The sequence below is a fragment of the Sorangium sp. So ce1036 genome (assembly GCF_051369805.1).
GTDB classification, from domain to species: Bacteria; Myxococcota_A; Polyangia; order Polyangiales; family Polyangiaceae; genus Sorangium; species Sorangium cellulosum_F.
Genome location: NZ_JBBMOX010000001.1, coordinates 8,798,589 through 8,913,385, shown reverse-complemented (window position 1 = coordinate 8,913,385; position 114,797 = coordinate 8,798,589). Strand labels below are relative to the sequence as shown.

The following is a 114,797-nucleotide window of genomic DNA, read 5'->3' as shown; positions in this document are numbered from 1 at the left end:
GGTCGCGGCGGCGGGCGGCGTCGCGCCGACGGCGCGGACCAGCGCGTCCCGCCGCGCCGCAGGGAGCGTCGCCGAGAGGAGGACGACGGTCGCGCCGAGCGCATGGAGCCACGAGATCAGCCGGTCGAGGAGCTCCGAGGTGTACGTGTCGTACGCGTGGACCTCGTCGACGACGACGACCTTGCCGGCGAGGCCGTGCAGGCGAAGGAAGCCGTGGCGAACACCGAGGACCCGAGCAGCGCCTGGTCGACGGTGCCCACCGCGAGCGGGGCGAGGAGCGCCCGCTTGCTGCGGGTGAACCACGCATCGGCGACGGGGCCGCCGTCCCCGCGCGCGACGCCGTCGACGGAGCGCATCGCGAACGCGCGCTCCTTGAGCGCGTCGTAGCGCTCGGAGAGCCCGGCGTCGCCGTGCACGAGGTGCAGGCCGTGCGCCTCGCCGGGGAATGCGGCGCGCACGAAGCGCTCGACGCGGCCGAAGATCTGGTTGCTCGTGGCCTGGGTCGGCAGCGCGAAGTAGAGGCCGGTCGCTCCGCGGGCTGCGAGGTTGTCGAAGATCGTGAGCGCTGCCTCCGTCTTGCCCTCGCCCATCGGGGCCTCGACGAGCACGAGCGACGGCCCGTCGAGCGATGGAAGGAGCGCTTCGACCGCCTCGTGGAGCGGCCAGGGGGCCTTGTCGAAGAGATCGCGAAATGTGCGCGCGGGCGGTTGCGGCGGGCGGCGCCACCCTGCGCCGTCGACCGCGCAGGCGGCACGTTTGCGCGCGAGCGTGCGGTAGTCGGCGGGTGATGCGGGCGGCTCGACGTACGTGAACACTTCGGCGTTGGAGCCGAGCCAGTCGGCGACCGTCGTCAGCCCGGCCAGGTCGGCAACGAAGGCGTGTCGCGCGGTGAGGTCGGAGGGGAGGGCAGGGCGGGGCGTGGACGGGTCGAGCCCACAGGCCGCTTCGAGGGCCTGGACCAGCTGGGCGCGGAGCAGATCCCAGAGCGGAGCGTTGCCCGCATAGCCTGAGGGCAGGACGCCTGTGGGTAGCCCGAGCCGATTCAACGCCTCGAGCGGCGTGAACTCGCCGTGGTGTGCTCCAACCGCCCGCGCGATCCAGCGCGCGAGGCCCTTGGGCACGCCGCGATCGGTGAGCGCTCGGCGGACCAGCACGGCGGAGAGCGTCCCGTGCGGCTCGTCGCGGGCGGGGAAGTCGAGCTTCATGTCCTGGAGCGCCGCGGTGCGGCTCGGCACCTTCTTCTGGAACGGCGGCGTTGCCTTGCCGAGGTCGTGAAGCGCCACGAAGAAGAGGATCCATGGCAGCGCCGCGTCGCGCGGCAGCGTCAGGCTTGCCGCCAGCGCGTCGAGCCGGTCGGGGCGTACGTGGAGGAGCAGTCGCTCAGCGCACGCGACGACGTCGAGCACGTGGCAGAGGAGCGGGTGCCAGTCGGGCCCGCCCTCGCGGGCGCGGGCCGGATCGGCCTTCCCCCAGAGCTGCCAGACGCGCGTGTCGAGCGAGGAGGGCGATGCGGGCGCGGAGCATGAAGGGCTGTCGGTCACGGGATTTCTCGAGGTGGCGCGCAGGTTGTGCTCCTGGTGCCGTGCTGGGGATGCGCCGCGCTCGTGAGCGCTCGCTCTCGCATGTGAGCGGGTCTTGGCGTCGCCATCAATACGAAGTATGTCGGACCGCCCCACATCCCAGATGGAGGACGTGAGGAGAGCTCCTTCCGCTCGGTTCTCTTGGAGGGCGTTGCCCCGCGCATCCAGGGAGCTCGGGGGGGGCATCCAGGTCGACGGGGGCTTGCCGATCCGAGGTGGGGGGGCGGGGGGCGAGGCGAAAAGGGCGACCGTGGAGCGGTTCTGGCGACCGTGGAGCGGTTCTGGCGCCCGTGGAGCGGTTCGGGGCGCCCGCGGAGCGGTTCGGGGCGCCCGCGGAGCGGTTCGGGGCACCCGCGGAGCGGTTCGGGGCACCCGCGGAGCGGTTCGGGGCACCCGCGGAGCGGTTCGGGGCACCCGCGGAGCGGTTCGGGGCACCCGCGGAGCGGTTCGGGGCACCCGCGGAGCGGTTCGGGGCGCCCGTGGAGCGGTTCGGGGCGCCCGCGGAGCGGTTCGGGCGCCCGCGGAGCGGTTCGGGGCACCGGTGGAGCTGTCAGCGGCCCCGTTCGGCCCGGGATCGCGGCCGTGCCCGGGATCCACGGCGACGTCGCGATTGCGATCCAGCGGCATACCCGTGCTCCGCTTGCTCGTGCTCGTCGAAATCGTGCTCCGCCGCATTGTCGACTTGCGATCAGCAAATGGCGCCGCTAATCCGGTCTGCTTGTCCCCATCATGGGAGGGAGGAATCAATGGTATCGAGAAAGAAGGGTTCAGGCTGGACCACGTGGGAAGACATGCCGATCGAGGAGTTCCGGTCGCGGGCCGAGAAGGCCAGGGCCCTGGCCGACGAGTTCGTCGAGGGGCTCGATAGCCTCTTTCCGGGGCTCGTGACGTTGACCAAGGAGCAGCGAAAGACCGCGCCGCGGCTGCGCGACGGCGAACACGAGATGCTGAGCAAGGTGCTCGACGTGGTGGACATGAGGCCCGCCCTGTTCGAGTCGCTGGCGGATCAGGACGAAGGGATGGACCCGAACCGCTTCGAGACCGCGCTGCTCCGGGACCGGATCGAGAAGCACCTGCTCTTCAGCAAGGTCGCGGAGCGCCTCTCGTCGGTCGGCGGAGAGCTCGGCGACTCGACGCTCTACACCGCGGCGAAGTTCCGCGAGAGCCTCTATGCCGCCTACCGCATCGCCAAGGCGCACGCGCAGACGGATCGGAGGATCATGGATGTCCTGGCGCCGGTGATCGATTTCATGCGAAAGAATGCCGTCGCCGCGAGCGCGAAGCGGAGCAAGCCAGCCCCGGCCGCGGCTGAGGCGTAGACCCCGCGCCCCGCCGACCCCGCGCCCCGCCGACCCCGCGCCCTCCACGCAGCGCGCGTCTTCTCGGGAGAGCGTCGCCCTCGGCCGCGCCCGCGCCCCGGGCGCGACATGCAGCTCAGTGCCCCCCGGCGATCGCGATCGCGAAGAGCAGCCCGAGCCCCGCGGCGAACACCACGAAGTGCAGCAGGCTCGCCCGGAACGAGCGCGCCTTGTTCACCTCGGGTACCAGGTCCGACGCGCCGATATAGAGGAAGTTGCCCGCCGAGAGCGGGACCAGCCAGCGCACGTCGATTTGCCGCGAGGCGGCGTACGCGACCAGGCCGCCGACGAGGAAGGCCAGCCCGGACAGCAGGTTGAACGCGAGCGCGGTCCGCTTCTTCCATCCCCCGTGAACGAGCACGCCGAAGTCGCCGAGCTCCTGGGGGATCTCGTGCGCGGCGGCGGCGAACCAGGCCGCAATCCCGAGGCGGACGTCCAGGAGGAACACGCCCGCGATCGACAGCCCCCCGAGGAAGTTATGGAGTCCGTCTCCGATCAAAATGAGGTAGGTGAGGGGCCTCTTGCATTCGGCGAAGGCGCGGTGGCCATGGTGCCAGTGAAGGAACTGCTCGAGCGCGAAGAAGATCAAGAACCCCAGCGCGACCCAGCACAAGGCGGTCATCACCGGCATGCTGGCGAGCGATGCCGGGATCATGTGGAACAGGGCGCCTCCGATGAGGGAGCCGGCCGCGAAGGACACGAGCGGCAGCAGCAGCTTCTCGAGCGTCGACTCGCGCAGGACCAGGGTCACGCTGCCGACGAGCGCGATCGCGCTCATCAGGGCTCCGCCGAGCAGGATCCAGAGAAAGGTCGTCATGGTGCAGACCGCCGTCGATCGGGTCGCCGCCGGGCCGCTTCGCCCGGCGTCATTCTGCTCGGCCCGGCCGGTGTCCGCGGGCCACAGCGCGGCGAGAGCCCGGCGGAGACCGGGAAATACTGGTCCTCGAGGTGAGCACCGCTCGACCAGCGGCGGCAGGTGGCCCGGGCACCACGCTTGCATCACCCCTGCGCCGTCCCCACCTCCGGTGAGCAGACAGAGGAGATCGACCATGCCCCATCCGGCTGGAGAGCGGCTTCGTTGCGACGAGTGTGGCGCGGAGATCGTGTTCGTGAAGGCGTGCCCCTGTCCCGAGCGGGAACCGAAGGCCCACTCGGACATCTGCTGCGGCAAGGAGATGCGCAGCCTGGGCGTTCAGGCGACGAGCGAGCCTGCCGCTCCTGAGGCCCGTCACTGACGCGGGGCCCGGCGCCGGGGCCTCGCGCGCGGGTCGCGCTCGCGGCGGCGTGACGCGACCCGCGCTCACGACCGGTCGCCCAGCACGTCGTGCACATACACCCTGCGCACGAAGACGAGCGCGGCGGCGGCGAACGGCGTCGAGATGACGACGCCCGCGACGCCGAACAGGATGCCCATGAAGATCTGCGCCGCCAGCGTGACCGCGGGAGGGAGCTGCACGGCCTTGCGCTGCACCATCGGCGTGATGAGGAATCCCTCGATGCACTGCACGAGCGTGTAATACCCAACGGCCATCAGCAGCGTCATGGCACCTTCGACCGCCGCCACGACGAGGATGGGCAGCGACGCCGTGATCGGGCCAGCGTAGGGCACGAACGTCAGGAGGCCGGCGAGGATGCCGAGCATCGCCGCAAGGGGGACGCCCATGAGCGAGAGGCCGACGCCGGTGAGCAGCCCCACCGCGAGCATCGAGACGACACGGCCCACGAGGAATCGCCGGAGCGTGTGCCCCATGGCGCGCAGCACCTCGCTCGCCCGCGGCCGATGCCGCGGCGGGATCAGGCGGATCAGCCCGCCCAGGTAGAGGCCGGGGCTCGCGCCCAGGTAGATCGCGATCACCACGACGACCACCAGGCTCATGGCCGTCGTGGCGGAGAGCGAGGCGGCTCGGCCCAGGCTCTGCGTGAGCTCGCCGAGGCCGCTGTCCCTGAGATCGGAGAGCATGCGCCTGCCCCCGGGCAAGCCGTGGATGCGCTCGCGCAGGTCGCCGAGCACGCCGGACCAGCGCGTCGCGAGCTCGTCCATCTGAGCCGCCGCGTGCGGCGCCACCAGCCAGAGCGTGGCGGCGGTCGCTGCCGCGGCGAGGGCGCAGACGAGCGCGTAGGCGAGCCCGGCCGAGCGCGGACGTATCCTCCTGGCCAGCCAGTCGCTGCACGCGCGCAGGAGGACCGCGAGCAGGACGGCGCCGAACAGGAGCGGCCAGAGCCTCGCCGTGAGCGCGACAGCGGCCGTGACGGCGACGAACACCACGGCCAGACCGAGCTGAGCCGCGGTGCGGCGCAGATCGGTCTGACCGTTCGTCCTGCCCTCCTCGCTCATCACGCACCTCGCGACGCACGCGGATCGCACTTTCCGTGCCGGGGTGCGCGCTGCACGCGCTCGCGATGCGCGGTGCTGGAAGGCGCGTCGCGCGATGGAGTGGGTGATGGGGGTGACCCCGCCGCGCGCCGCCCGATCCCGGCGAGGAGGCTCGCCTCTCGTCCGCCTTCGCTCGCTGGCGCGATCACGGTAGCGTGCCGCCCATGCGAACCCCAGGGAAGGTGCGCGTCGCCGTGCTGTTCGGCGGACGCTCGGCCGAGCACGAGATCTCTCTCCTCTCCGCGCGCTTCGTCGTCGAGGCGCTCGACCGCGACCGCTACGAGCCGGTGCTCGTCGGCATCGACAAGTCCGGCCGCTGGCTGCTCCAGGAAGAGGCGCTCCTCCTCGGCCCCGCCGCGCGCGATCCCCGCCTCGCCCGCCTGAACGAGGCCATGCCCGAGGTCGCCCTCGACGCCCACCCCGGCGCCGCCGGCGAGGCCACGCTGGCCGCGCCCGGCGGCGGCGCGCGGTCCACGATCGATGTCGTCTTCCCCGTGCTGCACGGGCCCATGGGCGAGGACGGGTGCGTCCAGGGCCTCCTCGAGCTCGCCGGCGTCCCGTACGTCGGCTCGGGCGTGCTCGGCTCCGCGGTCGGGATGGACAAGGACGTCATGAAGCGGCTGCTCCGCGAGGCGGAGATCCCCATCGTCCCGCACGTCACGGTCCGCCGGGCCGCGTGGGACCGCGACCGCGGCGCGTGCCTCGAGCAGATCGCCGCGCTGTCGGCCGCCGGGGGCGGCCGCTTCGGGCCGATCTTCGTCAAGCCCGCGAACCTCGGGTCGTCCGTCGGCGTCCGGCGCGTGACCGCGCGCGAGGAGCTCGAGGCGGCCGTCGAGCATGCCTTCGCGTTCGACCTGAAGATCGTGTGCGAGCAGGGCATCGAGGGCGTGCGCGAGATCGAGTGCGCGGTGCTCGGCGACGACGACCCCATCGCCTCCCAGCCCGGCGAGATCGTGGTCGGCCACGCCGACGGCTTCTACTCGTATGCCGCGAAGTACATCGACGCGGAGGGCGCCACGATCCGGATCCCGGCCGACCTCACCCCGGCCGAGCAGAACGCCGTCCAGCTCCTCGCGCTCCGCACGTTCCGCGCGCTCGAGGCGTCCGGGCTCTCGCGCGTCGACCTGTTCCTCTCGCCGGATCGCAGGCTCTACGTGAACGAGATCAACACCCTGCCCGGCTTCACGGCGATCTCGATGTACCCGAAGCTCTGGGAGGCGAGCGGCATCCCGCCGCGCGCGCTGGTCCATCGCCTGATCACGCTCGCGCTCGAGCGGAGCGAGAGGAAGGCCCGCCTCAGGACGAGCGCCTAGTACTACAGCCGCACGTCGCAAAATCTCCGCAGATTGCGATGAGCAGGCGGACGATCGTGACGCTTGGCTCGCCCGCACAGCGGTGGGGCCCAGCTCGTTCGCTGCTCGCCGACGTGCGGCTGTCGTCGTAGAGCGCCTTGAAGGATTGAAGCGGAGCGCCTCGATGAGCGCCGTAGGAGCGCCGCGTCCTCTTCCCAAGCCGGAGCGCAGCGCGAGGAAGTGCAGCGCAGCAAACCGAAAGGGTGGGACCGCGAGCGTCGTGATGGCTCGGTCCTGGGTCGAACGAGCGTGGTCCGGGCGGCGCCGAGCGCGCTACGGGGCGCATCGGCGTGCCGTGGGCACACGTGTCCGCCCGGGCTGGGTCTGGCCCGGGAGGCGCGTCGCGAGACGCTCTACGGCGTCACCGAGCGCCTTGCGGCGCACAACGGTGCTTTTCCAGTACGGTGGTCGCCGCGTGGACGCTGGGAAAGCGTGCTGGAACATCGGTCGGCTCGCCGAGCGCGGAGAGGAAGCGGACGATGTTCCGGGGCCCAGTGACCATGGCGGCACGGTTTCCGCATCGGCCGCGGCAACATGACACGCTGGCAGTACGATTGTGGTCGGGCAGTCCGGCGATGGCCGCGGTCCGGCGCCCAACCCCTCTTAACGCGGCGCTCCGAAGGAGCCCTGCCAGCCATGTCCTCCCTCGGGTCCGAAGATACCCGCGGGCCGGTCGATTGTAATTGACACCGACAATGTGAGCGTTCACATTCCAGTCGAGGGCCATTCCTTTGTTTCGGTTTGCTCGGGTCCTCCTGAGTACCGAGCTCTTCGTCGATCTGATCCATTCGGTCGATTTTTACACCGATCCTGCTCGCTCGGTCGTCGCAGGTGAGTGTGGCGAGCCGCCCTTGATACGCTCGAATCGTTTTGTTTCCTCTTCACCTGATTCCGGTACGTAGGAGACCTGTGATGCAAGATCAAACGTTCAGCCGACTCGCCTTTCGTGTCACCCTTGCGAGTTGGGTCGCGATTTCGTGCGCCCCCGCCGAGTCCGACTCGAACGACGACGGAGGGGGCGGAGCGACGGCGACCGGCTCCGCTAGCAGCGCGAGCGGCAGCGGCGTTGCGACCTCTGGCGGCAGCGCGAGCGGCAGCGGCGTTGCGACCTCTGGCGGCAGCGCGAGCGGCAGCGGCGTTGCGACCTCTGGCGGCAGCGCGAGCGGCAGCGGCGTTGCGACCGCTGGCGGCACCACCGTGGCTGGGACCGGCGGTGGCGACAGCGGCGGGAGTGGCGGGGCTGAGCCGACCGGCAGCGGCGGTGCTGGCATGGGTGGCTGGCCCGAAGGAGCCATTCCCATGGGGAACGCGCCTGTGCCGAGCGCGGGGTGCGGCAAGGCAACCACGTTGACGACCAAGGAGTATACGATCTCCAGCTCGGGCCAAAATCGCGTGTACTACGTCGATATGCCCCGCAACTACGACATGAACAAGCCCTACCGGCTGTTCTACACCTCACATTGGATCGGCAGCCGCTGGCAAGACGTCGAGGGGCAAGACTTCTACTTTCTCAAACCGCAGTTGGAGGCCGACGGAGAGCAAGCCATTTTCGTGGCCCCCTCCTCGGACGGTGCAACGTGGCAAGAGAAGGACCACGCGCTGTTCGACGACATCATGGCGTTCATGAATGAGAATGTCTGCTACGACACGACCCGCGTGTTCGCGACCGGCTTCAGTTTCGGAGGGATGATCACCTATTCGCTGTCGACGAACCATCAAGCGGAGATCCGCGCGGCCGTGGGCATCGCCCCGGCCAACTACAACATCTGGTTGCCTGAAAAGACACGTAAGCCCATTGCCTGGATGCACACGACGGGCATGAGCGACGGGACTTGCCCCTGGGTGAACAACGAAGCTCAAAAGAGAGGGGCCAAGTTCATCGCCCTCGAAAAAGCCGAGGACAACGGCTGCACGATTCCGGACGAAATCCCGACTTCAAACGGCGCGTACAGCTGCTACGATTTCCAGGATTGCGATCCGGAACATCCGACGCGGGTGTGCACCTTCGGCGGCGGGCACACGAACATCGACGGCAATCCGAATTGGATTCCCATCGAATCGTGGAAATTCTTCAAGCAGTTCTGACCGACGTCCCCGGCGCGGACGGGACCCTCGCCCGCGCGTGGCGCCGCGCTCGGGGCGTCTCGCCTGCAGGGGAACAGGGGCCGCCTCCAAGCGCGTAGGCAAATCAAGCCGGATCGCAGCGAGAGGAAGTGCAGCGCGGCAGCGCGAAGAGGGTGGGACCGCGAGCGTCGTGATGGCTCGGTCCTGGGTCGAAAGCGCGTGGTTCGGGCGGCGCCGAGCGCGCTACGGGGCGCATCGGCGTGCCGTGGGCACATTAAGGCCCACCGTTTCAGGGCCCGGACGTGAAGCCGCGGATCGCGGGGGCGCCCGTCGAGCTGCGCCCTGGCAAGGCAGATGTCTTCGCTACAGTGTAGTCGGCAGCGGGACTGCGGCAGCGCCGCGGGCTCGAGTATCGGCTGAGGGCGCCACCTGGGCGCCGACGCCCTCGCGCTAGGGCGCGATGACGAACTGGTCGATGAAGTCGAGGGAGATGTCGACCCGCGAATCCCAGCCATCGGTGCAGACGCTGGGGGGCTGACGTCCTCCGAACGACGTCACGCCGACGATCGTGGGGACGCCGTTCACGTCCATCAGCGCAGGCCCGCCCGAGTCTCCCTGGCACGTGTGGTGGTCCTCGTCGCCGAGTCCGAGCAGGGTCGGGGTGACGGTGTTGACGATGGTGGAGACGTGGTGCTTGACGTCGCCAAACCCCCAGATCTCATGATCGTCGCCGAAGCCGATCAGCCGGACTGGATCGCCGACCATGTCCTCGGTCATCGGCGCTCGGTTGTACGGCAGCGGCTGGATGGCGACGGGCACCTCGAGAATGGCCACCGCGACGTCGTGCCCCGCCCATTGGTTCGCGTGGTCGTACTCGGGGTCGTAGTGGGTCTCCACCACGTTCACCCACGTCCCCTCCTCGCCATTGGCGTCGGTGCCGAAGAAGGCCGTCACCGTCCCGCCCTTGATCTTGTCCGGCGTCACGCAGTGGGCTGCAGTCAGGAGCACCTGCGGAGCGATGAGCGACGCGGTGCACCGGTCCAAGGTGCCCTCGCCTGCCGGGCTTATCCTCAGCATCGCCACGGCCGGATCGCCCTCGTCGATGGTGCCTCCGATGATGGCCCCGGACGCGACGTCCGTCTCGGTCAGGGGGAGGTCGTCCACCCCTCCCGTGCACGCTGAAAGGATCGCTGCTGCCACGAGAACAATGCCTCTTTTCATGATAAGATTCTCCTGGTTGTTGAGCTGGGTGAGCGGGGCAGAGGAGTGATCGCGAGCTGTCCCGAGAGCTCCCCGAGGACCGGAAAATGGCGCTCGTCCGGCAACCCCGTTGGCCTCGGTTCTCGAGGTTCGGCTGGTTCCTGCGCCGCCACTCGATCGTCACCTGGTGGATGCCGGCGACCTCGATCGTCCTTCGCTCGAATCGCATGGATCGGGATCGTTTCCTCGTGCGCGCATCACGTCGACCGAATCGAGCGGAAGAATTCAATGACCCCGGCTCGCCGAGCCACTCCAGAAATGGCTGCTCCGCCGAGCAGCCCGTCAAGAGGGGGGTCGGAGGACGCCTCGAGGGCCGCGCCGAAGCGCAGCGGGCCAGGGCGGGCGCGTCTAACCTGGAGGAATGGTTCCGGAGAGGACGCGCAGCAGGTAGTCGTGGTTCCATCCAGCTTTCTTTCGTTTTGCGGCAATCCCACGCTTGGTGGTCTGGTCTTGCTTCAGGAGATTGAGAGCAATCTTGCGCAGCAGCCCGATGTTCTCCTGCCCGGCTCGAACGCGGCTTTCATCCTCGCGGAATGCGACATCGAGCACCCAATGGCATCGATTTTCGATCGACCAGTGCGCACGAATCAACGATGCCATCGCTTTGGCTCCAGTGCGTGCGCTCGAGCTGATGAAATAGTGCCTCTCGGACGTGAGCTCACCGCCGGGGCCGGCCTGGCGTTCCCGTTCGACCATCGTGATGCTCCGCAGGCCCGGCCACTTCGGTGCCTCCGTGATCCGGCTCAGGTCCGTCGTGGTCCAGACGCGCCGCCGCTCACGCCTCCCGTGTCCCTCTTCGACCGTCTCGTGCACCGTGTGCTTTACAAGCGAAAAGAAGCCGGTGCCGGCCTCGGAGAAGATCTGAGCGACTTGCTCATAGAGCTTGGTCTGATTCGCTTTGAGAGCGAGCAGATAGGCGGCTCCCCTGTCGACAATTCCCTGGGCAATTTCCTTCTGGGTTCCCATGGCGTCGATGGTCACCGTGGCACCTCGAAGATTCAGCATGCCGAGCAGTTTCGGGATGGCCGTGATCTCGTTCGACTCGGGGTCGGTCGCCACCTGACCGAGCGTCAGGCTGTTCTGCTGAACCCAGGCGCTGACCAGGTGCAGCGGCGAGCGCTCGGCGGCACGGTCGAACGATCGGCGAGCCGTCTTGCCATCGATCGCCACCAGCTTACCGTCGGGCGAGCCGACCAGCGCCTGCATCCAGGCCACGAAGCAAGCGCTGAACGCCTCGGGGTCGAGCGCGCTCAGGACCCGACGGAACGTATCAGCGCTCGGGATGCCTGCCGGCAGGTCCAGAAACGTCTTCAGCCAGCCATGCTTGCACTCACCGAAGTCGGCGAAGTCGTCCCAGCCCTCCGCCCCGCAGATCGTGCCGAGGATAGCGATGGCAATGATGTCCAGCAGTTTGTGGTCAGATCGCCCGACGACGCGCGGGTCGGGCAGCGATGCGAAGTGCTCGATGAACGGTGCCATGCCCCGAGATCTGCCACACGACATGTCGCTGTGTTCGGCCGCCAGCCCCGACCAGCCGGCCACGAGCGAGTTTAAGTCATTGTTTTTATGTTAGTTTTGATGCGCCCGCCCTGCGCAGCGGGCCGACGCCGCGAGCGCGGCGACGACATCGTCACAGGTGTCGCGGCGCGGTCGGCGCGGTTCCCGCCGCCGGAGAGGCGCGAGATCGCCCCCGGGGCCTCACTCGCACAGGGCGGTGTCGACGAGGTCGAGGACGTCGAGGTAGGCCTTCTCGGCGCCCTCTTCGCCGTGAAGGAAGTACGGCAGCACCGTGACGACGACGGTGACGGAGCGGCCGTCCTCGGTGATACCGCCGCGGGTATGGTAGCCGGGGATGTCGCCGCCGTGGCCCCAGCGGACGCCGCCGCAGCGGAGCGGCGTGCTGAACACGCCGAGCCCGTACCGGGTGTCGGGCAACATGCCGGCGGCGTCGACGGTGGTGCGCAGCTCGTCGAGCTGCGCCGGCTCGAGGAGCTCGCCGCCGAAGAGGGCCGCATAGAAGCGGTTGAGGTCGCTCGGGGTGCCGATCACCTGTCCGGCGGCCCATCCAAAGGACGGGTCCAGCTCGGTGACGTCCTGCAGCTCCCCACCGACCGTGTCCGTGTGATAACCCTTGATAGGGCACCCCTTGATGCTCTGGTCGCCGACGCCGGGGAGATAGGTGCTCTTCAGCCCGATGCGCTCGATGACCCGGGTCGTGATTTCCTCGTTCAGCGGGCGGCCGGTGACCTTCTCGATGATCAGGCCGGCGAGGACGTAGTTGGTGTTGCTGTACGCCCATTCGCTGCCGGGGGCCTTCCCCGGCTGCGACAGCCCCATGTCGAGCAGCGTGTACGGATCCAGGTAGGTGTGCTGGACCGGGAAGAAGCCGTCCTTCAGGAGCACATCGTCATAGTCGGGCAGCCCGCTCGTGTGCTGCAGCAGCTGCCGCACCGTGATCTCGCGGCCGTCGATGCCCTCGCCGCGGACCAGGCCCGGCAGGTACGTCTCGACCGGCGCGTCGAGGTCGACCTTGCCCTCGCCGACGAGCTGCAGAACGACCACGGCGGTGAAGGTCTTGCTGTTGCTTCCGAAGCGCACCCTCCCGTCGACGCTCACCTTCGCCTGGGTCTCCAGGTCGCGGGCGCCGGCGGCGTAGTGCCGGACCTCCCCGTCGGCCTCACGGACGGCGACCAGGACGGCGGGGTACTTGCCGTCGCTCGCCAGGCGATCCACGCCCTGCTGCACGGGGTCGTCCGGGTCGGTGTTGCCGCCGCCCGTGGGATCGTCGGCGCACTCGCCCCACGGGTTGTCGCCGCCGGCGTCTTCGCCGCCGCTGCCGCTGCCGCCGTCGCCGCCGCTGCCGCCATCGCCGCCGCCAGCCTCGCCGCCGCCGGCGTCTTCGCCGTCGCTGCCGCTGCCGCCATCGCCGGTGTCAGCCTCGCCGCCGCCGGCGTCTTCGCCGCCGCTGCCGCCAGCGCCGCCGCTGCTGGCCTCCGTGTTCGCCGGCGCCTCGTCGTTGTCGAGGCAGCCCGCGAGCAGGGCCGAGGATCCGAGCAGCGCCGAGGCAAGGACCATCGAAAGGACGCTTCGCGAGCGCGTCGTGGCTGCGCCGGCAATGCGCGTTCTCGGACGAGTGACACCGTGGTGTAGAGATTTCATGATCGGCTCCTGGTCGTGTGCGGGCGCCCTGGGCTCACCGGCGCGCGCCGCCGGCTCGCGCCGAAGGGCATTTGGCGTCGATTGGAGAGCTCCGCTCCTGTTCGTATCTCTGTTCCCGGACTCGTGAGGTTCGTTCATGACTCGAGACGATTTTCTTCGAGACATCGCATCCGGCTCATGCCAGCACGGCTGTCGTGACCACCGGCGCGAGGGCGCGACCGCGGCTCACTCGCACAGGGCGGCGTCGACGAGGGCGAGGACGTTCTCGTAGGCGGCTTTTGCATCCTCGATGGTCTGCACGCCGGGCAGGGCGGAGGGCAGCGCGGTGACGGCGACGGTGACGGCGCGGCCGTCCTCGGTGACGCCGCCGCTGGTCTCGTAGCCGAAGATGTCGCCGCCGTGGCCCCAGACGAGGCCGCCGCAGCTCAGCGGGGTGCTGCTCAGGCCGAGCCCGTACCGGTAGCCGGGCCACATGCTGGACGCGTCGACGGTGGCGCGCATCTCCTCGAGCTGCGCCGGCTCGAGGAGCTCGCCGTCGAGCAGGGCGGTGAAGAAACGGTTCATGTCGCCCGGGGTGGAGATCATGTCTCCGGAGGCCCCTGCGATGGCCGGGTCCAGCTCGGTGACGTCGCGCAGCGGCTCGCCGAGCGACGCGTGATAACCCCTGGGATGGCACCCCCGGATGCCCTGCTCGCCGACGTCGGGCACGTAGGTGTGGCGCAGCCCGATGCGCTCGATGATCCGGGTCGTGATCTCCTCGCTCAACGGGCGGCCGGTGACCTTCTCGATGAGCAAGCCCGCGAGGATGTAGTTGGCGTTGCTGTACGCCCATTCGCTGCCAGGGGCCTTCCCCGGCTGCGTCAGCGCCAGGTCGACCAGAGCGCGGGGCTGGACGTAGGTGTGAATGGCCTCGAAGAGGTCGTCGCCCAGGAGCAGCCCGACGAAGTCGGGGAGCCCGCTGGTGTGCTGCAGCAGCTGCCGCACCGTGATCTCGCGGCCGTCGATGCCCTCGCCGCGGACCAGGCCCGGCAGGTACGTCTCGATCGGCGCGTCGAGGTCGACCTTGCCCTCGCCGACGAGCTGCAGGACGACCACGGCGGTGAAGGGCTTGGTGTTGCTCCCGATGCGCACCTGCCCGTCGACAGGCACCTTCGCCTGCGTCTCCAGGTCGGCGACCCCCGCGGTGTAGTGACGCGTGCGCTCGTCGAGATCGCGGACGGCCACCAGAACGGCGGGGAACTTGTCGTCGCTCACCAGACGATCGGCGCCCTGCTGCAGGGGATCGTCGGGGTCGGTGTTGGCGTGGGCCGTGGAATCACCGGTGCACTCGCGCGACGGGCTGCCTCCTTCACCCCCGCTGCCGGCGTCTTCGCCGCCACCGCCGCTCTCGTCTCCGCCCGCGCCGCTCTCGGCGCCCCCGCCCCCCGCGCCGCTGCCGGCGTCGGTGTTCGCCGGCGCCCCGCCGCCGTCGGAGCAGCCTGCGAGCAGGCCCGAGGACCCGAGCAGCGCCGAGACGAGGACCATCGAGGACACGCGTCGCAAGCTCGTCGCTGCTGCGCCGGCGGCCGGTGTTCTCGGAGAAATGGAGCGATGGTGTGTAGATTTCATGTTCGGCCCCTGGTCGTGTGCGGGCTTCCTCGGAGACGCGGGCCCGCGGCTCGCGTGGGCAGGCATCGTCACGTCGGCTGGAGAGCACCGCTCGGTTTCGGAGGTCCGTTCCCGGACGCGTGAGGATCGTTCATGCCGAGATGCGAGCTTCTCTTCAACACGCCACCTTCGCCGGGGGGAGTCCTTGGCGGCGCCCTCGACCGCCGAGATCCGGGCTGCTCGCGCGTGAATGGCAGACGCGCGCAGCGCCGCCGCGCCTGGACGAGCCGGCGCGACACGACCCCGCGCGACCACGGAGGAGGCCGACGAGGAGCCGCTCGCCGCCCGGCTCCGGGCAGCTCACGGGACTTCATGCCGGCAAAGGGAGCGACCCTTCAAATAATTTTCATGGTGTCCGCGACCCGCTCGCCCTGTGCGGGCTCGGCCGCCGAGCCACGGCCCCGGAGCACGGATTTGCCGGACGGCTCACGCAGTCCCATCGGCGCCGCCGGGCTCCGCGTCGACGCGCTGCACGACCCCTCCAGGGAGAACGGCCCGCTGCCGCGAGGGACTGGCCAGCACGGCGGGCGCCTGGCCGGTCGTGGTCTCCGGCGCGGCCTGGAGCGCCGACCCGGGCCTCGGCCGGCCTGACGGTACGAGCGGCGCCCCCGGCGGGGCGTCGACCGCGCTGTCCCCGGCGGGGCGTCGACCGCGCTGTCCAGGGTGACGTTGACCGTGGCGTTCGGGGAGCGCTCGCTTGTCGCGCCCGCTCGTCCGGGCGATGCGGCGCTGCGCGCGTCTGCCATTGACACGCGAGCTGCTCGGCGCGCCGCGGCGACGCCTCGGGGCGGCCGGTGTGCAGCGGGAGCCCCGCAGATTGGCCGGCTTGCATTGCAAGTCGCCGCAGGCACCCGTAGCGGTCCGCGGCGCGCCATACACCTGCTCGATGGTGCGACATCGACGAAATCGTAAGAACCGTTGAACACTCCAACACGAACTACGTGCTCGCCGGCATGATCATCGAGCGTGTCACCGGAAATCACTGGAGCGAGGAGGTCGAGGCGCGCATCCTCGATCCGCTCGGCCTCGACCACACGTTCGAGCCCGGCGATGAGCCTGAGCTGCCTGCCCCGCACGCCGTGGCATACCAGCAGTACGAGGCCGACGGGCCGCTCATCGACGTCACGATCGCGAACCATACCATGGCCGGCGCCGCCGGCTCCCTCGTCACGACCACCGCGGACCTCGCGAAGTTCTGGCGGGCGCTGACTGAAGGATCGCTGCTCGAGCCGGAGCAGATGGCGGAGCTCCACGAGACGGTCCCGGCGCCTGCCTTCGACCCGATCGCCCCCGGCACCGATTATGGCCTCGGCGTCATGTGGATCCCGACCAGCTGCGGTGGAGGGTACTGGAGCCACGCCGGAGACACGCTCGGGTACTCGACCCGGAACGCCGCGAGCGATGACGGCTCTCGCGTCATCGTGATGTCGCTGTCGACGTCGACCGACGACCCCGTGGCCTCGTACGTCACGATCATCGATACCTTCGAGATCATCGATCAGCTCATGTGCGCCGATTGAGCGTGGGCCCGGCGCGGGAGGCGCGGCCGCCCCGGTGAGGCCCGTAGCAGCGCGCCGAGGGTCGAGCGGTTGGCTCGACGGATGATGGGGCGAGCTCGTGGCCGGAGCGCGCTCGAGTCGCCGCGCACGAGAGGCGAACCCCAGGGCGCCGGCCGCCTGCGGCGTCGCGCGCCAGCCGTCCGTGCGCAGGTCGGCATCGAGCGCATCGGGCCGGCGATCACCGCGGTCCGGCGTCCGCCCCCCCGGTGACGCGGCGCTCCGGAGGAGCCCGCCAGCGCTGTCCTCCCTTCGGGATCGAGGACCCGCTCGGGCCGGTCGATTGGGGTTGACACCAGAAATGTGATCGTTCACATATCGAGGGGGGGTATCCTTGTGCTTTGCCCTGGGGGGTCGTCCTGCGCGCCTTTGCGCGGGCAATCCTCCCATCTGATGGCGCCTCCGTCGAGTCAGCACCAGGGGTGCGGGGCGCCGGTAATTCCGCTCGCGAGAGGTTTCAACGTGCGCCTGAACACAACGTGGTACCGAGCAAGAAGAATGACCCTGTCGGCGATGGCGCTGGCCATCGTCGCCGCGATTCCGTCCCCCGCTCGGGCGGACAACCCGATCGTGCAGACCTCCTACACGGCCGACCCCGCTCCCATGGTGCACGAAGGCAGGTTGTACCTCTACACGTCCCACGACGAGGACGTGTCGGTGAACAACTTCTACACCATGAACGACTGGATGTTGTACTCCACCACGGACATGGTCAACTGGACGGACCACGGCTCGGTGGCGAGCTACAGGACGTTCAGCTGGGGAACCGGCGATGCGTGGGCGCCGCAGGGGATCGCCAGGAACGGCAAGTACTATCTCTACGTGCCGCTGAACAACGCCACCGGCGCGAGGATCGGCGTGGGCGTCTCGGACAATGTGGCAGGCCCGTTCATGGACCCGCTGGGAAGGGAGCTGGCCGCGACCGGATCCGGCAACATCGACCCGACGGTGTTCATCGACGACGATGGTCAGGCCTACATGTACTGGGGGAATGGCACCCTCCGGTACGTGAGGCTGAACTCGGACATGATCAGCACGTCGGGGAGCATCACCAACGTGCCATTGAACGGCTTCACCGAGGGGCCGTGGCTCTACAAGCGAGGGTCGCTGTACTACCTCGTCTACGCCGCCATCGCCGGGACCGAGAAGATCAGCTACGCGACCAGCAACAGCCCGACCGGGCCCTGGACCATCCGCGGCGACATCATGGACGCTGGCCGAACCTACACCAATCACGCCGGCATCGTCGACTACAAGGGGCACTCGTATTTCTTCTATCACAACAGCGCGTTGCCGGGCGGCGGTGACTTCAAGCGCTCGGTCTGCGTGGAGGAGTTCACGTACGGCGCCGACGGCAGCATTCCGAAGCTCACGATGACCACGGAGGGACCGTCCGCGATCGACACGCTGGATCCGTTCACGCAAGTCGAGGCCGAGACCATCGCCTTCTCGTCCGGGCTCAAGACCGAGGTGTGCACCGACACCGGCGGCGGCATGAACGTCACGTCCATCAGCAATGGCGACTACATCAAGGTGAAGAACGTCGATTTCCTGGACGGCGTGACCTCCTTCGAGGCTCGGGTATCGTCCGCAGCCAGCGACGCGAAGATCGAGCTCCGCCTCGACAGTCAGAACGGCACGCTGCTCGGGACGTGTGACGTCTCGGGCGCGTCGTCCTGGACCACCAAGACCTGTGAGGTCAGCGGGGGCAGCGGGAAACACGACCTGTTCCTGAAGTTCGTCGGTGGCAACGGCGACCTCTTCAAGTTCAACTGGTGGCGGTTTACCGGACCCACCATGCCGGATGACGGGGGCGATGGAGGCGGCGGAGGCGGCGGAGGCGGTACCACCGAGCCAGGGACCGGCGGTGCCGGCGGCTCGGGCCAGGGAACGGGCGGCAGCGGTGGCAGCGCCGGCGCCGGGGGCACGGCCTCGGGGAGCGGCGGCTCGGCCACCGGAGGCGCCGGCGGAACGACCGGCACCGCCGGCTCGGGCAGCGGCGGCAGCGCCGGAGCCTCCGGCGTGGACGACGCGGCCGGCACCGACCCAGGCGACTCGTGCGCTTGCCGGACGGGCGCGAGCGCTGGGGGCGGCGGACGCGCCGCCGCGCTCTGGCTGGTCGCTTCTGCGCTCGTCCTTCGGCGGCGGCGCCGGTAGGCGCTCGCGCTCCGGTTGCTGATCCCGAGGGCGTGGCAGCGCGCGTCTGGGCCCGGCGACCCCCTACGCGGCCGCGCTCCCGCGGCGGGCCGCGCCGTTTCTCCCTTCGGAGAGCTTCGCCTCGTGCTTCGCGATCCACTTGCGGAGCCGCTGCGAGAGAGGCGACCGTCCGTTTTCGTAGTTGGCGACCGAGCTGCGCGCGAGGCCGAGCTTTCCGCCAAGCTCGGCCTGCGAGAGCCCGAGCTTCTCGCGAAGCACCTTCAGCGACGTCGCGCCCGTCGCCGCTTCCTCGCGCGTCGGTGCGCTCGGAGCGCGAGGCGGCACGACCTCGACCGCACGCACGCCCCGCTGCGCGCGCTCGACCCCCACCGGCGGCACCTCGGCGCGGGCGCCTTCCGACGCGTCGCGTCGCGCCACGGCCGCTCGGACGCTCGTCGCGCTCCCCACGAGCTGCTCGCCGCAAAACGGGCAATAGTTGAACGCGAGGAGCTTGCCCGAGTCCGTGCGGAGCTCGATGCCCTGGATCGAAGCCGGGAGCCCCTGCGCGCGGCGCTCCTCGCTCGACCATCCGTAAACGAGCGTGAGCCCGGGCCCCTCGTGATTTACCGGCAGACCGGCCTGACTCATCCGAAGGCAGACCGTCCTGCCGTCGCGAGTGCATTGTCGTCCGATGATGGGCATTGTCATCTCCTCTCTTCGAAGGGCGGGTGAGCGCAGGCCTACCCAGGCGAACTTTTGCGCAGTACTGTTCACCTGTCAAGATGGAGATGAGCCGAGTGCGACAGGCGAAGCCTGGGCGAGGGATCACGGGCCGCCAGGGTGACTCGTACGTTGTCCCCCGAGCTCGTCCCGGGATCGTCGCTCACGGGGCCTGCGCTCCCCCAGGCCCGGGGCGACCGTTGCCGAATCAGGAACGGCTATCTAGGATCGCAGCGCCTTGTGCCCGCGCGCCGCTACGGCTCGAAAAGGAGGCTCTCCGTGCACCGTCGACATGCGCTGTGGATCCTGATGCTCTGCCTGGCCCCTCTGCTCGTCGCGTGCGGGCATCCCTGGAAGACCTCTCGTCAGGCGGTGCCGAATCCGTTCTACGGCAAGGGGCGTTTCGGGGCCGTCCCGGTGACGTTCCATGCCCTCGAGGTCGGCGACGTCACCGAGGCCGACTGGATGGCGGAGAAGGACGACGAGCAGCGCCTGAGCTGGCAGGAGGACAAGGCGGCGATCAACGAGCAGTTCACGGAGGCCCTCATGGCACAGGCAGCATCGGATGATGTCATGGTCGTCATGGCGACGAGCGCGGCCGACGCGCCGTTCTTCATCCGCTCCAACGTGACGTTCTACGAGCCCGGCATCTTCACGGGGGTCTTCAACATGGCCACGGTCCTCAAGGCGACGGTGCAGATCACCGATCCGGCCGGGAGGGTGCTCGATGAGGTCTTGCTCGAGACCACGACGCCTGCCTCGCTGTACAATCCATCGAGCGGAGGGCGCGCGCGGGTCGCGGCGAGCCAGCTCGGGAGGCTGACGGCGATGTACCTCCTCCACCGCACCCGAGGCGAGGACTGAGCGTGGAGCTCGCGCCCACGACGCCGATCCGGGGCGTGAGAGATCCGGCACCGTGAACGGAACGCCTTGAAGGAGAGGCTCGGCGCGGCGACCTGTCCGGGGTGCTATGACCCGACGAAGGCACGCGCCGAGCACCTCCAAGGTGCGCCGGCGCGAGCTCGGCTTCAGGCACGGAGGGCCCGACGCCCTCCGTCCGGGGCCGCGCTCCGAGCGCTCGACTCGAGGTGCCGCCGCCACGCGCCGGGGGCCATGCCGGCCCACTTCCGGAACGCGTGGCTGAACGAGGCCTCGGACGAGTAGCCGGTGAGGCGCGAGACCTTCGCGAGCGGCGCGCCCTCGCGGAGGAGCACCGCGGCCTTCTGCATGCGCAGCCGCGTGAGGTAGCCGAGCGGCGGCTCGCCGACGAGCTCGGTGAAGCGCGCCGCGAAGACCGAGCGCGAGACGCCCGCTTCCTTCGCGAGCGAGGCCACCGTCCACGGCTCCTCGGCGCGCCGGTGCATCGCGCCGAGCGCCGCGGCGGTGCTCGGATCGCGGAGCGCGCCGAGGAAGCCGCCGCCGCCCTCGGGGAAGCGCGCGAGGTACGCGCGGAGGATCTGGATGAACAGGACGTCCGCCATCCGGAGGAGGACGATCTCGGACCCGGGCCGGTTCGTCTCGATCTCGCGCGTGATGAACTGGATGTTCTCGAGGAACGACGGCACCGCCTGCTCCGTGTCGGGGGTCATCCGGATGAGCGGCGGCAGCGCCGCGAGGATCGGTGTCGCGAGCGGATCGTCGAGCACGAAGGCGCCCGTGACGAACGTCGTCTCGGGGCCTCGCGCGCCGAGGTCGATGCGGATGACGTCATGGGTCGGGCGGATGGCGCATCGCGCGAGCTCGGAGAAGCTCCGGAGGGGGCTCCGCGGATGGTCGCGCAGCGCATGGGCGTGGCCGAGCGGAAGCACCGCGAGATCGCCGCCGGAGAGCGCGACGCGCGGCTCGTCCGTCCTGTCGACGCCGAGCCAGGCGCTGCCGCGGACCACGTAGTGGAACCGGATGCAGCTCTTGACCACCGGCAGGGCGACGCCCCACGGCGCGCGCCCGACGGTGGAGACCCAGCGCGTGCGCTGCAGGCGAACCGGGGCGAGCACCGCGCTCAGGGCATCCATCGCTCGACAGCGTAATGAGCGCGGGCCGCGGTGTCCAAGCCGGGCGGACGATCTCGAAACTTTCCCGGACGACCTCGCATGGTTCGTGCGGATCGCGCGCCTTACGAAGGACGCGTCTTCCTCGACGAAAGGAACATCATGTCCAGCAAGCTCGATCTCTCGAAGGAGCTCATCGGTCGCCGCGCCCTCGTCACCGGAGGCTCGCGCGGCATCGGCGCGGCGATCGCGCAGCGCCTCCTCGATGCCGGCGCCAAGGTCGTGGTCGCCGCGCGCTCGCGCAGCGACGTCACCCCCGCGGCGGCGACGTTCGTCTCCGGCGACATCCGCACGGGCGAAGGGGTGATGGCGATCGCCCGAGAGGCGCTCGCGGCCCTCGGCGGCCTCGACATCCTCGTGAACAACGCGGGCGGGTCGCGCGCGTTTTCCACGGGAGGCTCCGATACGATCCCTGACGAAGAGTGGCAAGACGCCCTCGCGCTCAACCTCCTCTCCGCGGTCCGCCTCACGAACGCGGTCCTGCCGGCGCTCCGCGCCTCGAAGGCCGCCGCGATCGTGAACATCTCGTCGACGGCAGCGACGATGCCGGCCGGCTCGTTCGCGCATTACTGCGCCGCGAAGGCGGCGCTCGACACCTACTCGCGCGCGCTCGCCGTGGAGCTCGCGTCGAGCGGCGTCCGCGTGAACGTCGTGACGCCGGGGCCGGTGGCGACACCGAACTCCGACGATCTGCGGAAGAGGTTCACCGACGAGATGGGCTTGCCGCCCGATGCGTTCGTCCAGCAGGTGCCGCTCGGACGCGTCGGCACCCCCGACGACGTCGCGGAGGTCGTCGCGCTCCTCGCGTCGGATCGCGGGAAGTGGCTGACCGGCGTGAACTACCGCGTCGACGGCGGACAGACGGCGCGCTGACGGTCAGGCCCTCCTTGCCGGCCGCGCCGGACACGGGCCAGGCGGCCGCGCCCGCGCGGGGCGCGGCCTGTTCACCGCGGGATGATCTCGAACGGCTGGCACACGCCGCTCGAGCACACGTCGCTGTCCGAGCAGCAATCCGCGTTGACCGTGCACTCCCCACCCGACGGCGTGCATTGCTCGCCTCCGCCCGAACTCCCGCCCGGATCTCCGCCCCCCTCGCCGGCGGGCGGGTCTTCACCCTCGCACGTGGTCGGAGGACACGGCCCCGGCGTCACGGTGACCGTGTCCGACGGGTACTTGCTCGGAGACGCGTGCACATAGCTGATGGTCGCGTCGCCGAAGCCCGCCGCGCCGAACGCCGAGGCGCTCACCCATACATCGTAGACGACGCGGTAATCCCAGCCCGGGGTCTCCGGATGGGGGGTGTACGCCTCGTCCGTCTCCGGGGAGTCGACGACGTACGCGCCGTACCCGCACGCGTTGAGATCGCGGTCGAGCGAGGTGGTCGCCGCGACCACGGCGTCCGCGTCCCCGAGGAGCATCTTGCCGTCTCCGCCGAGCACGCCGAGCGATCCGTAGCCGGAGGGCCTCGCCTCGTCGGCAGAGAGGTAATCGACGAAGAAGTCGAGCACGAGCTCTCCCCGCCCGTCCGTCATCTGGAACTGGGCCCTGTCGCTGCCCACGAGATCCTTGAACGTGTGCCCCTTGTGGCCCTTCGGCTTCGGCCCGCCGCCGGGCTGCGCATCGCCGCCCCAGCCGACGGCCGTGGCGCCGTACGTGTTGTCGACGAACGCGGGGTTGAGCGTCAGCCGGACGTGCACGAGCTCCTCGCTCTCGGCGATCTCGACGACCCGCTCGACGAAGGCCATCGGGGTGGTCTGGTCGCTGTTCGTGTAATAGCACTCGACCTGGGCGGTCCCGTCCACCGGGGCGCCCAGGCGGCTCGCGCCGCACGACAGCGGATCGAGGTCCGCGGTGATCGGATCGCCGGCGCCCAGGGTGCCGGACCCGGGGAAGCTCGGGGCGGGCGCGCTCCCCCCCTCGTCCGACGGGGCGCAGTCTCCCCCGGAGACCACGTTGCCGCTGGCGTCCCCCGTGCTCGACCCGGTGCAGGCCGAGCCGACGACCGCGAGAGACAACAGCCCACCACAGAACCATCCTGTTAACGCGAACGAACGCATCGGGATCCTCCCAATTCGATGAAAAGCAAGGCCTGGAGCGCGGCCGGCGAACCCGATCGCCGGCGCGATGATCTCCTCGATGAAGTGAAAGTCGCCGGACGCGCCGGGAGCAGGCAGGATTTCTCAGCGGGCGCTCACGGGCGCGCGCCGCCGGCGCGGGCGGCGGACGTGGCCTCCTCGCGCCCGAAGCCCTGCGGGTAATCCCGGAGATACCGGCGCGCCTCCGCCGCGGTCCGTTCCTCGTCGCCGAGCATCGCGATCGCCCGCAGCCGCTCCACGCGGGCGATCTCGGCGAGCGGCGAGCCCGGGTAGCGGCCGAGGAGCAGGTCGAGCCGCTCGAGCGCCCGCCTCGGCTGCCCCCGCCTCCGCGCCATCATCGCGCTCTGGAGCAGCTCGTTCTCGGCCGTGAGCGAGGGGCGCGCCGGGGCCTCGCGCGGATCGCGCGCCGCGCGCGGCTCCCCCGCGCCGCCCGCGGCGCCCTCGTGGGCGGCGCTCGCGCTGTCCTGCGCTGCCTCGGGCGGCGGCGCCGGCGCCTCGCCCGGTCGTCCCTCGGCGGCCCGATCCGCCCGGCGCTCCTCGTCGCGGGACGACCACGTCTCGCCCGGGCTCAGGGAGCGCTCGACCGCGCCGCGGTGCACGGCGACCCGCCCTTCCTCGACCGACACGCGCGTCTCGGCCGGCTCTCCCGCGGCGCCGGGCCGCCGCTCGACCGAGAAGCGCGTCCCGTGGACCGTGACCACGGCGTCCAATGTCCGCACCGACAGCGTCACGCCCGCCGGCAGCGGCGGCACATCGACGGAGATCACGCCCTGATCGAGGGTGATCCTGTCGCCGAGGCGATCGCGCCCGGCGTCCGCCGGCGCGAACCGCACGCGGGTCGAGGGCCCGACCTCGACGGTCGCGCCCGTCGCGAGCGACGCCTTCGCCCGGGCGCCCTCGCCGGTCCGCAGCTCGTCGTCGCTCGTGAGCGGCACGAGGGCGAGCGACGGCGCCGAGCGCGCCGCGCCCCCGGCCGCGATCTCGACCGGGCCCTGGAGCGCCGTCACCTGCGCCGCGACGGGCGACGCGGGCTGCGCCCGGAACACGATCAGGACGCCAGCGACCGCCGCGGCCAGGGCGGCGGCGAGCGCGGCCGCGGCGAAGACGACGCGCCTCCGCCGGGCGGCGCGGGCGCGCCGCTCCGCCGCCTCGGCGGCGAGCTGGTCGATGCGGCCGGCGATCCGCTGCTGCAGATACCGCGCCTGGGCCCTGGGCAGCGGCGGCACCGGCTGCTCGACCAGGGCCCGCAGCGAGGCCTCCACGCCGGGCGCCGCGGCGCGATGCTCCGGGGTGGCGTCAACGTCGTCCTGCTTCATCGTGGCTCCTCCCGTCGAGCGGGGACGTGTCGCGCCGCCGCGTCGGGCTCACAGCGCGCCTTCAGCTCCCGCCGCCCCCTCGACAGCCGCGACTGGGCCGCGGCCACGGAGACGCCGGTCAAATCAGCGATTTCATTGAGAGAATAGCCCATTGCGTGGAGCAGCAACGCGATCGCGCGGTCGCCGTCCATCGCCGCGAGGTGCCGGCGCAGGGCCTCGAGGTCGCGCAGCGCGCTCACCTCCCGCTCGGGGTCGGCGCCCCGCGCGGGCGGCTCGGGCGCGGCGTCGTGCTCCGGCGGCCCCGGCGTGCGATCGATGACCTTGCGCTCGCGCCGGCGGGCGCGGAGCGCGCTCAGCCCGACATGGCAGGCGATGACGGACGCCCAGCCCGCCAGGCTGCACTCCCCCGCGAAGCGGCGCTTCGTGAGCGTGCTCACGATCTGCTCGAACGCGCCCTGCACGAGGTCGGCGTGGTCCTGCTCGCGGCAGCCCAGGATCCGGTACAGGGTCCGGTCCACGACCGGGAGCAGGTGCTCGTACAGGCGCAGGCCGATCCCGCGCTCGCCCCGCTGGAAGGCGAGCAGGAGCTCCTCGTCGCTGGCGGGCGCGGGTTGCCCGGCGTCCGGGGCGGAGACGAGCCTGAGCCGGCGCATTGCTGGTCGTGGCTCGACGGTTCCCATGATCGTGCAGTAGCCGGTCGGCCCGAAACCAGGCTGAGCCGCGGATTTTCCGGGATGCCCGCCGCGTCTCCGCCCTACTGCAGGCGTAGCTGCACGCCCAGCATCCCCGTGAAGCCGCCCCTGGGCAGCGTCGCCTTGGGCTTCGGGTGTACGTGGAGGTCGGTCCCGTGGATCCGCACGAACGCCTCGGCGCTGCCGAAGAGGGCCACGCCGCTCTCGGCGGGCCACACGAGGTCGACCGCCGTGCGCGTCCCGAAGGCCCACCCGTGCCCGGTCTCCTCCGGTTTCTTCGGGTCGCGCGGGGAGGCCATCACCCAGTCGACCGTGGCCTCGAGCCTCGCCCGCACGAGCGCGTCGAGCGGCGCGATGGGCGCGGCGATGCCGCCGCCGCCCCCGAGCGCGAGCCACTGGACCGACAGCCCCGGCGCCGGCTCGCGCAGGGTCGTGGCAGAGGACACCGACAGCGTCCCGAAGAACCCCGAGCGCCGGTCGAGCGCCGTGGCCATGACCCAGCCGCCGGCGCGGGCGGGGCCGCCGTCGAGCCCGCTGCCGGCGAGCCCGCCGGCGCCGAGGAGCCAGCCCAGCGGGGGCCGCGCCGCCGCGCCCGCGGCCGGTTCGGCGCCGCTCGGCTCGGGCGGCGCCGGGGCGCCGGCGCGCTCCGACGCCAGGGCCGCGACCAGGAGCCCCGCGGTGCGGTAGCGGTCGGGCAGCGGGTCCTCCTCGCGGAACTCGAGCTCGCGCGACGACAGCGTGCCTTCGGGGGAGCCGAGCGAGGCGACGTCGACCCGCAGGCGGCGATGGTCCGGCCCGTCCAGCCAGACCACGGCGAGCGCCCGGAGCGGGGTCCCGGCACGCTCCGGCCCGCCGAGCGCGCACCCGCCGCCTCCGGCGGCGCGGGAGCACGCCTCGATGAGGAGCGCCGGGAGCTCGCCGTGCACGGCGGGGCCCGACGCGATGTCGACGACGATCGGGGCCACCACGAGAGCTCTACCCGGGGCCGACGCTACCGACGGCGAAGGGCGAAGGCAAGGGCACGGCGCCGAGGAGGGCCGGGGGGTCTTCCTCGGCGCTCAGTGTCGGCGGCGCTTCGTGCGGCCGAGCACCAATCCCAGTGCCGCGAGGAGGAGCCCCGCCTGGGCGCCTGCGTTTCCCGTGTCGTCGCCCAGGGCGCAGCTGCAGCCGGCGCTCGAGCTGTCTCCTCCCGTCGAGTCGCCAGCGCCCGAGCCAACGTCCTGCCCGGTCGCCCCCCCGGACCCGGTGTCCATCGCGCCGCCGCTTCCTGCACTGCCGCCCGAGCCATCTCCCACAACCCCGCCCGCGCCACCGGTTCCGGCCGCGCCACCGGTTCCGCCCGCGCCACCGGTTCCGGCCGCGCCACCGGTTCCGGCCGCGCCACCGGTTCCGGCCGCGCCACCGGCGCCGGCCGCGCCACCTACGCCACCGGCGTCGCCGCCACCGGGAACGGCGCCGGGACAAGCTGCCGTCTCTGGATCCTGACCACCGGCCTTGTCGAGGCCGAAATAGGCGGCGACGGCGGGGCCATCGAACGGCACCGCGTGCCCGACGCCGTCCATCGAAAAGGCCTCGTAGACCGTGTAGCCGCAAGAGCTCTTCCAGAACTGGCGCGTGGTTCCGGGCTCTGGCGTGTCGGTCCCATCCGGGGTTTCGCTCAGACCCAAGACGTTCGTCCACTCCTTGATGTCTTCAGCCATGTTCTTGTAGCTGAGGATCGTGTCGGCGGTGCCATGCCAATGCTGCAGGCGCGGGCGGTGGCCGGTGTAACCGGGATAGTACGAGCGAACGAGGTCTCCCCACTGCTGCCCGGTCTTCGTGACGTCGCCGGCCCCACAGGGCCCGCTCCACTGGGCCGTGCTCCCCGTCCCGGTGACGTCGTTGTAGCCCTCGGCCCAGCAGCCACACGGAACGCCCATGAGCGACACGCCGGCCATGAACACGTCGGGGTACACACCCAGCAGCGCCTCGGTCATGATGCCGCCCGAGGACCCGCCGACCGAGTACACGCGGCCCGCGTCGCCGTTGTACTTCGCGAGCGCATATTTCACCATCTGGACGACGGCTCCCGTGTCGCCACCGCCGCCGTGGTTGAGCGATCTCGTCGATCCCGCGTCCCAGCAGTTCTGCCCGGTGGCCTCCGGGAAGATCATGATGAAGCCGCTGGTGTCCGCGATGGAAACCAGGCTCGACATCTCCCTGAACGTCCCCGGGCCATTCCCCTGGCAATGATGGGGAGCGACGACGATGGGAGGCCTGGTCGCCAGCTCGTCAGGCACGTAAATGTACATGTTGACGTAGCTGGGGAGGCCGTCCGCCCCCCATTCACTCTGATTGACCTCTTGCAGCGATGCCCCGCGCGCAGGCGGCGCAGCGAGCAGCGCCAACGAGAGCGATGCGAGCCCGAGGATGTGTCTTTGGAATCGGTTCATCGGATAGGGTCCTGTATCGATGTCAGCCTGGTGCGCAGGCCGGAGCTCACAGCGCCAACACTGGACGACATGGGGGCTCTCCTCGGTTGACATCCTAGACGTTCCGCACGTTCCGCACGTTCCGCGCTTGGAGTGCGCCCTGATGTCATCCCAGCCGAGCCCAACGGCTGCTCCTCCTCCCCCTGCGCGCGCCTCGTCTGGAGCCATGGCGCGACCGTCGACGTGAACGCGCAGGAGGGCGCAGGCCCGGCGCGCATGGCGGCCTGTCCAGGACAAGGCAAAAGGATATCTGGAGCGCCAAATGTGAGCGCTCACATTGCCGGCGTCAATCCCAAACTGGCGCGCGGCGATCGTCGGCGAGCGCGAGGCCCGCGTGGGATCCGCTCTCCCGGCTGCGCGGAGCGGCGCCCGCCCTCGAACCAGGGCTGCCCCGCGGGGACGGAGCTCGCGCTGGTCGAGCTCTCCGCGGTCTCGGGGGGGGCACCGGAGCGTCGTGCTAAGATCCCCCCGTGCCGAAGGAGAAGGCCAGGCCGGGCGAGGTCCTCATCGCGCGCAACAAGCGCGCAGGCTTCGATTACGATCTCGGTGACCGGTTCGAGGCGGGGATCGTCCTCAAGGGGAGCGAGGTGAAGATGCTCCGCGACGGCAAGGCCGACCTGACCGACTCGTTCTGCACGGTCCTGCGGGGCGAGGCGTTCTTGCACGGCGTGAGCATCGCCGCGATGGCCGGGGCCGCCTTCGGCCACGCGCCGAAGGGCGCGCGCAAGCTCCTGCTCCACCGGCGCGAGATCCAGCGCATCGACCACTCGATCGCCCGCGAGGGGATGACCGCCGTCGCTACCCGGCTCTACTTCAAGAGCGGCTTCGCCAAGATCGAGATCGCGCTGGCGAGGGGGAAGAAGAGCTACGACAAGCGCGAGGCCATCAAGGCCCAAGACGCCGAGCGCGAGGCGCGCGCCGTGGTGGTGCACGGAGAGCGATGGTACGGGCGCGTCGGCCACGAGAGCTCGCGCGTCGGCCCGCGATCGTGAAAGAGCTCGACCTCGACGCCCGGGCCCAGTGTGTCCGACGCCGCGCCGCGCCGCGCCGCGCCGCGCGCGAGCGCGCGCGCGCGCGACGCGCTGGTCATCGTCGAGCACGGCCCCGCGAAAAGAGGCGGGCGGGGAACCGGACGGCAGAATTTCAGATCTGGATCGATTGGATGGTCAAGAGCGGCGAGCTCGAGCCGGGCGAGATCGCCCTGAACCGCGTCTACACGAATGAGCTCAACCCCTACGCGAACGAGCAAGGCGCGCCATAGGGAGCGCCGGGGGCGGAGCTCCTCCAGGCGCCCCCGGGCGCGCCGCTGTCCACGTCGCCGCAGGCAACCATCCCATGCGCGCGCCTCCGCTGCTGCGCCGCGTTGACCGGATGGGATGAAGCTGGTAGCCCGTCTCGCGCGGCCGTGATCGAGCTACGGGACATCAGCAAGGTGTACAGGCAGGGCGAGCGCGACGTGACGGCGCTGCAGGGCGTCTCTCTGCGCGTGGCGCCCGGGGAGGTGTTCGGGGTGCTGGGCCATAGCGGCGCGGGCAAGTCCACCCTCATCCGCTGCGTCAACCTCCTGGAGCGGCCCACCCGGGGCGAGGTGCGGGTGGACGGCCAGGACATGCTGGCGCTCGGCCCGCGGGAGCTCCGGCAGGCCCGGCAGGGCATCGGGATGATCTTCCAGCACTTCAATCTCTTCTCCTCGCAGACCGCGGCCGGGAACATCGCCTATCCGCTCGTCATCGCGGGGTGGCCGCGCGACCGGATCCGCGAGCGCGTGGAGGAGCTGCTCTGGCTCATCGGCCTTGCGGACAAGGCGCATGCTTACCCGGCCCAGCTCTCCGGCGGCCAGAAGCAGCGGGTGGGGATCGCCCGGGCGCTCGCGCCGCGGCCGCGCGTGCTGCTGTCCGACGAGGCCACGTCCGCCCTCGACCCGGAGACGACCCGCTCGGTGCTCGGGCTCCTGCGGGACATCAACCGCCGGCTGGGATTGACCATCCTGCTCATCACCCATCAGATGGCCGTGCTGAAGGAGATCTGCCACGCGGCGGCCGTGCTGGAGCACGGCCGGATGGTGGAGCAGGGGAGAGTCGTCGACCTGCTCGCGCGCCCCGGCACCCGGCTCCACGAGCTGTGCTATGCGCCGTTCACCGCGGGCGCCGGGCCGAGCCACCCCGGCGGCCGACGCGTCACGCTGTCCCTCGCCGGCGAGCGCGCCGCCCAGCCGGTGATCACCCTGATGGCGCGCCGCTTCGGCGTGGACGCCCACCTGCTGGAGGGCACGCTGGAGCGGGTGGCGGGGGTCCCCGTGGGCCGGCTGCTGGTCGAGCTCACCGGCAGCCCCGAGGCGCTGGAGCGAGCGCTGAGCTACCTGCGCGAGCAGGGCCTCTCGCCGGAGTCCTCGCCGGATGCCTAGCGCGCTGCTGCACTCGCTGTGGGTCGCGACCCTCGAGACGCTCTACATGACGTCCATCTCCGCGATCCTCGTCCTGCTCGCGGGGCTCCCGCTGGGCGTGGCGCTGGTGATCACCGACCAGGGCGGGCTCTGGGAGCGCCCGCTGCTGCATCGGTCGCTCGGCGCGCTGGTCAACGTGGGTCGCTCAATCCCGTTCATCATTCTCATGGTGGCCATCGTCCCGCTCACCCGGTGGCTGGTGGGCACCACCATCGGCACCACGGCCGCCATCGTGCCGCTGGTGGTCGCGGCCATCCCCTTCATGGGACGCGTGGTGGAGCAGAGCCTGCGCGAGGTGGACCCCGGGCTGGTGGAGGCGGCGGTGGCGATGGGCTCCACCCACCGGCAGGTGATCCTCCGGGTGCTCATCCCGGAGGCGCTGCCCTCGCTCCTCCGCGGCGCCGCCCTCATGATCATCAACCTGCTCGGATACAGCGCCATGGCGGGCGCCGTGGGCGGCGGCGGGCTGGGGGACCTGGCCGTGAAGTACGGCTACATGCGCTTTCGCACCGATGTCATGCTCGGCTGCCTCGTGGCGCTGCTGTTGCTCGTGCAGGCCGTCCAGCTGCTCGGCGACAGGCTGGCCTCCCGCTTCGACCGCACGCGCTCCCGGCGCGAGCCCTCGCCCTCGACCTCGTTCCCGGGGGCCACGCCCGCGCCGTCGGGCGCGAGCCCATGGAAGGATCGACCATGAACCGTACCCTTGTGATCGTGCTGTCCACGCTCCTGCTCTCCGCGGTGGTGCTGCTCTCCGGCTGCAAGAGGTCGGACGAGCCCGCCGGCGCCGGCTCCCCCCGCACGTTGAAGGTCGGGGCCACCCCCGTGCCTCACGCGGAGATCCTGCGGGCGGCCGCCCCGCTGGCCGAGCGAGAGGGCGTGAAGATCGAGATCGTCGAGTTCACCGATTACATCCAGCCGAACATCGCGCTCTCGGACGGCCAGCTGGACGCCAACTACTTCCAGCACGTGCCCTACCTGGAGCGCTTCAGCGCCGACCGTCGCCTCGCGCTGGCCAGCGCGGCGACGGTGCATCTCGAGCCGTTGGCGCTTTACTCCACCAAGCATGCTCGCCTCGAGGACCTGCCCGAGGCCGCGCAGGTGACCCTCCCGGCCGATCCGACCAACGCGAGCCGGGCGCTCCAGCTGCTCGCGCAGCAGGGGCTGTTGCGCCTCCGCGAGGGCGTGGGCATCGCCGCGACGGTGAGCGACGTGGTCGACAACCCGCGCAAGCTCGCGCTGCGGGAGATCGACGCCGAGCAGCAGCCGCGCACGCTCGCGGACGTGGACGCCGCCGTCATCAACGGCAACTACTTCCTCGAGGCCCAGAAGAACCTGAAGCTTCAGGCGAAGATGCTCGCCCGCGAGTCCGCGACGGACAACCCGTACGCGAACGTGCTGGCCGTGCGGAAGGGCGATGAGGGCCGGCCCGAGCTGCAGGCGCTGATCAAGGCGCTGCGCTCGGACGAGGTGCGGCGGTTCATCGAGTCGAGCTATGGCGGCGCGGTGGTGCCGGCGTTCTGAAGCGGGGGCCGGGCCCGGCTCGACGCCGCCTTCGCGGGAGCGCGTGGTTACAGCTTCGAGGCGGCGTGGTCCCAGTTCACCAGGTTCCACCACGCCTCGACGTACTTCGCCCGGGCGTTGCGGTAGTCGATGTAATACGCGTGCTCCCACACGTCGCACGTGAGCAGCGGCGTCTTGCCCTCCGTGAGAGGGCACCCGGCGTTGCTCGTCTGCACGATCTCCAGCTTGCCGGAGCTGTTCTTCACCAGCCAGGCCCAGCCGGAGCCGAACTGACCGATGGCCGCGGCGCTGAACCTCTCCTTGAACGACGACACGCTCCCGAACGCCTGCTCGATCGCCGCACGGAGCGCGGCGGGGGGCTCACCGCCGCCCTGCGGCTTCATGCTGTGCCAGTAGAACGTGTGATTCCACACCTGAGCTGCCTGGTTGAAGACCGCGCCGGACGTCGTGCGGACGAGATCTTCGAGGCTCTTGCCCGCGAGCGCCGCGTCCGCCGCCACGAGCTCGTTCAGCTTCGTGACGTAGGCGTTGTGGTGCTTGCCGTGGTGGAACTCGAGCGTCTCGGCCGAGATGTGGGGAACCAGTGCGTCTCTGGAGTAGGGGAGCTCGGGGAGAGTGAAGGTCATGTACCTGTTCCTCGTGTTGCGTGTCGACGGCTGTGCGCTCGTCGCAGCCCGTTGTGAGTAGCTCGGCGAAGACCTTCGGGTGGCGCTCCAGCCACGGATCGAACGTCCGCGCTTCGCGGCCAAACGGCCGCTCCACGTCGCCGGGTCCGGCGACAACGTAGCAGTCCCGATGGGGGGCGCGTGGCGCCTTGCCAACGGGTTGGCAGATTTCCATCCATTTGGAGAGATGGCCTCTCCGAGAGCACCAGGTGGATGCTGACCACGTCTGCGCCCACCAGGCGCCCGTCGCGTGGGAGGGGCGTCGCGCCGTGCTCGGCGGCGCGCTCGCCCGTGAGGTTCTGGCGGTAGGCGGTCACGCGCATGCCGAACGCGAGCGCGACGCGGGCGCTTCTCCGCGTTCCTTCTGGCCTGGCCCGCTCCGCGCCGCGCTCCCTGCGGTCTTTCAGCTTGAGATATCGAGGGCTGCGTGGCGATGGCAGCCTCATCGATGCGTGAATGGGTTGTCGGTGGATATCGTTGTCTTTGGGCGAGGGGGGCAGAGCTCATAAGGGTCTTCGCTGTCTGTGGGGAGCGCGACGCTCTGTGGTCGCGCGCGAGCTCCCGCGATCGGTTTGCAATTCTTCACAATTCCTTCCTCGGCTCGAGCCGGGCCACGCGATGCCCACGGGCGTGATTGACGCCGCGGACGGACCGTGCCATTTTCGGCGGTGTCGCGCACGCCCCGCCTTGTGAGCTCTCGTCGAGGGCTCGACCCGCTCGTGAAGGCGGAGGGCGAACCCACGCTGAGCGTCGGCGTGAAGGCCCTGCGGAGCGTGCTCGGCGCCGCAGAGGCGGCCGGCATCGACGCGAGCTCGCTCGCCCGAGCGCACGGCCTCGCGCCGGAGGATCTGCGCAACCCCGACTTCCGGCTCTCCTACCGCCGGTGGATCGTGCTCTGGGACGATGTCGTCGAGAGGGCCGGTGAGCCGGGCGTCGGGCTCCGTGCCGCGGAGGCGCTCTCGATCGGCCACTGGGATGTGATGGACTACGTCGTCGCGTCGAGCGACACGGTGGGCGACGCCTTCGAGAGGTTCTCGCGGCACTTCGCCGTCATCAGCACGGCCGTGCGCCATGTCCTCCAGGTCGATCGCGAGGAGGCCCGGCTCGTCCGGCAGCACGTACCGGGGGCGGCCCCGCACCGGGTCGCGACCGAGTTCGGCTTCGCGAACATCGTCCTGCGCTTCCGCGCGCTCGCCGCCGCACCGTGGTCGCCTTCCTCGATCCAGTTCCGTCACCCGCGCTGCGTCGATCTCGAGACGTACACCCGGATCTTCGCTTGCCCGATCCGATTCCGAGCGCCCGAAGACGCGATCGTCCTCCCGCGCGCGCTGCTCGCGACGCCGATGAAAGGGGCCGCCCCCGAGCTCTGCGCCGTCCTCGAGCGCCACGCCGCCCTCCTCGTGCAACAACTCCCACCCGCCCAGGCGAGCCTCGTGGAGCGCGCGCGGCACGCGCTCGCCCTCGAGCTCCACGGCGGCGCTCCCAGGCTGGCGACGGTGGCGAAGCGGCTCGGGGTGAGCGCGCGCACGCTGCAACGACGCCTCTCGGAGGACGGCTTTCCCTTCCGAGCGCTCGTCGAGAAGACCCGCGAAGAGCTCGCGCTACGCTATCTGGAGGACCCCGCCATCGGGCTCGCGGAGATCGGGGCGCTCGTGGGCTTCTCCGATGTGAGCGCCTTTTACAAGGCTTTCCGGCGCTGGACGGGGAGCACGCCGGGCCAGCTCCGCGAGCGCTCCGTGGCGTAGCCGGAGGCGCCGCCGGACAGTCGATTGGCGTGGCGGCACAATGCCGAGGGCGGCCCGGGCTCGTACTCTCCGGGCATGCGCTCCTTCGCCCGCCGCTGCTGTCTCGCGAGCCTCGTGCTCGCCTCGGGCTGTCTGGATCCAGACGCGCCTGGAAACCTCGTCCCGAGGACGGTCGCGGAGGACGACACGCTGCCTCGCTTCACCCTCCGCGACGGCGCCCGCATTCACCTCCGCACGCAAGGGGACCCGAGGAACCCCACCCTCATCACGCTGCACGGCGGCCCCGGCGGCGACATGCGCGGCATGCTCGGCCTCGGCGCGCTCTCCGAGCGGTACTTCGTCGTCCACTGGGATCAACGGGGCACCGGTCTCTCGGAGCGTGTCCCCTCATCGGACTTCACCGCCGAGACGTACGCGGCGGATCTCCACGAGCTCGTCCAGCACTTCTCCCCCGACGAGCCGGTCACGCTGTTCGGGCACTCCTGGGGCGCCATGTACGCGGCCCTTTATATCCAGAGGCACCCCGACCGCGTCGCAGAGGCCGTCCTCAGCGAGCCGGGCTTCCTGAACGCGGCGATCGCGAACGAGACCGAGCTCTTCACGTTCGGCTTCACCGCCGAGGGGCTGAACGATCTCGGCTGGTCGGAGTGGGCCATGAGCCCCGACGGAGACGCGCGCGCAGACTTCCTCCTCTCCCTGGGACAGGGCTGGTCGCAGCCAGGTTATTACGAAGATCCGGACGACCCCAACAACGTCAAGGCCTTCCGCCTGGGCGCGCGCGCGATGCGGGACCTGCAGAGCTCGGCGAAGACGGACGGAGTGTGGAGCTTCGATTTCTCTTCCGGCCTCGATCGCTTCTGCAAGCCGGTGACCCTGATCGGGACGACGATCAACACCGTCATCGGGTTCGAGCACCAGGAGAGCCGCCACGCCCCTCTTTTTTGCGACGTCGAGCTCGTCCGCGTCGAGGGCGAAGACCACGGCTGGGTGAACAGACACCCCGATCGTGTCATCGAGGTCCTTCGCGCCCACCTCGGCGCATACAAGGGGGCGAGATGAGAGCCGTCGCCCTCGCCGCGGCGATCGGCGCGACGGCGGTCCCAGCGGTCGCGTCGGCCTCGCCCATCAGCGGGTATCAAGGGGAGCAAGAGAACGCGACGCACGTCAATCTCGGCTGGAACTCCGCGCCTGCTGTGGAGCTCGCCTACGGGCGAACGATCCCGATGGAACGGCTCGTGCGCCGCCTCGACCTCGAGCTCGGACTGACGCTGCCGGCCTTCCTCGTGATGGAAGTCGACTCCTTCCGCCTGGAGCCGGCGGCGCGCGCGATGCTCTTGCAGCGCGGCGGCTGGGGGCTCGCCGCGCGCCTGGGGCTGCCGGTGCACGCGGGCGACAACCAGACGTTTCAGTTCGCGAGCGTGGGCGCGCACACCGGGCTCGCAGGCGGCTATTTCAGGCGCGGCGGGTTCATCGCGCTGGAGGTGGAGTACACGGCGATCCTGAGCACGTACGTCGCGGCGAGCGATCGCGCGCGCGCGACCTACGAGGGCATTCGCGACGGCTTTTATGCGCCCACAGGGGGCTACCTCGACGCGAGCCTCGCGTTCGCGCTGTCGATCGGCTCGAGCCTCGAGCTCGGGCTGCGCGCGGGCTATCGCTCCACCCACGGCCTGGAGCCGCCCCCGCTCGTCCCCTTCCGCGCCGAAGTGGGCCTGTCCTACGCGTTCGGAACGTCGGCGGCGGCGCCGCCCCAGGAGATCAAGCAGTAGCGCGACGCACGGGGGCCTTCCCCGAGCCGTCCATCCAGCCGCCGGCCAGCGCGACGCACGCCAGCCCTGCCAGCGCGCCTGACCCCGATCACGGGCCCGCGATGAAGCTGTCCTGGTAGCCCGGGTCCTCCACCTCGAGCGCGAACGGCGTGGCCGCGAGCGGGCGGATCGTGTCGAGCATGACCGCGAGCTCGCTCGTCGCGCGGCTCCCGAGGCTCGCCTCGTACGCGCCGGGGTGCGGCCCGTGCGGGACACCGGCCGGGTGGTGCGAGAGGCTGCCGGGGCCGACGCCGCGGCGCGAGGTGAAGTCGCCGCGGCAGTAGAACAGGATCTCGTCGCAGTCGACGGACGCGTGGGGGTAGGGGCAGGGGATCGCCTCCGGGTGGAAGTCGACCGGGCGCGGCACGAAGCTGCAGACGAGGGCGCCGCGCGCCGCGAACGTCCCGTGCCAGTCCGGCGGCAGGTGCACGAGCCCGACGCGCGCCTGGAAGCTCAGGATCGGGAACGCGAACGGGTACACCGTCCCGTCCCAGCCGACGACGTCGAGCGGCGAGCGGTCGCAGGCGAGGCCGTGGAACGCGCCGCCGCGCTTCACGACCAGCGCGCGGATGCCCTCGTCGAGCGGGCCGACGAACGTGGGCCGCCGGAAGTCGCGGTGCGAGTACGGCGCGTCCATCCGGAGCTGGCCGACCTCGTTGCGCCACTTGCGCGGGAGGTGGACGTCCGCGGCCTCGATCGAGAGCCAGCGCTGGGGCGCGGCGTCCGGGATGAAGCGGTGGAAGAGCCCCTTCGGGACGACGACGTAGTCGTCCTGCTCGAAGCGGAGATCGCCGAGCATCGTGCGCAGGACGCCGCTGCCCTGAAAGACGAAGAGCAGCTCGTCCGCGTCCGCGTTCGCGAAGTACACCGGATCGGCGGCGTCCGGCTCAACGATCCCGATCACCACGTCGTCGTTGAAGAGCAGCGGCACGCGGCAGTCGATCGCGGGCCCGCCCCGCCGCGGCAGGTCCTGCGACCGGTAGTGACGCTTCGCGAGCGGGCGCGCCGGCGCGGCGACCGGCAGCGCGAAGCCGTGCTCGGCCCGCGCGAGCCGGTGCTCGTGCGGCCGGCGCTCGTGGTAGGCGATCGTGTAGGGGCCGTCGAAGCCCTCCCGCGTCAGGCACTCCTCGTAACGGAGCTCCCCCGCCTCGCTCCGGAGGGCGATGTGGTGCTTGCGGGGGAGGCTCCCGAAGGCGACGCGATCGAGCATCAGCCGCGCCCCTCGGCCCTCTGCTGCCGCTCGATGCTCTCGAACAGCGCCCGGAAGTTGCCGGCGCCGAAGCCGCGATCCCCCTTCCGCTGGATGAGCTCGAAGAAGAACGGCCCGGCGTCGGGATCGCGGTGCGTGCCCGCCGACTCCTTGAGGAAGATCTGGAGCAGGTACGACCGCGCGCCGTCGCCGTCGACGAGCACCTCGAGCTCCCGCAGCGCCGCCACGTCCTCGTCGAGCTGCCCGACGCCGAGCTGCCGCAGGCGCTCGGGCAAGAGGTCGTAGTAGGCGGCAGGGGTCGGCATGAACTCCACGCCGCGCGCGCGCATCGCCCGCACGGCCGCGAGGATGTCGTCCACGGCGAGCGCCGCGTGCTGCACCCCGTCGCCGCGGTGCTCCTCGTTGAAGACGTTGATCTGTGAGCTCTTGAAGTGCGGCCGGTAGGGCTCGTTGTTGGCGAACTTCACGCCCGAGCCCGGGTCCCACATCACGGCCGAGCGCAGGCCCGAGCCGTGGCCCGCGTCCTCCGCGACGTCGTTCGTGTGGAACGCGATCTTCCAGAACGGCTCGAGCCCGAGCACGTGCTCCATCCAGAGCAGGGCGGGCGCCATGGTCTGGAAGTTCGAGGTGATGTGATCGAACCGGGCGATCCCGAAGCGGTTCCGGCCGCCGCGCGGCGCGTCGTAGGCCACGCAGCCGGGGAACAGCGCGGGGTAGCCGCGCCGCTCCACGAAGCGGAAGGTGGTGTCCCCGAACGGCGTCGTGATCGAGAACGACGCGAACGTGCCGCCGCCCTCGGTCACCCGGTGGATCTCGTCGATCGGCGTGCCCCCGCGGCCCTCGAGCAGCCGGAAGGCGCGGTCCACGTCCTCCACCTCGAAGACGATCGTGCCCACCCCGTCGGGGTGCTTGCGCAGGTAGCGCCACGCCCGCCCGCCCTCGCCCGTCGGCTGCGAGCAGACGATGGCGCACTCGCCGGCCAGGAAGACGACCGACCGCTGCGCCGCCGCCGCGTTGAGCTCGGGCGAGCTCGCGGCGATCTCCTGGAAGTCGAGCTTCTCCGTGTAGAACCTGCGGCTCCGCTCGAGGTCGCGCACGTAGTAGTGCAGCGCCTCGACCCGCTTGATACCTATCGATTCCACCTTGGCGCTCATCCGGCCACCACCCGCTGCGCGATGCGCCCGAACAGGCTCTCGCCCGAGCGACTCAACATCTCGATCATGATCGTGTCTCCCGGTCTCATGAACGGCGTCCTCGCCGCCCCGTGCTCGAGGATCTCGAGCATGCGCTTCTCGGCCAGGCACGACACGCCGCGCGCCGGATCCCGGTTCGAGACGGTGCCGCTGCCGAGGAGGGTCCCGGCCGTGAAGCCGCGGGTCCTCGTGATGTGCTCGATGAGGTCGAAGAACGAGAAATGCATCTCCGGGCCGGCCTCGGGATCGCCGATGAGCGCGCCGTTGTAGGTGGAGCGGAGCCGCAGGTGGACGCGCCCGTCGCGGAGCGCGTCGCCGAGCTCGTCCGGCGTGATCGCGAACGGGGAGAACGCCGTGGCCGGCTTCGAGCAGAAGAACCCGAAGCCCTTCGCGAGCTCGGCGGGCACGAGGTTGCGCAGCGTCACGTCGTTGGCCAGCAGGAACAGGCGGATGTGCCGGTGGGCCTCGTCGCGGCGCGTGCCCTGCGGGGTGTCGCCGAGGACGGCGCAGACCTCGGCCTCGAAATCGAGGCCCCAGGCCTCGTCGCGCAGGACGATGTCGTCGGTCGGCCCGAGGAGGACGCCGGAGCCGCCCTGGTACACCAGCGGATCGGTCGTGAGCGTCTCGGGGGGCTCGGCGCCGCGCGCCTTGCGCACCAGCTCGATGTGGTGGATGTACGCCGACCCGTCGATCCACTCGTAGGCGCGGGGCAGGGGCGCGGCGAGCGCTTCCACGGCGAGCGGGGCCACGGCCGCGCCGCCGCGCTCGATGTCGTCGGCGAGGCGGCGGAGCGCGGGCTCGGCGCGCTCCCAGTCGTCGAGCGCGGCCTGGAGCGTGGGGAACGCGCTGCCGGCCGGCGCGCAGACGAGGCCGTCGCGGCGGACGACGACGAGCGTGCCGTCGCGGCCGGGGCCGCGGAGAGAGGCGAGCTTCATGCGGGGGCGAGCTCCTCGGGGCACCCCGGTGGTCTCTTCGTCTCCGCTGGACGACCAGGAGACCCGTCGCGCCTGCCAGGGCTCGTCCTCCCTCGCGGACCGCGCGTCGGATCACCGGTTGAACGGCTCCGCAGGACCACCGGATTGGATATCTTCTCGACGCTCTACGATCGTGTGCAGCGCGCCATGGAGGCGTCTGCGACGACTTCGTACCCGATCCCCCTGGCTCGCGGCATAGGCAACCTGGCCTATGCCTCGACGCGAGGCTCACGCCGGAGGGGCGCTCCGCGGGGGCTCGAGCTCGGGGCAGGAGGGCGGGCGCCTCGATACCGAGCCGTTCTCATGCCGCGCATGACCTGCGCCTCGCGAGCGGATCGTGGACGGGGAGCTCGCATCGCTCCGGGGATCACTTCTGCACCTGGACGCCTAGAAACAGGGCATTCCCCTTCGCCCCCGACAGATCGCTCCGTTGATAGCCGAACGCCACACGCGCGGCGTGCCCTTCGATGATGTAGCCCATCTGGGCATCGATGAGCAGATAGGGGTCCGCACCCTTCGGCTTCGCTTGTTGCAGTCGGACCAGGGGCTGCAGCTTCCCGACGCCGATGTCGCTCGGCGTGAGGTAGCTCGCGAGCGCAAAATAGGAATAATCAAACCTCTCGAAATCGCCAAAGTACTTATAAACTGCGCCTTCGAGCGTGACCGTGCCCGCCGCGCCGAGGTTCTTTTCGAACAGGAGGTCGGCGTTGACCTCGCCATAGGTGTCCTTGCGCGGGACGCCTGGCGGCATGCCCGTCTCGGGGGGCGGCAACGTTTCGACGGAACCTCCCCTCTGCACCTCAGCGGCCACGCCGAGCGCGAGGATGCTCTTCTCTCCGAGGTACGTGGACTTCTGGTAATAGGCCGGCTCTGGGTCGAGCAAGCTCATGTTGAGCCTCACCGTGTAAAGCGGGCTCACCGAAGAGTCATGCAGGTTGAAAGCGCCCACGTAATACTTGAACAGGCCGCCCGCTACCTTGCCCCAGGCGGTCACCCCATCGTTGCGCCCGAAAGGCCCCTGTCTCGGCCCGATCGGCGGCGCATAGGGTTCGAAGAGCCCGGGATAGTTCCACGGCCCCATCGACCACGGCCCGGAGAAGGCGGAGCGATCCGACGGCACGATCATTCGACCGATCCAGACGTTCAGCAGATCATGAAAATTGAGCTTTGCGATGGCGTCACGGAGGGTCGCGCTGCCCGCGATGTTGCCCCCGGTCGGGGTCGGACCAAACTGAGCGACGATCGCGCCCTGCACCCCGATGAACCGGTTGATCTCGCCCGAGAACATCAGATCCAGCTCGCCGTCCCCGAGCAGTCGGTCCATCCTCTCGCGCGCGCTGGGATCCTGTAAGCGACCTCCGACGCGGGCCCAGGCCGCGACGCTGAGCGGATTCTTCCACGGCCCGTCCTCGGTCGGCGGCGCCGGCGGAGCTGGGCCGGGCCCGGCAGCGCCGCGCAGCGCCGGCGCGCCGGCGTGGGCTTCGGCCGAGGGCGCTCGCGCCGCGCTCGCGTCTGCAGGAGGGCTCGCGGGCCCGGTCGCGGGAGCCGCGATCGGCGCGTCTTCGCCCGTGGGCGCCGGCAGCGCCTCGGGCTGCGCCTGTGCCCGTGCCGGGTGATTGAAGGAGATGAGGCCGAGGACGACGGCCAAGATCCCTGCGCCAGCATCGCCCCGGCGTCTCGCCGCCCTCGTCTGTCTGCTCATGCGTTCTCGGTCTCCGCGCCCCATTCTCGTCAGGCCATCCGAGGTCTTGAAGGTCTCAGCCACGATCGCGCCCCTAGCCGATCTCGTACACCGTGAGCCGCACCCGGTCGGCCAGCCGCTCGCCCACGGAGAGGGCCAGCACGGCGTTCAGCCGCAGGAGCCCTGGCGCCGAGGTGCGCATGCGGATGGCGGTGCGGAAATAGTAGAGCCCGGGGTCCACGGCCTCGCCGCGCCCGAGCGCCGCGAGCACTTCCGGCGGCCCGGCGCGGACGCCCTCGGAGAGGATCTCCACCGTCCCATGGCCGGCGATGTCGAGGATGTAATGGGCGGAGATGTCCATCCGCCCGTCGGCCCAGATCGTCTGCCAGTCGCCGCCCGGCAGCACGCGGCCCTCGAGGCCGCCGGCCACCGTGCCGCCGACGATGGGGATGAAGCGACGGCCGGGCGAGCCCGGATTGACGGTGACCGGCGGGGCCACGGCCACCTCGAGCGTCATCAGGGGGGAGAGGGGCGGGCTCACGCGAGCGGCTCCGAGGCGCGCTTCAGGCCGGTCAGCACCTTGTAGCGGGCGGCGATGGCCTCCAGCTCGCCGGGGGTGAAGACGTCCTCGATGCGGTCGAAGCCGTCGGGCGCGCGCTCCTGGGCGATCTGCATGCACTGCTCCGGACCGTTGCCGCGATTGGCCGCGACGATGGCGGCGGTGGCGGGCAGGCGCTCGGCCTCGTAGGCGGCCAGCGCTTCCACCGGATCGGCGTGGGCGGCGAGCGCGCGGACCAGCGCGCGGGCGTCCAGGATGGCCTGGCTCGCCCCGTTGGAGCCGATCGGATACATGGGGTGGGCGGCGTCGCCCAGCAGCGTCATGCGCCCATGGCTCCAGCGCGGCAGCGGATCGCGGTCGACCAGCGGAAACTCGTAGATCTCCTCGGCGTCCCGGATCAGGCCGGGCACATCCAGCCAGTCGAAGCGCCAGTCCTCGAACCTGGGCAGGAAGTCGGCAGGATCGCCCCGCCGGTTCCAGTCCTCCCGTCGCAGGCTCTCGGCGACGGCGAGCTCGGCGATCCAGTTGATCGTCTGACGTCCGTCCGGCCCCGGCGGGGAAATGGGATAGGCGACGAACTTCTGATCCTGATGCCCGGCCATGATCATGCTGGCGCCGGTGAGGAAGGGCGCCGCCAGGCTGGTCGCCCGCCACAGGATGCGGCCTCCATAGACCGGCGGCCCCTCGTCCGGATAGAGGCCGGCGCGCGCCGCCGAATGGATGCCGTCGGCGCAGATCAGGAGGTCGGCGGGGACCTTCCACGTCGCGCCCTCGCGGCTCAGGAAGCGCGCCACGACGCGGCCCTCGCTCTCCTCGTGGTCCGAGAGGCGCCGGTCGCAGATCACCCGGTCTGAGCCCAGCCGCTCGACGGCGGCGTCGAACAGCACGCCCTGCAGGGCGCCGCGGTGCAGGGAGATCTGCGGCGCGGCGTGACCCGCGAAGCGCCCGCGCGGCTCGCCCCAGATGCGCTGGCCGAAGCGGTTGAAATAGACCAGCTCGCGGGTCGCCACCCCATGGGCCAAGAGGACCTCGACCAGGCCCAGCTCGTCCAGCACCTCGGCGGCGTGGGGCAGGAGGTTGATGCCGACCCCGAGCGGCAGGATGCTGGGCGCGGCCTCGAACACCGTCACCTCATGACCCGAGGCGTGCAGCGCCAGGGCCGCGGCCAGGCCGCCGATCCCGGCGCCCACGACGATCACTTGCATGTTATTCTCCCGCAGACATGCGGCTCGACGCCGCCTCTTGTTGAAGCGGCCGCCATGCCTCAATCACCGGCATGGTGGCCGCGAATGGTCCTCACCGCCGCCGCCGCCCCGACGCTAGCTCAAGCGAAACCCGAGTCAGAACTGCGAGAAGAAGTTCCAGATCGATTCACCGGAATTGCTCACCGGGGCGTGGCCCCCGCTGAACTCACACCAGACGACGGGGTAGCCCGCATCGCAGCCTTCGTAGCTGACGCAGGGCTCCGGCTGGACCGGCGTGGCCTGCGGATCGCAGTGGTTTCGTTCGAGGAAGACATCGCGCGCGGACCGACCCTGCTCGACCGGAACCACGTCGTCGGCGTCGCCGTGGGCACCCCACATGGCCACGGGGTTGTCGCCGTCTTCGCAGCCGCTGTAGAGCGCGCCGGACATGGGGGCGATGGCGCGGAAGACGTCGCCCATCGCGCAGCCGATCGCGTAGGACATCATGCCGCCGTAGCTGAATCCGGTCGAAAAGATCCTGCTCTGGTCGATGCAGAGCTCGGCGCGGAAGCGGTCGAGCATGGCGCGGAGGAACGCGATGTCGCGGCCGCCCGTGTTCGCCCAGCCCTGGTCGAGGCCCTCGGGCGAGACGAAGATCGCCGAGCCGTCGGCGCGACTCTGGAGGCCGTAATAGCCGCCGCCGAACCCGGTCGCGACCTGCTCGGCCGAGCCGCCGAGGGGATGCCAGGCGAAGATCAGCCGGTAAGCACGGTTCGGGTCATAATCGTCCGGTACGGCGAGGATGTACTCGCGCTTCGTGCCCCCGACATCGATGCTGAAACGGCCGCTCTTCGGCGCCGTCGCGCTGCCGCAGCCCGCGCTCTGCGTCTCACCGCCCGCGCCGCCTGCGCCGGATCCGGCGGCGCCCGCGCCGCCCGCGCCCCCTTCTCCCGAGGCCGGGCGCCCGCCGCTGCCGCCGACCCCCGCCGACGGGCCCCCCGTCGCCGACGGGCCCCCCGTCGCCGATGGCCCCCCCGTCGCCGACGGGCCCCCCGTCGCCGACGAGCCCCCCGCGGCACCGGAGCCGCTGGTGCCGGGCCCAGCGTACCCTCCGGCGCCGCCGCTGCCGGACGATGCCTCGGCCGTCGCATCCCCCTGGCTGGAGCAGGCCAGCGCCGCGAGCGCCGCGAGCGCCGCGAGCGCGACGAGCCCTGGCGTGGTCGTGCCGAAATTTCGAAGCGTTTCCATTCGTCCTCGCCTGTGTTCGAAGATCGCCGTCCTTCTTCGCATCCCCCGATGCAGGTGACCGCAACGACTTCGTACCCAAGTCCTCCGGCTCGAGGCATAGGCATACTCGCCCATGCCTCCATGCGAGACGTCACGCGCACGGCGGCGGGCTGACGATTCGAGCGAGAGCGAAAATTCGCCTGACGCTGCAATTGCTGCCTGTGGTGGCCCACGCGGACTGTGGCGTGAGGGCGACGCTCGATGGCCGACACGCGCCGGTCGCCGCACAAGAGTCCGCGCAAAGCCATTCAATTGGCCGGGGACTCTCCGCAACGACAGGCGCCTGCCATTACGTTCAAAGTAAATCCCCAGATCCGCTGACCAGAACCAACAAGTCCATCGAGCTCACCCGCTCGGGTGATATTGTCCACCCCACGCTGGAGACAGGATCATGGACGACGACAAGCCCCAGAACCCCACGCCTTCCCTCACGGATCTGATGGGCGCGATGGCGGCGGCCCAGGCCGCGCAGGAGCCGTTCTTCCTCGGCCGCCTCCGCGGGCACTTCGGCGCCGACCCCCGCGCCCTCCCCGTCGTCGCCGAGGAGCTCCCGGCCTCGGACCACCCGAACTTCCAGCTCGCAATCGAGACCCACCTCCGCGACGGCGGCTTCACCTCCGAGCTGCTCGGGGTCACCGGCGGCGACATGTTCCGGGGGGTGAGCCTCTCCGATCTCCTCTCGCCGCCCTCGGCGATACCCGGGGTCGGCGGACCGCCCCTTTCGCAGGGGCCCGTGCAGTACCGCAACGTCCGCCTCGACGAGGAGCGCCTCGTCGCCTGCGTCGCCGGCGGCCTCTACCTCCTCGGCCATGGGGACGACCGCTTCGCGCTCCTGGTGCGCGGCCCGAGCGACGCCGGGTTCCGGCGCAGCCTACCTGGCGGGCCAGATGCGGGAGCGCACCACCCTGCTCCTCACCGGGCTCGGGGTGAGGCTCCTCAAGGAGGCCTGCGCGATGGCGCGGTCGCTCCAGCCCTCGCTCGTGGTGCTCGAGGACGTCGATATCATCGCCCAGGACCGCGACAGCACGGACTCGAGCTGTCGCTCCCCGCTGCTCTTCGATCTCCTGAACCAGATGGACGGCCTCGCGGAGGACACCGACGTGATCTTCCTCTTGACCACCAACCGCCCGCAGGCCCTGGAGCCGGCGCTGGCGGCGCGGCCGGGGCGGATCGATTTCGCCGTGGAGATCCCGCTGCCGGACGCCGAGTGCCGGCGGCGGCTGCTCGCGCTTTACGGGCGCGGCCTCTCGCTCAGGGGCGACGATCTCGCGCCGCTCATCGCGCGGACCGAGGGGGTGAGCGCGGCGTTCATCCGCGAGCTCCTGAGGCGGGCGGCGCTGTTCGCGGCCGACGCGGGGCGCGGCACGGCGGTCGGCGAGGAGCACCTCAAGGCGGCGCTGCACGAGCTCCTCGTCGACGGGGGGCCGCTCACCCGGAGCCTGCTCGGCGCTCAGGCCCACCGCCCCTCCTGATCACCCCCCGGCCGCCCGCCGGCGCTCATGAGCACTCCTGCGGGGAGTCAGGCCGGTGAGCGAACCGCCATGGCGGTTCGCTCACCGGCCCGACTCCCCGCCGCAGCGACAGCGCTGTTCCGCTCCTCGAACGCCGCCGTTTCAGCGCGCTGCCTGGCATCATCCATGGTGTTGCCGCATACTCTGGACGTGATCCTCGCGCGGTTGCGGGGCGGGCCGGATACGCCTGTCTCCGGATCTCGGGCTGTGACGGGCCCCTCGTGTGGTCCGCCGGTGCAGAAGGCATCACAGCGGATGGAGCCTGGCCTCGGTGATCCGCCGCGGTGCTTCGGGCGCGTCCTTCCAGCGCGTGGGTCGCGCGCCGGCGGGCGCGCGCCGGACGCGTCGATTGCGCGTCACGCCGCCGCCTTCGCCCCGAGTTGCGCAAGGGTCTGCTCGGAGACGCCGTCGCCTGGCCGGGAACACCGGCTCGCGGCCCGCCGAGCTCCTCGCTGACGAACGCTCGATTGACCTCGATCGCGCTGGCAGCCGCCTGGCGAAGGCGGATTGCCTCGGCGTGAACGATCGTCTGAACACGATGATGAACTGGAGGCAGATGATGATGAAGAAGCTTGGTACTGCGTTCGAGCTCGTGGTCTGCGCCGGCGCCGCGCTCGGTCTCACGGCCTGCCTGGGGGCCGACGCGTCGGACGAGCCGAGCGAGCCGCTCGGGTCGCAGTCGTCCGAGATCCTCGGCGGCGGCCCCGACGCCCAGGTCGTGCTCTACGACCTCCCGGGCTTCTCCGGCGATTCGCAGAGCTTCGGGGTCGGCCGCTACAACATCGAGGCATCGGCGATCAACAACCGCGCGAGCTCGATCAGGGTCCCCGCCGGGCTCCGGGTCACGGCCTTCGCGAACCCCGAGTTCGGGCCGCAGGCGCACGTCTTCACCTCGGACGTGGCGGTCCTCGCGGACGTGGGCCCGGCCGTCGACAACTTCATCTCGAGCCTCGTCGTCGCGCACGCCTCGGACCCGCAGCTCGACGCGGTCACCTTCTACAAGGACGCCGATTTCTCGGGCGACTCGTTCACCTTCGGCGTCGGCGCCAACCTCTTGTTCGCCTCGCCATGGACCCCGTGGGAGGCGCAGATCAGCTCCGTCCGCGTCCCTCCCGGCTTCAAGGTGACGCTCTCCACCGGGTGGATCACCTGGTATGACCCGGAGACGCTCGTCTTGACGGAGGACGCGGACCTCGCCGACCACGACTTCGACGACAAGACCCTGAGCTTCATGGTCGAGCGCTTGTAGGAGCGCGCGTGGGCCGCGCCCCTCACGCCGGCTCGAGCCGCACCCCGGGCGCCCCCAGCGAGGGCCGCCGCACGACGCGCGGGCCGAGCGCGTCGAGGATCCGCGCGTGGCGCTCGGCGGGCGCCCATACGAGGACGTGCCCGCCGCCCCCGGCGCCGCAGATCCGGAGGACCTCGACCCCGAGCCCGTCGAGCCGCTGCTGGAGCGACAGCGCGAGCGCGCTCGCCGCCCCGGAGAGGCGCATCTTCGCCGCGGCGCCGCGGCGCATCCCCGAGAGCACCAGCGCGAGCGACCCGAGCTCGAAGCCGCGGGCCACCTCGCCGGCCGCCGCCACGAGCGCGCCCTTCGCGTCGCTCGCCGCGCCGACCTCCATCCGGTCCAGGATCTCCCCGGACACGCGCCGCACGTCGGTGTCCACGAGCAAGAGCCCGGCCGAGAGCGCGGGCACGAGGCCCGGACACCCGATCGGCAGCGGGCGCACCCCCGAGCAGCCGCGGGCGTCGAACGTGAGATCGAGCAGCCCCCCGAACGCCGCGAACACCTGGTCCTGCGCGCCGCACGCGTTGCCCAGCTGCTCGCGCTCGAGCGCGACCGCCTCGCGCGCGAGCGCCTCCGGCGCCGCGGCCTCGCCCACCGAGGCGCGCAGCGCGAAGAGCGCCGCCACCGCGACCGACGCGCTGCCGCCGAGGCCGGCGCCGGGCGACATCTCCGTCTCGACCCGGAGGGCGACCCCGTCGTCGACGCCCGTCGCCGAGAGCGTCGCCTCGATCAGCCGGAAGGCGACGTCGTCGCGCGCGGGCTCCGCGCGGCGCCGCGTGACGATCTGCGGCGCCGCGGCGCCCGGTCCCGCGGCCGGGCGGGCCGGGCCTCGCGAGGCCGACTCCATCCGCACCCAGCCGCGATCGAACGGCTCCACGACCACGCGCACGCGCACGTCGATCGCCGCGCCGACCACGCGCCCGCCGCCTTCGCGCGCGACCCCCGGCAGGTCGCTGCCCCCTCCGGCGAAGGAGACGCGCATCGGCGCGCTCGCGACCGCGCGCCGCAGCGGGCTTCGCGGCGTTCGCGGCGCGGAGAGGGGGCCGGCGCAGGGGATGCTCATGTCGTGTTTCATCGCGGGCGCGATCCGCCGGAGACAGGGCGGGCTCGGAGCTGGAGACAGGACGGGCTCAGGATATCCAGACGGGGCGCGCCGCGGTGCATTCGCAGCCGCACCCGCGTTCACATCCACCTCCGCATCCGTCTCCGGTGCAGGGCCCCAGTGCAGGGATCGAGCCAGCCATGGAGCGCCCGGCGTGCACGCCGCCCCGCGCGCCGCGCGGCGCCGTTCCACCGAGGTCCCCTGCGCGCCGCGCAGCGTTCATCGAGATCGCGCCGCGAGCGATTGAGTTGCGGACGGAGCGTATGGGGGCCCGCATGTGCGATGGCGTCCGCGACGCGGCCTGTGCGCTCAGCGCAGGTCCTTGCCGCGGGCTCGCGCCGCGGCGCAGGCTGCGCGCTCAGTTCAGGTCCTTGCCGCGGGCTCGCGCCGCGGCGCAGGTTGCGCGCTCAGTTCAGGTCCTTGCCCGCGGGCTCGCGCCGCGGCGCAGGCTGCGCGCGCGCCGCGTCGAGGATCCGATCGATGACCCTGAGCCCGGCCGCGAGCATCTCCCGCTCAGCGCGCTCGCCGCCCGCGTGCACCTCGGCCGCCTTCTCGCGCAGGGTGAGCGCGTCGCGGCGGATGACCGGGAGGCGGGCAGCGGCCGCCGCCTCGGCGATGCGCCCGGCGAGATCGTAGAGGAGGAACGCGTCCTCCTCGCTGATGCCGGGCTCCGCGCGGCGCGCGCGCGCCGCGCCGCCGCGCACCGCCGCGCGGATGGAGCGGTCCCGCCGGCCGCCGGTCACGCGGACGCGCTCCTCCTCCTCGTCGCCTCCCATCGCGTCGTCGTCGTCGCCGATCGAGCCGGAGGAGATACGGTCGAGCAGGCACGTCAGCTCGACGCGGTAAGAGGCGAGGACCAGCGCGCAGAGCGCCCCGCGATCGCGCAGCGAGAAGAGGATCAACTCGAGGAGCCGGTCGGACCGGGTCGCGCAATTTTGCATCGCCGCCTTGTACGGCGTTCGCCCACGCGACCTCAATCCCGAACGCCACCGCCCGCGGCGGATCCACCGCCAGCGGCGTGGTGCGTCACGCCCCGAGGTGGCCGCATGGCGCCCCCGCCTCGCCGGCGTCCAGGCGCGGGTCGGGGACCCCACGCGGCGGTTGCGGAGCTGTGCCGGATCGGTCAAAAGCTCCGACCCTCCTGCGCCGGGGGGCCCTGACCGAGGTCGGGCGCGCCGGCGCGCGGCCCGGTCTGTCCCCTGAATCATCCCATCGGCATTCCCGTGACCGTGAATCGTTCTACCAGCTCCACCCACACCGAAGAGCAGTCCCGCGAGCCGGCCTCGGCCACCCAGCCCGCCCCGTCGGCCACCCAGCCCGTCCAGAGGGACGGCGCGCCGGGCCCCCAGCTGAGCGAGCGCGGCGCGGCGATCGTGCGCGACGAGGAGGGCCTCCTGGCCCGCGTGACCGCGCACCTCGCCTCGGCCACGGCCAAGCCGTCCCGGCCGCCGCCGGTCGAGAACTACGAGGAGCAGCTCCTCTCGTTGCGCGACCAGATCGCGACGGCGCGGCTGGAGGACGTCCCGGCGCTGGTGCAGCAGATGGAGCGCCTGCAAGGGATCGCCGCGCGGCGGAACGAGAACGTCGTCGAGCCCGTCGATCCGAAATCTCCCTATTTCGGCCACCTGCGCCTGCGGGAGAAGGGCCGCCCCGACCGCGACGTGCTCATCGGGCGCACGACGCTCATCGACGCGAGCGCGGGCGTGCGGATCGTCGACTGGCGCCACGCGCCCGTCAGCCAGATCTACTACCGCTACGAGGAGGGCGCGGAGTACGAGGAGACCTTCGGCGAGCGCGAGGTCGAGGGCACCGTGCTCGTGCGGCGCACGGTGACGATCGACAACGGCGAGCTCTACCGGATCTCGGCGCCGCAGGGGACGTTCGTGCGCATGCCGTCGGGCTTCCGCGAGATCGCCACGCGGGCGACCGAGCTCGCCGGCGGCCAGGGCTCCGCGGTGCGCCCCGAGGACATGCGCGACATCGCGCTCGCGGGCGCGGCCGCGGCGCGCGGCGGGCTCGGCACGGGCGCGACGTTCCACGCGCGCGAGGACAGGCACCTGCCCGAGATCGCCGCGCTGCTCGACCCGCGGCAGTTCGAGCTCATCTCGAAGCCGGACTCGGGCATCGTGGTCATCCAGGGCGGCGCCGGCAGCGGCAAGACGACGATCGGCGTCCACCGGCTCGCCTTCCTCGCCTACAACGGCGGCCGCCGCTTCACGGCCGACAAGATGCTGGTCATCGTGGGCAGCCCCGCGCTGCGCGCGTACATCAGCGAGGCGCTCCCCGCGCTCGGCCTCGCCGGCATCGCGGTGGAGACGTTCTCGGAGTGGGCGCGCGCGGCCAGGAAGCGCGCGTTCCCGTGGCTCGAGGCGCCGGTCGAGGAGAACACGCCCTCGGTGGTGACCCGCTACAAGACCCACCCGGCGATGCTCCACCTCCTCGAGCAGCGCGCGTCCGAGCTCAAGGACGACGCGCGGGCGCGGCGCGACTCGCGCGGCACGATCGCGTTCTGGGCCGACGTCCTGACGGATCTCGATCGCGTGATGGCGGCCTTCGAGGCGGCGGGCGATCCCGAGTTCGGCCCCGAGCAGGTGAAGCGCGCGTGGCGCTGGTGCGCGGATCGCTGCCCTGCCGTGGTGGAGCTCGACCCGGGCGACCGCGCCGAGCGCAAGGCGGCGATGGCCGACGAGCCCGCGGACGACGACGACGAGCGCGGGGCGGACGCGCGCGAGGTCACGAGCGACGACCGCGCGGTGCTCGATCCCGAGGACGACGCGCTGCTCCTCCGGGCCTACCAGCTCCTGCGGGGCGAGCTCCGCAAGGGGAAGAACGTGCTCACCTACGAGCACCTCTTCGTGGACGAGGCGCAGGATCTCGCGCCGATCGACCTCGCGGTGCTGCTCGGCGTGGTGGCCGAGCCGCGGAGCGTGACGCTGGCGGGCGACACGGCGCAGCGGCTCTTCATGGACTCGGGCTTCCGCGACTGGCGCGCGACGCTCGACGATCTCGGCCTGTCGCGGGTCGACGTCGAGCCGCTGCGCATCGCGTACCGGTCGACGCGCGAGGTGCTGGCGTTCGCCCGGGCGGTGCTGGGCCCGCTGGCCGATCCGACGCCGCCGCTGGCGCCGCGCAGCGGGGCGCCGGTCGAGCACCACCATTTCCCGAGCGCCGGCGCGGCGGTCGCGTTCCTCGCCGACGCGATCCGCCCGCTGTTCGCGCGCGAGCCCCGCGCCACGCTGGCGATCCTGGCGCGCCACCCCGAGCAGGCGGACGTGTACTACGACGCCCTCAAGATGGCGGAGATCCCGAACCTCCGGCGCGTGCGCGCCTACGAGTTCGCGTTCCGCCCCGGCGTCGAGGTGACGGAGATCCGGCAGGTGAAGGGCCTGGAGTACGACTACGTGGTGCTGGTCGACGTGAACGCGTCGACGTACCCGGCGGACGACGAGGCGCGGCACCTGCTCCACATCGGCGCGACGCGCGCGGCCCACCAGCTCTGGGTGATCTCGACGTCGGCGCCGTCGCCGCTCCTGCCGGACTGGCTGGGCTGAGGCGGTCCGCGTCGCCGCCTGCGGCGGCGGCGAGCTCGGTCCCCCGGGCGCGAGGGGCGCGTCGCTCCGCGCGGGCGCCGGAGCGCCATCGTTCGCGCGGACAGGCGCCGGAGCGCCATCGTTCGCGCGGACAGGCGCCGGAGCGCCATCGTTCGCGCGGACAGAGGCGCTGGCGGACCGGAGCGTTCGCCCGCTCCCGGGCATGCACCGCAGAGCGGCAGCGTGCTCGTGCGCATGGCCGCGCGTGCTCGAACCGGTGGTGCCCGCTCCCTCGGTCGGGCTGGAGCGGCCGGGTTGGCGCCGAGATCTGCGGTCCGCGGTGCGTGTTCGACACAATCGACATGGTGCCGTGAGAGAGTTCTTGACGTTCAGGGGGCCGTGAGTAGATTCCCTCTCGCGCGGTGGAGCAGCCTGGTAGCTCGTCGGGCTCATAACCCGAAGGTCGTGGGTTCAAATCCCGCCCGCGCAACCACGACCCAAGCAATACGCAACACGAGAGAACGCGAGGATTGGCCTTTGACAGGCCACCTCGCGTTTTTCGTTTCTGGGGCGCTGTTTGCGCCAAGCGAGCTCTCGCCCGAGGCGTGGGTTGCGTGCGGCCCGGGTCCCGGGTGTCGTACGCGCAACAGGGCTCCAGGGCGAGCGAGCTCGAGAGGCATTCCGGGGCGCGGCGCGTCCGCCCGCTCCTGTCCGCCCGCTCCTGTCCGCTCGCTCCTGTCCGCTCGCTCTTTGCGAGCCGGAGGCGCGTTTCGGCTCGCGCATGGGACCCGAGGTATCCGGCCCCGCGTCGCGCAGGTGCGCCATGGGTCGGTCGTTCCCCGTAGGCCCACGGAGGGGGTGTTCGTCGCGCGCTGTGGGGACGGGCCGTGTCTGAGCCCATTGGCCATGAGTCCTCCGGCGGAGCCGGAGGACTCATGGCGCAGGCGAGTTCGGCGGGGCCCCACAGCGCGCGACGAACACCCCCTCCGTGGGCCGGGCAGCTCGGCAAGACCTCCCGTTCGAGACGAGCGCTCTTCGTCGACCGTCCCGTCCAGGCTGACGGCGGCCGCTGCCGACGCTGCCGACGCTGCCGACGCTGCCGATGCTGCCGACGGGGCGGGGGCGGTCGCCCCGTCCTGCGCGCACCCGCGCCAATGACGAGCGCACGCGGGCGCGACCGTCCGCCGCGGTGAGCGCGCTTGTCCTGCGCCTCGTCGCCGTCGCGCCGTAGGCAGACGTGGGCTCGGTGCTGTAGGATGGCGGTAGCTGCCGTTCCTGCGCTCTGCGCGCGCATCGCGGCGCGCGCCTCCTCGAAGCAATCCCGGCAACCTCCAGCGGACAACCCACGATGGCCAAACCGAACGATCCCTTCGCGCCTCCCGTGAACACGCGCGGCCCCGCGCCGGCGGGGGATGCCGCCAAGCTGCAACGCGGCGCCGCGCCGGCGCCCCCGCGCACGTCGCCCGCCGCGGCGGGGCCCGCCACCCAGCGGGGACCGGGGGCGTACGGCGCGCCCGACTTCCTGAGCAAGGCGGCGCGGAACGTGCCGGCCGAGCTGCTGAACCCGCGCACCGTCGAGCTCGTGCAGTGGTCCTGGGCGAAGGTGGTGCCCATCTCGGACGCCGCGGCGGCGCTGTTCTATGAGCGGCTGTTCACGCTCGATCCGTCGGTGCGGTCGCTGTTCAAGAGCGATATGGCCGAGCAGAAGAAGAAGCTCATGCAGATGCTCGCCGTGGCCGTCGAGGGGCTGAACAACCCGAGCAAGCTCGTGCCCGTGCTCCAGTCGCTCGGCGCGCGGCACCAGGGCTATATGGTGACCGACCACCATTACGATGTCGTCGGCGAGGCCCTGCTCTGGACGCTGCGCGAGGGGATCGGCGACGCCTTCACGAGCGAGGTCGAGTCCGCATGGAAGGACGTCTACGGCGTGCTCGCGGACATCATGAAGAAGGCGGCCGCCGCGCACGCGGGCGGGGGCGCCACCCAGGCGCTCCCGCCGGCCGCCAGGGACGCGTCCCGGCCGAACGCTCCGCCGCCGGCGCGCAGCCCGTCCCCGCGGCCGCCCCCCGGTCCGGGGCAGCGACCGCACTCGGTCCCGCCGCCGTCGTCCGGCATGGCCGCGCGGACGCTCGTCGGGGTCGTCGCGCCCATGCCGAGCGATCCGGGGGTGCCCGCCGCCGGCGCGGGCGGCGGCGCGACGCCGAGCCCGCGCGCCATCGAGCTCGTGCAGCGCTCGTGGGCGAAGGTGATGCCCATCTCCGACGCCGCGGCGGCGCTCTTCTACGATCGGCTCTTCCAGATGGATCCGTCGGTGCGGGCGCTGTTCAAGAACGACATGGGCGAGCAGAAGAAGAAGCTCATGCAGACGCTCGCGGTGGCGGTCGACGGGTTGAGCAACCTGAGCAAGCTCGTGCCCGTGCTCCAGGCGCTCGGCGTGCGGCACCACGGCTACATGGTGACCGACCATCACTACGATCTGGTGGGCGAGGCCCTGCTCTGGACGCTGCGCGAGGGGCTGGGCGACGGCTTCACGCGGGACGTCGAGACGGCGTGGAAGGAGGTCTACGGCCTCATCGCCGACGTGATGAAGAAGGCGGCCGCCGAGCACGTGGCCGGCGGGGGCGCCAGGGAGGACGCCGCGCGCGGGCCGCGGCAGCCGGCGCAGCGGCCGCCCCTGTCCGAGCCGCGGCCGCAGAGCGTCACGGAGGTGATGCCGCCGAAGCGCCGGCGCCCCGTCGACGACGAGGACGACACGCTGCACTACCAGACCAACCCGGCGCACGACGCCCTGGCCGGCCGCGGCGGGTCGCGGCCCGACAGCGAGCGATCGCCGCGGGGCGCGGCCGGCGCCCGCGCGCCCGCGCCGGCGGCCCCGCAGGGCTTCGTCATCCCCCTGGCGGGGCAGGACATGGTCCTCAACGTCCAGGTCAAGCTGGACGGCCCGCCGCCCGTGGCGCCCATCGTGGTGTCCGCGCCGGCGCCCGCCGCGCTGGAGCCCACGGGGCCGAGCGGCCTGGTCGCGGGGCTCGCGATCGCGCTGGTGGCCGTCGCGTCCTCGATGGCCACGGCCATCCTGTTCACGGTGGGCCAGCCCGACAGGGCGCCGTCCGGCGCGGGCGCGGCGGCCGGCGGGACCGCGCTCAGCGTGGCGTCCCTCGCGACCTACGCCGTGCCGATCATCGTCACGGTCCTCGTCCTCTCGGCGTTCACGATGGGGCACATCCTGGGCCGAGGGCGCGCGCGGGGTGGGGCAGGGGACGCGGGGCCGGGCTCGCCGTGAGCTGAGCGCGGGTGGAGGCCTCGGGGGACGCAACCACCGGGCGAGGGCGGGGATTTGGCGGTAAGATGGAAGTGAGAGTCCGATGATCGCGGATCCTGCGTCGACGCTGTCTCACCTGGCGGGGCAGTGGCTGGGGCCATTCCAGCTGATTCAGTTGCTCGGTATCGGCGCCATGGGGGCGGTGTACCTGGCCAGGGACAGCGTCCTCCAGCGTGACGTCGCGGTGAAGCTCATCGCCAAGGGGAGCGCGGACACCGATCCCGAGCGGCGCGACCGGTTCCTGCGCGAGGCGCGCGCGGCGGCGCGGCTCATCCACCCGAACGTGGTGCAGATCTTCCAGGTCGGCGAGGACGAGGACGTCCGCTTCATCGCCATGGAGTACGTGCACGGCCTGACCACCGCGCAGGCGGCCAAGCAGCACGGCGGCCGCCTGCCGGAGCAGTTCGGGATCGAGAAGATGCGCGAGGCCGCGGCGGCGCTCGAGATGGCCGCGTCGTTCGGCATCTCCCACCGGGACATCAAGCCCGCGAACCTCCTGCTCACGGCGTCGGGGACGCTCAAGATCGCCGACTTCGGCCTCGCGTCGCACCCGGAGAGCGGCCCGCTCGGCACGACCTCCGCCGCGCGGACGCTGGAGGGCACGCCGTTCTACATGAGCCCCGAGCAGTGGACGGGGCAGGAGATCGCGCCGCCCTCGGACATCTACAGTCTGGGCTGCACGTTCTATCACCTGCTCGTCGGCAGGACGCCGTTCCCGGCGAGGGATCTCGCCGGCTGCTTCCAGGCGCACTGCCACGCGGCCGTCCCGGATCCCAAGCTGGCGATGCCGGACATCGATCCGCTCCTCGCGGAGCTCCTCCGCCGCTGCATGGCGAAGCGGCCCCAGGAGCGGCCGTCCGCCGCCCACATCGTGGCGTTCCTCGAGGACATGCTCATGCTCCGGCGCAGCAGCGTCAGGCCTCGGGAGTTGCCGGAGGCGAGGACGTCGTTCCTGAGCGGGGTCGATCTCGCCGACACGCGGATCAGCCAGCTCCCGATGCCGCCCCGGAGCGCGCTCGCCACGCCGACGGGGACGATCCTGGTGAACAGCTCGAGCGGCGTCGGGCATTTCACCGGGCAGTACAGCTACCGCGACCACTTCGGGCTGACCGGGTATCCGTTCAGCGATATCCGGCAGCCGAGCCATTACTGGGACGCGGGCCCTTACGCGTGGATCCTGAGGACCCTGGCCTCGCAGATCGTCGCGGGGCAGCGGCCGGCGATCCTCGTGGGCGAGCCGGGGAGCGGCCGGACGTTCGTCTGCGAGATGATCAAGAACAAGGTCCCTCGGATCCAGGTCTTCTCGATCGAGCCGCAGCTGCTCTTCGCGACGCGGCCGCTCGTGGCCCTGTGCCGGCAGGTGGGGGCGACGGCCGTCTCCTCGAACCTGAGCCAGCAGCTCCTCGTGGACGCGTTCCTCGGGCAGGCGCTGCTCCGCGCGGGCCCGGACGCGATCGCGGTGCTGGTCATCGACGGCCTGGATCCGGACGATCGGGAGCTCGTGATGGAGCTCCACGACATCCTCCGCTGCGCTCCCGTGGGCAAGCTCTCGATGATCCTGGTGGGGGCCCCGGATCTGCCGGCGCGCCTCGCGGAGAACGGCGCGCCGCACGAGCTCTACTCCGGCGCGCAATCGCTGCTGCTCCCCGGCATGACGCAGCAGGAGATGATGGAGTACATCGACTTCAGGATGCGATCGGTCGGAGGGAGCACGCGGGGGTTGAAGCTCGACATCGCGTCGCAGCAGCTGCTCCACGCGAGGAGCGGCGGCAGCCCGAAGCTCATCAACATCTTCTGCCACAACGCGCTGACGCTCACGGCGCTCCAGGGCGAGTCCGAGGTGGGGCTGTCTTCCATCCGCCTCGCGATGAAGAGCAAGACCTACCTCACGGCCGATGCGGCGCTGAACCTGCTGCGCGGGTGAGCCGAGCCGCGCAGGGGCGCGGCATGCGGGGGGGGGACCACCGAGCTCTGCTCGGATGCGGGACGGGGATGATCGACGTCAATCGGTCCAGTGATGCGTCTCTTCCGGCTTGCCGCCGAAGCTGGCGAGGGAGACGGTCCAGGTGCGGAATCGTCGATCGCTGCGCACGTAGTCGCGGATACGGTCGGTCGCGAAGAAGGCGGTCATCGCGTGATGGAGGGCGGGGAAATCCTTCACCAGGCCGGGGTGCAGGGGCATGAGGGTCTCCAGGGCGTATGCCATGATGACGTCGGCCATGGTGTGACGGCCCGGGAGGACCCAGTGCTCGGCGTCGGCGCGCGTGCGGGTGAAGTAGCTCTGCAGGAGCTCGAGCTTCTCGCCGGTCGACGCCCGGTTCTCGGCGCGGAGCTCGTGAAAGCGCGGGTTCCAGAAGAGAGCGCCGGCCTCCGTCAAGAGCTCGCGGCCGATCTCCGCCACCTCGTCGACGCGCGCGCTCTCCTCGATGGTGTCGCCGTAGAGAGCCAGCTTGCGCGCCAGGTAGCGGTAGATGGCATGCGACTGGCACAGCGTGAGCGCGCCGTCCTGGATCACCGGCAGCTGGCCGAACGGCGTGCATTGCAGGAAGCGCTGCTTGCCATCCGGTCCGTCCCATTGCTCGAGCGCGATGGCCTCGGACTCGTAGCTCGTACCGACCAGCGTCAGCATGAGCCGCGCCGGCTCCATCAGCCCGCGCACGGGAAAGTAGATCAACTTCATCCTTGTCGTCCTTTCGGTGGTCGCGGCGCCAACTCTACAGGAAGGAGACTGCCCGACCAAGAGACACCACAAATGTGCGGCGAGGGGGCAGGGTCGATGCCCGGAGGGGACTCGAAAGGACAAGGGTGGGCGCGCGGCGAGGGGGCGCGTCGAGACCTCCCGCGCCCCAGGGACGAACCTGCGCCGCGCGGGACTAGCTGTCGTTGCCGTTCCCCGCGGCAGGCGCCCCGCTCGGCGGTGCGACCGGCTCGGGCTTCGCCATCGAGGCGAGCACCGCCTCGTCCGTCATCGGCGCCCGCTTCGCTCGCAGCGCGCGGCCGATGCGCGCTCGCGACAGCTTGTCGTTCTCGATACATCGCCCGCGCGTGTAGGCGCTGAGCCGATCGAGCAGCGCCTGCTTGCGGCACGCCCCGAAGGACTTTCTCATCAGCGAGAGCCCGGCGCGAAAGCACTTCTCGCGATCCTTGACGAGATCGTCGTGGGACCACCCCTCCCGGGTCTTGCCTGCGCCGACCCGGACCTGCAGCAGGCAGGAATCGACGCCCTCGCCGCGCGCGAGCTTCCCGAGGCCGAGATCGACGTCGCGCCGGTAGCCGCTCTCATAAGACGCGATCGACAGGAGCAACGCCAGTGTCTCGGCTCGGCCCCGCGGACCCCCGAAGACCGGCTTCTGCTCCGGATCATAGGCAACCTGCGCCGCCGCGCGCGCGATCTCGTGGTAACGCGCGCGGCCCTCCTCGGGCGTCTCGATTGCGTCCTTGATTAAGCTCAACCCGGGCGGAGCCCATGCAACCATGAGACTCACCGCCCACGCGATAATGGAGTCCATTGGCATATGTAAGGTCCGAGATAGTTGCTGTGTCAAGCAATTCAGACAGCCTGGCTGGCATTATCGCCGCGGATTGCACGATTGAATGACGCTCAGCTCGCATTTAACCGCCCTCGTCGAATCGCGAATGTGTGGAGGACGGTACGCGGTGCGCAATCGGTTTCGCGCCTGAGTCGTCAGGTGTGCTGCTCGCGATGGCGGAGTCATCGATTCGTCGCTCGGGATCCGCCGGTGAAGGGCCGGGTCTCCTCGTGAGCGAGGCGTGGAGAGGGCCGTTATTTCCAGCCCGGATGCGCTGTCCGGGCGCGCGGATCACGCCGTCGTGGCGGCGCCCTCTTCATCGGTCGCGCGGACGTCCTCGAGCCGGTCCACGGCGCGCAGCTCGGGGAACAGCCATCCCCAGAGGAGCACGACGGAGATCGTCCCGACGCCGCCGATCACCACCGTCGGGACGGCGCCGACGATCGACGCGAGGGTGCCCGACTCGAACTCTCCGAGCTCGTTCGAGGCGCCGACGAACACCATGTTGACCGCGCTCACGCGGCCGCGCATCGCGGGGGGCGCGGCCATCTGCTCCAGGGTCATCCGGACGACGACGCTCACCATGTCGGCGGCGCCGAGCACGGTGAGCGCGGCGAGCGAGAGGGGGAAGCTCTTCGAGAGGCCGAAGACGATCGTGGCGAGCCCGAACAGCCCGACGCAGAAGAGCATCTTCGGGCCGGCGTGGCGCCTGATCGGCCGGAACGCGAGGAGCGCGGCCATGAGCCCCGCGCCCACGGCGGGCGCGGCGCGCAGGAAGCCCTGCCCCTCGGGGCCGACGTGGAGCACGTCGGTCGCGTACATGGGCAGCAGCGCGACGGCGCCGCCGAGGAAGACCGCCATGAAGTCGAGCGAGATGGACGCGAGCAGGACCTTCTTCTGGCGGACGTAGCGCAGCCCGGCGAGCACGGTGGCGAGCGACGGCGGCTTCTTCTCCATGCGACCGGTGCGCACGCGCACGGCCAGGAGGCCCGCGCACGCCGCGGCGAGCGCGACGCTCGAGCTCAGGTAGACGGGCGCGGGCGCCCTCCAGAAGCCGTAGAGCAGCCCGCCCAGGCTCGGCCCGCCGATCGCCCCGAGCTGCCAGAGCGTCGACTGCCAGGTCGCCGCGTTCTGGAAGTGGGCGGTGGGCACCAGCGCGGGCAGGAGCGACGCGCCGGCGGGCCCCTGGAACGCGCGCGCCGTGCCGAGGAGCACGAGGACGGCATAGATGGCCGACACGCTCGGGCTCGGCGAGCGCGCGATGAAGAAGAGCGCGAGCGCCGCGAGCGATGAGGCGAGGTAGCAGAGCACGACGATCCCACGCCGATCGAAGCGGTCGGCCGCGTGCCCGGTGACGAGGGACAGCCCCGCGACCGGGAGGAACTGGGCGAGCCCCACGTACCCGAGCGCCATGGGATCGCGTGTGAGGGTGTAAATTTGAAACCCGACGGCGACCGACTGCATCTGGAACGCCACCGTGGCGAGCAGCCGGGCTGCCGCATAGGCGCGGAAGTCGCGCGACTCGAACGCCGCGAAGGGCGACGAGGGCTTCAGGGCGGCGAGGTCGGCGGTCATGAACGATTCCGGGCAACGTTCATGACGCATCCCGGCGCCGGCTGCCAGACGCTGTTCCAGCCGAAGCGAACAGGAACGGTGTTTCTGCGCCTCCGGAGAGCGCTGCTCGTCGCGGTCGGAGATCCGGGTACGATGTGCGCGCTCCGACGCAGAAGGCTGGCGTGGAGGTCTCGACCTGTGGTAAGGGGCGGCGCGTCATGATGACGCTCCAGAGCAACACCACCTCACCGGGACGTGCGCGCGATCTTGCCGAGCAGGCGCGTCGTGCCTGGACGCTGTTCGGGAGCCGCTCCCCGCGCCGGCGCGACGAGCGGCGCGACGACGACGACGACGATCTTCCGCGGCCGAGCGCGGTTGTGACCTTGTTCCCGCTGCTGCGCCTCGGGGCATCCCCGCTGCCCGCCTGAGCGAGGTGAGCGCAGCTCTCGCAGAGGCGAGATGCGTTATCCATCAAGAAATCGGCAGGCCCCCGGCGAGGGGGTTCGTGGGGAACTGACCGCTGTCCGGGTGGGAACCAACACGTGAGCGGTAGGCCCCCGGCGAGGGGGTTCATGGGGCGGCGTGGGGGACGGATCGTGTTTGAGCCCGATTGACGTTCTTTCTCCGGCGCGCGCAGCACGTCGGAGAAAGAACGTCCCAGGCGAGTTCGGTGGGGCCCCCGCGCCGCCCCACGAACCCCCTCGCCGGGGGTCGGGCAATTCAGCAAGACCTCCCCTCAGCGAGCCGCCTCCACCCGGAGCGCACCCTCGCGAAAGCTCACGACGCGGTCCGTCGTCGCCACACGGGCCCAGCCGAACTCCCCGAGCAGCTCCGCGGGCGTGCACGGCTCCGGTCGATCCCGCAACCCGATGCAGCAGGCGAGCGCGCCGCAGAGCGCGGGCGCGCTCCGGGCGATCCCCGCTGCCCGCGCCGCGCCGTGCGTCTTCGCGAGCTTGCCGCCGCGCTCTTCCAGGAGCAGCAGGTGGTGCCGGTAGACCGGCGCCGGGAGGCCGAGCAGCGCCTGGAGCGCCGCCTGCGTCGCGGTGCTCGGCGCGATGTCGCGCCCGCGGACGACGCGCGTGACGCCCGCCGCGCCGTCGTCGACCACCACCGCGAGCTGGTACGAGAACGCCCCGTCGCGCCGGCGAACCACGGGGTCGCCCATCGCGAGCGCGGGCTCCTGCGACAGGTCGAGCCCGCCCTCGTCGACGGGCCGGAACACGCCGTCCGGCAGCCGCGCCCGGATCGGCTCGGCGCTCGCGCGCCAGCCGCCGGGCGGCAGCGCGCGGCCGCGGCCGCGGTTGTCGTACGCGAAGCCGCCGTCGGGCGCGCGCCGGCCGATCGCGCGCACCTCCTCGCGCGTCGCGGAGCAGGGGTACAGCGCGCCGAGCGCCTCCAGCCGGTCCATCGCCGCCTCGTGGTGCGCGCGCCGGGTGCGCTGCGTGACCTGCTCGTCGAAGTCGAGCCCCAGCCACGCGAGATCCTCGGCGATGGAGCGCGCGAACTCCGGCCGGCAGCGATCGGGATCGAGGTCCTCCAGCCGGAGGATGAGCCGCGCGCCGCGCGCCCGCGCGTCCAGCCAGGCGAGCAGCGCCGCGGCGAGCGTGCCGAGGTGCGCGGGCCCCGTGGTCGACGGGGCGAACCGGCACACCCCGCCCGTCGCCCCGCCGCTCATCGCCGCTCCTGCCGCCGCGGCGCCGGGCCGCCGGGGAGCCGCCCCCGCCGGCGCCGGGGCGCCGCCGCCCGCGCGCTCGCCACGCCCGCCCCCCGGCTCAGAGGAAGCGGGCGATGCGCGCCCGCACGCGCGGCTCGCCCATCACCGCCATGACCTCGGTGAGATCGGGGCTGTTCCGCGTCCCGCAGACCGCCACCCGCAGCGCCATCGAGACGTCGCCGACATGGCCCTTCCACGACTCCGGAGAGGCCTTGTACTGCTTCACCTCGCCGGCGTAGCCGGAGGCCACCGCGATCCCGCGGATCTTCTCGAACCAGGCCTCCTTCGCGTCGGCCGGGTCGTAGACGTCGAGCATCTGCCGGAGCAGCGACTTGCGCTCTCCCTCGGGGATGTTCTCGGGGAAATCGAACGCCTCGACGCGGTCGTACAGCTCGTCGAAGAAGAAGAAGAGCTGGGTGCGGAGGTCCTGCCACGTGACGATGCGCTTGTTCGACTTCTTGCCGCCCCGCTCGATGCCGAGCGCGCGCTTCGTGTACTCCGGATCCCGCTCCATCAGCGCGGCGAGCTCCTTGTCGTACGCCCTCGCCCAGTCGAGGCCCTGGGCGTAGACGTCCTCGGCGCTCATCCGGCTCACGACCGACTGGCTGACGCTCTTCAGCTTGACGAGGTCGCTCAGGGCGCCGCCGGGAGCGAGCTTGTTCAGCTTGAGGGGGAAGGCCGTGTAGGGCTTCTCGGGGTTCGCCTTGCGCCAGTCCTCGAACGCGGAGTTGGCGATGTTGAGCAGGTACTCGATCGTGGCCGCCTCCGGGACGCCGATCTCCCGGTAATACTCGATGTTCGCCTCGGGGTCCTTGCGCTTGCTGAGCTTGCGCCGCGCGTCCGAGACCCGGGTCTCGCCCGTCTCCGGATCGGCCTCCTCGACGCGATCGAGCTTCTGGATGGGCGGGACGTGGGCGTACTCGACCGGCCTGAAGCCGAGCACGCGGAAGAGCTGCAGGTGGAGCGGCATCGACGAGATCCACTCGTCGCCGCGGATGACGTGGGTCGTCCGCATCAGGTGATCGTCGACGGCGTGGGCGAAGTGGTAGGTCGGGATGCCGTCGGACTTGAGGAGGATGGTGTCGAGGTCGTTGACGGGCATGGAGATGACGCCCTTCACGCCGTCCTTCCACTCGACCCGGCCGGAGACGTCGTCCGGGGCGCGCAGGCGGAGCACGAACGGGGTGCCGCTCGCGAGCGCCTCCTTCACCCGGGCGAGCGGCGCGTCGCGCCATCTCGCCCAGCGGCCGTGATAGCCGGGCTTGACCGTGAGCGCCATCTGCTCCTGCCGGATGGCGTCGAGCTCCTCGACGGTGCAGAAGCAGGGGTACGCGAAGCCGCGGCGGAGGAGATCGATGGCGTAGTCGCGGTAGATCGCGACCCGCTCGGTCTGGACGTAGGGGCCGTAGCTGCCCTGCTGCACGAACGCGCCCCGCGGGGGCGCCCCGGGCGCGCCGTCCTCCTGCCCCGCCGGCGCGCGGAGCACGCCCTCGTGAGGGGAGAGGTCGAAGCGCGCGAGCGAGTCGACGATGGTGTCGAGCGCGCCGGGGATGGCGCGCTTCACGTCGGTGTCCTCGAGGCGGAGGTAGAAGACGCCCCCGCTCTGGACCGAGAGCCGCTTGTTGATGAGCGACACGAAGATGCCGCCGATGTGCATGAACCCGGTCGGGCTCGGCGCGTAGCGGGTGACCATCGCGCCCTTGGGCAGCGCGCGCCGGGGATAGCGCGCCTCGTACTCCTCCGGCCGCCTGGCCGACGCGGCGGCCTCGCCGAACAGGAGGCGCACGAGCTCTTCGCGGTCCTCCCCGGGGCCCGGCTCGCGGACGGTGACGGGCAGCGTCGTGTCGTTCAAGGCCGGCTTGTCCATGAGGGCGCGTCGCTCCTGGTCTGTGACGTGGGGTGGGGCGGGGGGCGGCAGCCATTGCATGCCTGCCGGGGCTTGTCAATCGGCCGGCGGGGCGGCTCGCGGCGGCCCACCTGCGGGGAGGTCGCCGGGCCGCGGGCCGAGCGACGACCGCGTCCGCCCTGCGCGGGGCGCGGCAGCGCCGGGGGACATGCGAGGCGCAGCACCACCCGAGCGCGGTGGCCGCCGTGGGACCTGCGGGCGCTTTCTCAGCGGCGCGATCGCGAGCCGGCCGGAGGGGCCGCGCGACGCCGCGGCGCCGTCATGTCGTGGACGAGTCAGGATGAGTCCATGGTCCTTGCCTGGATGGCGAGGCCGCGCCCGCCGTGGGAGTCATGAGATGAGCTTTTCTTCAACAAGAGATCGCCGGACTCGTTTGCCTGGAGCCGGCCGCGCTCTCCCGTCGCGAGCGGCACGCAACGGCGCCTCGATGCGCTCGGGGATCATGGCGCGCACCGCGCCGCCCTGTATCGACATGTCCGGAAATCGCGGGATAACGTAATCGATCCGACTCGAGCGTTCGGGCGCCGACGTCGAGATGTGGCGCTCGTTTAGGACGGCATTCGATCGATCGCGATCGCTCCTTGGACCGCTCTCTCGAGAGCAGATAGAATGCTGTCAATGGATACGCCCGGTCGGACGCTCCTCGTCCCCACGCTCGCTCTCGCCCTCATCGCCTGCGCCAATGGCACCAACGACTTGATGCCCGGTTACGAGGAGCAAGCGGGCGGAGGCGGCGGCGGGGTGGGCGGCGAGGAGACCGGAAACGGAAGCGGTGGAGATGCCGGCGGGGCGGAACGGCCAGCGAGCGGGGCGGACCGGCCGGCGAGCTCGAGCATGAGCTCCGCTGGAACCGGCAGCATCGCGGGCGAAGCCGGCAATGCTGGAACGGAAGGTGAGGGGGGCGACGGTGGAGAGGGCGCCGGGGGCGAGGACGGCGCAGGAGAGGGCGGCGAGGAGGGTGGGGGAGAGGAACCCGCCTGCGATTACGGCGCGCCGGCGATGTGCTCGGGGGCCGAGGCGCTCAGGGAGATCGCGGGCGACGTCGGGTCCGACTCCGTGGTGACGAGGGGGAGCACGTCCAGGTGGTTCAAGATCAATATCGCGGATGATTCGGGCTCGACAGACCGGATAAGCTTCACCGCCCGCCTCACTTCCCCGCCCGGGATGAACTTCGATCTGTTCGTCTATCAGGGGGACAGCGATGCGCCGGACTGTTACGCATCCGGCACCAAGGGGACCGGCTCGCCCGACGAGGTGGTGGCGGCCGGGTGGAATGACGTCCCCATCTTCGAGACCAATCGCTGGCTCAGCATCGAGGTCCGTTACGTATCGGGCACCGCGTGCGGGAGCGAAGCCACCTGGACACTGACGGTCCAGGGCAACACGGAGTCGGGCTCCTGAGCCCGCGCGCGACGCGACGCGGCGGGAGAGGCACACCCCCTCAGCTCGCGGTGATCGGGATCTGACGGGGCTTGAGCGACGCGCTCTTCGGGAGGTGGATCCGGAGGACGCCGGCCTGGAGCTCCGCGGAGATCTTGTCCGCGTCGATGCCCTGCGGGACCACGAAGCTGCGGCGGTAGTCCGGCAAGTTGTCCGCGCCCTGCTCGCGCTCGGCCGCTTCGGTGCGCCGGCCCTCGAACGTGAGCTCTCCCTTCTCCAGGCGGACCGCCAGGTGCTCCTGCGTCACGCCCGGGAGATCCGCCACGACCAGGAGCTCCTCGGCGTTCTCGTAGATATCGACCGCCGGAGGCACAGCGGGGCGCTGCTGGATCTTCTCGGGGGCGCTCTCATGACGATGGGTCAGGCTGCGATCGGTGCTCATAGGCGTTGCTCCTTGTCCGTTGCTCGTTCCTCGGTACATGTCTGGTCCGCGGGCGTTCCGCTCGCGCTCAGCGCGCGATCACCGCGATCTGCCTCGGCTGGGCCTCGGCGGCCTTGTTCAGGGTGAGCGTCAGGACGCCGTTCTTCAGGACCGCGGAGGTCTTCTCCGGATCGACCTTGCTCGGCAGCGTGAAGCTCCGGCTGAAGCGCACAGCGCCACGCTCCTTGCGGTGCACGAGGTAACCCTCCGGGGTCTCCGACTTGCGCTCGCCGCTCAGGGTGAGGACGTCCTGGTTGAGCGAGATCTGCACATCGTTCTCCGTCAGGCCGGGCAGATCGGCCTTGACCACGAGCGCCTTGCCCGTGTCGAACAGATGGATGCGCGGGCCAGGCGCGACGCGCGGCGCCTGATCGAACTCTCCACGGAGCGACGGGCGGGGCGCCTCGTACTCCTCGAACACCCGGTCCATGCGCCGGCGAAGCTCATCCATCATGGCGAACGTGCGATCGAAATCCGTGAAACGGTTCAGCATGGCGACTCCTCCTCCGGGCCCCGCGCGCGGCGCGCGCCGGGGCGTCGCCCGCGGCGCCGTCACCCTGCTCGCGACGGCCGGTTTTTCGTAGCGTTACGGGACCTTGGCTCCGAGAGCCGGTCTCTTCGCACCGCCAATCTTCGCACGGCACCCGGGGTGTCAAGAGCCGGGCCAGCCGCCCCCCTCCGGAGGAGAGCCCCCCGGAATCGGGAGGGGGCGCGTCCGGGTCGCCGGCGGGTGGTGGTCACGTTTGGGGTGCTCACCTCCGGGGCTTGCGTTCCGGCGGGCCCCTTTTGTGGCCCGACTGCACTCCAGCCCCTCCGGTGAGCACCCCAAACGTGACCACCACCCACCGGCGGCCGGGCTTGCCAGCAGCCAGGATTGCCGGTAACCGGGTTGGCCCGGCAGCCGGGGGGGCCGCACGAGCATCGGATTGAACAGCCCTGGGATGGGCAACTGGAAACTGATACAAACCATGGACATGCTGAACTGCCCGCCCGTCTCCCGCCGCTCGTGGCCCGCCCGCCTCCTCTCCGTCGCCGCGCTCTCCGTGGCGCTCCTCTCGGGCGCCGCGCTCGCGCTGCCGTCCGAGGGCGACCGGGCGCCGAACGCGCGCGTCGAGGACGCCGACGGGCGCGTGCTCCAGATGAAGGCGCTCCGCGGCAAGCCGATCCTCATCGTCTACGAGGACAAGGACTCGGCGACCCAGAACCAGGCGTTCAAGGACGCGCTCGCCAAGCTCGCGAAGGGCGATCGCTACCGGCGCACCATCGCGCTCGCGGCCATCGCCGACGTGAGCTCCTACGACTTCTGGCCGGTGAAGGGGTTCGTGAAGGACGCCATCCGCGAGGAGTCGCGCAAGGTCGGCGCGACCATCTACTGCGACTGGGACGGCTCCTTCCGCGCGGCCTACCGGCTCCGCCGCGGCATCAGCAACATCATCCTCGTCGGCAAGAACGGCCAGGTGCTCTTCGCGGCCGAGGGCGCGCTCAAGCCCGAGGCGCAGCGCAAGGTCATCGGCCTGCTCCGCAAGGAAGTGGAAGGGTGAGCTCGCCCGGCCGGCGCGCGGGAGCCGCTCAGCCGGCGTCCTTGCGGCGCCGGCGCGCGTGCAGCGCGGACTCGACCTGCGCGCGGGCCGCCGTGATCTCGGTCGACGCCACGAGGCCCCCGCGCGCCTCGAGGAACGGCCGGAGCGCCTCCGCGCCCGCGCCGCCCACGATCCACACCGCGTCACGGCAGGCGTCCGCGTAGGCGTCGACGAGCTCGCGCGCGCGCGGCGGGGGCGGCGGCAGGGTGACCGTCAGGCCGACGACGTCCGGCGCGAGCGCCTCGACCGCGCGCGCGATCGCGGCCGGCGGGGTCCTCGGGCCGAGCACGATCGACCGGAAACCCCACGAGCAGAAGCGCAGGCCGACGCCGAGCAGCCCGAGCACGTGGTCCTCCTCCGCGAAGGCCGCGAGCAGGACCCGCCGCCCCCCCTCGCCCGGCTGCGCGAGGCGCAGGAGGTGCAGCAGCGTGGCGCCGAGGACCTGCGAGGCGAGGTGCTCCTGCGCGACCGTGATCTTGCCCTCGTGCCAGAGATCGCCGACGCGCTCGAGCGCCGGGCCGAGCGCGCGCTCGAAGATCGTCACCGCGGGGCCGAGCGAGAGCGCCCGGTTGACCTCCGCCTCGAGGCCGTCGGGATCGAAGCGCAGCACCGTACCCACGATGCGCTCGCTCGCCTCCGCGAACGCGTCGCCGCCGCCCGCGGGCGCCGGCGCGTGAGGCGCCGCCGTCTCGAGCACCATGCGCGCCGCCTCGGCGGCCGCCACGCCGCCGTTCACGTAGTCGCGCATCTTCTTGATGACCGCGACGTCGTCCTCGCTGTAGAGGCGATACGCCGACGCCGTGCGCGCGGGCGACGGCACACCGTATCGACGCTCCCACGCGCGCAACGTCGCCGACGAGACGCCACACATCTGGGAGACGGCATGAATTCGGTAGCGGCTCACGTGGACAACCTGGAGGAGCACCCGCCGGGCGGCCGCCGGTCCGCGTCGTTCGATGCGCCGAACCGACGGGCAGCGAGGCGCAAGCAGACCTGCGGGGGAACGTGGTTTTCGCCTTTGTCAAAGGCTGGGACAAACATTATACTTGACGCCATGCAAAACACCAGCGCCTCCTCGGCGCAAGGGGAAGGGCGGCCCGGCGCAAGGCCGGAGGACGTGGCAGGGGCCGCCCCCGGGCGCGGGCCTCGCGCGGCGGGCGCGCGGCGGGGCAGGCCGCGCGCGGTCGTGATCGGCAGCGGCTTCGGGGGCCTCGCGGCGGCCGTGCGGCTCGGGGTGCGCGGCTACGAGGTCACGGTGGTCGAGAAGCTCGACGCGCCGGGCGGGCGCGCGTACGTGCACCGCCAGGACGGCTTCACCTTCGACGCGGGGCCGACCGTCATCACCGCCCCGTTCCTCCTCGAGGAGCTCTGGCAGCTCTGCGGTCGGCGCATGGCCGACGACATCGACCTCAGGCCGGTGACGCCGTTCTACCGGATCCGCTTCCACGACGGCGCGACGTTCGACTACACGGGCGACGCCGCCGCGATGCGCGCCGAGGTCGCGCGGCTGTCGCCCGGCGACGTCGAGGGCTACGAGCGCTTCGTCCGGAAGAGCGAGGCGATCTTCCGCGTCGGGTTCGAGGAGCTCGCGCACGTGCCGTTCGGGTCGTGGATCGACATGGCGCGCATCGTGCCGGACATGGTGCGGCTCGAGAGCTACCGCACGGTGTACGGGCTCGTGGCGAGGCACGTGAAGGACGACCGCCTGCGCCAGGTGCTGAGCTTCCACCCGCTGCTCGTGGGCGGGAACCCGTTCTCGACCACGTCGATCTACAGCCTCATCGCGTTCCTGGAGCGCAACTGGGGCGTGCACTTTCCGATGGGCGGCACGGGCGCGCTGGTGAAGGGGCTCGTGTCGCTCGTCGAGGGGCTCGGCGGCGCGGTCCGGTGCGGCGCCGAGGTGCGGCGCGTCGCGGTGGAGCGCGGCCGCGCCCGGGGCGTCGAGCTCGCGTCGGGCGAGCGGATCGAGGCCGACGTCGTCGTCTCGAACGCCGACTCGGCGTGGACCTACCGGCACCTCGTGCCGCCCGAGGCGCGGCGGCGCTGGACCGACCGGCGCATCGAGCGGCAGCGCTACTCGATGAGCCTCTTCGTGTGGTACTTCGGCGTGCGCCGGCGGTACCCGGACGTCGCGCACCACACGATCCTCCTCGGCCCGCGGTACAAGGCGCTGCTCGACGACATCTTCCAGAGGCACGTGCTCGCCGACGACTTCAGCCTCTACCTGCACCGGCCGACGGCCACGGACCCGGCGCTCGCGCCGCCCGGCTGCGACGCGTTCTACGTGCTGTCGCCGGTGCCGAACCTGCAGAGCGGCACGGACTGGCCGGCGACCCAGGAGCGCTACCGGCGCGCGATCTCGGCGCTGCTCGAGGCGACGCTCCTGCCCGGGCTCGAGGGCGCGCTCGCGACCTCCCGGCTGCTCACGCCGCAGGACTTCCAGGACCGGCTGCTGTCGTTCCGGGGGGCGGCGTTCGGCCCGGAGCCGGTGCTCACGCAGAGCGCCTTCTTCCGGCCGCACAACGCGAGCGAGGACGTCGAGCACCTCTACCTCGTGGGGGCGGGGACGCACCCGGGCGCCGGGCTGCCCGGGGTGCTGTCGTCGGCGCGCGTGCTGGACAGGGTGGTCCCCGATGCCTCGGCGTTCCGCTGACACCCAGGCGGCGGACGCCGCCGCCTGCAGGGCGCTCCTGCGCAAGGGGTCGAAGAGCTTCGCCGTGGCGGCGCTCCTGCTCCCGTCGCGGGTGAGGGAGCCGGCGGCGGCGTTCTACGCGTTCTGTCGGGTCGCCGACGACGCGGTCGACGAGCTCGGGGACCACGCCCCGCCGTCCGCCGCCGCGGCGGCGGTCGCGGGCCTCAGGGAGCGGCTCGCGCGCGCCTGTGCGGGCAGGCCGGACGACAGCCCCGTGGACCGGGCGCTCGCCCGCGTCGTCGCCGAGCACGCGCTCCCGCGCGCGTTCCTCGAGGCGCTGCTCGACGGGTTCGCGTGGGACGCGGAGGGGCGCCGCTACGAGACGCTCTCGGAGCTGAACGCCTACGCGGCGCGCGTCGCGGGCACGGTGGGGGCGACGATGTCCACGCTCATGGGCGCGCGCGGGCCGGACGCGCTCGCGCGGGCGTGCGACCTCGGCGTCGCCATGCAGCTCACCAACGTCGCGCGCGACGTCGGAGAGGACGCCCGGCGCGGGCGCATCTACCTGCCGCTCGCGTGGATGCGGGAGGCCGGGATCGAGCCGGACGCCTGGCTCGCGCGGCCCGCGTTCGACGCGCGGCTCGGGCAGATCGTGGCGCGGCTGCTCGCCGAGGCGGAGGCGCTCTACCGCCGCGCGGACGCCGGCATCCCGATGCTGCCGCGCGACTGCCGCGCCGCGATCCACGCGGCGCGGCTCATCTACGCCGACATCGGCCGCGCCGTCGCGCGCCGCGGCTTCGACTCGGTGTCGGGGCGCGCCGCGGTGTCGCCGGGCCGCAAGCTGTGGCTCGTCCTCGGGGCGCTGCTCCGCGCGTCCGCCGCGCCCGCGGACGATCGCGAGCGCGGCGCCGCGCCGCCGCTCGACGAGACCCGCTTCCTGGTGGAGGCGGCGCGATGAGGGCCGGGGAGGGCGGCGCCGAGGCGCGGGAGCTCGCCGAGGCGCGGGAGCGCGTGCGCGCGGCGGGCGGCGACGCGCTGCTCGCGCGCCTCACGCACCTGGACGGGGCTCGGGGCGCGCCGGCGCCGCGGCCGGGGCCGGCGCTCAGGGCGCCGGATCGGGGCGCGCGCGCCGACTACGACGTGGTCATCGCGGGCGGCGGGCTGTTGCTGCTGCTCGCGCCGCTGCTCGCGTCGGCCGGGCTGCGGGTCGCGGTGCTCGACCGGGCGCGCGTCGGCGCCGCGCACCGCGAGTGGAACGCCGGGACGGCCGAGCTCGAGGCGCTCTCGGCGTCGGGGCTCCTCGCGAAGGACGAGGTGGAGCGGCTCGTCGTGGCCCGCTACGTCGAGGGGCTCTGCCGCTGGCACGGCGGCGGGACGTACCCGGTCCGCGGCGCGCTCGACCACGCCATCGACGCGGCCGGGCTGCTCGCCGCCGCGCGCGCCCGGGCCGAGGCGCTGGGCGTGGCGCTGCTCGACGGGCACGCGCTCGTCGAGCACGCCGAGGGGCCGGACGCGGTGGCGCTCGCCGTGGCCGAGGCGGCGCCGGGGGCGGCAGAGGGGGCGCCCAGCGCGGCGCCGGGGGCGGCCGGCGCGAGGCCGCGCGCCCTGTCCGCGCGGCTGCTCGTCGACGCGCGGGGCGCGGCGAGCCCGTACGCGACCGCGGATCTCGTCTGCCCCACGGTCGGCGGCGTGCTCACCGGGCTCGCGGAGGGCGACGGCCCGCGGCGGATCCGGCCGGACGTCGGCGAGATCCTCGCCACCACCGAGGACGTCGAGGAGGGCCGGCAGCACGTCTGGGAGGCGTTCCCGGGGCGGCCGGGCGAGACGACGGTCTACCTCTTCTACTACGCGCGCGCCGGGGACGTCGGGCCGGGCGCGCTCCTGTCGCTCTACGCGCGGTTCTTCCGGCTCCTGCCGCGGTACAAGGAGGGCGACGCGCGGCTCGTCCGGCCGACGTTCGGGTTCATCCCCGGCTGGACGCGGCTGACGGCGGCGCCGCGCGCGCCGGGGCGGCGGGTGCGGCTCGTGGGCGACGCGGCGGCGCGGCACTCGCCGCTGACGTTCTGCGGCTTCGGCGCGAGCGTGCGCGAGCTCGCGACCACCGCCGCGGATCTGGCGCGGGCCGTGGAAGACCCGGGCGCGCCGCGCGCCGCGCGCGACGCCCCGGTGCACTCGGGCACGGGCGCGCTCGCGGCGCTCATGGCGAGGCCCGCGGGCGGCGCGCGGGCAGGGGAGATGAACGCGCTGCTCGACACGGCGTTCGCCGTGCTGCACGCGATGGGCAACGACGCGTACGCGGCGCTCTTGCGCGACGAGATGCAACCTGCGGATTTTATTAGGTTTTTGAGGGAAACGGCGGCGCGGCGGCCCGAGGTGTACCGGGAGGTCGTGCGCGCGCTCTCGCTCCGGGCTCTCGGTCGCTGGGGAGCGGGGCTCGCGAGGGAGCTCCTCCGGAGCCGCTGAGGCGCGCCGCCCGCCGCGCCACGAGGGGGCCGAGGAACAGGCCGAACGGCGGGCCCCCGGTGCTGTGGTGGACGCGGTGCGCGTCGCGGACGCGCGCGAGGTACGGGATGCGCGCGAGGCCCGAGACCGGGAGCCGCCGGTGGACGAGGCCGTCGTGGACCAGGACGTAGGCGATGCCGAAGGCCGTCATGCCGAGCCCGACGCCGAACGCGACGTCCCGCAGCGGGCCCGGCGCGCCCGCGCAGCCGTGGAGGATGAGCCCGGTCGCGACCGGGGCGTGCAGGAGCGAGAGCGCGTCGTTGCGCTCGAGGGCGCCGCGCCGCTTCTCGTGGTGGGAGCGGTGCACGCTCCAGAGGGCGCGGTGCCAGACCTTGCCGTGGAGGAGCGCGGCCCACCCCTCCATGGCGGCGAAGGCGGCGAGCGCCGTGACGACCCAGATCGCGAGCGAGAGCGTCATCGCGCGGCCTCCTCGATCGAGAGTATAGGCTCCTCCAGGGAGCCGGGGTGATTCCAGCGCGCAAGCATCGGTGGTTCAACGCGTGGTTCGCGGCGCACGCCCGCTCGCGGATCCAGGGCACGTTCGGCGCGGTGCTCGCGCGGGGGGTCGACGCGGCGCGCGCCCTCGCGGCCGAGGCGCCGCTGCTCCTCGTCACGAACCACGTGTCGTGGTGGGATCCGCTGGTCATCCTGCACGCGTCGCAGCACCTGCTCGGCGTCGACGGCCACGCCATGATGGCCGCGGACAACCTCCGCAGGCTGCCGTTCTTCGCGCTGGTCGGGGCGTTCGGCGTCGATCTCGACGAGCCCTCGGACGGCTCGGCCGCGATCCGGTACGCCGCGCGCCTGCTCGATCGGCCCGGCCGCGCGGTGTGGATCTTCCCCCAGGGGCGGGAGCGCCCCTCGGACGAGCGGCCGCTCGGCTTCCGCGCCGGCGCGGCCCAGATCGCGCGCGTGGCGCGGCGGGCCGCGGTGCTGCCCGTCGCGCTGCGGTACGAGCTCGCCGGGGAGGAGCGGCCGCGGCTGTACCTGTCGATCGGCGAGCCGGTGCCCGCGGCGCGCGACGTCGAGGCGGCGCGCGCCGCCCAGGAGCGCGCGGTGACCGCGGAGCTCGATCGCATCCACCGCGCGATCGGCAGGGCGGCCGACGCGCAGGGGCCGCCCCTCGACGTCGACGGCTTCCGGTGGGTGCACCGGGCGGAGCCCTCGGTCGTGGGGCGGGCGGCGGAGCGGCTCCTGGCTCACTGGACGAGGCCGCGCGCGCCGCTCACGCCTCGGCTTCCCGGAGGAGGCCGCGGCGATCGATCGTGAACCGGCCGCTCCGCCAGACGACGGTGCGGGTCGACAGCGCCCGGAGGAAGGCCGCGCCGAGGACGAGGTCGGCGAGCCACGCGTCGGCGGCCGCGGAGAGGAGCGTGGCGCGCCGGCCGGCGACGCGCGCGGCGAGCGCGGCGACCGCGACGCGGCTCGGGACGGCGATCGCGACGGCGAGCAGCGCCGGCGCCGCGGCGACCGGGGCCGAGAGCGCGGCGAGCGCGGCGATGAGCGGCGTCGCGAAGAAGAGCGCGGGGTAGCTCGCGAGGAGCGCGGGGCGCTGCGCGCGGATGACGGTGATCCAGCGCGCGTAGCGGGCGATCACGTCGCGGAGGCTCCGGCCCGAGGCGAGCGAGCGCGCGACGAGCGGCGCCGCGCCGACGGCCCCGCGCCGGGCGAGGATGCGGCGCGAGAGCTCCATGTCCTCGCCGAGGTGCGCGGTCAGCGCCGCGAACCCGCCCGCGCCGGCGAGCGCGCCGGCCCGGACGGCGAAGAGCTTGCCGACGAGCCCGCGCGGATCGAGCCCCGCGAGCAGGGGGAAGGCGTGGAGCGAGCCGCCGAGCACCGCGGCCGAGGCGCGGTCGCCGAGCGAGCCCGCCTCCGCGACCTCGACGGGCGGCGCCCACACCGCGTCGAGCGGCGCGGGGCGCGCGCGGTCGGAGAGCGGGGCGACGAGGGCGTCGAGGTCCACGCCCTCGAGGTCGACGTCGCTGTCCGCGACGAGGACGACGTCGAACGGCGCGGTCTGCCGGGCGATGACGGCGGCGAGCTGGCCCGCCTTGCGGTTCGGGCCGGCGGGCGCGGTGAGCGCGACCTCGGCGGGGATCCCGGAGGCGCGGAGCGCGTCGGCCGCGGCCGACGCGGCCGGCAGGGCGCCGTCGCCCGCGTCCGCCACCGCGAGGACGCACCGCGCGGCGGCGGACAGCCGGGCCCGGGCGAGCGAGCCGAGGGCCCTCGCGAGGTGAGGCTCGTGGCCGGCGCAGGGGCGCACGACGAGGACGCGGAGGCCGCCGGCCGCGGGCGACGGCGAGGCGGCCGCGGGCGACGGCGCGCCCGCCCCGCGCCGTACGGCGCGGCGGGCGGCCTCGGCGGAGACGCTCGCGACGACGAGCGCCCAGGCGAGGGGCAGGTGGGCGGCGGCGTGGAGCAGCGCGCTCACGCCGCCCTCCGCATGCGGAAGGGCAGGAGGAGCTGCACCCACGGGCTGGCGAAGCGGTCGAGCGACAGCGCCTCGTGGACGACCGTCGCCGGCGCGCCGCCGAACGTGGCCGCCGCCAGGGAGCGCGCGTAGAACGGCGTGTCCTCGTACGCGCGGAGGAGCCGCGGCGTGGAGCCCGGGTCGGCCGCGATGTGCCGCTCGAGGCCCCAGCGCGTGTCGCCGAGCGGCCGCGGCGCGAGCGGCGGGAGGTCGCGCGCGCCGCCGCCCGCGTCGAACGCGCGCCCGAACAGGAGGCGCGTGCCGTCGCGGCGCCGGACGTCGTAGGTGAGGGCGATCCCGTCGGCCCCGACCGCGCGCGACCAGGTCCAGCGCTCGAAGGCGCGCTCGAGCGGCTCGTCGCCCGCGTTCGTGTCGAGGTAGGCGCTGCCCGTGAAGCGCAGCGACGGGTGCGTGAGCTCGACCTCGGCGCGCGCGATCGGCGCGACGGGCGCCCAGCGGTGCCGCCCGCGCCCGTCGAGCGCGATCTCGGCCGGGGCGCCGGCCGCGCCCGGCGCTGGCGCGGCCGGGCGGAGGCGCACCGCCCCGGAGAGCCGCGACGGGAGGGGCGCGGTGATCTCGTCGAAGGCGACGCGGAGCTCGCCCCCGGACCACTCCATCAGGCTCGGGCCGATGGCGAGCGACCGCGGCGACCGGAGCACGGCGCGCCGCGGCCGCTCGGTGAACGCCCAGCGATCGGCGCGCGGCCCGTACAGCGCCACGTTCATCGAGCAGTGCATGAGCGGGTCCGCGGCGCCGCGCGCCCGGGCCCTCGCGTAGTACGGCGAGAAGACGCTCCCGAGCAGCGCGATGATCGTGATCGCGCTCCTCCGATCGTCGCTCACCGCGTCCAGGTACCACCAGGCGTAGCCGCCGCTCGGGATCTCGAGGTCGAAGCGAGGTCCTCCATCACGCTCTCCGCCGCGAGCCGGCCGCTCAGCGCCGCCATCGGCACCCCCGCGCCCGGGTGCACGCTCCCGCCCGCGAAGTACAGCCCCGGGAGCTTCGAGCGCGACCCCGGGCGCGAGAACGGGGAGGTCCACCCGTGGGACGCCGGCCCGTACAGCGCGCCCCCCGTCGCCGGGAACATCCGCTCGAAGTCCGCCGGCGTGGTCACCACGAGGGAAGGGCCCGCGCTCCTCAGCGAGAGGCCGAACCGCTGCAGTTGATGGAACACGCGCTGCTCGCATTCGTGGATCTCCGTGGATGAGGGGGTGTGGATATCACCGGTCGCGGGGGCGTTGACGATGAAGAACAGGCGCTCCCCCGCGCGCGCCCCCGAGGCGCCCGCGCCCGGCCCGGGCCCGGCCGCGCCGGGCTCCGGCGAGGGCCCGGGCCCGGCCGCGCCGGGCTCCGGCGAGGGCTCGTCCCAGCGGTCCTCGGCGCAGGCGTAGATCGTCGCGTCGCGCGGCACGGCGCCGCGCTCGAACAGGTCGCGGAACTCGGCCTCGTAGTCCGACGAGAAGAACACGTTGTGCCGGACGAGGGGGAAGCCGCTCACCTCGGCGACCAGCGCGAAGGTCATGGCCGAGAGCGAGCGCGGGGCGTCGCCCGGCGCCTTGCGGGCGGCGCGCTGGCCGAACAGGCCGCTCCGGAGGGCCGCCGGGTCGGCGTTCATCACGATCGCGTCCGCCGCGAGGCGCTCGCCGCCCTCGAGCACGACGCCGGTCGCGCGGCCGCGGCCCTCCTCGATGGCGGCGACGCGCGCGCCGCAGCGGAGGGTCGCCCCGGCGCGGGTCGCGGCCGCGGCGAGCGCCTCGGCCACCCGGTACATGCCGCCCTGGGGGAGCCAGACGCCCTCGCGCTCCACGTGCGCGATCACGCTCAGCGTCGCCGGCGCGAGGTACGGCGACGAGCCGCAGTAGGTGGCGTACCGCCCGAAAAGCTGCCGCAGACGCGCGTCCGCGAAGAAATCCCCGAGCGCCCGGTGGAGCGTGCGGTGCCCGTCGATCTTCATCAGCCCGCTGACGCCCAGGCTGCCCGCCGCGCTCAGGATCGTCCTCAAGGTGGGCCGCTCCGCGCGGAGGAACGGCCGCTCCACCGTGTCGAAGATGTCGCGCGCGTACCGGCAGAACCTCCGGTATCCGTCCGCCTCCCGCGGCCCCGCCAGCGCGCCGATCGCGTCCGCGGTGCGCCCCTCGTCCGCGAAGAGATCGAGCCGCGAGCCGTCGGGCCACGCGTGGCGCGCGAGCGTCTCCGCCGGCCGGAGCGGCACCTGGTCCTCGAAGCAGAGCCCGAGCGACGCGAAGAGCTCGTCGAAGACCCACCGCATGGTGAGCACCGTCGGCCCCACGTCGATGGGGCGCCCCCCGAGCGTCACCTCGCGCATCTTTCCGCCGACGCGCGCCCCCCGCTCGAGTAGCACGACGTCGAGCCCGCGCGACGCAAGGAGCGCCGCCGCGGTCAGCCCGCCGATGCCCCCGCCGATCACCACGACGCGCCCGCTTCGGTCCGCCATGGGCCCGGAGTGTACTCCCGGAGGGTCTATTGTCCATGGTTTGTTTAACCATGATCAAACCATTGACATGCTCACGGGGATCGCCGAAGCTGGCGCGATGGACCCCGAGCGTCGGAATGAGCGTCGGATCGAGCGTCGGATCGAGCGTCGGATCGAGCGCACCCTGCTCGTCGCGATGGAGTCGCTCTCCTCCCCTGCGTCGCCGCCCGGGCTCGTCGCGGCGACGCGCCACGCCGTCTTCCCTGGAGGCGCCCGCATCCGGCCGCGGCTCTGCCTGGCGGTCGCCTCGGCGTACGGCGATCCCGCGCCGGAGGTCGCCGACGCCGCGGCGGCGGCGATCGAGCTCATCCACTGCGCCTCCCTGGTGCATGACGATCTGCCCTGCTTCGACGACGCGCCGGTCCGGCGAGGGCAGCCCTCGGTCCACCGCGCGTTCGGCGAGCCGATCGCCGTGCTCGCCGGCGACCAGCTCATCGTGCTCGCCTTCGATGCGCTCGCGCGCGGCGCGTTCCAGGCGGTGGCGAGCGGGGTCGCGGACGCGCGGCGGGCGAGCCGGTTCTTCGAGGTGTTCGCGGCCGGCGTCGGGATGCCGCAGGGGATCATCGCGGGGCAGGCGTGGGAATCGGAGGCGAAGGTCCCGCTCTCCGCCTACCGCCGCGCGAAGACGGGCGCGCTCTTCGAGGCGGCGGCGGTCCTCGGCGCGCTGTCCGCGGGCCAGGACGGGGCCGGCTGGGGGGTCCTCGGGCAGCGCATCGGCGAGGCGTACCAGGTGGCGGACGACGTGCTGGACCTGATCGGCGAGCCGGAGGACATGGGCAAGCCGGCCGGCCGCGACGGAGCGCTCGGTCGGCCGAACGCGGCGCTGGAGCTCGGCATCCCGGGGGCGGCCCGGCTGCTCCAGCGGCTCATCCAGGACGCGCTCGACGCAGTTCCGCCGTGCCCGGGAGCCGATCACGTCCGTTCCTGGGCCGTCGAGCTCGGTGACTGGCTCCTCCGCGTCTGCCGCGGGCGGGCGGCGGCGATCCCGACCACGAGCTCCGTGTAGCTGGAGGGAGCGGGCGCGACTCGGGGGCTGCGGCTTCGTCGATTTTCATCCCCACGGACAGCGGTCCGTCCCTCCGCGCGGACAGCCTATCGAGGGCTGCGGAGCGTGAGGGGGATCGAGCGTGGGCTCATGATGCCCGTCCAAGGCTGATGACATCATGAAAGAGCAGCTCTGTCGGCCTCGCAGCGTGACGTCGGGTGGATCGCCCGGACCACCTCGGGAATCCCCGGAAGCGTCGTCGAGCTGCGATAGAGGTCCTGTGCCCTGGCTCGACGATCTCGCTTCAAGGTGGCATTCTCGACGGGCCTGTCCGCTCCTGTCGCGGTGGGCGTGGGGCGGTGATGCGGCGCTGCGGCGCTGCGCCCGCGTCGGGTCAGTTCGACTGTGTCGTGATCCGCGAACAGGGGGATTCGGGATGAGGGCGACCCGGGAGCAGCACGCCACCATCGTTTCTCGCAAGCTCGAGGCCGACAGCCCAGGAGGGATGCGCGAGGCGATCTCCTCCGTCGAGCAGCTCGCGCGCGTGGCGCGCGGCCGCCTCAGGGACCGGGTGGTGGACGTCGGCTCGACGAGCGCGGGGCGCCGGGGCGCGCCGAGGAGCGCGGGCTTCGCTCGCCCGAGCGCCGTGCCGCTCCAGGTGTCGCGGGCGCTGCTCGACCGGCACCAGCTCGCGGCCCACGCGCTCGCCCACCTCCACGCGGAGATCGAGGCCTGCCGCGCGCTCGCCACCTGGGCGTACGAGGTCGGCGACGGCCCGGCCCGCGCCGTCGCCGAGGCGAACGCCGCGACGGCGCTCCTGTCGCTCCGCGGCGGCGTCGACCTCGGCGGCGGCGAGATCGCGCCGCTCGGCGAGCTCGAGCTCCACGACGACGAGATCGCCAAGGCCATCGGCCACCCCGCCGTCGCGGCGTGGGCGCGCGACGCGGGCTCGGGCGCCGCCGTCGCCGCGCTCGCGCGCCTCGCCGCCGAGCAGGGCATCCCCGGCAAGGGCGGCGCGGAGGACGAGCGCATCGGCTGGATCCGGCACAACATGCGCGACTTCGTCGAGCGCCTCGTCGAGCCGCTCGCCCCCGAGATCCACCGGCGCAACGGGCTCATCCCCGAGTCGGTCATCCGCCGCATGGGCGACTTCGGCGTGTTCCGGCTGGCCATCGCGCCCGAGCACGGCGGCGACGGGCTCGGCACGGGCGCCATGGCCGCCGCCGTCGAGGAGCTCGCGCGCGGCGCGCTCGGCTTCGGCGTGCTCGCCATGACCGCCTCCATCGGGGCCGACCTGCTCGCCCGCTCCGGCACCGACCTGCAGCGGAGGACCTGGCTGCCCCGCCTCGCCGCCGGCGAGGCGCGCTGCGCCCTCGCGCTCTCCGAGCCCTCGTACGGCTCGGACCTCGCGCGCGCCGCGGCCCGCGCCGAGCGCCAGGCCGACGGCAGCTATGTCCTCACCGGCAAGAAGGCGTGGGTCACCGGCGCGTCCCGCGCCGACCTCGTGCTCACCCTCGCCAGGACCACGGCGCCGAGCGGGCAGGGGGCGCAGCCGCTCGGGCCGAGCCTCTTCGCGGTCGCCAAGCGGCGCGGGGCGCCGGGCGAGGACTTCCCGGACGAGGGGCTCGGCGGCGTCGAGGTGAGGGCGCTCGGGCAGCGGGGCATGGGCCACTACGAGCTCCGGATCGACGGGCTGCACGTCGGCCGCGAGGCCCTGCTCGGCGAGCGCGAGGGCGAGGGGATCGCCCAGCTCCACCGGGCGCTCGCGGTCGGCCGCGTCCACGCGGCGGCGTGCGGGGTCGGCGTGGCGCAGTCCGCCCTGGAGAGCGCGCTCGGGCACGCGAAGGCGCGCGTGCAGTTCGGGGCGCCGCTCCTCGCCTTCCCGCGCGTCGCGCACCGGCTCGGGGGCCTCATCGCCCGGGTCGCCGCCGCCCGGCAGCTCACGCGCGCCGCCGCGCAGGCGGCGGACGCGGGGCGGCCGTGCGAGCTCACGTCGGCCATGGCGCACCTCTTCTCGGCCCGCGTGGCCTGGGACGCCGCCGACGCCTGCGTGCAGGTCCACGGGGCGAACGGCTACGCCGACGGCTCGCTCCCGGCGCGCCTCCTGGTCGACGCCCGCAGCCTCGCCATCCACATGGGCACGCGCGAGGTGCTGGCGCAGAGCATCGCGCGCGCCCTGCTCGAGGGGGCGCTCCCCTGAGCGCGCCCGGCGCGGGGGCTGTCGCCCGCGGAGCGCGTGTGCCATGCTCGCGCCGCGCGATGATCCGCTCCCCTCGCTACGGTCGCAAGCTCGACGATTTCACGATCGGCGCGGTGTACGCCCACCCGTGGGACGTCACCGTGGACGAGGGGATGCTCGCCCTCTTCGCGGCCTCGTTCCAGGACGCGCTCCCGACCTACGCGAGCCGCGTCGCGGCCAGGTCCGTGGGGCTCAGGGACCGGCCGGTGAACCCGCTCTTGCTCCTCAACCTCGGGATCTCCTTCAGCGTCCACGACGTGAGCGAGCAGGCGATCGCGCACCTCGCCTACATCGACGTCCGGTTTCCGCACGCCTGTTACCCGGGCGACACGCTGCGCGCGAGCTCGATGGTCATCGGCAAGAAGCCGGTGTCCACGGGCGACAAGGGCGTCGTGCACGTCCGGACGCAGGTCGTGAACCAGGACGGGCTGCTCGTCTGCTCCTTCGAGCGCAAGGCGCTCGTGCCCCCCGGCCGCGTCGCGGAGCGCCCCGCGGACGCGCCGCACGACGTCGTGCAGCCGGACGCGCCGCCGGGGCGCCTCCCGAAGGAGCTCGAGGGCCCGCTGCCGCCGCCGTCGCGCCGCGGCGGCTTCGCCAGGTTCTGGGAAGATTTCGAGGTGGGCGACGTGTTCACCCACGAGGTCGGCCGGACCGTCGGCGACAGCGAGCACATGCAGCTCGCCACGCTCCTCCGGAACTCCCACCCGCTGCACCTCGACGAGCAGTACTGCCGCACGAGCTCCTTCGCGAAGACGCGGGTCGTCCACGGCGGGCTCGTCCTCTCCTGGGCGCTCGCCCTCTCGAGCCGGGACACGGCCGGCAGCGCCGTCTGGGACCTCGGCCTCGACGACGGGGCCCACCCGAGCGGCGTGCTCGCGGGCGACACGCTCTTCGCCGCGTCGAAGGTCGTCGCCCGAGGCGAGGCGGGCCCGGGCGCGGGGAGCGTCACCTTCCGGATCGTCGGCGTGAAGAACACCCCCCCGCGGGCGCTGATCGGGCAAGGCGCGGACCTGTTCACCCCCGAGCTCGGCAAGACTGACGGCCGGGTCAGGGAGAAGGTCGTGGAGATCACGAGGACGTTGCTCGTGCGGCGGCGAGGGTGAGCTCGCGGGCGGCGGGCACGGGCTCCACAGCGAGGGCGCAGGGCGAGGCGATGCTCAAGATCAAGAAGATCGATCACGTGGCGGTGGCGGTGGCGGACGTCGACGAGGCGCTCGCGCGGTACGAGCGGCTGCTCGGCGTGGAGGGGCGCGCGCGGGAGGTCGTGGCGTCGCAGAAGACCGAGGTCGCGCTGCTGCCGCTCGGGGAGACGTGCATCGAGCTCATCTCGCCGAAGGGCAACGAGGGGCTCGCGCGGTTCCTCGAGAAGCGGGGGCCGGGGCTCCACCACATCGCCATCGAGGTCGAGGGCATCGAGGCGGCGCTCGCCGCGCTGAATGCGCTCGGCGTGCCGCTCATCGACGAGGCGCCGCGGATCGGCGCGCGGGGCCACAAGGTGGCGTTCCTGCACCCGAAGGCGACGGGGGGCGTGCTCGTCGAGCTGGTCGAGGCGAGCGCGCCCGCGGGGGGCTCGGGCGGCCCCTGAGGGCGCTGCGCGCCGCCGGCGTCACCGGAGCCGCGCCGCCGGCGTCACCGGAGCCGCGCCGCCGGCATCACAGAAGAGGAGTCCCCCGCGCGGCCCGGCGCGGCATACAATGCGGGGCCATGAGCACCGCCGCGGCGCAGCCGGGACCGGGAGGGCCATGAGCTCGGGGGCGAGCCAGGAGCTCGACGCCCTCCGCGCCCGCGTCGCCGAGCTCGAGCGGGAGCTGTCGCGCGTCCGCGCGTCCGGCCAGCTCGCCCCCGGCGCGCGCGGGCCCGCGCCGGGGGCGGCTCCGGCCAGCGCGCCGGGCGCGTCGCTCGCGGGCTGGGAGGCGCGGCTCGACGAGGGCGAGCAGGCGGCGCAGGTGGGCAACTGGATCTGGGAGGTCGACCAGGACAAGCTCGTCTGGTCGAGGCAGCTCTACCGGATCCTGGGCCGCGATCCCGCGAAGGACACGCCGTCGACCGAGGCCTTCCTGCAGGCGGTCCACCCCGACGACCGGGAGCGGATGCGCGCCGGCCTCGCGCTCGCCCTGGAGATCGGTGACGCGGCGGGCACCATCGCGTTCCGCGTGCTCCACAGGGACGGCGCGGCGCGGGAGTGCCTCCTGAGCAGCCTGCCCATCGTCGACGGGGCAGGCCCGCCGACCCGGTACGTCGGCGCCGTCGTCGACCTCACCGAGCGCCGGCGCGCCGAGCAGGAGCTCCGCCGCAGCGAGCGCATGCTGAACGAGGCGCAGCGCATCGCGCGCGTGGGCAGCTGGTTCTACGACCTCGCGTCGCGGACCATCCGCTGGTCCGAGGAGCTCTTCCACATCCTCGGCGTCGACCCCGAGGCGCGCCCGACGTTCGAGCTCTTCTCGAGCCTCATCCACCCCGAGGATCGCCACCGGGTCTTCGGCGGCGCCGAGTGCGCGTCGCCGCTCGGCATCGCGAGCCCCGTCGAGTGCCGGGTCGTGCGCGCCCGCGACGGCGAGCTGCGGCATGTGCAGATGGCGGCGCAGCTCCTCACGGACGAGGACGGGGCGATCTCCGGGCTGGTCGGCACGAGCCTCGACATCACCGAGCGCCGGCGCCTGGAGGAGCAGCTCCTGCACAGCCAGAAGCTCGAGGCGATCGGCCGCCTGGCGGGCGGGGTCGCGCACGACTTCAACAACATGCTCACCGCGATCTTCGGGCACAGGGAGCTCGCGGTGCGCAAGGTGCCGCCGGGGTCGCCCGTCTTCGAGCACCTCGCGCAGATCGGCACCGCCGCGGAGCGCGCCGCGGCGCTGACGCGGCAGCTGCTCGCCTTCGCCCGCAAGCAGATCATCCAGCCGACCGTGCTCGATCCGAACGCGCTGCTCCTCGGGGTGGAGCCGCTCCTTCGCCCGCTCGTCGGCGAGGGCGTGGAGCTCGACGTGCTGCCGGGGAGCCACGTCTGGCCCATCCGCATCGATCGGGGGCAGTTCGAGCAGCTGCTCATGAACCTGGCCGTGAACGCGCGCGACGCCATGCCCGGCGGCGGCCGGCTGACCATCGAGACCGCGAACGCCAGCTTCGGCGTGGACGACGCGGAGCGCAGGCCGGAGGTGGAGCCCGGGGACTACGTGCGGCTCACGGTCACCGACACCGGCCAGGGGATGGAGGACGCGATCCAGGGCTACGTGTTCGAGCCGTTCTTCACGACCAAGGAGCCGGGCAAGGGCTCGGGGCTCGGGCTCGCGACGTGCCACGGCATCGTGAAGCAGCACGGCGGCCACATCTGGTTCTCCAGCGGCGCCGGCGTGGGGACGCGCTTCTCGATCTGCTTCCCGCGCGTGCGCGGCGCGCCGAGCGAGCTGCCGCCGAAGGCGGCCTCCGCCGCCGCCGGCGGGAGCGAGACCGTGCTCATCACGGAGGACGAGGCGCAGGTGCGCGATCTCTGCGTCGCCGCGCTGCGCTCGTTCGGCTACACGGTCCTCGCGGCGCGCAGCGGCAAGGAGGCGATCGCCCTCGCGGCCGCCGCTCCCGGCGCCATCCACCTGCTCGTGACCGACGTGATCCTGCCGGACATGCGCGGCCACGAGGTCGCCGCGGCGCTCGCCCGCGCGCGCGGCCCGCTGCCCGTCCTCTACGTCTCGGGCCACGCGGAGGACGCCACCGTCCGGAGCGACGTGCTGGATGGGTCCGCCCATTACCTCCCCAAGCCCTACACGCCCACACAGCTCGCGAAGGCCGTGCGCGCGGTGCTCGACGCCTCCGCGCTCTGTGCCTGGGCCCCGGGCACCTGCGACGGGTCGGCGCCGGCCACGGTCGCCGAGCGCCTGCCGTGAAGGGGCCCTCGCGCGGCCGGGGCCTCCCCTCCGATCCAGGCGCCGGGGTCCGAGAGGGTGGTAGCCGGGCGGACAGCGCGCGGCCGTCTACGACGCTCCGGGCTGGCCCCAGCCCCGGGGGTGCATCTATCCTGGACGGGCGGTTTCCGCGATGAAGATCCGGGGCTCAGCGCTCATCCACGCGAGGACCTATCTGCGGACGCGGTGGGGGAGCCAGGCCATGTCCATCCTGGACTCCAAGCTGCCCGCGGACGTCCGCGCGGTCTTCGCCTCGCCCGACCTCGTGCCGCACAGCTGGTACCCCGTCGCGGTCTGGAACGTCGTCGCGGACGAGATCTCGCGGTGGCCCAACCGGAGCGGCGTCGTGCGCGATCTCGTGGCCTACGTGGCGGAGCAGGACCTGACGCTCGCGCACAAGGTGCTCCTCAAGCTCGGCACCCCCGCGCTCGTCATGCGGCAGGCGGGCGTGATGTGGGGCATGTATTTCAACGGGGGTCGGCTCGCCCCCCTGGACGAGGGGGAGCGGTTCTTCCGCCTGATCCTCTATCTCGGCGTCGATCCCCAGTCCGACCCGGGGCGCCAGACCTGCAAGGAGGCGGTCCCGGCGTGGCAGGAGACCGCGCTCCGGCTCTCGGGGGCGCGGGGCGGGCAGAGCCTCCACACCAAGTGCCGCTTCGAGGGGCACCCCACCTGCGAGTACGAGATCCGCTGGCTCCGTTGAAGGGAGCGGTGGTCGCCCGCTTCGGATACGGGCCCACCTCGACGTTTTCGGTGCTCGGCGTACGTGAGTACGCCTGCGCGCCGAAAACGCCGATCTGGGCCCGTCTCCTGTGCGGGCGACCGCCGCTCCGTGGCGCATGGAGAGGCGGAAATCTGCACGACTGCGGGAAGTTGCCCCGGATCAGCGGAAGAACCGCCATGGCGCCAAGGCCGCCAAGAGGAGAGGGGGAGGGCCGTCCCAGCATTTCCCCCTCCTACTCCCCTTATTTCTTGGCGCCCTTGGCGGCTTGGCGGTTCGCTTTCCAGGCCGACTTCCCGCAGTAGCGCTAGAGCTTGGTGCAGAACGCGAACAGGTTCACTTGTGCTTCCTCGGAGCGGATCTCCACGGGCGCGCTCCCGAACTTCGAGCGGGCGAAGAGCGCCCTGAGATCGTCGGCGCTGCGGTGGATGAGCTCCCACTCGAGGACGTGATCCATGAACGCCTTGCTCGGGTTGCTCACCCCGAAATTGCCCACGATCGCGACGCCCCCGGGCAGGAGCTTGTCGTACATGCAGTTGATGACGCTCACCACGAGGTCGTCCCGGAGATAGTCCGTGAGCCCGATGCTGTAGATCATGTGCTGGGGCTTGAGCACCGTCCTGCCGCGGCCGTGCGCCAGCCGCACCACGTTGTCCTGGGCGAAGCTGAATCGGTCCATCACGCCGAGCTTGTCGGCGATGTCGGCGGCGTAGGCGAGCGCCTGGTTGTCGATATCGATGCACGTGGCCTTGACGTCGGGCGGCTCGCCGCCCTCCGCGAACAGGTCGAACAGCTCCCGGGCGGGGCCGCTCGCCAGGCTGGTCACGAGGAGCGGCCCGGACGTGTGCGCGCGGCACGCCTCCCGGATCGCGCGGCACATGAGGCCCCGCCGGTTCTTGACGGCGCGGCACGCCTCGAGCTCGAGCCCCCACTGGTCGATGAAGCGGCCGAGGCGGCCGTCGCCCGCGGGCTCGTTGTTGTACATCATCTCGATGGTGTAGAAATCGCCCGCGTATCCGCGCGGCTTCGTGTAACACCGGTCGACGGTGCGGCTCAGCATGAAGAGCGAGAAGGTCTCGCGGAAGACGTAGGCGCCAATGCCCTTCTCGAGGTGGCGCTCGCGCTCGATGTGCTCGCGCAGCGCCGACACGATGGTCTGGCACGCGGCGCTCACCTTCTCCTGGGTCTCCGCCTCCGGGTACTTGCCCTCCTTCACCATCCTGTCGGCGAGCATCATCTCGAATTTGAACTGCTCCACCGTGTCGATGAGCTTCGGCGGGATGTTGTTCGTGCCGGCCTGGCCCGTCCTCGCGGCGTGGAAGCGGTTGACCTGCGGCACGTCCTCGACGAGGAGCGGGGGCAGCATCGCCGTGTTCTCGCGGAGGCGCTGGGCGAGCATGATCGCGAGCGACTGATAGAACCGCGCCGCGAGGCCGGGGACGGAGGCGAGGAGCGAGTGCACATACGGGCCCTCGATGACGTCGAGCGTGCTCTCCTCGCGGGCGACGACGGAGGCGCTCGCGGCGGCGCTCTCGAGGAACGACATCTCGCCGAAGACGGCGCCGGGCCCGAGCTGGCGCAGGGCCACGCCGCGCCCGAGGTGGGCGACCTCCACCCCGACAAGGCCGCTGCGCACGATGAAGATGCCCTGCCTGCGCGAGCCCTCCTCGAGGATCTGCTCGCCTGGTCGGTACGTGACGCAGGTCGACTTCTCCAGCAGCAAGCGCTCGTCATCCTGGGTCAAGAACTCGAAACCTGTTGTCATGATGCCTCCCGACCACCGTGGGCCCCGCGCGCCGCGGAGAACCGGGTTCCACCCCCCGCCGCGGCGACACGACGTCCACGCGTGGCCCCTTCTACCACGACGCATCTCGTGCTCGCTGCGGCATGGCGGCCCCTCCGGCCGCCCGGCGCGCCCCGCGGCGCTCGTCGCGGGGGCGCGCTCCGTTCACCGCGTCACGGCGGGCCGCAGGCCGCGAGGCCCCCGTCCCCGGCGAGCAGCAGCACGCAGGCGCGGAGCACATCCATGCCGGCGTAGCCGTCCGACGGACAGGCCGCCCTGGGCGCGCCGGGCAAGAGGTCGATGTCCGTCGCGGCGTCGCGCCCGGCGAGCCGGAGGCGCGCGCCCGGGAGGACGGGGACGGTGTGCCTGCCCGAGGCGGCGTAGGCGCTCCTGCCCCCGCGCGCCCGGGGCGAGAGCGCCTTCCCCGCCGGCGAGGCGGCGAAGAGCGAGCTGTGGGACGCGCCCGAGTCGACCTTCAAGGTGACCTCGATCCCCTCGACGCTCGCCCTCGCGGTGAGCTCGCGCCCCTGGCTCGGGCCGCTGCAATCGCCGAGCTCGATGACCGCGGCCTCCCCGAACCGCGCCCGGAGCGCGCGGGCGGCCTCGTCGCGCGGCGCCTCGGTCATCCGGCCGTCGCGCAGGTCGAGCACGACGGCGCGGCCCGGCGAGGGGAGGAGCTGCGGGGCGAGGAAGCCGCCGATCCCGAGGCGGCGCAGGACGTCGGGCACGGGGACGACGAGCAGCACGGGCGCGTCGATCGGCCCCCACCCGGAGAGCGCGACGCGCGCGTGGTCGATCCGGGAGAGCGGCACGGGCCGGCCCGCGTGGTCGACGCCGACGTCGCCGGCGGTCGAGAGCGGCAGCCCGAGCTCGTCGGCGAGCCAGCGGGCGAGCACGTGGTGCGTGGCGCCGGTGTCGACGACGAGCGTGGCCGGCTGGTCGGCGATGACGGCGTCGAGGAGCGGGGAGGGGAAGGGGCGCTCGTCGAGCTCGAACCGGAGGCTCGCCTCGCGCGGCGCGGCGCGGGCCGGCCCTCCCGGAGGCGGCCCGGAGCGCGGCGCGGGCCCGTCCGCGAGGTGCGGCGAGGCCGGCGCGGCCCGAGCCGGGCCCGCCTCGGCGCAGCCGGCCGCCGCGAGCGCGAGCATCGCGAGCCGGCAGAGGGAGGTCGAGAGCGCGAGGCCGGCCCGCGCGCGAGCGCGCCGCGCGCGCATCACCGGCGCTCGGCGGGGCGCGGGGAGCGACAGGCCGGGTGCCGCGTCTCGCCGCCGCGCAGTCCTTTCCCCGGAGAGAAGGAGAGTCTCTGGGCGACCGTCATCCAGGCCATCATCGGCCGGCGGCCGACCCCGGTCAAGCGGCCTCGACCGATGATCCGGAGCGTGCTGGGCTGCCGCCGCGGGCCGGAGCGCGCCGGAAAATGTGCCCGTACCACAAGGAGGGATCGCGGCGCGCTCGGCACGCCCTCGTGTCGTGTCCGTCGTGTTGGGCCTGTCCCGGGGGTGTACGGCCCAGCGCGTGTCATCTCCCCGGTTGTCAGCCTGCTCGTCCGGCCCCAGGGTTCGCGGAGGAGAGGGCCATCGCATGATCCCCCGCGTCATCGATCGGCTCGAAATGGGCGAAGAGATCGGAAGTCTCCTGGATGTCTCGGAGCCTCACGTACTCGGCAGCTTCGCTGAACCGCTTCCAGAGCTCGAGGACAGCGGGGTTCGAGTGCGCCCGGTCCACGGCCTCCTTCGACACCCACTCGAACAGCTCGACGAGGGTGCCGTCGGACGCGCGCATCACGATGGACGTGCGCTCGGTCGCGAGCCCCTCGCCCCGGAGGATCGGCAGGTGATCGCGCACCGCGGCGAGCAGCTCGGCGCCCTTGCCCGGCTTCGGCCGGTAACATGCAATGACGAGATATCCCATGGCGCGCGATTCTCGCCGGCGCGGATCCATCGCGCAAGCAGCGAGCCGGGAGGGGCGCCCTCGCGCCGTTCACGGCGATCGCGCCGCGTCCAGCCGGCGCTCCACCTCGGCGCGCGTCGGATAGGACGGCTGGCACCCCTCGCGCTCGACCGAGAGGCCCGCCGCCGCGATCGCGCGCCGCAGCGCGGCCCCGAGCTCCATCCCGGCGGCGAGCCCCGCGGCGAGCACGCCCGTGAGCGCGTCCCCCGCGCCCGTCGTGTCCACGGCGCGGGCGGGCAGCGCGGGGAGCGCCTCGCCCGAGGGCAGCATCACCGCCCCGCGCGCGCCCCGCGTGAGCACCACCCGCTCGGGCAGGCGATCGCGCAGCGCCTCGTGCTCGAGCTCGTTGACGACGGCCAGATCGAACTGGCCGACGAGCGCGGGATCGATCGCGTTCACGGGCGACGGATTGCAGATCGACAGCGCGCCGTCGGCCCGCGCGGCCGAGAGCACGCCGGCGATCGCCTCGGTCGGGATCTCGCCCTGGCAGAGCCAGACCGAGGCCCCGCACGGCGAGGGCGGCGCGACGAGCGCGTTGGCGCCGGGGAGGGCGAGGATCTGGTTCTCCCCGGCCTCATCGACGCAGATCAAGGCCACGCCCGTCGTCACGCCGCCGTGGACCACCACGGCGGACTGGTCCACGCCGTCGGCGGCGAGCGCGGCCGCGCAGAGCGCGCCGTGGGCGTCGTCGCCGCGCGCGCCCACGAGCCGCACGCGGGCGCCCATGCGCGCCGCCGCGACCGCCTGGTTCGCGCCCTTGCCGCCGGGCGCGGTGAGAAAGCGGCGGCCCAGCACGGATTCGCCCGGACGCGGCAGCCTCGGGCCATAACCGATGAGGTCGGCGGTGATCGAGCCGCAGATCGCGAGCAGCCCCATCCCCGCCGCATACCACGAATGCGGCGGCGCTCACGCGTTTTGGCCAAGGAGGCCCCGTATGCCCGAGGTGTCAGAGGGTCACGAATCCAGCGCCCTGTTCCTCGCCGCCTGGAAGCACTTCAGCCGTGGCCTCCCCGCCCGCCGTATCGAGGACCTCGACGGGGTCTCCCTCATCCTCACGGGGACGCAGATGGCCTTGCTCAACGTCGCCGCGCTCTCCTCGGCGGCGCGCGACCGCGGCGATCTCGAGCGCCGGGCGCGCGCCGCCGTCGAGCGCGCCGGTCGGAGCGGCCTCCCCTGGTTCTTCGCGGTCCCCGAGCCGTGGGCGCCCGGCGGCGATCTGGCGGAGGCCGCCGGCGTCCTGACCCGGCTCGGCTTCGCGCCGGCCGAGCGGGTCACCGGCATGGCGACCGACGCGCTCGCGCCGCCGCGCCGCGAGCCCGCCGAGCTCGAGCTCCGGCGCGTATCCGACGCCGAGACCCGCGCCGCCGTCGCCGACCTCAACGCCGGCTGCTACGGCGTCCCGCTCCCGGAGGGCCGCGCCGCCATGGCGCACCCGTCGATCTGGGGCGAGGGTGCGTTCGGGCGGGTGGGGTACCTCGGCGGCCAGCCCGTGTGCTGCGCGGCGACCTGCATCGTGGAGGGCGTGCGCTACGCCGCCCTCGTCGCCACCGCCGCCGAGCACCGGCGCAAGGGGTACGGCGAGGCGGCCCTGCGCGGCTGCCTCGATGACGCGCTGGGGGCCACCGGCATCCGCAGGACGGCCCTGCACGCGTCGGAGATGGGCCTCCGGCTCTACGAGGCCATGGGCTACCGCGCGATCACGCGCTTCGCGTTCTACGTGCCGCCGCAGGCCTGAGCCCGGGCGACGCAGCGCCCCGCCCCCGGCGCCGGCCGGAGCTCACCGCAGCGCCTCCGGCAGCGTCTCGAGCACGCAGAGCGCCGTCTCGGGATCGCAGGTGACGCGCTCCTCCAGATCCGGGTTGATCCCGGATCCGGTGAGCCTGCCCGCCTTCGGATCCGCCTGCGGATCGCAGAGGCTCGGGTCGATGCCGGGCTCTCCCATGGTGTCGACGCCGCAGGAGACCGCAGGGGCGAGGCCCACGACGCTGTAGGACGCGGTGCAGCCGTCCTTCGTGTACGTCAGATCCGCCGTCATCTGCGTCCCCGGGAGCGCCGCCGTGACGTAGACGCGGACGTTGCTCCACTCGTAGCGGATGTTCGTCGCGGGCCGCTCGTCGGACGCCGGGAGCGAGAGCTCCGCGGCGCTGAGCGAGGGCACCGTGCAGACGTCGTTGTCGTCCGGGTCGACCGACGTGAACTCGCCCATCGAGAGCACATCCCCGCCGTCGACCTCGATCCCCGCGCCCTGCGCCTCGGCGGCCAGCGCGCCGAGCCCCGTCGTGCGAATGTAGAGCAGCGCCCTCTCCAGGTCCTGCACCTCGCGATCCTTCGCCGAGGAGGGGTTGTATTTCTCCATCCCGATGACCTCGCCCCGCAGCGTGTCGCAGTCGCCCTCGCCGACCTTCGAGCCGGGCTTCAGCGTGTATTTCGCGGCGAAGCCGCCGTGCGCGACCGTGCAGTTGATCTTCGGCTGCTCGCAGGACGCGATCAGCGCTGCGAGGACGACCATCAGACCGGCTTGCATTCCGTAGGTTCGTTTCATGGGAATCTCCGCCTCGCGCGGCGCGGCCTAGAAGGTCACCTTGGCGCTGATCCGGAACGTCCTCGGCGCCTGGTACGCGATCGCCTTGCCGAAGTTCGGGTTCTTGTTGACCGGATCGAACGCGGTGCCATCGGCGTTCGTCAGGTTGGCGAGGTCGGCCGTCGTCCCCCCGGCGATGGGCTGCACCTGCGCCGCCGTGTACCGCTGGTCGACGGCCGTCGTGGCCTGGAAGTTGAAGAGGTTGAACCCGTCGACCGCGAGGATCAGCGCGCTGTCCCTGGCGAGCTGCACGCCCACGCCGACGTGAGCGTCGATGTCGTGCACCCAGGGCAGGCGCTCGCCGCTCCCGCGCGGCAGGATGAAGACCTCATCCGGGCCGTAGAGCAGGTGGGCGCCGAGGTGCGAGGTCGGCGCGCCGGAGCGGGCGCGGTAGGCGCCGCCGACGTTCACGAAGAGCCCGTTCTCGAAGACGAAGTCCTTCGCGCCGTACAGCTTGATCTGGTGCCGGTGATCCCCCGGCAACGGGCCCTCGCGGTTGGGGAGGAGCGACAGCAGGTCGAAATCCGTGTTCATGTTCGGATCGATCTGCTGGGTCTCCGGCTTGAACAGCCCGGACCAGTTGCCGCGCAGCCACGAGAGCCTGTAGCTCGCCTGCGCGAGCCAGCCGCCGGCGAACACCTTCTCCGCGTACACGGTGAACGCGTCGTAATCGCGCTTCCCCTTCGGGAAGTCCCTGGCGGCGCCGTACCCCGGGTTGGCGATGAAGTAGCTCTGCGCCTCGTCGCGGCTCAGATCCTCGATGATCCGGTTCTGCCAGCGCTTCGTGTACGTGGCGCCGATCCGCACCTTGGGCATGACCTCGTACTCGCCGCCGAGGACGATCTCGTCCGACGACTGCGGCTCGAGCTCCGGATCGATGGGCGCCTTGTCGCTCGCGATGACGCCCCACTTCTGGTTCGGCGCGTGGGGGCCGTTGGCCACGAGGCGCCCGTCCTCGTCCTCGCACTCGGCCTGGGTCTGCCCCGGGTCGCTGGGATCGCACGCCCCCGCGTCGCGGAACGAGTAGATGAGCCGCTCGCCGGGGATCAGGCGATCGACGAGGTTGAGCGGCACGCTCTCGTAGTACCGGGCATAGTTCGCGAACAGCTTGGACTTGCCCGATTGCGTGACGTCATAGATGACGCCGACCCGCGGCGACCACTGGTGTGGCAGGACCATGGCCCGGTTGCCGTCATCCCCATAGAGGAGCTGCGCGTCGTAGCGCAGCCCGGCGTTCAGGGTGACGCGATCGAGGATATTCCAGCTATCCTGCACGAAGCCGCCGACCGTGAGCGACGTCGAGTCCGATACGTACTTCGCGAGGGACACCGGGTCGTCCGGGCCGCTCAGGAAGCCCTGACGGCGATAGTCGTAGACCACCGTGCCGTCCGGGAACTCGGTCAGGATGGTGCCGCCCGACTGCCCGCGCTCGTTGTGATAGCCCATCACCTCGACGTCGACGCCGCTCTTGATGACGTGGTGACCGAGGGCCGAGATCAGGCTGGTCAGCATGGCCTTGGCCTGGTAGCGCGTGAGGACGGACTCGCTCAGCACGCCCGGGCCGCCGGTGTAATAATAGCCGGGCACCGGGCACAGCTCGCTGCCCTCGGCGGCGCCCTGCACGCAGCGCTGCGTCGCGTCGCTCGGCTCGAACTCGTGGACGGAGCGCGGCGGCGAGCGCTGCCAGAGCACCTGGACGACGTCGGAGAGCCCCTTTCCGCTCCCGATCGTCGTCCCGTCCGAGGCGCGCACGGCGCTGAGCTCGTGGTGCATGCCGAGCGTGACGTCGAGCAGGTGCGTCTTGTTCTTGAAGGCAGAGGACCACTTGAGCGAGGCGTCGGTCGCGTTGGTCACGTACCTGTGCGCGATGGCGTCGTACGCGCCGTTGATGATGCCGCCGTTGTAGGCGTTGTCGATCTCGATCCTGCCGTCCTTCGGGTTCATCCCGAAGGTCCCGTCTCCGCCCGACACGGTCGGCGTGCCGTGAACGGACAGCGCCACGGTGTTGTCCGGATCGATGGCCAGCGTCAGCTTGCCGATGTATTGGATGCTTTGCTGCCTGGCATAGTAGACGTCCCGCGTCTCCGACAGGCGCTTCTCCGCCTCCGCCTCGGTCTCGCCCGGCGGCACGGGGACGTCCAGGTTCCGCTCGAGCCGATAGGTCGCGAGCGACGGGGAGATCCCGGCGTAGAACCACAGCCTGTCCTTCAGGATCGGGCCGCCGATCTCGACCCCGAAGTCGCGGATCCCGTCGAGGCTGACGTCGGTGCTGATCGCGCTCTCTTGCTGGACGACACGGGCCCGCGCCCCCTCGAAGAGGCCGGGCGTCAAGCCGAGGAAGACCGAGCCGTGGAGCTCGTTGGAGCCCGACTTGGTGACGACGTTGTAGTAGCCGCCCGTCGAGCGGCCGTATTCCGGCATGTAGCCGCCCGTGATGACGTTGACCTCGTCGATGAACTCGACGGAGAGCGGCGTCCCGAGGATGCCGAACCCCGGGTTGTTCACCGACACGCCGTCGATCACATACTGGTTCTCCGGCGAGGTCGTCCCGCTGATCGACACGCCGTACCGGTCGGCGAACGCGCCCGGCGCGACCTCGGCGAGGGACTCGAACGACCGGGTGGCCGACCCCTTCGCGCCCGGCGGGTTGAGCGGGATGCGGCTCATGAACTCGGAGCTCACGTTGACGCCGGTCGCGCTCGAGCCGACATCGACCGTCGGCGAGGCGGCCACGACGACGATCTCCGTCGCCTGGAGCGCCTCCGGCAGGAGCTGGCTGTTCACCCGGATCGTGCTGTCGAGCCGCAGCTCGATGCCGCCGCGACTGTACGGCCGGTAAGCCTCCTTGTCCAGCCGGAGCGTGTAAGTCCCCGGCGGCAGGTTCGGGACACGGTATTGACCGGAGCTATCGGTCACCACGACCTGCTCCCCCTGGAGCGAGGGCGACGTGACCGTGACGACCACATCCGGGGTCGGCTGGTTCGTCGCGGCGTCGATGACCGTCCCCGTGAGCACCGCGGAGCCGGTCGCGAACGCCGTGGTGCTCGAGAGCGCGCCCGCGAGCGCGAGCAACGGAGCGGCCCATCGGCCGCGCTTGACATGCAAAGGGTTCACGAAGGCTCCTGAGTTCGGCAGTGAACGACCGTGGACCACGATACACACGGCGTCGCGCCGAGCCTAGTCCGTTGTCACCGAGGCTCGTGTCCCTGCGTGTCCCCCCGGCTGCACGCGTGAGGTCTCGCCGGGCCGCCCGGGTCCCGGCGAGGGGGGCTCCGGGCGGGGTGGGCCCCGCGCCGAGCTCGGGGCGCCAGGCCAGGCCTCGCTCAGGAACGAGCCATCACGGACGCGACCAGCCGTTGATCTGGGCGCCTGGAGTCCGCGCGAGGAAAGCCCGCACGCCGGGCGGCGGGGACGCCCACGGCTCGAGGCGCGCCGGGGGCCGCTCGATCGGCACCATGGCCGAGCGCGAGTAGGAGCTCCACGCGCCGTCGCCGCAGGCATAGCAGGTGCCGCGCGCGAGCTGCGCGGTCATCCGGAGCCAGCCCCGGGCGGCGTATCCTGGCGCGAGCTTCACGAGCTCCGGGGGGGCCTGCGCCTGCCGTTCGGCGACCGGGATCTCCTCGAACGCGTCGAGGAGCGCCGCGGCCTCGCGCTGCAGCGCCGGTACGCCGCGCACCTCGGCGAGCAGATCGACGGCCGCGCCCCGCTCGGCGTCCCACACCACGAACCCCGCGCCGTCGAAGCCGTGGGCGCCGCATGCGTAGGCGTACGTCCGCTCCTCGATGAACAGGTACGGCCCCACGCTCCCGATCACCGTGGCCCGGTGCTGGATCACGTTGCTCCCGTCCCCGTCCGGCGGCGTGATCACCTCCTGGCGTGCGCCGGTCCCGCGCAGCACGAGGTGCGCGCGTTGCCCCGTGCCGTCGCCCGGCCCGCGCACGTCCCCGAGCGCGAGCTCGCAGGCCGAGGTCTCCACGTCCTCCGTGCGGAGCTCCCAGCGCCACTCCCCTCGCCGGGTCGCCACGACGATCCCGGGCTCCTCGCGGAGGACCGCGCCGTCCTCGGCGACATGCCATGTCGTCCCGCCGCCCGCGCTGCTCCACACGAGGACCGCCCCGCCCGTCGCGGTGTCCTCCGCCGCCTGGGGCTCGGGCGCGCGCGCGGCGGGCGCGGGCTGGACATCGATGGTGACGGGGGGCGCGGGCTGGGGCCGGGCGGCGCAGCCGGAGGTCAGCGTCAGGAAGGCGATCAAGAAGGCAGGTCGGGAGCGAAGCATGCCGGCCGGAGTAGCACGGGGCATGCCGCGGAGCGGCGCGGGGAGAGCTCGCGCGGCGACAGGGGCGGGTGTCGTCGCGCGCCCGCGCGGCGTGGCTGGCGGGCATCACCGCGGGATCCTGAGCCGGCCTGCCGCGCGGGTGAGCTCTGCGTGGAGGCGCGCGGCCTCGGCCGCCTCGCTCCTCGACGTGCCCCTGCTAATCCGCCGGAACTTCCGAGCGGTACGGCTGTGGCGTATGCTCCCACCGGCATGCCGGACCAGCCGAAGCAGAGCGTCCTCGCGGTGCAGAACATCAAGGGAGGGGTCGGCAAGACGACGATCGCCGTCAACCTGGCCGCGCTCCTCGCCGAGAGGCACCACAAGCGCGTCCTTCTGATCGACGCCGACCCGCAGTGCAACGCCAGCCTGTACCTGCTCAGCGACGAGCGCTTCGGGGCGAGGACGCGCGAGGACAAGGAGCGCCGGGAGGGCAACCTCCACGATCTGTTTCACGGCGACGTGCGGTACTTCGACGTGGTCAGCGGCAAGCCGCACGGCCCGCTGCGCAGGGTGAGCGATTACCAGGAGCCGGTGCGGACGTGCGCCGGCGGGGGCTCGCTCACGCTCGTGTGCGGGAGCGCGAGGATGTTCGAGGTGCAAGAGATCGCGGCGGAGATCGTCGTGTCGCGGATCAAGAAGTGGCTGCCCAGGACCGGCGATGCGTACGAGCACGTCATCATCGACTGCCCGCCGAGCATCAGCAGCGTCAGCCTGGCGGCGCTAAGGCGGCGGACAGGATCCTGGTCCCGATGGCGGCGGATCAGTTCTCGCTGCACGGGTTGCCGCTCCTCATGAGAGCGCTGGAGGAGTACAAGAAGGTCCTGGACATCAAGGCGAAGGTCGCCGGGGTGGTTCTCAGCATGTTCCCGCCGGCGAGGGACGTCGAGCAACGCGCCAAGGCAGAGCGGTACGTGAAGGCAATCAGCGATCTGTGCGCGGCGCAGAAACCTGCGGTTCGCTGCCTCTCCGCGGTGATCTCCAGGGATGAGGCGTACCGTGACTCGTTCGAGCGGAACGAGCCGCTGCCGTTCTCCGGCGATCCGGCGCACGCGCGGCTCGTCGACGAGCTCGAGGCGGTCGCGCACGAGGTGGGGCTGCTTGGAGGTGCGCCGTGACGAGCCCCGAGCGTACGGGCAGTGATGGAGTACGCGCAGCGCGCGCGCTGCTGAGCCTGGTCGAGGAGCACTCCGCCGACGACTTCCAGGCCGCCGAGGCGATCCTCGGTGGGCAGAAGGAGCTGGCGCAGATCCTCCAGTTGCTCCGCGACTTCAAGCGGCAGCAAGGCCCCGAGGACCAGGAGCCCGCGTCGATCGAAGGGTTGCGCGAGATCGTCAAGAAAGAAGTTATCGAGCTTGCCCGAGCCAATGCTGAGGTCGAGCCGAGGATCCGTGATTTGTGCGAGCAGCTTACTGGCCCATTACCAAACTCGACATTCGAAAACGCAGTCGAACGAATTCTTGCGCATCTGGAGAATATACATTCTAGCCCGGCAGAGAAGGTGTTGAATTTTGCAGGTGTGCTCCGTCTCGCGTCTCATGCTGTGGGGCCGGCTCATGCGGAAAGGATCGAGTCGTTTCTCCGCAGGCTCGCGATCTCGGCAATCGTCGAGAACGTGATCGTGCTGCCGACGCTGCACTCCATTGCGCAGCTCCGAACCATGTGGGCGCCCAATCCGCTGCCCTACAAGGCTCAAGAATCGCGCCGGCACCTCGCAGAGAGGCTCATGAAAGACGCGGAGCGGCTGGCGTCTGACAAGAGCGAGGACATCACGACCCGCTTGCTGGCCGAAGGGCTGCGCGGCCCTGCCGACCGGGCGATCGCGGAGACACGCCGGAGGAACAAGAAGGCGGCCCATGGCGAGTAGGCGATCGCGCCGCGACTCACTGCGCGAGAAGCTGCTCGCGGAGGTTGGCCGGCAGGTCGAGCGCCGGCTCGGAGGCTCCGGGGCGGAGCTCGCTGGCTCCCAGCAGACCCTCGCTTACCTGAGCTGGCTCGCCTGGCATTGCAGCGGGTTCGCGACGGTCCCGGCGTTCCTGAACGCGGCACGCGCGGACATCCTCGCCATCTTGCATGCAGGCGCGCTCGGGGTGGAGCGCACCGCCCATGTCCACGCCCGGAGCCTCCTGGAGAACCTCGTGCGGCATTGCTACTTCGACTCGCGGCCATCCCTGTTCGTCGCGCGTTGCCTCCTCCCCGAAGAGGACGTGAGGGACGTCTGGGCCGACCTGCTCGAGGAGATCCAGCGCCTCCCGCACTTCCAGCCTGCGCTCGGCGACGCCGCCGAGACGTCGATTCTGTTCTCCGAGATCGAGCACGGCTACAAGCAATCCAGCCGCTTCGTGCACGGCTCCACCGCCCGCTACCGGAGCCTTTACCGGGACATCGGCTCGATCGACCTCGACGCGGAGCGCGCCCGGGACCTCGATGCCTCGCTCCGGCGCCTCGGCGAGGCCTGCCTGCTCCTCCTGGCGCTGTATCACCTCGGGCCTTACCTGCTCGTCTCGCAGCCCATCCGGCGTTACATGATGCGTGACGCCATGGGCCCCCGCGGGCGCGCCCGCTTTCTGCGCTGCATGGAGTCCGTTCCCGTGACCTGGGCGCAGCACCAGCGCGCTGCGGCGCTCCGCACCTGGCGGGAGCGAAAGCGGAAGCCCTTTCCGACGAGAGATGGCTTGCTGCTCGACAGGAAGGGGCTCGCCCTGGTGGCGAGCCCGAGAGTGTCGACCACGTCGTAGGCTTCCGCTCTCGACTCCCGCTCGGCTCTCGGGAGCTTCCAGCGGGAGCCCAGGCCGCATGAGGATCTCCCTCGCCGCCGCTGGTGTTCAGTCCGCGCCCCTCGCGGCCACGGCGCCTGTCCCGCCGCCGGCGAGCGCCCGCGCGCGCCGCACGAGCTCGATGAACTCCTGCTGATCGCCCCTCCTCGACGCGGCCGCCCGCGCGATCGCCTCGACGTCGGAGAGCCGGAGGGCGCGCGCGTGCGGGCTCCTCCGCAGGATCTCGGAGAAGCCGGCCACCGCGGCCGCGAAGCGGAGGTCGGCCGGCGCCGCGTCGAACGCGGCGGCGATGGCGCTCGGGGCCAGCTTGACCGTCGTCTCCTCCGCCCGGTCCGAGCCGAGCGGCGCCTTGTGCCGGAGGCGCACGACGACCGGCGCCGCGCCCTCGAGCCGCGGCGCCGCGCCCCGGAGCTCGACGTCGTAGAGGGCCGTCACGCTGTGCCCGGCGCCGATCTCGCCCGCGTCCACCCGGTCGTTGCGGAAGTCCCTGTCGGCCACATCGCGGTTCTCGTAGCCGATGAGCCGGTAGCTCTTCACGAAGCGCGGATCGAACTCGACCTGGATCTTCACGTCGCGCGCGATGACCTGGAGCATCCCGCCCACCTGCTCGGAGAACACCCGCCGCGCCTGCGCCGCGCTGTCGATATAAGCGTAGTTGCCGTCTCCCTGGTTGGCGAGCTGCTCCATCATCACGTCCTTGTAGTTGCCCTGGCCGAAGCCGATGGTGGACAGCGTGATCCCCTTGTCCTTCGCGCGCCTGATCGTCTCCAGGATCTCCTCGTGGGAGGTCGCGCCGACGTTGGCGTCGCCGTCGGAGAGCACGACGACGCGGTTCACGTGCCCCTTGACGAGCGTCCGCTCCGCCAGGCGGTAAGCGAGGTCGATGCCGCTCGCCATGGCGGTGGAGCCGCCCGCGGTGAGGTCGTCGATGGCGGCGAGGATCCGCCCCTTGCTCTCGACGCCGGTCGGCGCGAGCACCTCGCGCACGCTGCCCGCGTAGGTGCAGAGCGCGACCGTGTCGCCCGGCTTGAGCGCCTCGGTGAGCATCTTGAGGCTCCGCTTCGCGAGCCCGAGCTTGTCCGGCGACCGCATCGATCCGCTGGTGTCGACGAGGTACACGAGGTGCACCGGCGTGCGCTCTCTGGCCGACACGCGCTTTCCCTGGACGGCCACGCGGACGAGGTGGTGGCCCACGGTGAACGGCGAGGGCGCGGCCGCCAGGTGCACGGCGAACGGGCCGGTCGCGGGAGACGGATATCCGTAATCGAAGTAGTTGAGGAACTCCTCCGCGCGCACGGCCTGATAGGGAGGCAGCGCGCCCTCCAGGATCTTGCGGCGCGCGATGGCGTAAGAGGCCGTGTCCACGTCGATCGCGAAGGTCGAGAACCGGTCCTTCGCGGGGTCCTCGACCGGGTTCACTCCATAGTCCTGGTACGACTCGCTGCCCTGGGGCTCGGGGGCCGGGGCGGCGACCACGGGATTCGGGGCGGCGACTACGGGATTCGGGGCGGCGACCGCCGCGCGCTTCCGGGCTGCGACCCCCGCGGGCCTCGGGGCGGCGGCCGCGGCGGGCGGCGGGGCCGCGGCGGGCGCGGCGCCCAGCGCGACCGCCTCGGCCTCCTCGCGCGCGGAGCCGCCGCCCTCGGTCACCGGCGTGTCGTACTCCGGCTGCGTGGGCCGCGCGGCGGCGGTGTCCGCGGGCGCGAGCGGCGCCGCGTCCGTGGCGCGGGGAGACGAGGCGCCGCAGCCGAGGAGCAGCGCGGTGACGAGGGCAGGGGCGACGAGGTCGAGGGGCCGAGTGCGCATGAAGAGTCCTCCTTGAAGGGACCGCGAGCGCGGATCCCGCATCACGATCTCGTGGGGCGTCATCGTCGACTCCCCACGCGCGTTGTCCCGGCGACCGCACGCGCGGCCTCCGGCCATCTCGGGGGTGAGGCCGACTCCCTCGCTGCGATCACCGCTCCTCCGCCGCTCCCGTGGATCGAGAGGCAGCGCTGGATCGTGCTCCGCCGGGGGAGGGCCAGGGTTGGCCCTCCCCCGGGCGGTCGAGGGAACGTCTCACGGCCGGGGCTCGCGATGACGGAGCCCGGTTGCGTCCAAGCGCCCAGGAAACGCGGCCGCGCAGGCCGACCTTACACCTCGCAGCGCGGGGCGAGCCGGGCGTCCAGGGACCTGCCGGAGATGGAGTCGGCGACAGCGGTGCGCTCCGCCTGGAGCCAGGGGATCTCGTCTCCCATGCTCCCGGTCGTGTCGATGGAGACGGTTCGTCCAGGGCACCAGGCCTGTTGCGCCGACGGCCCGGAGCCAGGCCATGGCTGGACGCACGGCATTGGCCGTCTATGCTCGACGGGTGCTCTCGGGGGAGCTCTTGGGGGGGCGCTTTCGCATCGACGCGCTCGCGGACGCCGGGGGGATGGGCGCGGTGTACCGCGCCTGCGATATCGCCACCGGCAAGCGGGTCGCCGCCAAGGTGCTGCACGACCCGTCGCCGCACCACCTCGCGCGCTTCGCCAAGGAAGCCGAGCTCCTCGCCCGCCTCTCCCATCCGGGGATTGTCCGGTACATCGCGTACGACGCCGCGCGCGGGAGCCGGCCGTTCCTGGTCATGGAGTGGCTCGAAGGCGAGGCCCTCTCCCGCCTGCTCGCGCGGCGCTGCCTCACGATCGACGAGGCCGTGGAGCTCGGGGCGCGCGTGGCCGCGGCGCTGGGCGCCGCGCACGCGCGGGGCATCGTCCACCGCGATCTCAAGCCGTCCAACATCTTCCTCGTCGGCGGCCGGATCGCGGAGCCCAAGCTCCTCGATTTCGGGATCGCGTATTTCCCGGGCACGGCCCCGATCACCGGCGACGGCGTGCTGGTCGGCACGCCGGAGTACATGGCCCCGGAGCAGGCGCGCTGCGGCGATGAGGTCGGCCCGCCGGTCGACGTCTTCTCGCTGGGCTGCGTGCTCTTCGAGTGCCTCACCGGCGCGCCGCCCTTCCGGGCGGGTCACCTGGTCGCCCTGCTCGCCAGGATCATCTTCGACGAGGCGCCGCTCCTGCTCGAGCGCCGCCCCGACGCCCCCCTGTGGCTCGCCGCGCTGCTCTCGCAGATGCTCGAGAAGAGCCCCGCGCGTCGCCCGCGCGACGGCGCCGCGGTGCTCGCCGCGCTCACCGCCCAGGAGGCCCATGACGCGCCCGCCTCCGCGGCGACGATCTCCGCGATCACCGGCAGCGAGCGCCGCTTTCACGGGGTCGTGGTGGTGGGCCGCGCGCCCTGCTCCGCGCTCGACGTCACGCTCTCGCCCGCCGAGCTGGGCGCGGACGCCGGCGCGCTCGGCGAGGTCGCGGCCTGCTTCGGTGGGCGCCTCGAGCGGCTCGCGGACGGCACGAGCGTGATCATCCTCAGCGGCCCGCGCGTGCCGACGGACGTCGCCGCGCAGCTCGCGCGCTGCGCCATGACCGTCAAGGAGCGCGACCCCGACCGCCCGATCGCGATCACCGTCGGCTGGGGCGAGCTCGGCCGCGGCCTCCCGGTCGGCGACGCGATCGAGCGCGCGGCCGCCCTGCTCCGGTCCGCCGGCCACGAGCCCGCGCGCGCGCCCCGGATCCTCCTCGACGACGTCACCGCCACGCTGCTCGAGACCCGCTTCGACGCGGCGCGCGCCGCGTCCGGCGCGCTCGAGCTGCTCGGCGAGCGCGTGGCCGTCGAGGCGTCGCGCCTGCTCCTCGGCAGGCCGGCGCCGTTCGTGGGCCGCACGCACGAGCTCCGGCTCCTCGAGCACACCTTCGCCGCGTCCGCCGACGACCCCGCCGCCCACGCGATGCTCATCCTCGGCGCCGCGGGCACGGGCAAGTCCCGGCTCCTCAAGGAGCACCTCGCGGCGCTCCGGCGCTCCGGCGCGCGCGTGGAGATCTGGGCGGGGCGCGGGGACGCCCTGCGCGCGGGCTCGACCGGCGGGCTGCTCGCGGAGGCGATCCGGGACGCGGCGGGGATCAAGGGCAGCGAGCCGATCGAGCAGCGGCGCGCGCTCCTGCGGGCCCGCGTCGCCCGCCGCGTACCCAGGGCGGAGCAGCGGCGCGTCGAGGAGTTCCTCGGGGAGCTCGCCGGCGTCCCCTTCCCCGACGAGGACAGCCTCCCGCTCCGCGCCGCCCGGAAGGACCCCGACCTGCTCGGCGAGCAGATGCAGCGGGCGCTCCGCGGCTTCCTCCGCGCGGAGTGCGCGGCGCAGCCCGTGCTGCTCGCGCTCGAGGACCTGCACTGGGCCGATCGCGCGTCCATCGCGGCCATCTCCGCGGCGCTGCGCGAGCTCGCCGACCAGCCGCTGCTCGTGCTCGCCACGGCGCGCCCGGAGATCAAGCAGGCGTACCCGGATCTCTGGGCCGAGCACGGGCGGCAGGAGCTCTGGCTGCGGCAGCTCTCGCCGAAGGCGTGCGCGCGGCTCGCGCGCGAGGTGCTGGGCGACGCGGCCGGCGAGACGCTCGTCGCGCGCGTGGTCGAGCAGTCCGACGGCCACCCGTTCTTCCTCGAGGAGCTGATCCGCGCGACGGCCGAGGGCCGGGGCGACGCGCTGCCCGAGACCGTGGTGGCCATGGTGCAGGTCCGGCTGGAGGCGCTCCCTCCCCACGTGCGCCGGGTCCTGCGCGCCGCGAGCGTGTTCGGCGAGGTGTTCTGGCGCGGCGCGGTCTCGCGCCTGCTCGGCGGCGACGAGCCCGCCTCCGTCCAGGAGTGCCTGTCCGCGCTCGTCGCGGGGGAGCTCTGCCTGCGCCACGGCGAGAGCCGCTTCCCCGGCGAGGAGGAGTACGCCTTCCGCCACGCGCTCCTGCGCGAGGGCGCCTACGCGCTGCTCACCGAGGAGGATCGCGCGCTCGGCCACCGGCTCGCGGCCGAGTGGCTCGAGGCCGCGGGCGAGGCCGATCCGCTGGTCCTCGCGGCCCATTGCGAGCGCGGCGGCCTGCCCGTGCAGGCGGCGACGCTCAACCTCCGCGGCGCCGAGCTGGCGAGCGCGCGCCGGGCATACCTCGACGCCGAGGGCTGCTACGCGCGCGCCGAGGCGCTGCTCGGCGTGCTGCCGCCCGGGGCGCGCCGCGGGCTCGGCCTCACGCGCTTCCGGCTCGGCCGTCACCCCGAAGCCCTCGCCGATCTCGCGGCGGCGCGCGAGGCGGCCGCGGAGCAGGAGCCCGGCGCGACGATCGATCTGCTCCTCGACGAGGCGATGGTCCTCGACTGGTCCGGCGAGTACCGCGCGGCCGCCGAGCGGGTCGAGGCCGCCGAGCGCCTCGCCGGTCAGGTGGCGTCGCCGCTGCTCCGGGCGCGCCTGCTCCTCGGGGTGGGCCGCTCGCTGCACCGCGCCTGCCGCGAGGAGGAGGCCGCGGCGGTGCTGACGCGCGCCTCGGCGCAGGCCGCGGAGCTCGGCGACCAGGGCTACGAGACCCACCTCATCGCCGGGCTCCTGCTCGGCTTCATCCTGGCGGGCCTCGGGCGGGTCGAGGAGGCGGCGCGGATCCTCGACGAGGTGATCCGCGGCTGCGAGGAGCGCAGCGATCTCCTGCACCTCGGCGCCGCGCTGAACAACCGCGCGCTCGTGCGGGCCCTCCGCGGCGACCGCGCCGGGATGATCGCCGATCTCGAGCGCACCATCGAGCTCGGGCGCGACCTCGACCAGCCCGCGCTCGAGCTCGTCGGGCATTACAACCTCGCCGAGTACCTCTACCTCATGGACGATCTCGAGGCCGCCACGCGCCACGCGCGCGCCACCCAGTCGATCGCGCTGCGGTCCGGCGACCATCACGCCCCGACCGCGGTCACGCTCCTCACCGCGCGCCTCCGCCTCTACCGGGGCGACGAGGCGCGCGCCCGCGCTGCCGTCCAGCGGCTCCGTGCGGCCTCGCGCGGCGCCTTCGGCGAAGCGCTGTCGCCGGCGGAGGACGTGCTCTGCGCGATGGTCGAGCTCGCGACCTCGGAGGAGGACGACGCCGCCGCGTGGGCCGCGCTCGAGGAGCGCTCTCGGCGCTGCTCGGTCGGTCAGGAGCGGATCGAGGTGCTCGAGGCGCGCGCCCTCGCCCTCCACCGCCGCGGCCGGCGCGCCGAGGCCCGGGCCCAGCTCGAGCGCGCCCTCGCCGCCGCCGCCACCATTCCGAACGTCATGGGCGGCCGACTCCGGCGCTGGCATCGAGAGATGGTGGATTGGACAGAAGCTGACGCCCCATCGACATCGCGAGAGTGAGACGCTTCCTGAGCGTCGATGAGGTGCCGACCGAGCGTCGATGAGGCGCCGACCGAGCGTCGATGAGGCGTCGACAGGCCGAAGACCGCGCCCGACGCCCGGGGCGCTTTTGCGCCGCATCAAATGAATCGCGCCTTGCTGACAGAAGACGCAAGGTGGTAATTTATGAGTTCGCTCGATCGTCCAGTACATGGGGTCCGGGGGAGGGCTCCTGTGTGCGACATGATGGACGAGGGGCTCTGTAGCGAGCTCCAGGGGAGGGGGAGGAACGGATGTCTCTCAAGCTCACGTCATTCAAGCGGGCTTCGTGCGTGCTGGGCTGCGCCGCAGCGCTGTCGGGCTGCATCGCCGGGATGGAGGACACCGAGGCGCTGGACGAGCTCACGGGTGAAGCGCAGGGCGCCTTGATCATGGAGAACGCGCTCAGCGCGAACGCCTTGAACCTCAACGCCCTGAACCTCAATGCGCTGAACCTCAACGCGCTGCACCCGGATGCGCTCAGCGCGAAGAGCCTCGCCGCCCTCGCGGCGCCTGACCTGGGCGGCGACATGGCGCGCGAGCTCGTGCGCTACGCGGTGAGCTGCGCCCTGGACAGCCATCAGAGCTTCAAGTTTTCGTGGAGGGACCAGAATGGCAAGCTGCGCAAGGAGCGCTACGTGGGGCAGCTCGGCGTCGCGCCCAACTGGGCCACGGGGCCGCTCGACGAATACGGGCAACGGCTGGTGTCCGCGTGCCTGGCGGCGCGCGTGAACTACTATCAGGTTCCGGTCGTCATCTCCGTCCGATCGCACGAGAACCCGCTGAAGAAGCTCTGCACGAGCCAGGAGCTCATCGATTATCCGGACGTCGAGGGGACCTTCTGGGGCAACGTGTTCGCCGAGGAGCCCTACATCAACGCGTGCTACAACAGCGCGACGATCGACAACTCGCGCGCTCACAAGCGCGACTGCGCCGTGGGGCACCTGGGCGACGACGGCCAGATCGTGGAGTGCGGAATGATCCGCATCGTCGGGCCGTGCAGCGACGTCTGCGAGCCCCTCGACGCCTCCAAGCAGTATTATCAATCCTGCATCGAGCGCCCCGATCAGAACAGCTCGACCACGAAGGTGGTGATCACCACGTCCCTGCCGTGACGGCGCGCGGCTGTCCAGCCACGCTCGACGGATCTCGTCGCGGTGCTCGCGCCGGACCGTCAACCGTCGGTGGTTGTAGAGCGCTGGCGAGCGCGCGCGTGATCCTCATACATAGGGCCACATCGCCGGCTGTTACCGATCGTAGCGCGATCGCCGCCAGGACGTTACGGATCGTAGCGCGACGCCGTCGAGCGAGGCTGCCTGTGCGCGCCCCGGGCGGTGATATGGCCAGCCCCTCGAACCCTCGCATGATCATCGAACCCACGCTGGTTGTGGAGTCGAGGTGGCTCGGGCCTACCGTTGGAGGCTCACCTCCGGGGCCTCTCGTTCCGGCGAGCCCCTCGTGTGGCTCGCCTACACTTCAGCCCCTCCGGTGAGCCCCCAAAGGGCCGCACCACCCGCGTCCAGATCCTCGCCGCCGAGCTCCTCGCTCCCCTTTCGTGGTTCAATCTCCGCCCGTCGACCTGACCGTTCACGGAGGAGCTCCGCGATGAGCGCAATGAACCGCGAGCGTTTCCAGTCCAGCCTGAGCCGCTCCAGGAAGATCGCCGTCCTGACCGGCGCCGGGGTCTCGGCGGAGTCGGGCATCCCCACGTTCCGCGGCGCGGGCGGGCTGTGGCGGCGCCACGACGCGACGCGCCTCGCCACGCCCGAGGCCTGGCAGCGCGATCCGGGCCTCGTGTGGGAGTTCTACCATCACCGGCGCGAGCGCGCGCTCGGCTGCAGGCCGAACCCGGCCCACCACGCCCTTGCGCGCCTCGAGGCCCGGTGGCGGGACGCGGGCGGCGCCTTCACCCTGATCACCCAGAACATCGACGGCCTGCACGAGCAGGCGGGCTCCCGGAGCGTGGTCCGCCTCCACGGCTCGCTCTGGCAGGTGCGCTGTCTCTCGTGCGGGGCCGTGACCGAGAACCGCGACGTGCCCATCACGCCCGCCTTCGCGGGCAGCGGCTCCCCCGATCCCGACGCCCACGCCCGCCGCTTCACGGCGGCGGAGCTGCCTCATTGCGGCTGCGGCGGCGTGCAGCGCCCTCATGTGGTCTGGTTCGGCGAGGCCCTCCAGGCGAGCGACCTCGCCGCGGCGGCGGACGCCATCGATGGCTGCGACCTGCTGCTCGTCGTCGGGACCTCGGCCGTGGTGTACCCGGCCGCCGGCTTCGTCCCGATGGCCAGGCGGCATGGCGCCCTCATCGCCGAGATCAACGTCGAGCCGAGCGCGGTCACCAGCCTCTGCGATTTCGTGTTCACCGGCGGCGCGGGGGAAATCCTGCCCTCGCTGCTCGACGTCGCGCCCGCGCACGGGTGACGGGCACCCGCCGCCCGCCCGCGCCGCCGGACTCGCCGGCATGCCGGGTTCAGCGCTGGTGGCCTCGTCGGGCTGCTGAGCTCAGCGCTGCGGATCTCGCCGCGGCGCCGGGCTCGGCGCCTCGGGGCCCACCGCGCGGCCGGGCTCGGCGCCTCGGGGCCCACCGTGCCGCCGGGCTCGGCGCCACGAGGGCTCATGGCAGCGGGCGCGCAATGCACGCGGGGCGCGGCGCGGCGCGTGCTTCCTCCGGGGGTATGGAACAGGTCAATCGTGGGATCTCGGGGCTAACGTGGACCGCGATCGTGCTCACAGCGATCGGCGCCATCAACTGGGGGCTTGTGGGGCTGTTCGAGTTCGACCTGGTCGCCGCCGTCTTCGGCTCGCTCAGCGTGCTCAGCCGCATCGTCTATGTGCTGGTCGCGCTCGCCGGGCTCTATCTCCTCTACGCGGCGTCCCAGCTCAACAAACGCGCGCGGGTCTGAGCGGCACCCGGGCTCGACAGCGTACGACGCGCCGCGCGGCGGCCGCCGCAGGCGCGCCGGCCTGAGATCCATGCAGCAGGGGAGTCGGATGACTCCCGCTGTCGCGATCCGCGCCGGCGCGGGACTTGCAGAATGCAGAAGATAAGGCCATGAGGCCTGTCTGGAGGACGGGCTCCGATCTCATGAAACAGCGAGCTCGGCGGCGAGGCGGCGGCCTTCGAGGCGGCGGCCTCTGTCGTGCGCCGGGGGCTCGGGGCAGGTGGGCTCGACGGGCCCGCCGGCCCTGGGGACGCCGGAGCTGCGATCGATGAGGAGAGGGAGGGAGGCCATGCCCAGCTCACGAGACCATACCGTCGCCCTCGTCCGCGACGCTGCCTGTCCGCTGCGGGGCGCCGCGCGCGAGCTCGATGCCCTGCTCGACGCGATCGGCGGATGCCGGTTCGTGCTGCTGGGCGAGGCGACGCACGGGACCCACGAGTTCTACCAGCTGCGCGCCCAGATCACGCGGCGGCTCGTCATCGAGAAGGGCTTCACCGCGGTGATCGTCGAGGCGGACTGGCCCGACGCCTACCGCGTGAACCGTCATGTCCGCGGGGCGGGCGACGACCCGAGCGCCGCGCAGGCGCTCGGCGGCTTCAGGCGGTTCCCGCAGTGGATGTGGCGCAACCAGGACGTCGTGGAGCTGGTCGAGTGGCTCCGCGAGCACAACGCCGGGCTCCCGCGCGGCCGGGCGAGAGCAGGGTTCTACGGCATGGACCTGTACAGCCTGTACGGCTCCATCGATGCGGTGCTGAGCTACCTCGATCGCGTTGACCCCGAGGCGGCCCGGCGGGCGCGGCAGCGTTATGGGTGCTTCGAGCGGTTCGGCGGGGATCCGCAGGTCTACGGGGTCGCGACCCGCTTCGACCTGAGCGCCTCGTGCGAGCGCGAGGTCGTCGAGCAGTTGACCGAGCTGACGAAGAGGCAGGCCGAGTACACGAGGCTCGACGGGCGCGTGGCGGAGGACGAGTATTTCCAGATCGAGCAGAACGCGCGGCTCGTGCAGCGCGCCGAGGAGTATTACCGCACCATGTTCCGGGGCGCGGTGTCGTCCTGGAACCTGCGCGACCAGTACATGGTCGAGACCGTCGAGGCGCTGGTCGCGCACCTCGACCGGTTCCACGCGCCGACGAAGGCCGTCCTCTGGGCCCACAACTCGCACCTCGGCGACGCGCGCGCGACGCAGATGGGCGACATGGGCGAGTGGAACGTCGGCCAGCTCCTGCGCGAGCGCCACGGCAGCGAGGCGTTCCTCGTCGGCTTCACGACGCACGCCGGGACCGTGACGGCCGCGTCCGACTGGGGCGGCCCCGCCGAGATCAAGCGGGTCCGGCCGTCGTTGCCGGACAGCTACGAGCGGCTCCTGCACGACGCCGGCCTCCCGCGCTCCTGGCTGAACCTGAGATCGGAGGCCGGCGCGCGCCGCGAGCTCGTGGAGGCGCTGCGTGAGGGCGCGCTCGAGCGCGCGATAGGGGTGCTGTATCTCCCGGAGACCGAGCGGATGAGCCATTATTTCCACGCGAGGCTCAGCGACCAGTTCGACGCGGTGATCCACGTCGACGAGACGAGCGCGGTGCAACCGCTGGAGTGGGTGGCCGATCGGCGCGAGCGGGAGGCGGAGGCGTATCCGACGGGGGTGTGAGCGGCGGGATCGGTGAGCACCCGGCGTACCGCACCACCGGCGCCCGGGCTCCTGCACAGGGGAGGCGGCGCGCGTCCTGTGTCATCCCGCTTGCCAGGGGCACGGCCGGCCGAGGTATCGTCGCCGCCGTGTCTCCCGCTCAGAAGCTCCGTGGGCTCCTCGCGGCGCCCGGCCTGCTCGTCATGCCCTGCTGCTTCGACGCGCTGTCCGCGCGGCTGATCGAGCAGGCCGGCTTCCCGCTCACGTTCATGAGCGGCTTCGCCGTCTCGGCCGCGCGGCTCGGGGCCCCGGACACGGGGCTCATCTCCTACGGAGAGATGGTCGACCAGGCGCGGGCGATCTGCGCCGCGGTGTCGATCCCGGTGATCGGCGACGGCGACACGGGGTACGGCAATGCGATGAACGTCAAGCGCACGGTGCGCGGCTACGCGCAGGCCGGCCTCGCGTGCGTCATGATCGAGGACCAGGTCGCTCCGAAGCGCTGCGGCCACACGCGCGGCAAGCAGGTCGTCGGCCGCGACGAGGCGCTGACGCGGGTCCGGGCCGCCGTCGACGCGCGCGACGAGGGCGCCGACGTGCTCATCCTGGCCCGCACCGACGCCCGGCAGACGCACGGCTTCGAGGAGGCCCTGCGCCGGGCCGCGGCGTTCGCCGACGTCGGGGCCGATATCGTCTTTCTCGAGGCGCCCGAGAGCGTCGAGGAGATGCGCGCGTTCTGCCGGGGAGTGCGCGCGCCGGCCATGGCGAACATGCTGGATCACGGCAAGACGCCGGTGCTGCCGCCGGCGGAGCTCGAGGCGATCGGTTACAAGATCGCGGCCTATCCGCTCACCCTGCTCTCGGTGGCGGCCGCCGCGATGCGCGACGCGCTCGCGGCCCTGCGCGCCGGCGAGCACCCGGACCCGCGGATGCGCTTCGAGGCGCTCCAGGCGGTCGTCGGCTTCCCCGAGTATTACGCCGAGGAGGCGCGGTACGCGCAGCCGCCGCCGGGCCGGGGGAGGGCGGAGGGCGATGGCGGGTGAGCTCGCGCCGGTCCGCATCGTGACCGCCCGGCTGGTCCTGCGCGCGTGGCGGCCGGAGGACGCTCCGGCGCTCAAGGAGGCGATCGACGCCAGCATCGAGCACCTGCGCCCCTGGATGCCCTGGGCCATGGGCGAGCCGTCTCCGGTGGAGAGCAAGACGGAGCTCCTCTCGCAGTTCGCGGACGACTTCGCGGCAGGGCGCGACTTTCATTACGGCATCTTCTCGGGCGACGAGCGCGAGGTGCTCGGCGGTACGGGGCTGCACCCGCGGATCGGCCCCGGCGCGCTCGAGATCGGCTACTGGCTCCGCGCGACGGCGACGCGCCGGGGCCACGCGACCGAGGCCGTGGCGGCCCTGACCCGGGTGGCGCTCGAGGAGCTCGGGATGCGCCGCGTCGAGATCCGCTGCGACCCGCGGAACGGCGCGAGCGCGGCGGTGGCCCGGCGGCTCGGGTATCGCCACGTGACGACGCTCAAGGCCAACACGCTGACGCCCACGGGCGAGCCGCGCGACACGATGGTATGGGAGCAGACGGCCCCTGGGCTAGCGGCGTGGCTCGGACGAGGCCGAGCTCCGTGAGCGTCGGGGTGCGGTCGCCGCCGCGCCGTCAGGAGGGCGTGCGGCACCGCGCGCGTGCGCCGGGCGCCGCGCGCCGGGCCGCGCCCAGGGCGAGGGCGCTGGCGATGCCGCTCTGCAGGGTGCCGCGGGCGGTGATGCCCGCGAGGTCGACGCCGAGATCCACGAGGGTCTGTGCCGTGTCAGGGCCGATGCCGGTGAGCACGAGCTTGGCGCCGAGCAGGCGCGCGGCGCGCGCGATGCGCAGCAGGGCGTCGGCGGACTCGGCGTCGACGTCCCTGACGCCGGTGACGTCGAGGATGGCCGTGTGAAACTGGTGCTGGACGATGCCGTCCAGGAGCCTCTCCATGGCCTGCAGGGCGCGGGCCCTGTCGAGGGTGCCGATGAGGGGCATGGCGACGACGCCCTCGGCGAGCGGGACGAGGGGGGTGGACAGCTCGCGCAGCGTGGCCTGCTGGGCCTGGATGACCTGCTCCTGGAGGGCCAGCCGCTCGCGCTCGGCCTCGTGGAGGGGGGTCAGGTCGCGCGCGATGGTGGCGACCGCCGAGGGCCGCCCGGCCTGGCCGGCGAGCGCGACCATGGAGACCTGGCAGGCGATGACGCGGCCGTCATACCGGGTGAGGCTGAGGGCGCCTTGCCACGACCCGTGCTCGAAGCACTGCTGCACGATCCCGGGGAGCTGGTCCCGCTCCTCGACGTACAGGTCGCACAGGCGCTTTCCGAGCGTGCCGTCGCCGTGGCCCGTCATGGCGCGGAAGGCCTGGTTGGCGTAGAAGATCGCGCCTTCCTGCGAGGCGATGCTCACGCCGTCCGGCGCGCTGTCCACGAGCGCCTGGAAGTCGCGCAGCTCCGCCTGGGCAAGCGCAAGGTGCTGCTGCGCCGTGACGTCGCGCCCGACCCAGAGGACGGTGTCGTCCCCGAACGGCTTGCAGGCCGCCTGGATCCACAGATGGCGATTGCCGAACGTGACAGGATACTCGATGTGCAGGACCGTTTGCCTGGCGAGCGACTCCCGGATGACCGCGGCGCAGCGCTCGATGTAGTCCTCCCGGACCACGTTGGTCAGGTGTCTGCCACGCGCGTTCCTGGCCAGCTCGGCAGGGATGACGAGCGTCGGGAACATCTCCAGGACCACCCCATTCCGATCGAAGAAGGCGATGAACGCCGTGCTCACCGAGCAGAGCGCTTCCAGCTTCGCCTGAGCTTTCTCCAGCTCGGCCACGCGCTGCCGCAGCATCGCGTTCTCGCGTTCGATTTCAGTCAAGCTAGATTGGCTATCCATATAAGTATCCCCTGCCTATCGTAAGCGTGCGGCTCGGGTCGAGCGAGCGAAATCCAGCAAAGGATCGTGCTCATCGACTCGCGCTCTGGAAATGATCGAGCAAGGCCAGCCCGACGGCGAGCGGCGGCCATTCACATCGCCAAAGGCTTTTTCGAGAACGGCTGTGCGTGCAGGTTCGCCTGCGGGCAGGGGGCCGCTCCCTGGCGGCCCGCAGCGCCCGGTACGCGCCTCAGCGCGGCTTGCCCGCCCCCAGGCTCGAGAGCGCTTGCTCCGCGTCACGCCGGTAGGCGTTGTCGGTCGGCGCCGTCGAGAGGAAGCGCTCGTAATGATGGATCGCCCTCTCGCGCTGGTTCGTCGCGCGCAGCGCCTCGGCCAGCAGGAAGTGCGCGTCGAACAGCCACGGCGGCGCCGAGCGCTCCGGCGCCTCGCCCAGGGCGACCGCCTGCTCCATCTCGCTCACGGTGCCGACCCGGTTGCCGCGCGACGCGTAGATCTTGCCGAGCCGGTAGTGCCACTCGGGGACCTTGTCGTTCCCCGCGATCGCCTTGCGCCACGCCTCCTCCGCGGCCGCCCAGCTCCCCTGGTCCTGGTAGCAGAGCGCCATCGTGGCGTAGGCCTCGTGGCGGGACGGCCGCTTCTCGAGCGCGATCCGCAGATCCTCCAGCGCGTCGCGGCTCGCGCCCTGCTTCTGCAGGAGGACGCCGCGCTGCCAGTACGCGTCGCCGAGCTCGGCGTCGAGCTCCAGCGCCCGCTTGAGCGCGACCTCCGCGCGCGCGGGCTGGCCCGTCTCGTTGGCCCCCCAGCCGACGTAGAGGTGGTACTCGGCGCGGTTCGGGTCGATCTCCGCGGCGCGCTCCAGGAAGCGCAGCGCCTCGGCCGTGTGGGTGCCGCGCACCAGGAGCGCCCGGCCGAGGAAATGGTTCGCCTCGGCGGAGTTCGGGCGATCCTTGAGCACCTCGCGCAGCATCGGCTCGGCCTGGCTCGCGTGGCCCGCCATCACCTGGGTCGACCCGACGCGCAGCTTCAGATCGATGTCGTTCGGCGCCTTGCGGAGCGCGTCGGCGTACATCTCGAGCGCGCGCTCGCTCTGGCCCGTCTCCTCGAACAGGAGCCCCCGCTCCAGCGCGAGGCCGGGGTAGTCCTTGTCGGCCGCCGCGACCTTGTCGAAGATCGCCGCCGCCTCCTCGAACCGGCGCAGGCGGCGGTAGGCCACCCCCAGCTTGAACTGGCTGCCGAGGTCGTCCTCCTTGGCGAGCGCCAGCTCGAGCTCCTGCCGCGCGTCCTCGTACCGCCCGGTCTGCAGCGCGACCTCGGCCTTGGCCTTGTGCAGGGCGGGCAGGTCCGGGAACTTCGCGGTCGCCTCGGACAGCCTCTCGGCCGCCGCCTCGTTGCGGCCCAGGCTGGACAGGAGCGACGACAGCGCCACGTAGGCGTCGATGACCTCCGGGCGGTTCTCGCTCGACTTCACGGCGTCGAGGTACGCCGCCTCCGCCTCCTTCTTGTTGCCCAGCGCGAGCTCGGTGCGCCCGAGCCAGTAGGCGACCTGCGGATCGGCCGGGTGGGCCTTCTGCAGCCGCTTCAGGAGGTCCTTCGCCTCCTTCATGCGCTCCTGCGCGAGCCACGTCTTCGCCGCGCCGATCTGCGCCGACAGGTCCTCGGCGTCGGCGCGGACCGCGGCCTCGAAGCGCGCCAGCGCCTCGGAGTAGCGGCCCGACCGGTAGAGGACCTCGCCGTTGCCGATGAGCGCGCGCACCGCCTGCGGGTCGAGCTTGACCGCGGCGGCGAACGCCTGCTCGGCGGCGCTCATGCGCGACTTCGCGAGGTGCATGGTGCCGAGCAGCGTGTACGCCTCGACGATCTCGGGGTCGCTCGCGGCGGCCCGGACCGGGCCCTCGCCCGTGACCTCGCCGAGCCGCTCGAGCGCCTCCTGCTCGCGGGCCGGCGCCTGCCAGAGGAGCGACGCGAGCAGGATGCGGGCCCCGACATGGTCGCGCGAGGCCGCCAGCGCGGCCCTGGCGCTCGCCTCGGCGCCGGCCGTGTCGCCGGCGAGGTGCTGCGCCCGGGCCAGGCCGAAGAGCGTGCGCGCGCTCTTCTGGAGCGCGCCCGCGCGCTGCCACGCCGCGACCGCCCCGGCGGCGTCCCGCTCGCGGAGCGCGATCTCGGCGACGAGGACGGCGACGTCGATGTCGTCCTTGCGCTGCGCGGAGAGCGCCTGCGCGGCCTGCCGCGCGCGCGCGAGCTGGCCCGACGCCGCGTCCTGCGTCGCGACGGCCAGGGTGAGCAGGTCGCCCGGGTGGGAGCTCGCGAGCGAGACCATCTCCTTGCCGAAGGCGTCGTCGACGGTCCGGTGCCCGAAGCGCAGGATGCGCGCGAACGCGGCGTAGCCGACGTAGGCCATGGTCGGCCGGTGGCGCGGCGCACTGTCGCGCGTGGCCCTGGCGTCGTTCAGCGCGTTGCCCGCGGCCAGCGCGGTGTCCTCGGCGAGCGCGGCCTGGACCCGCATGCGGAGCTCGGCGAGCGCCTCGTCGTGCGCGGAGGCGTTGAGCCGGTCGCTGACGAGGTTCACGCCGAACGCGCCGATGTCCGGGACGAGCGCGAGCGCGCCGCCGCCCACGGCGGCGACGGCGAGCGCCGCCACGACGTACCGCTTGACCTTCGACCTCGGCTGCGGGGCCTCCTGCGCGGGCGAGGGCTTCTCGACCTGCGCCTCTGCGCCGGCGCCCAGGTCGCCGATCTCGGTGCCGGCGCCGGTCAGGTCGACCTCGTCCCCGACGCTGGG

General features: G+C 72.3%; 91 protein-coding genes, 1 tRNA gene and 2 pseudogenes (2 of these 94 cut by a window edge). 46 read left to right on the top strand and 48 right to left on the bottom strand.

Annotation, left to right across the window (positions count from 1 at the left end; translation table 11 throughout):
* Positions 1-201: the 5' portion of a CRISPR-associated helicase Cas3' gene (gene cas3 / locus WMF31_RS33475; protein WP_436606629.1), read on the bottom strand. 1,293 nt of this gene lie to the left of the window's left edge; only the first 201 of its 1,494 coding nucleotides appear in the window; its start codon is at positions 199-201; the stop codon falls past the left edge of the window.
* Entirely contained in the window at positions 117-1,541 is a 1,425-nt protein-coding gene (locus tag WMF31_RS33470; protein WP_436605835.1) for a CRISPR-associated endonuclease Cas3'', read from the bottom strand. The genes cas3 and WMF31_RS33470 overlap by 85 nt, the downstream gene beginning before the upstream one ends.
* 785 nt (positions 1,542-2,326) lie before the next feature.
* Between WMF31_RS33470 and WMF31_RS33465 the strand changes: the two genes are divergently transcribed.
* The gene (locus WMF31_RS33465; protein ID WP_436605834.1) at positions 2,327-2,899 is read left to right on the top strand and encodes a hypothetical protein; all 573 of its coding nucleotides are present in this window, start codon (positions 2,327-2,329) and stop codon (positions 2,897-2,899) included.
* A gap of 115 nt (positions 2,900-3,014) precedes the next feature.
* Here the strand turns inward: WMF31_RS33465 and WMF31_RS33460 are convergent, their stop codons facing one another.
* Together WMF31_RS33460 and WMF31_RS33455 are read right to left on the bottom strand one after the other, a co-directional pair.
* Positions 3,015-3,989 (bottom strand): ZIP family metal transporter, encoded by a 975-nt coding sequence (locus WMF31_RS33460; RefSeq protein ID WP_436605833.1) that lies wholly within the window; start codon positions 3,987-3,989, stop codon positions 3,015-3,017.
* A gap of 249 nt (positions 3,990-4,238) precedes the next feature.
* Entirely contained in the window at positions 4,239-5,273 is a 1,035-nt protein-coding gene (locus WMF31_RS33455) for an AI-2E family transporter (protein ID WP_436605832.1), read from the bottom strand.
* Between the two features lie 203 nt (positions 5,274-5,476).
* Here WMF31_RS33455 and WMF31_RS33450 point away from each other — a divergent pair, with 203 nt between their 5' ends.
* A complete protein-coding gene (locus WMF31_RS33450; protein WP_436605831.1) occupies positions 5,477-6,625 on the top strand; it encodes a D-alanine--D-alanine ligase family protein in 1,149 nt (382 codons plus the stop codon).
* Positions 6,626-7,576: 951 nt separating this feature from the next.
* Positions 7,577-8,749 (top strand): alpha/beta hydrolase family esterase, encoded by a 1,173-nt coding sequence (locus WMF31_RS33445; protein WP_436605830.1) that lies wholly within the window; start codon positions 7,577-7,579, stop codon positions 8,747-8,749.
* Positions 8,750-9,178: 429 nt separating this feature from the next.
* On the opposite strand, the gene WMF31_RS33440 is transcribed toward WMF31_RS33445, so the two are convergent.
* The 4 genes from WMF31_RS33440 to WMF31_RS33425 form a co-directional block, all read right to left on the bottom strand.
* Positions 9,179-9,928, bottom strand: a complete 750-nt coding sequence (locus WMF31_RS33440) for a S1 family peptidase (RefSeq protein ID WP_436605829.1) — start codon at positions 9,926-9,928, stop codon at positions 9,179-9,181.
* A 408-nt stretch (positions 9,929-10,336) separates the two neighbouring features.
* The gene (locus WMF31_RS33435; protein WP_436601070.1) at positions 10,337-11,467 is read right to left on the bottom strand and encodes an ISAs1 family transposase; all 1,131 of its coding nucleotides are present in this window, start codon (positions 11,465-11,467) and stop codon (positions 10,337-10,339) included.
* 219 nt (positions 11,468-11,686) lie between these two features.
* A complete protein-coding gene (locus WMF31_RS33430; RefSeq protein WP_436605828.1) occupies positions 11,687-13,063 on the bottom strand; it encodes a serine hydrolase domain-containing protein in 1,377 nt (458 codons plus the stop codon).
* 309 nt (positions 13,064-13,372) lie between these two features.
* On the bottom strand, positions 13,373-14,755 hold the full coding sequence (locus tag WMF31_RS33425; protein ID WP_436605827.1) for a serine hydrolase domain-containing protein: 1,383 nt from the start codon (positions 14,753-14,755) through the stop codon (positions 13,373-13,375).
* 935 nt (positions 14,756-15,690) lie between these two features.
* On the opposite strand from WMF31_RS33425, the gene WMF31_RS33420 reads away from it, so the two are divergent.
* Positions 15,691-16,314, top strand: a complete 624-nt coding sequence (locus WMF31_RS33420; protein ID WP_436606628.1) for a serine hydrolase domain-containing protein — start codon at positions 15,691-15,693, stop codon at positions 16,312-16,314.
* A 534-nt stretch (positions 16,315-16,848) separates the two neighbouring features.
* Positions 16,849-18,507: a glycoside hydrolase family 43 protein gene (locus WMF31_RS33415; protein WP_436605826.1), complete on the top strand. Its 1,659-nt coding sequence runs from the start codon at positions 16,849-16,851 to the stop codon at positions 18,505-18,507.
* Between the two features lie 63 nt (positions 18,508-18,570).
* On the opposite strand, the gene WMF31_RS33410 is transcribed toward WMF31_RS33415, so the two are convergent.
* Positions 18,571-19,134 carry a helix-turn-helix domain-containing protein gene (locus WMF31_RS33410; protein WP_436605825.1) on the bottom strand — a complete coding sequence of 188 codons (564 nt, stop codon included), beginning with the start codon at positions 19,132-19,134 and terminating at the stop codon, positions 18,571-18,573.
* A 351-nt stretch (positions 19,135-19,485) separates the two neighbouring features.
* On the opposite strand from WMF31_RS33410, the gene WMF31_RS33405 reads away from it, so the two are divergent.
* Positions 19,486-20,070 carry a hypothetical protein gene (locus WMF31_RS33405; protein ID WP_436605824.1) on the top strand — a complete coding sequence of 195 codons (585 nt, stop codon included), beginning with the start codon at positions 19,486-19,488 and terminating at the stop codon, positions 20,068-20,070.
* 164 nt (positions 20,071-20,234) lie between these two features.
* Here WMF31_RS33405 and WMF31_RS33400 read toward each other — a convergent pair whose 3' ends face one another.
* A complete protein-coding gene (locus WMF31_RS33400) occupies positions 20,235-21,218 on the bottom strand; it encodes an AraC family transcriptional regulator (RefSeq protein WP_436605823.1) in 984 nt (327 codons plus the stop codon).
* A 138-nt stretch (positions 21,219-21,356) separates the two neighbouring features.
* On the opposite strand from WMF31_RS33400, the gene WMF31_RS33395 reads away from it, so the two are divergent.
* Positions 21,357-22,127 (top strand): SDR family oxidoreductase, encoded by a 771-nt coding sequence (locus WMF31_RS33395; protein ID WP_436605822.1) that lies wholly within the window; start codon positions 21,357-21,359, stop codon positions 22,125-22,127.
* A 71-nt stretch (positions 22,128-22,198) separates the two neighbouring features.
* Here WMF31_RS33395 and WMF31_RS33390 read toward each other — a convergent pair whose 3' ends face one another.
* The 5 genes from WMF31_RS33390 to WMF31_RS33370 all read right to left on the bottom strand — a co-directional run bounded on the left by WMF31_RS33390 (position 22,199) and on the right by WMF31_RS33370 (position 27,790).
* Entirely contained in the window at positions 22,199-23,311 is a 1,113-nt protein-coding gene (locus WMF31_RS33390) for a hypothetical protein (RefSeq protein ID WP_436605821.1), read from the bottom strand.
* 134 nt (positions 23,312-23,445) lie between these two features.
* Positions 23,446-24,666 (bottom strand): FecR domain-containing protein, encoded by a 1,221-nt coding sequence (locus tag WMF31_RS33385; RefSeq protein WP_436605820.1) that lies wholly within the window; start codon positions 24,664-24,666, stop codon positions 23,446-23,448.
* Positions 24,663-25,346, bottom strand: a complete 684-nt coding sequence (locus tag WMF31_RS33380; RefSeq protein ID WP_129345140.1) for an RNA polymerase sigma factor — start codon at positions 25,344-25,346, stop codon at positions 24,663-24,665. The genes WMF31_RS33385 and WMF31_RS33380 overlap by 4 nt, the downstream gene beginning before the upstream one ends.
* A gap of 74 nt (positions 25,347-25,420) precedes the next feature.
* Complete coding sequence (locus tag WMF31_RS33375) at positions 25,421-26,323, bottom strand: hypothetical protein (RefSeq protein ID WP_436605819.1); 903 nt, start codon at positions 26,321-26,323, stop codon at positions 25,421-25,423.
* A 93-nt stretch (positions 26,324-26,416) separates the two neighbouring features.
* On the bottom strand, positions 26,417-27,790 hold the full coding sequence (locus WMF31_RS33370; protein WP_436605818.1) for an extracellular catalytic domain type 1 short-chain-length polyhydroxyalkanoate depolymerase: 1,374 nt from the start codon (positions 27,788-27,790) through the stop codon (positions 26,417-26,419).
* Between the two features lie 509 nt (positions 27,791-28,299).
* On the opposite strand from WMF31_RS33370, the gene smpB reads away from it, so the two are divergent.
* The 5 genes and pseudogenes from smpB (at position 28,300) to WMF31_RS33345 (ending at position 31,793) form a co-directional block, all read left to right on the top strand.
* Positions 28,300-28,821 carry an SsrA-binding protein SmpB gene (gene smpB, locus WMF31_RS33365; RefSeq protein WP_129345146.1) on the top strand — a complete coding sequence of 174 codons (522 nt, stop codon included), beginning with the start codon at positions 28,300-28,302 and terminating at the stop codon, positions 28,819-28,821.
* Between the two features lie 146 nt (positions 28,822-28,967).
* A pseudogene (locus tag WMF31_RS33360) lies at positions 28,968-29,090 on the top strand (ABC transporter substrate-binding protein); the annotation flags it as partial.
* A 144-nt stretch (positions 29,091-29,234) separates the two neighbouring features.
* Positions 29,235-30,233: a methionine ABC transporter ATP-binding protein gene (locus WMF31_RS33355; protein ID WP_436605817.1), complete on the top strand. Its 999-nt coding sequence runs from the start codon at positions 29,235-29,237 to the stop codon at positions 30,231-30,233.
* Positions 30,226-30,966: a methionine ABC transporter permease gene (locus WMF31_RS33350; RefSeq protein WP_436605816.1), complete on the top strand. Its 741-nt coding sequence runs from the start codon at positions 30,226-30,228 to the stop codon at positions 30,964-30,966. The genes WMF31_RS33355 and WMF31_RS33350 overlap by 8 nt, the downstream gene beginning before the upstream one ends.
* Positions 30,963-31,793, top strand: a complete 831-nt coding sequence (locus WMF31_RS33345; RefSeq protein WP_436605815.1) for a MetQ/NlpA family ABC transporter substrate-binding protein — start codon at positions 30,963-30,965, stop codon at positions 31,791-31,793. Before WMF31_RS33350 ends, WMF31_RS33345 begins: the two co-directional genes overlap by 4 nt.
* Positions 31,794-31,840: 47 nt before the next feature.
* Here WMF31_RS33345 and WMF31_RS33340 read toward each other — a convergent pair whose 3' ends face one another.
* Positions 31,841-32,419, bottom strand: a complete 579-nt coding sequence (locus WMF31_RS33340; RefSeq protein ID WP_436605814.1) for a superoxide dismutase — start codon at positions 32,417-32,419, stop codon at positions 31,841-31,843.
* A gap of 728 nt (positions 32,420-33,147) precedes the next feature.
* Here WMF31_RS33340 and WMF31_RS33335 point away from each other — a divergent pair.
* From WMF31_RS33335 to WMF31_RS33325, 3 genes are all read left to right on the top strand, one after another.
* Complete coding sequence (locus WMF31_RS33335) at positions 33,148-34,203, top strand: AraC family transcriptional regulator (protein ID WP_165373010.1); 1,056 nt, start codon at positions 33,148-33,150, stop codon at positions 34,201-34,203.
* A 75-nt stretch (positions 34,204-34,278) separates the two neighbouring features.
* On the top strand, positions 34,279-35,262 hold the full coding sequence (locus WMF31_RS33330) for an alpha/beta fold hydrolase (protein WP_436605813.1): 984 nt from the start codon (positions 34,279-34,281) through the stop codon (positions 35,260-35,262).
* Positions 35,259-35,972: a hypothetical protein gene (locus WMF31_RS33325; protein WP_129345158.1), complete on the top strand. Its 714-nt coding sequence runs from the start codon at positions 35,259-35,261 to the stop codon at positions 35,970-35,972. The genes WMF31_RS33330 and WMF31_RS33325 overlap by 4 nt, the downstream gene beginning before the upstream one ends.
* A gap of 88 nt (positions 35,973-36,060) precedes the next feature.
* On the opposite strand, the gene WMF31_RS33320 is transcribed toward WMF31_RS33325, so the two are convergent.
* The 8 genes from WMF31_RS33320 to WMF31_RS33285 all read right to left on the bottom strand — a co-directional run bounded on the left by WMF31_RS33320 (position 36,061) and on the right by WMF31_RS33285 (position 44,910).
* The gene (locus WMF31_RS33320) at positions 36,061-37,221 is read right to left on the bottom strand and encodes a homogentisate 1,2-dioxygenase (RefSeq protein ID WP_436605812.1); all 1,161 of its coding nucleotides are present in this window, start codon (positions 37,219-37,221) and stop codon (positions 36,061-36,063) included.
* Positions 37,221-38,375 (bottom strand): 4-hydroxyphenylpyruvate dioxygenase family protein, encoded by a 1,155-nt coding sequence (locus tag WMF31_RS33315; protein ID WP_436605811.1) that lies wholly within the window; start codon positions 38,373-38,375, stop codon positions 37,221-37,223. Before WMF31_RS33315 ends, WMF31_RS33320 begins: the two co-directional genes overlap by 1 nt.
* On the bottom strand, positions 38,372-39,349 hold the full coding sequence (locus WMF31_RS33310; protein WP_436605810.1) for a fumarylacetoacetate hydrolase family protein: 978 nt from the start codon (positions 39,347-39,349) through the stop codon (positions 38,372-38,374). The genes WMF31_RS33315 and WMF31_RS33310 overlap by 4 nt, the downstream gene beginning before the upstream one ends.
* Before the next feature lie 406 nt (positions 39,350-39,755).
* Positions 39,756-41,036 carry a hypothetical protein gene (locus WMF31_RS33305; RefSeq protein WP_436605809.1) on the bottom strand — a complete coding sequence of 427 codons (1,281 nt, stop codon included), beginning with the start codon at positions 41,034-41,036 and terminating at the stop codon, positions 39,756-39,758.
* 127 nt (positions 41,037-41,163) lie between these two features.
* Positions 41,164-41,610, bottom strand: a complete 447-nt coding sequence (locus tag WMF31_RS33300; RefSeq protein ID WP_436605808.1) for a DUF3237 domain-containing protein — start codon at positions 41,608-41,610, stop codon at positions 41,164-41,166.
* The gene (locus tag WMF31_RS33295) at positions 41,607-42,833 is read right to left on the bottom strand and encodes a flavin-dependent oxidoreductase (protein ID WP_436605807.1); all 1,227 of its coding nucleotides are present in this window, start codon (positions 42,831-42,833) and stop codon (positions 41,607-41,609) included. The genes WMF31_RS33300 and WMF31_RS33295 overlap by 4 nt, the downstream gene beginning before the upstream one ends.
* Positions 42,834-42,968: 135 nt before the next feature.
* The gene (locus WMF31_RS33290) at positions 42,969-44,060 is read right to left on the bottom strand and encodes an alpha/beta hydrolase family esterase (RefSeq protein ID WP_436605806.1); all 1,092 of its coding nucleotides are present in this window, start codon (positions 44,058-44,060) and stop codon (positions 42,969-42,971) included.
* 334 nt (positions 44,061-44,394) lie between these two features.
* On the bottom strand, positions 44,395-44,910 hold the full coding sequence (locus WMF31_RS33285) for a hypothetical protein (protein ID WP_436605805.1): 516 nt from the start codon (positions 44,908-44,910) through the stop codon (positions 44,395-44,397).
* Here WMF31_RS33285 and WMF31_RS33280 point away from each other — a divergent pair.
* Together WMF31_RS33280 and WMF31_RS33275 are read left to right on the top strand one after the other, a co-directional pair.
* Positions 44,909-45,571 carry an AAA family ATPase gene (locus WMF31_RS33280; protein ID WP_436605804.1) on the top strand — a complete coding sequence of 221 codons (663 nt, stop codon included), beginning with the start codon at positions 44,909-44,911 and terminating at the stop codon, positions 45,569-45,571. The two genes, WMF31_RS33285 and WMF31_RS33280, sit on opposite strands and share 2 nt — an antisense overlap.
* A 556-nt stretch (positions 45,572-46,127) precedes the next feature.
* Entirely contained in the window at positions 46,128-46,859 is a 732-nt protein-coding gene (locus WMF31_RS33275) for a hypothetical protein (protein ID WP_436605803.1), read from the top strand.
* A gap of 22 nt (positions 46,860-46,881) precedes the next feature.
* Here the strand turns inward: WMF31_RS33275 and WMF31_RS33270 are convergent, their stop codons facing one another.
* Entirely contained in the window at positions 46,882-47,961 is a 1,080-nt protein-coding gene (locus WMF31_RS33270) for a GHMP family kinase ATP-binding protein (protein ID WP_436605802.1), read from the bottom strand.
* A 446-nt stretch (positions 47,962-48,407) separates the two neighbouring features.
* Entirely contained in the window at positions 48,408-48,941 is a 534-nt protein-coding gene (locus WMF31_RS33265; RefSeq protein WP_436605801.1) for a hypothetical protein, read from the bottom strand.
* Between the two features lie 288 nt (positions 48,942-49,229).
* Here WMF31_RS33265 and WMF31_RS33260 point away from each other — a divergent pair, with 288 nt between their 5' ends.
* The 4 genes from WMF31_RS33260 to WMF31_RS33245 all read left to right on the top strand — a co-directional run bounded on the left by WMF31_RS33260 (position 49,230) and on the right by WMF31_RS33245 (position 56,773).
* Positions 49,230-51,551 carry an ATP-binding domain-containing protein gene (locus WMF31_RS33260; RefSeq protein WP_436605800.1) on the top strand — a complete coding sequence of 774 codons (2,322 nt, stop codon included), beginning with the start codon at positions 49,230-49,232 and terminating at the stop codon, positions 51,549-51,551.
* 395 nt (positions 51,552-51,946) lie between these two features.
* Positions 51,947-52,023, top strand: a tRNA-Met gene (locus WMF31_RS33255).
* 855 nt (positions 52,024-52,878) lie between these two features.
* Positions 52,879-54,810: a globin family protein gene (locus tag WMF31_RS33250; protein WP_436605799.1), complete on the top strand. Its 1,932-nt coding sequence runs from the start codon at positions 52,879-52,881 to the stop codon at positions 54,808-54,810.
* Between the two features lie 82 nt (positions 54,811-54,892).
* Positions 54,893-56,773 (top strand): protein kinase domain-containing protein, encoded by a 1,881-nt coding sequence (locus tag WMF31_RS33245; protein WP_436605798.1) that lies wholly within the window; start codon positions 54,893-54,895, stop codon positions 56,771-56,773.
* 78 nt (positions 56,774-56,851) lie between these two features.
* On the opposite strand, the gene WMF31_RS33240 is transcribed toward WMF31_RS33245, so the two are convergent.
* The 3 genes from WMF31_RS33240 to WMF31_RS33230 all read right to left on the bottom strand — a co-directional run bounded on the left by WMF31_RS33240 (position 56,852) and on the right by WMF31_RS33230 (position 59,954).
* A complete protein-coding gene (locus WMF31_RS33240; protein ID WP_436605797.1) occupies positions 56,852-57,529 on the bottom strand; it encodes a glutathione S-transferase family protein in 678 nt (225 codons plus the stop codon).
* Positions 57,530-57,722: 193 nt separating this feature from the next.
* On the bottom strand, positions 57,723-58,325 hold the full coding sequence (locus tag WMF31_RS33235; RefSeq protein ID WP_436605796.1) for a hypothetical protein: 603 nt from the start codon (positions 58,323-58,325) through the stop codon (positions 57,723-57,725).
* A 345-nt stretch (positions 58,326-58,670) separates the two neighbouring features.
* Positions 58,671-59,954: an MFS transporter gene (locus WMF31_RS33230; RefSeq protein WP_436605795.1), complete on the bottom strand. Its 1,284-nt coding sequence runs from the start codon at positions 59,952-59,954 to the stop codon at positions 58,671-58,673.
* Positions 59,955-60,151: 197 nt separating this feature from the next.
* Here WMF31_RS33230 and WMF31_RS33225 point away from each other — a divergent pair, with 197 nt between their 5' ends.
* Positions 60,152-60,361, top strand: coding sequence for a hypothetical protein (locus WMF31_RS33225; RefSeq protein ID WP_436605794.1), 210 nt, complete (start codon positions 60,152-60,154; stop codon positions 60,359-60,361).
* A 308-nt stretch (positions 60,362-60,669) separates the two neighbouring features.
* On the opposite strand, the gene WMF31_RS33220 is transcribed toward WMF31_RS33225, so the two are convergent.
* Together WMF31_RS33220 and WMF31_RS33215 are read right to left on the bottom strand one after the other, a co-directional pair.
* Positions 60,670-61,608, bottom strand: coding sequence for a glutamate--tRNA ligase family protein (locus tag WMF31_RS33220; RefSeq protein WP_436605793.1), 939 nt, complete (start codon positions 61,606-61,608; stop codon positions 60,670-60,672).
* Positions 61,609-61,705: 97 nt separating this feature from the next.
* Entirely contained in the window at positions 61,706-63,514 is a 1,809-nt protein-coding gene (locus WMF31_RS33215) for a glutamate--tRNA ligase (RefSeq protein WP_436605792.1), read from the bottom strand.
* Between the two features lie 657 nt (positions 63,515-64,171).
* Between WMF31_RS33215 and WMF31_RS33210 the strand changes: the two genes are divergently transcribed.
* Positions 64,172-64,954, top strand: coding sequence for a hypothetical protein (locus WMF31_RS33210; RefSeq protein ID WP_436605791.1), 783 nt, complete (start codon positions 64,172-64,174; stop codon positions 64,952-64,954).
* Positions 64,955-64,994: 40 nt separating this feature from the next.
* On the opposite strand, the gene WMF31_RS33205 is transcribed toward WMF31_RS33210, so the two are convergent.
* Together WMF31_RS33205 and WMF31_RS33200 are read right to left on the bottom strand one after the other, a co-directional pair.
* Positions 64,995-65,375: an Hsp20/alpha crystallin family protein gene (locus WMF31_RS33205; protein ID WP_436605790.1), complete on the bottom strand. Its 381-nt coding sequence runs from the start codon at positions 65,373-65,375 to the stop codon at positions 64,995-64,997.
* Positions 65,376-65,442: 67 nt separating this feature from the next.
* Positions 65,443-65,907, bottom strand: a complete 465-nt coding sequence (locus WMF31_RS33200; protein WP_436605789.1) for an Hsp20/alpha crystallin family protein — start codon at positions 65,905-65,907, stop codon at positions 65,443-65,445.
* Positions 65,908-66,382: 475 nt separating this feature from the next.
* Here WMF31_RS33200 and WMF31_RS33195 point away from each other — a divergent pair, with 475 nt between their 5' ends.
* Positions 66,383-66,955 carry a YtfJ family protein gene (locus WMF31_RS33195; RefSeq protein ID WP_436605788.1) on the top strand — a complete coding sequence of 191 codons (573 nt, stop codon included), beginning with the start codon at positions 66,383-66,385 and terminating at the stop codon, positions 66,953-66,955.
* Positions 66,956-66,983: 28 nt separating this feature from the next.
* Here WMF31_RS33195 and WMF31_RS33190 read toward each other — a convergent pair whose 3' ends face one another.
* The gene (locus WMF31_RS33190) at positions 66,984-67,898 is read right to left on the bottom strand and encodes a MerR family transcriptional regulator (protein WP_436605787.1); all 915 of its coding nucleotides are present in this window, start codon (positions 67,896-67,898) and stop codon (positions 66,984-66,986) included.
* A 150-nt stretch (positions 67,899-68,048) separates the two neighbouring features.
* Between WMF31_RS33190 and crtI the strand changes: the two genes are divergently transcribed.
* The 3 genes from crtI to WMF31_RS33175 are packed head-to-tail and all read left to right on the top strand — an operon-like array spanning position 68,049 to position 72,089.
* Positions 68,049-69,647: a phytoene desaturase family protein gene (crtI, locus tag WMF31_RS33185; protein ID WP_436605786.1), complete on the top strand. Its 1,599-nt coding sequence runs from the start codon at positions 68,049-68,051 to the stop codon at positions 69,645-69,647.
* A complete protein-coding gene (locus tag WMF31_RS33180) occupies positions 69,628-70,584 on the top strand; it encodes a phytoene/squalene synthase family protein (protein ID WP_436605785.1) in 957 nt (318 codons plus the stop codon). Before crtI ends, WMF31_RS33180 begins: the two co-directional genes overlap by 20 nt.
* Positions 70,581-72,089 carry a lycopene cyclase gene (locus WMF31_RS33175; protein WP_436605784.1) on the top strand — a complete coding sequence of 503 codons (1,509 nt, stop codon included), beginning with the start codon at positions 70,581-70,583 and terminating at the stop codon, positions 72,087-72,089. Before WMF31_RS33180 ends, WMF31_RS33175 begins: the two co-directional genes overlap by 4 nt.
* Before the next feature lie 46 nt (positions 72,090-72,135).
* Here the strand turns inward: WMF31_RS33175 and WMF31_RS33170 are convergent.
* Positions 72,136-72,546, bottom strand: a pseudogene (locus tag WMF31_RS33170) (sterol desaturase family protein); the annotation flags it as partial.
* Positions 72,547-72,593: 47 nt separating this feature from the next.
* On the opposite strand from WMF31_RS33170, the gene WMF31_RS33165 reads away from it, so the two are divergent.
* Positions 72,594-73,397, top strand: a complete 804-nt coding sequence (locus WMF31_RS33165) for a lysophospholipid acyltransferase family protein (protein ID WP_129345214.1) — start codon at positions 72,594-72,596, stop codon at positions 73,395-73,397.
* Here WMF31_RS33165 and WMF31_RS33160 read toward each other — a convergent pair.
* The 3 genes from WMF31_RS33160 to WMF31_RS33150 are packed head-to-tail and all read right to left on the bottom strand — an operon-like array spanning position 73,354 to position 77,053.
* Positions 73,354-74,559, bottom strand: coding sequence for a glycosyltransferase (locus WMF31_RS33160; RefSeq protein WP_436605783.1), 1,206 nt, complete (start codon positions 74,557-74,559; stop codon positions 73,354-73,356). The two genes, WMF31_RS33165 and WMF31_RS33160, sit on opposite strands and share 44 nt — an antisense overlap.
* On the bottom strand, positions 74,556-75,440 hold the full coding sequence (locus WMF31_RS33155; protein ID WP_436605782.1) for a carotenoid 1,2-hydratase: 885 nt from the start codon (positions 75,438-75,440) through the stop codon (positions 74,556-74,558). The genes WMF31_RS33160 and WMF31_RS33155 overlap by 4 nt, the downstream gene beginning before the upstream one ends.
* On the bottom strand, positions 75,437-77,053 hold the full coding sequence (locus WMF31_RS33150; RefSeq protein ID WP_129345220.1) for a phytoene desaturase family protein: 1,617 nt from the start codon (positions 77,051-77,053) through the stop codon (positions 75,437-75,439). The genes WMF31_RS33155 and WMF31_RS33150 overlap by 4 nt, the downstream gene beginning before the upstream one ends.
* A gap of 97 nt (positions 77,054-77,150) precedes the next feature.
* Between WMF31_RS33150 and WMF31_RS33145 the strand changes: the two genes are divergently transcribed.
* From WMF31_RS33145 to WMF31_RS33120, 6 genes are all read left to right on the top strand, one after another.
* Complete coding sequence (locus tag WMF31_RS33145; protein ID WP_436605781.1) at positions 77,151-78,098, top strand: polyprenyl synthetase family protein; 948 nt, start codon at positions 77,151-77,153, stop codon at positions 78,096-78,098.
* Positions 78,099-78,513: 415 nt separating this feature from the next.
* Positions 78,514-80,277: an acyl-CoA dehydrogenase family protein gene (locus WMF31_RS33140; RefSeq protein ID WP_436605780.1), complete on the top strand. Its 1,764-nt coding sequence runs from the start codon at positions 78,514-78,516 to the stop codon at positions 80,275-80,277.
* 59 nt (positions 80,278-80,336) lie between these two features.
* Positions 80,337-81,419 carry a MaoC family dehydratase gene (locus WMF31_RS33135; protein WP_436605779.1) on the top strand — a complete coding sequence of 361 codons (1,083 nt, stop codon included), beginning with the start codon at positions 80,337-80,339 and terminating at the stop codon, positions 81,417-81,419.
* Positions 81,416-81,901: a methylmalonyl-CoA epimerase gene (gene mce, locus WMF31_RS33130; RefSeq protein WP_436605778.1), complete on the top strand. Its 486-nt coding sequence runs from the start codon at positions 81,416-81,418 to the stop codon at positions 81,899-81,901. The genes WMF31_RS33135 and mce overlap by 4 nt, the downstream gene beginning before the upstream one ends.
* Positions 81,902-82,058: 157 nt before the next feature.
* On the top strand, positions 82,059-84,191 hold the full coding sequence (locus tag WMF31_RS33125; protein ID WP_436605777.1) for a PAS domain-containing protein: 2,133 nt from the start codon (positions 82,059-82,061) through the stop codon (positions 84,189-84,191).
* A gap of 220 nt (positions 84,192-84,411) precedes the next feature.
* Positions 84,412-84,912: a hypothetical protein gene (locus WMF31_RS33120; RefSeq protein ID WP_436605776.1), complete on the top strand. Its 501-nt coding sequence runs from the start codon at positions 84,412-84,414 to the stop codon at positions 84,910-84,912.
* Positions 84,913-85,237: 325 nt separating this feature from the next.
* Here the strand turns inward: WMF31_RS33120 and WMF31_RS33115 are convergent, their stop codons facing one another.
* The 4 genes from WMF31_RS33115 to WMF31_RS33100 all read right to left on the bottom strand — a co-directional run bounded on the left by WMF31_RS33115 (position 85,238) and on the right by WMF31_RS33100 (position 89,536).
* Positions 85,238-86,695: a cyclic nucleotide-binding domain-containing protein gene (locus WMF31_RS33115; RefSeq protein ID WP_436605775.1), complete on the bottom strand. Its 1,458-nt coding sequence runs from the start codon at positions 86,693-86,695 to the stop codon at positions 85,238-85,240.
* A 191-nt stretch (positions 86,696-86,886) separates the two neighbouring features.
* Positions 86,887-87,924, bottom strand: a complete 1,038-nt coding sequence (locus WMF31_RS33110) for a retropepsin-like aspartic protease (protein WP_436605774.1) — start codon at positions 87,922-87,924, stop codon at positions 86,887-86,889.
* 319 nt (positions 87,925-88,243) lie between these two features.
* Positions 88,244-88,621: a putative quinol monooxygenase gene (locus WMF31_RS33105; protein WP_436605773.1), complete on the bottom strand. Its 378-nt coding sequence runs from the start codon at positions 88,619-88,621 to the stop codon at positions 88,244-88,246.
* Between the two features lie 69 nt (positions 88,622-88,690).
* Positions 88,691-89,536, bottom strand: a complete 846-nt coding sequence (locus WMF31_RS33100; protein WP_436605772.1) for a ribokinase — start codon at positions 89,534-89,536, stop codon at positions 88,691-88,693.
* 58 nt (positions 89,537-89,594) lie between these two features.
* On the opposite strand from WMF31_RS33100, the gene WMF31_RS33095 reads away from it, so the two are divergent.
* Positions 89,595-90,395, top strand: coding sequence for a GNAT family N-acetyltransferase (locus WMF31_RS33095; RefSeq protein WP_436605771.1), 801 nt, complete (start codon positions 89,595-89,597; stop codon positions 90,393-90,395).
* A 42-nt stretch (positions 90,396-90,437) separates the two neighbouring features.
* Here the strand turns inward: WMF31_RS33095 and WMF31_RS33090 are convergent, their stop codons facing one another.
* The 3 genes from WMF31_RS33090 to WMF31_RS33080 form a co-directional block, all read right to left on the bottom strand.
* Positions 90,438-91,202: a hypothetical protein gene (locus WMF31_RS33090; protein WP_436605770.1), complete on the bottom strand. Its 765-nt coding sequence runs from the start codon at positions 91,200-91,202 to the stop codon at positions 90,438-90,440.
* Positions 91,203-91,229: 27 nt separating this feature from the next.
* Positions 91,230-94,355, bottom strand: a complete 3,126-nt coding sequence (locus WMF31_RS33085; RefSeq protein WP_436605769.1) for a TonB-dependent receptor — start codon at positions 94,353-94,355, stop codon at positions 91,230-91,232.
* Positions 94,356-94,578: 223 nt separating this feature from the next.
* On the bottom strand, positions 94,579-95,517 hold the full coding sequence (locus WMF31_RS33080; RefSeq protein ID WP_436605768.1) for a hypothetical protein: 939 nt from the start codon (positions 95,515-95,517) through the stop codon (positions 94,579-94,581).
* Positions 95,518-95,766: 249 nt separating this feature from the next.
* Between WMF31_RS33080 and WMF31_RS33075 the strand changes: the two genes are divergently transcribed.
* Genes WMF31_RS33075 through WMF31_RS33060 form a run of 4 tightly spaced genes read left to right on the top strand, consistent with a single transcriptional unit; the run spans position 95,767 to position 98,291 of the window.
* Complete coding sequence (locus WMF31_RS33075; protein ID WP_436605767.1) at positions 95,767-96,351, top strand: ParA family protein; 585 nt, start codon at positions 95,767-95,769, stop codon at positions 96,349-96,351.
* The gene (locus tag WMF31_RS33070; protein ID WP_436605766.1) at positions 96,306-96,671 is read left to right on the top strand and encodes a ParA family protein; all 366 of its coding nucleotides are present in this window, start codon (positions 96,306-96,308) and stop codon (positions 96,669-96,671) included. The genes WMF31_RS33075 and WMF31_RS33070 overlap by 46 nt, the downstream gene beginning before the upstream one ends.
* Positions 96,668-97,420: a hypothetical protein gene (locus WMF31_RS33065; protein ID WP_436605765.1), complete on the top strand. Its 753-nt coding sequence runs from the start codon at positions 96,668-96,670 to the stop codon at positions 97,418-97,420. Before WMF31_RS33070 ends, WMF31_RS33065 begins: the two co-directional genes overlap by 4 nt.
* Entirely contained in the window at positions 97,410-98,291 is an 882-nt protein-coding gene (locus WMF31_RS33060; RefSeq protein WP_436605764.1) for a hypothetical protein, read from the top strand. The genes WMF31_RS33065 and WMF31_RS33060 overlap by 11 nt, the downstream gene beginning before the upstream one ends.
* An 87-nt stretch (positions 98,292-98,378) precedes the next feature.
* Here WMF31_RS33060 and WMF31_RS33055 read toward each other — a convergent pair whose 3' ends face one another.
* Positions 98,379-100,136 (bottom strand): vWA domain-containing protein, encoded by a 1,758-nt coding sequence (locus WMF31_RS33055; RefSeq protein ID WP_436605763.1) that lies wholly within the window; start codon positions 100,134-100,136, stop codon positions 98,379-98,381.
* 505 nt (positions 100,137-100,641) lie between these two features.
* Between WMF31_RS33055 and WMF31_RS33050 the strand changes: the two genes are divergently transcribed.
* The 7 genes from WMF31_RS33050 to WMF31_RS33020 all read left to right on the top strand — a co-directional run bounded on the left by WMF31_RS33050 (position 100,642) and on the right by WMF31_RS33020 (position 110,739).
* Positions 100,642-104,535, top strand: coding sequence for a serine/threonine-protein kinase (locus WMF31_RS33050; protein ID WP_436605762.1), 3,894 nt, complete (start codon positions 100,642-100,644; stop codon positions 104,533-104,535).
* 272 nt (positions 104,536-104,807) lie between these two features.
* The gene (locus tag WMF31_RS33045) at positions 104,808-105,668 is read left to right on the top strand and encodes a hypothetical protein (RefSeq protein WP_436605761.1); all 861 of its coding nucleotides are present in this window, start codon (positions 104,808-104,810) and stop codon (positions 105,666-105,668) included.
* A 490-nt stretch (positions 105,669-106,158) separates the two neighbouring features.
* Complete coding sequence (locus WMF31_RS33040) at positions 106,159-106,974, top strand: SIR2 family NAD-dependent protein deacylase (RefSeq protein WP_436605760.1); 816 nt, start codon at positions 106,159-106,161, stop codon at positions 106,972-106,974.
* A 254-nt stretch (positions 106,975-107,228) separates the two neighbouring features.
* Entirely contained in the window at positions 107,229-107,456 is a 228-nt protein-coding gene (locus tag WMF31_RS33035; protein ID WP_129345258.1) for a DUF378 domain-containing protein, read from the top strand.
* Positions 107,457-107,784: 328 nt separating this feature from the next.
* The gene (locus tag WMF31_RS33030) at positions 107,785-109,137 is read left to right on the top strand and encodes an erythromycin esterase family protein (RefSeq protein ID WP_436605759.1); all 1,353 of its coding nucleotides are present in this window, start codon (positions 107,785-107,787) and stop codon (positions 109,135-109,137) included.
* A 128-nt stretch (positions 109,138-109,265) separates the two neighbouring features.
* A complete protein-coding gene (locus WMF31_RS33025) occupies positions 109,266-110,159 on the top strand; it encodes an isocitrate lyase/PEP mutase family protein (RefSeq protein WP_436605758.1) in 894 nt (297 codons plus the stop codon).
* Positions 110,149-110,739, top strand: a complete 591-nt coding sequence (locus WMF31_RS33020) for a GNAT family N-acetyltransferase (RefSeq protein ID WP_436605757.1) — start codon at positions 110,149-110,151, stop codon at positions 110,737-110,739. The genes WMF31_RS33025 and WMF31_RS33020 overlap by 11 nt, the downstream gene beginning before the upstream one ends.
* Positions 110,740-110,767: 28 nt before the next feature.
* On the opposite strand, the gene WMF31_RS33015 is transcribed toward WMF31_RS33020, so the two are convergent.
* Both WMF31_RS33015 and WMF31_RS33010 read right to left on the bottom strand, forming a co-directional pair.
* Positions 110,768-112,000: a PAS domain S-box protein gene (locus WMF31_RS33015; RefSeq protein WP_436605756.1), complete on the bottom strand. Its 1,233-nt coding sequence runs from the start codon at positions 111,998-112,000 to the stop codon at positions 110,768-110,770.
* 247 nt (positions 112,001-112,247) lie between these two features.
* Positions 112,248-114,797: the 3' portion of a tetratricopeptide repeat protein gene (locus WMF31_RS33010; protein WP_436605755.1), read on the bottom strand. Its footprint extends 1,689 nt past the window's final position; 2,550 of the gene's 4,239 nt are visible here — the last part of the coding sequence; its start codon lies beyond the right edge, outside the window — the gene reads right to left on this strand; its stop codon occupies positions 112,248-112,250.

Bases quoted from the DNA above. Each gene is read 5' to 3' on its own strand.
- WMF31_RS33465 (WP_436605834.1), top strand. From the start codon at position 2,327: ATGGTATCGAGAAAGAAGGGTTCAGGCTGGACCACGTGGGAAGACATG.
- WMF31_RS33460 (WP_436605833.1), bottom strand. From the start codon at position 3,989: ATGGTCGATCTCCTCTGTCTGCTCACCGGAGGTGGGGACGGCGCAGGG.
- WMF31_RS33455 (WP_436605832.1), bottom strand. From the start codon at position 5,273: ATGAGCGAGGAGGGCAGGACGAACGGTCAGACCGATCTGCGCCGCACC.
- WMF31_RS33450 (WP_436605831.1), top strand. From the start codon at position 5,477: ATGCGAACCCCAGGGAAGGTGCGCGTCGCCGTGCTGTTCGGCGGACGC.
- WMF31_RS33445 (WP_436605830.1), top strand. From the start codon at position 7,577: ATGCAAGATCAAACGTTCAGCCGACTCGCCTTTCGTGTCACCCTTGCG.
- WMF31_RS33435 (WP_436601070.1), bottom strand. From the start codon at position 11,467: ATGGCACCGTTCATCGAGCACTTCGCATCGCTGCCCGACCCGCGCGTC.
- WMF31_RS33430 (WP_436605828.1), bottom strand. From the start codon at position 13,063: ATGGTCCTTGCCTCGGCGCTGCTCGGATCCTCGGCCCTGCTCGCGGGC.
- WMF31_RS33425 (WP_436605827.1), bottom strand. From the start codon at position 14,755: ATGAAATCTACACACCATCGCTCCATTTCTCCGAGAACACCGGCCGCC.
- WMF31_RS33415 (WP_436605826.1), top strand. From the start codon at position 16,849: ATGACCCTGTCGGCGATGGCGCTGGCCATCGTCGCCGCGATTCCGTCC.
- WMF31_RS33410 (WP_436605825.1), bottom strand. From the start codon at position 19,134: ATGAGTCAGGCCGGTCTGCCGGTAAATCACGAGGGGCCCGGGCTCACG.
- WMF31_RS33400 (WP_436605823.1), bottom strand. From the start codon at position 21,218: ATGGATGCCCTGAGCGCGGTGCTCGCCCCGGTTCGCCTGCAGCGCACG.
- WMF31_RS33395 (WP_436605822.1), top strand. From the start codon at position 21,357: ATGTCCAGCAAGCTCGATCTCTCGAAGGAGCTCATCGGTCGCCGCGCC.
- WMF31_RS33390 (WP_436605821.1), bottom strand. From the start codon at position 23,311: ATGCGTTCGTTCGCGTTAACAGGATGGTTCTGTGGTGGGCTGTTGTCT.
- WMF31_RS33385 (WP_436605820.1), bottom strand. From the start codon at position 24,666: ATGAAGCAGGACGACGTTGACGCCACCCCGGAGCATCGCGCCGCGGCG.
- WMF31_RS33380 (WP_129345140.1), bottom strand. From the start codon at position 25,346: ATGGGAACCGTCGAGCCACGACCAGCAATGCGCCGGCTCAGGCTCGTC.
- WMF31_RS33370 (WP_436605818.1), bottom strand. From the start codon at position 27,790: ATGAACCGATTCCAAAGACACATCCTCGGGCTCGCATCGCTCTCGTTG.
- WMF31_RS33350 (WP_436605816.1), top strand. From the start codon at position 30,226: ATGCCTAGCGCGCTGCTGCACTCGCTGTGGGTCGCGACCCTCGAGACG.
- WMF31_RS33345 (WP_436605815.1), top strand. From the start codon at position 30,963: ATGAACCGTACCCTTGTGATCGTGCTGTCCACGCTCCTGCTCTCCGCG.
- WMF31_RS33340 (WP_436605814.1), bottom strand. From the start codon at position 32,419: ATGACCTTCACTCTCCCCGAGCTCCCCTACTCCAGAGACGCACTGGTT.
- WMF31_RS33330 (WP_436605813.1), top strand. From the start codon at position 34,279: ATGCGCTCCTTCGCCCGCCGCTGCTGTCTCGCGAGCCTCGTGCTCGCC.
- WMF31_RS33325 (WP_129345158.1), top strand. From the start codon at position 35,259: ATGAGAGCCGTCGCCCTCGCCGCGGCGATCGGCGCGACGGCGGTCCCA.
- WMF31_RS33320 (WP_436605812.1), bottom strand. From the start codon at position 37,221: ATGCTCGATCGCGTCGCCTTCGGGAGCCTCCCCCGCAAGCACCACATC.
- WMF31_RS33315 (WP_436605811.1), bottom strand. From the start codon at position 38,375: ATGAGCGCCAAGGTGGAATCGATAGGTATCAAGCGGGTCGAGGCGCTG.
- WMF31_RS33310 (WP_436605810.1), bottom strand. From the start codon at position 39,349: ATGAAGCTCGCCTCTCTCCGCGGCCCCGGCCGCGACGGCACGCTCGTC.
- WMF31_RS33295 (WP_436605807.1), bottom strand. From the start codon at position 42,833: ATGCAAGTGATCGTCGTGGGCGCCGGGATCGGCGGCCTGGCCGCGGCC.
- WMF31_RS33290 (WP_436605806.1), bottom strand. From the start codon at position 44,060: ATGGAAACGCTTCGAAATTTCGGCACGACCACGCCAGGGCTCGTCGCG.
- WMF31_RS33280 (WP_436605804.1), top strand. From the start codon at position 44,909: ATGGGGACGACCGCTTCGCGCTCCTGGTGCGCGGCCCGAGCGACGCCG.
- WMF31_RS33285 (WP_436605805.1), bottom strand. From the start codon at position 44,910: ATGGCCGAGGAGGTAGAGGCCGCCGGCGACGCAGGCGACGAGGCGCTC.
- WMF31_RS33270 (WP_436605802.1), bottom strand. From the start codon at position 47,961: ATGAGCATCCCCTGCGCCGGCCCCCTCTCCGCGCCGCGAACGCCGCGA.
- WMF31_RS33265 (WP_436605801.1), bottom strand. From the start codon at position 48,941: ATGCAAAATTGCGCGACCCGGTCCGACCGGCTCCTCGAGTTGATCCTC.
- WMF31_RS33250 (WP_436605799.1), top strand. From the start codon at position 52,879: ATGGCCAAACCGAACGATCCCTTCGCGCCTCCCGTGAACACGCGCGGC.
- WMF31_RS33245 (WP_436605798.1), top strand. From the start codon at position 54,893: ATGATCGCGGATCCTGCGTCGACGCTGTCTCACCTGGCGGGGCAGTGG.
- WMF31_RS33240 (WP_436605797.1), bottom strand. From the start codon at position 57,529: ATGAAGTTGATCTACTTTCCCGTGCGCGGGCTGATGGAGCCGGCGCGG.
- WMF31_RS33235 (WP_436605796.1), bottom strand. From the start codon at position 58,325: ATGGTTGCATGGGCTCCGCCCGGGTTGAGCTTAATCAAGGACGCAATC.
- WMF31_RS33230 (WP_436605795.1), bottom strand. From the start codon at position 59,954: ATGACCGCCGACCTCGCCGCCCTGAAGCCCTCGTCGCCCTTCGCGGCG.
- WMF31_RS33225 (WP_436605794.1), top strand. From the start codon at position 60,152: ATGATGACGCTCCAGAGCAACACCACCTCACCGGGACGTGCGCGCGAT.
- WMF31_RS33220 (WP_436605793.1), bottom strand. From the start codon at position 61,608: ATGAGCGGCGGGGCGACGGGCGGGGTGTGCCGGTTCGCCCCGTCGACC.
- WMF31_RS33215 (WP_436605792.1), bottom strand. From the start codon at position 63,514: ATGGACAAGCCGGCCTTGAACGACACGACGCTGCCCGTCACCGTCCGC.
- WMF31_RS33210 (WP_436605791.1), top strand. From the start codon at position 64,172: ATGGATACGCCCGGTCGGACGCTCCTCGTCCCCACGCTCGCTCTCGCC.
- WMF31_RS33205 (WP_436605790.1), bottom strand. From the start codon at position 65,375: ATGAGCACCGATCGCAGCCTGACCCATCGTCATGAGAGCGCCCCCGAG.
- WMF31_RS33200 (WP_436605789.1), bottom strand. From the start codon at position 65,907: ATGCTGAACCGTTTCACGGATTTCGATCGCACGTTCGCCATGATGGAT.
- WMF31_RS33195 (WP_436605788.1), top strand. From the start codon at position 66,383: ATGGACATGCTGAACTGCCCGCCCGTCTCCCGCCGCTCGTGGCCCGCC.
- crtI (WP_436605786.1), top strand. From the start codon at position 68,049: ATGCAAAACACCAGCGCCTCCTCGGCGCAAGGGGAAGGGCGGCCCGGC.
- WMF31_RS33180 (WP_436605785.1), top strand. From the start codon at position 69,628: ATGCCTCGGCGTTCCGCTGACACCCAGGCGGCGGACGCCGCCGCCTGC.
- WMF31_RS33175 (WP_436605784.1), top strand. From the start codon at position 70,581: ATGAGGGCCGGGGAGGGCGGCGCCGAGGCGCGGGAGCTCGCCGAGGCG.
- WMF31_RS33150 (WP_129345220.1), bottom strand. From the start codon at position 77,053: ATGGCGGACCGAAGCGGGCGCGTCGTGGTGATCGGCGGGGGCATCGGC.
- WMF31_RS33145 (WP_436605781.1), top strand. From the start codon at position 77,151: ATGGACCCCGAGCGTCGGAATGAGCGTCGGATCGAGCGTCGGATCGAG.
- WMF31_RS33140 (WP_436605780.1), top strand. From the start codon at position 78,514: ATGAGGGCGACCCGGGAGCAGCACGCCACCATCGTTTCTCGCAAGCTC.
- WMF31_RS33135 (WP_436605779.1), top strand. From the start codon at position 80,337: ATGATCCGCTCCCCTCGCTACGGTCGCAAGCTCGACGATTTCACGATC.
- WMF31_RS33125 (WP_436605777.1), top strand. From the start codon at position 82,059: ATGAGCTCGGGGGCGAGCCAGGAGCTCGACGCCCTCCGCGCCCGCGTC.
- WMF31_RS33120 (WP_436605776.1), top strand. From the start codon at position 84,412: ATGTCCATCCTGGACTCCAAGCTGCCCGCGGACGTCCGCGCGGTCTTC.
- WMF31_RS33115 (WP_436605775.1), bottom strand. From the start codon at position 86,695: ATGACAACAGGTTTCGAGTTCTTGACCCAGGATGACGAGCGCTTGCTG.
- WMF31_RS33110 (WP_436605774.1), bottom strand. From the start codon at position 87,924: ATGCGCGCGCGGCGCGCTCGCGCGCGGGCCGGCCTCGCGCTCTCGACC.
- WMF31_RS33105 (WP_436605773.1), bottom strand. From the start codon at position 88,621: ATGGGATATCTCGTCATTGCATGTTACCGGCCGAAGCCGGGCAAGGGC.
- WMF31_RS33100 (WP_436605772.1), bottom strand. From the start codon at position 89,536: ATGGGGCTGCTCGCGATCTGCGGCTCGATCACCGCCGACCTCATCGGT.
- WMF31_RS33095 (WP_436605771.1), top strand. From the start codon at position 89,595: ATGCCCGAGGTGTCAGAGGGTCACGAATCCAGCGCCCTGTTCCTCGCC.
- WMF31_RS33090 (WP_436605770.1), bottom strand. From the start codon at position 91,202: ATGAAACGAACCTACGGAATGCAAGCCGGTCTGATGGTCGTCCTCGCA.
- WMF31_RS33080 (WP_436605768.1), bottom strand. From the start codon at position 95,517: ATGCTTCGCTCCCGACCTGCCTTCTTGATCGCCTTCCTGACGCTGACC.
- WMF31_RS33075 (WP_436605767.1), top strand. From the start codon at position 95,767: ATGCCGGACCAGCCGAAGCAGAGCGTCCTCGCGGTGCAGAACATCAAG.
- WMF31_RS33070 (WP_436605766.1), top strand. From the start codon at position 96,306: ATGGCGGCGGATCAGTTCTCGCTGCACGGGTTGCCGCTCCTCATGAGA.
- WMF31_RS33060 (WP_436605764.1), top strand. From the start codon at position 97,410: ATGGCGAGTAGGCGATCGCGCCGCGACTCACTGCGCGAGAAGCTGCTC.
- WMF31_RS33055 (WP_436605763.1), bottom strand. From the start codon at position 100,136: ATGCGCACTCGGCCCCTCGACCTCGTCGCCCCTGCCCTCGTCACCGCG.
- WMF31_RS33050 (WP_436605762.1), top strand. From the start codon at position 100,642: ATGGCTGGACGCACGGCATTGGCCGTCTATGCTCGACGGGTGCTCTCG.
- WMF31_RS33045 (WP_436605761.1), top strand. From the start codon at position 104,808: ATGTCTCTCAAGCTCACGTCATTCAAGCGGGCTTCGTGCGTGCTGGGC.
- WMF31_RS33040 (WP_436605760.1), top strand. From the start codon at position 106,159: ATGAGCGCAATGAACCGCGAGCGTTTCCAGTCCAGCCTGAGCCGCTCC.
- WMF31_RS33035 (WP_129345258.1), top strand. From the start codon at position 107,229: ATGGAACAGGTCAATCGTGGGATCTCGGGGCTAACGTGGACCGCGATC.
- WMF31_RS33030 (WP_436605759.1), top strand. From the start codon at position 107,785: ATGCCCAGCTCACGAGACCATACCGTCGCCCTCGTCCGCGACGCTGCC.
- WMF31_RS33020 (WP_436605757.1), top strand. From the start codon at position 110,149: ATGGCGGGTGAGCTCGCGCCGGTCCGCATCGTGACCGCCCGGCTGGTC.